Annotated in this window: 63 protein-coding genes; 40 read left to right on the top strand and 23 right to left on the bottom strand. The window is 41.6% G+C overall.

Annotated features, from left to right (window positions below):
• Window positions 1–206: 206 nt before the first annotated feature.
• The 4 genes from Q0064_RS04100 to Q0064_RS04085 form a co-directional block, all read right to left on the bottom strand.
• Window positions 207–404 carry a cold shock domain-containing protein gene (locus tag Q0064_RS04100; protein ID WP_094485958.1) on the bottom strand — a complete coding sequence of 66 codons (198 nt, stop codon included), beginning with the start codon at window positions 402–404 and terminating at the stop codon, window positions 207–209.
• Window positions 405–499: 95 nt separating this feature from the next.
• Complete coding sequence (aspS, locus tag Q0064_RS04095) at window positions 500–2,248, bottom strand: aspartate--tRNA ligase (protein WP_298144693.1); 1,749 nt, start codon at window positions 2,246–2,248, stop codon at window positions 500–502.
• A gap of 404 nt (window positions 2,249–2,652) precedes the next feature.
• The gene (locus Q0064_RS04090; RefSeq protein ID WP_298144690.1) at window positions 2,653–3,666 is read right to left on the bottom strand and encodes a glycosyltransferase family 9 protein; all 1,014 of its coding nucleotides are present in this window, start codon (window positions 3,664–3,666) and stop codon (window positions 2,653–2,655) included.
• 3 nt (window positions 3,667–3,669) lie between these two features.
• On the bottom strand, window positions 3,670–4,275 hold the full coding sequence (locus Q0064_RS04085; protein WP_298144688.1) for a DUF4254 domain-containing protein: 606 nt from the start codon (window positions 4,273–4,275) through the stop codon (window positions 3,670–3,672).
• 77 nt (window positions 4,276–4,352) lie between these two features.
• On the opposite strand from Q0064_RS04085, the gene upp reads away from it, so the two are divergent.
• Window positions 4,353–5,006: a uracil phosphoribosyltransferase gene (gene upp / locus Q0064_RS04080; protein ID WP_298144685.1), complete on the top strand. Its 654-nt coding sequence runs from the start codon at window positions 4,353–4,355 to the stop codon at window positions 5,004–5,006.
• A gap of 7 nt (window positions 5,007–5,013) precedes the next feature.
• On the opposite strand, the gene Q0064_RS04075 is transcribed toward upp, so the two are convergent.
• Entirely contained in the window at window positions 5,014–5,937 is a 924-nt protein-coding gene (locus Q0064_RS04075) for a DUF6427 family protein (RefSeq protein ID WP_298144683.1), read from the bottom strand.
• A 47-nt stretch (window positions 5,938–5,984) separates the two neighbouring features.
• On the opposite strand from Q0064_RS04075, the gene Q0064_RS04070 reads away from it, so the two are divergent.
• Window positions 5,985–6,215 (top strand): uracil phosphoribosyltransferase, encoded by a 231-nt coding sequence (locus Q0064_RS04070; protein ID WP_298144680.1) that lies wholly within the window; start codon window positions 5,985–5,987, stop codon window positions 6,213–6,215.
• Window positions 6,216–6,232: 17 nt separating this feature from the next.
• Here Q0064_RS04070 and purD read toward each other — a convergent pair whose 3' ends face one another.
• Entirely contained in the window at window positions 6,233–7,507 is a 1,275-nt protein-coding gene (gene purD / locus Q0064_RS04065) for a phosphoribosylamine--glycine ligase (protein ID WP_298144677.1), read from the bottom strand.
• Between the two features lie 95 nt (window positions 7,508–7,602).
• On the opposite strand from purD, the gene Q0064_RS04060 reads away from it, so the two are divergent.
• Complete coding sequence (locus tag Q0064_RS04060; protein ID WP_298144674.1) at window positions 7,603–8,913, top strand: phenylacetate--CoA ligase family protein; 1,311 nt, start codon at window positions 7,603–7,605, stop codon at window positions 8,911–8,913.
• Window positions 8,914–9,973: 1,060 nt separating this feature from the next.
• Here the strand turns inward: Q0064_RS04060 and Q0064_RS04055 are convergent.
• A complete protein-coding gene (locus Q0064_RS04055; protein ID WP_298144671.1) occupies window positions 9,974–10,399 on the bottom strand; it encodes a PH domain-containing protein in 426 nt (141 codons plus the stop codon).
• 144 nt (window positions 10,400–10,543) lie between these two features.
• Window positions 10,544–12,556, bottom strand: coding sequence for a M13 family metallopeptidase (locus Q0064_RS04050; protein WP_298144668.1), 2,013 nt, complete (start codon window positions 12,554–12,556; stop codon window positions 10,544–10,546).
• A gap of 165 nt (window positions 12,557–12,721) precedes the next feature.
• Between Q0064_RS04050 and Q0064_RS04045 the strand changes: the two genes are divergently transcribed.
• The 4 genes from Q0064_RS04045 (at window position 12,722) to Q0064_RS04030 (ending at window position 17,494) form a co-directional block, all read left to right on the top strand.
• Window positions 12,722–13,348 carry an SCO family protein gene (locus Q0064_RS04045; RefSeq protein WP_298144703.1) on the top strand — a complete coding sequence of 209 codons (627 nt, stop codon included), beginning with the start codon at window positions 12,722–12,724 and terminating at the stop codon, window positions 13,346–13,348.
• A gap of 65 nt (window positions 13,349–13,413) precedes the next feature.
• Window positions 13,414–15,675 carry a helix-turn-helix domain-containing protein gene (locus Q0064_RS04040; protein ID WP_298144665.1) on the top strand — a complete coding sequence of 754 codons (2,262 nt, stop codon included), beginning with the start codon at window positions 13,414–13,416 and terminating at the stop codon, window positions 15,673–15,675.
• 275 nt (window positions 15,676–15,950) lie between these two features.
• A complete protein-coding gene (locus Q0064_RS04035; protein ID WP_298144662.1) occupies window positions 15,951–17,099 on the top strand; it encodes a DNA polymerase III subunit in 1,149 nt (382 codons plus the stop codon).
• 2 nt (window positions 17,100–17,101) lie between these two features.
• Window positions 17,102–17,494: a DoxX family protein gene (locus Q0064_RS04030; RefSeq protein WP_298144659.1), complete on the top strand. Its 393-nt coding sequence runs from the start codon at window positions 17,102–17,104 to the stop codon at window positions 17,492–17,494.
• Here Q0064_RS04030 and Q0064_RS04025 read toward each other — a convergent pair.
• Genes Q0064_RS04025 through Q0064_RS04015 form a run of 3 tightly spaced genes read right to left on the bottom strand, consistent with a single transcriptional unit; the run spans window position 17,491 to window position 19,881 of the window.
• Window positions 17,491–18,144, bottom strand: a complete 654-nt coding sequence (locus tag Q0064_RS04025) for an HD domain-containing protein (RefSeq protein WP_298144656.1) — start codon at window positions 18,142–18,144, stop codon at window positions 17,491–17,493. The two genes, Q0064_RS04030 and Q0064_RS04025, sit on opposite strands and share 4 nt — an antisense overlap.
• Window positions 18,144–19,133: an acyl-ACP desaturase gene (locus Q0064_RS04020; protein WP_298144653.1), complete on the bottom strand. Its 990-nt coding sequence runs from the start codon at window positions 19,131–19,133 to the stop codon at window positions 18,144–18,146. Before Q0064_RS04020 ends, Q0064_RS04025 begins: the two co-directional genes overlap by 1 nt.
• Window positions 19,134–19,146: 13 nt before the next feature.
• A complete protein-coding gene (locus tag Q0064_RS04015; protein WP_298144650.1) occupies window positions 19,147–19,881 on the bottom strand; it encodes a lysophospholipid acyltransferase family protein in 735 nt (244 codons plus the stop codon).
• A 192-nt stretch (window positions 19,882–20,073) separates the two neighbouring features.
• Between Q0064_RS04015 and recA the strand changes: the two genes are divergently transcribed.
• From recA to Q0064_RS03995, 4 genes are all read left to right on the top strand, one after another.
• Complete coding sequence (gene recA / locus Q0064_RS04010; protein ID WP_094485248.1) at window positions 20,074–21,075, top strand: recombinase RecA; 1,002 nt, start codon at window positions 20,074–20,076, stop codon at window positions 21,073–21,075.
• A 91-nt stretch (window positions 21,076–21,166) separates the two neighbouring features.
• Window positions 21,167–21,589: a hypothetical protein gene (locus tag Q0064_RS04005; protein ID WP_298144644.1), complete on the top strand. Its 423-nt coding sequence runs from the start codon at window positions 21,167–21,169 to the stop codon at window positions 21,587–21,589.
• A 16-nt stretch (window positions 21,590–21,605) separates the two neighbouring features.
• Entirely contained in the window at window positions 21,606–22,151 is a 546-nt protein-coding gene (locus tag Q0064_RS04000; RefSeq protein ID WP_094485250.1) for a sigma-70 family RNA polymerase sigma factor, read from the top strand.
• A complete protein-coding gene (locus Q0064_RS03995) occupies window positions 22,148–23,818 on the top strand; it encodes an outer membrane beta-barrel protein (RefSeq protein ID WP_298144639.1) in 1,671 nt (556 codons plus the stop codon). Before Q0064_RS04000 ends, Q0064_RS03995 begins: the two co-directional genes overlap by 4 nt.
• Window positions 23,819–24,218: 400 nt before the next feature.
• Here Q0064_RS03995 and Q0064_RS03990 read toward each other — a convergent pair whose 3' ends face one another.
• Complete coding sequence (locus tag Q0064_RS03990; RefSeq protein ID WP_298144636.1) at window positions 24,219–24,965, bottom strand: lysophospholipid acyltransferase family protein; 747 nt, start codon at window positions 24,963–24,965, stop codon at window positions 24,219–24,221.
• Window positions 24,966–25,037: 72 nt separating this feature from the next.
• On the opposite strand from Q0064_RS03990, the gene trpS reads away from it, so the two are divergent.
• Window positions 25,038–26,048: a tryptophan--tRNA ligase gene (trpS, locus tag Q0064_RS03985; protein WP_298144633.1), complete on the top strand. Its 1,011-nt coding sequence runs from the start codon at window positions 25,038–25,040 to the stop codon at window positions 26,046–26,048.
• 476 nt (window positions 26,049–26,524) lie between these two features.
• Here the strand turns inward: trpS and Q0064_RS03980 are convergent, their stop codons facing one another.
• Window positions 26,525–26,905, bottom strand: a complete 381-nt coding sequence (locus tag Q0064_RS03980) for a GxxExxY protein (RefSeq protein ID WP_298144630.1) — start codon at window positions 26,903–26,905, stop codon at window positions 26,525–26,527.
• 10 nt (window positions 26,906–26,915) lie between these two features.
• The gene (dprA, locus tag Q0064_RS03975) at window positions 26,916–28,016 is read right to left on the bottom strand and encodes a DNA-processing protein DprA (RefSeq protein ID WP_298144627.1); all 1,101 of its coding nucleotides are present in this window, start codon (window positions 28,014–28,016) and stop codon (window positions 26,916–26,918) included.
• Window positions 28,017–28,116: 100 nt separating this feature from the next.
• Here dprA and Q0064_RS03970 point away from each other — a divergent pair, with 100 nt between their 5' ends.
• Window positions 28,117–29,052 (top strand): SPOR domain-containing protein, encoded by a 936-nt coding sequence (locus Q0064_RS03970; protein ID WP_298144624.1) that lies wholly within the window; start codon window positions 28,117–28,119, stop codon window positions 29,050–29,052.
• A gap of 89 nt (window positions 29,053–29,141) precedes the next feature.
• Window positions 29,142–29,654, top strand: a complete 513-nt coding sequence (locus tag Q0064_RS03965; RefSeq protein ID WP_094486349.1) for an acyl-CoA thioesterase — start codon at window positions 29,142–29,144, stop codon at window positions 29,652–29,654.
• Here Q0064_RS03965 and Q0064_RS03960 read toward each other — a convergent pair.
• Genes Q0064_RS03960 through Q0064_RS03940 form a run of 5 tightly spaced genes read right to left on the bottom strand, consistent with a single transcriptional unit; the run spans window position 29,651 to window position 34,417 of the window.
• A complete protein-coding gene (locus Q0064_RS03960; protein WP_094486312.1) occupies window positions 29,651–30,433 on the bottom strand; it encodes an enoyl-CoA hydratase-related protein in 783 nt (260 codons plus the stop codon). The genes Q0064_RS03965 and Q0064_RS03960 overlap by 4 nt on opposite strands.
• The gene (locus tag Q0064_RS03955; protein WP_298144619.1) at window positions 30,430–31,854 is read right to left on the bottom strand and encodes an ATP-binding protein; all 1,425 of its coding nucleotides are present in this window, start codon (window positions 31,852–31,854) and stop codon (window positions 30,430–30,432) included. The genes Q0064_RS03960 and Q0064_RS03955 overlap by 4 nt, the downstream gene beginning before the upstream one ends.
• 56 nt (window positions 31,855–31,910) lie before the next feature.
• Entirely contained in the window at window positions 31,911–32,459 is a 549-nt protein-coding gene (locus tag Q0064_RS03950; protein WP_094486314.1) for a CopD family protein, read from the bottom strand.
• On the bottom strand, window positions 32,459–33,526 hold the full coding sequence (gene hemH / locus Q0064_RS03945; protein WP_298144613.1) for a ferrochelatase: 1,068 nt from the start codon (window positions 33,524–33,526) through the stop codon (window positions 32,459–32,461). The genes Q0064_RS03950 and hemH overlap by 1 nt, the downstream gene beginning before the upstream one ends.
• A gap of 15 nt (window positions 33,527–33,541) precedes the next feature.
• Complete coding sequence (locus Q0064_RS03940) at window positions 33,542–34,417, bottom strand: AraC family transcriptional regulator (RefSeq protein ID WP_094486316.1); 876 nt, start codon at window positions 34,415–34,417, stop codon at window positions 33,542–33,544.
• 226 nt (window positions 34,418–34,643) lie between these two features.
• On the opposite strand from Q0064_RS03940, the gene hemA reads away from it, so the two are divergent.
• The 12 genes from hemA to Q0064_RS03880 all read left to right on the top strand — a co-directional run bounded on the left by hemA (window position 34,644) and on the right by Q0064_RS03880 (window position 46,393).
• Window positions 34,644–35,933 carry a glutamyl-tRNA reductase gene (gene hemA / locus Q0064_RS03935; RefSeq protein WP_298144609.1) on the top strand — a complete coding sequence of 430 codons (1,290 nt, stop codon included), beginning with the start codon at window positions 34,644–34,646 and terminating at the stop codon, window positions 35,931–35,933.
• A gap of 11 nt (window positions 35,934–35,944) precedes the next feature.
• Window positions 35,945–36,859 carry a hydroxymethylbilane synthase gene (gene hemC / locus Q0064_RS03930; protein WP_298144606.1) on the top strand — a complete coding sequence of 305 codons (915 nt, stop codon included), beginning with the start codon at window positions 35,945–35,947 and terminating at the stop codon, window positions 36,857–36,859.
• A gap of 4 nt (window positions 36,860–36,863) precedes the next feature.
• A complete protein-coding gene (locus tag Q0064_RS03925) occupies window positions 36,864–37,556 on the top strand; it encodes a uroporphyrinogen-III synthase (protein ID WP_298144603.1) in 693 nt (230 codons plus the stop codon).
• The gene (hemE, locus tag Q0064_RS03920; protein WP_094486318.1) at window positions 37,549–38,574 is read left to right on the top strand and encodes a uroporphyrinogen decarboxylase; all 1,026 of its coding nucleotides are present in this window, start codon (window positions 37,549–37,551) and stop codon (window positions 38,572–38,574) included. The genes Q0064_RS03925 and hemE overlap by 8 nt, the downstream gene beginning before the upstream one ends.
• Before the next feature lie 25 nt (window positions 38,575–38,599).
• Window positions 38,600–39,433, top strand: coding sequence for a BRO family protein (locus Q0064_RS03915; protein ID WP_298144597.1), 834 nt, complete (start codon window positions 38,600–38,602; stop codon window positions 39,431–39,433).
• On the top strand, window positions 39,434–40,336 hold the full coding sequence (gene hemF / locus Q0064_RS03910) for an oxygen-dependent coproporphyrinogen oxidase (RefSeq protein ID WP_298144595.1): 903 nt from the start codon (window positions 39,434–39,436) through the stop codon (window positions 40,334–40,336).
• A 225-nt stretch (window positions 40,337–40,561) separates the two neighbouring features.
• Complete coding sequence (locus tag Q0064_RS03905) at window positions 40,562–40,915, top strand: four helix bundle protein (protein WP_298144593.1); 354 nt, start codon at window positions 40,562–40,564, stop codon at window positions 40,913–40,915.
• Window positions 40,916–41,097: 182 nt separating this feature from the next.
• Entirely contained in the window at window positions 41,098–42,090 is a 993-nt protein-coding gene (gene hemB / locus Q0064_RS03900) for a porphobilinogen synthase (RefSeq protein ID WP_298144590.1), read from the top strand.
• Window positions 42,087–42,470 carry a c-type cytochrome gene (locus Q0064_RS03895; protein WP_298144587.1) on the top strand — a complete coding sequence of 128 codons (384 nt, stop codon included), beginning with the start codon at window positions 42,087–42,089 and terminating at the stop codon, window positions 42,468–42,470. The genes hemB and Q0064_RS03895 overlap by 4 nt, the downstream gene beginning before the upstream one ends.
• A 14-nt stretch (window positions 42,471–42,484) precedes the next feature.
• Window positions 42,485–42,955 carry a methylated-DNA--[protein]-cysteine S-methyltransferase gene (locus Q0064_RS03890; protein WP_298144585.1) on the top strand — a complete coding sequence of 157 codons (471 nt, stop codon included), beginning with the start codon at window positions 42,485–42,487 and terminating at the stop codon, window positions 42,953–42,955.
• A 324-nt stretch (window positions 42,956–43,279) separates the two neighbouring features.
• Complete coding sequence (locus tag Q0064_RS03885) at window positions 43,280–45,061, top strand: 1-deoxy-D-xylulose-5-phosphate synthase (protein ID WP_298144581.1); 1,782 nt, start codon at window positions 43,280–43,282, stop codon at window positions 45,059–45,061.
• A gap of 96 nt (window positions 45,062–45,157) precedes the next feature.
• On the top strand, window positions 45,158–46,393 hold the full coding sequence (locus Q0064_RS03880; protein WP_298144578.1) for a TCR/Tet family MFS transporter: 1,236 nt from the start codon (window positions 45,158–45,160) through the stop codon (window positions 46,391–46,393).
• 397 nt (window positions 46,394–46,790) lie between these two features.
• Here the strand turns inward: Q0064_RS03880 and Q0064_RS03875 are convergent, their stop codons facing one another.
• The 4 genes from Q0064_RS03875 to Q0064_RS03860 form a co-directional block, all read right to left on the bottom strand.
• Window positions 46,791–48,983 carry a T9SS type A sorting domain-containing protein gene (locus Q0064_RS03875; RefSeq protein ID WP_298144576.1) on the bottom strand — a complete coding sequence of 731 codons (2,193 nt, stop codon included), beginning with the start codon at window positions 48,981–48,983 and terminating at the stop codon, window positions 46,791–46,793.
• A 155-nt stretch (window positions 48,984–49,138) separates the two neighbouring features.
• Window positions 49,139–51,328 carry a T9SS type A sorting domain-containing protein gene (locus tag Q0064_RS03870; RefSeq protein WP_298144572.1) on the bottom strand — a complete coding sequence of 730 codons (2,190 nt, stop codon included), beginning with the start codon at window positions 51,326–51,328 and terminating at the stop codon, window positions 49,139–49,141.
• Window positions 51,329–51,351: 23 nt separating this feature from the next.
• Window positions 51,352–53,583, bottom strand: a complete 2,232-nt coding sequence (locus Q0064_RS03865; RefSeq protein ID WP_298144569.1) for a T9SS type A sorting domain-containing protein — start codon at window positions 53,581–53,583, stop codon at window positions 51,352–51,354.
• 4 nt (window positions 53,584–53,587) lie between these two features.
• Window positions 53,588–54,034, bottom strand: coding sequence for an aspartyl protease family protein (locus tag Q0064_RS03860; protein ID WP_298144566.1), 447 nt, complete (start codon window positions 54,032–54,034; stop codon window positions 53,588–53,590).
• 496 nt (window positions 54,035–54,530) lie between these two features.
• On the opposite strand from Q0064_RS03860, the gene Q0064_RS03855 reads away from it, so the two are divergent.
• From Q0064_RS03855 to Q0064_RS03790, 14 genes are all read left to right on the top strand, one after another.
• A complete protein-coding gene (locus tag Q0064_RS03855) occupies window positions 54,531–55,856 on the top strand; it encodes a pitrilysin family protein (protein WP_298144563.1) in 1,326 nt (441 codons plus the stop codon).
• 7 nt (window positions 55,857–55,863) lie between these two features.
• The gene (locus Q0064_RS03850; RefSeq protein WP_298144560.1) at window positions 55,864–57,903 is read left to right on the top strand and encodes a pitrilysin family protein; all 2,040 of its coding nucleotides are present in this window, start codon (window positions 55,864–55,866) and stop codon (window positions 57,901–57,903) included.
• A 112-nt stretch (window positions 57,904–58,015) separates the two neighbouring features.
• The gene (locus Q0064_RS03845; protein WP_298144557.1) at window positions 58,016–60,304 is read left to right on the top strand and encodes a T9SS type A sorting domain-containing protein; all 2,289 of its coding nucleotides are present in this window, start codon (window positions 58,016–58,018) and stop codon (window positions 60,302–60,304) included.
• A complete protein-coding gene (recO, locus tag Q0064_RS03840; RefSeq protein WP_298144555.1) occupies window positions 60,305–61,000 on the top strand; it encodes a DNA repair protein RecO in 696 nt (231 codons plus the stop codon).
• Between the two features lie 1,564 nt (window positions 61,001–62,564).
• Window positions 62,565–65,963: an isoleucine--tRNA ligase gene (ileS, locus tag Q0064_RS03835; protein WP_298144553.1), complete on the top strand. Its 3,399-nt coding sequence runs from the start codon at window positions 62,565–62,567 to the stop codon at window positions 65,961–65,963.
• Between the two features lie 7 nt (window positions 65,964–65,970).
• Window positions 65,971–66,351 (top strand): TraR/DksA C4-type zinc finger protein, encoded by a 381-nt coding sequence (locus Q0064_RS03830; protein ID WP_298144550.1) that lies wholly within the window; start codon window positions 65,971–65,973, stop codon window positions 66,349–66,351.
• Between the two features lie 722 nt (window positions 66,352–67,073).
• Window positions 67,074–68,105 (top strand): hypothetical protein, encoded by a 1,032-nt coding sequence (locus Q0064_RS03825; protein WP_298144547.1) that lies wholly within the window; start codon window positions 67,074–67,076, stop codon window positions 68,103–68,105.
• 61 nt (window positions 68,106–68,166) lie between these two features.
• A complete protein-coding gene (locus Q0064_RS03820; RefSeq protein ID WP_298144544.1) occupies window positions 68,167–68,694 on the top strand; it encodes a sigma-70 family RNA polymerase sigma factor in 528 nt (175 codons plus the stop codon).
• Window positions 68,695–68,714: 20 nt separating this feature from the next.
• A complete protein-coding gene (locus Q0064_RS03815; protein WP_298144542.1) occupies window positions 68,715–69,623 on the top strand; it encodes a FecR domain-containing protein in 909 nt (302 codons plus the stop codon).
• On the top strand, window positions 69,620–71,914 hold the full coding sequence (locus Q0064_RS03810) for a TonB-dependent receptor plug domain-containing protein (protein ID WP_298144539.1): 2,295 nt from the start codon (window positions 69,620–69,622) through the stop codon (window positions 71,912–71,914). The genes Q0064_RS03815 and Q0064_RS03810 overlap by 4 nt, the downstream gene beginning before the upstream one ends.
• Window positions 71,915–72,312: 398 nt before the next feature.
• Window positions 72,313–74,787, top strand: a complete 2,475-nt coding sequence (locus Q0064_RS03805) for a gliding motility-associated C-terminal domain-containing protein (RefSeq protein ID WP_298144536.1) — start codon at window positions 72,313–72,315, stop codon at window positions 74,785–74,787.
• A 46-nt stretch (window positions 74,788–74,833) separates the two neighbouring features.
• Window positions 74,834–79,441: a T9SS type B sorting domain-containing protein gene (locus Q0064_RS03800; RefSeq protein WP_298144533.1), complete on the top strand. Its 4,608-nt coding sequence runs from the start codon at window positions 74,834–74,836 to the stop codon at window positions 79,439–79,441.
• Between the two features lie 16 nt (window positions 79,442–79,457).
• Complete coding sequence (locus tag Q0064_RS03795; protein ID WP_298144530.1) at window positions 79,458–81,026, top strand: S8 family peptidase; 1,569 nt, start codon at window positions 79,458–79,460, stop codon at window positions 81,024–81,026.
• A gap of 43 nt (window positions 81,027–81,069) precedes the next feature.
• The coding region (locus Q0064_RS03790; RefSeq protein ID WP_298144698.1) for a type IX secretion system membrane protein PorP/SprF at window positions 81,070–81,188 on the top strand (119 nt) is incomplete at its 3' end.

The following is an 81,188-nucleotide window of genomic DNA, read 5'->3' as shown; positions in this document are numbered from 1 at the left end:
TTATTCGCTGCATTGATTGCCTATAATTTCAACGACAAAAAACCTTCCCTAAAGATGAACTTCGTTGACACAAAACAACTGTATTTACCATTGTAGTTATATCGAACTCACGTTATTTAAATGATTTCTAACTTTGATTTTTATATCGAACTCACGTTAAATAAAAAAACGCCCGAAGGCGTTTTTAAAAATCGTAAACTTTATGTTTAGTCAACTGCAGTTACTTGTGCTGCAACTTTTCCTTTTCGTCCTTCTTCTTCCTCGTAAGATACACGATCACCTTGTTGAAGACCATCAGTTGAAATTCCTGTTGCATGAACAAAAATGTCTTGACCTGTTTCTTCATCGGTAATGAATCCGTAACCTTTTGATTCGTTAAAAAACTTTACTGTACCTGTACGCATTGTAAAAAAATATGAGATTATGCGCCAAAGGTAACCTTATTTGGTATGCAAACGCTAAAACCTGTTAAATATTTGTAAAAAAATCTATCGGTATCTTATAATGTGTTACTGATATACAACTCCTTAAGCTGCTTCTCATCAATAACCGCAGGCGCGTCGATCATCACATCACGGCCAGCGTTGTTTTTCGGGAACGCAATGAAATCGCGAATCGTTTCTTGTCCGCCTAAAATGGCAACCAATCGGTCTAAACCAAAAGCCAAACCTCCATGTGGCGGAGCTCCGTACTGAAACGCATCCATCAAGAAACCAAATTGGTTGTAAGCTTCTTCTTCCGTAAAGCCCAAGTATTTAAACATCAACGCCTGTGTGGCTTTATCGTGAATTCTAATCGATCCGCCGCCAATTTCATTACCGTTCAAAACCATATCGTAAGCATTGGCACGTACTTTTCCAGGTTCAGTTGCCAACAACGCAATATCTTCGGGCTTAGGAGACGTAAACGGATGGTGCATCGCGTGGTAACGACCCGTTTCTTCATCCAGTTCCAACAACGGAAAATCAACCACCCAAAGTGGTGCAAACTCATCGGGCTTGCGCAAACCTAATCGAGTGGCTAACTCCATACGCAATGCCGAAAGTTGCGAACGCGTTTTGTCGGCCGTGCCCGAAAGTATAAAAATCATATCGCCAGCCTGAGCACCTGTTGCTGCCGCCCATTGCTGTAAATCGGCTTGATCGTAAAATTTATCCACGCTCGATTTAAACGTACCGTCGGCGTTGCATTTCACGTAAACCATACCCGAAGCGCCAATCTGCGGACGTTTCACCCATTCTATCAACGCATCTATTTCCTTACGAGTCAATTCCCCGCAATTCGGCGCAGCAATCCCAACCACTAACTCCGCCGAATTAAATACGCCAAACTCTTTGTGCTGCGCTACGGCATTGAGCTCGCCGAATTTCATACCAAAACGTATATCCGGCTTGTCGTTTCCGTAGGTTTTCATCGCGTAATCGTAGGTCATACGCGGAAATTCAGCCACGTCAATTCCTTTGATTTCTTTCAACAAATGACGCGTTAATCCTTCAAAAACATTCAAAATATCTTCTTGTTCCACAAACGCCATTTCACAGTCAATTTGTGTGAATTCCGGCTGTCTGTCGGCACGTAAATCCTCATCTCTAAAGCACTTCACAATCTGGAAGTACTTGTCCATACCGCCCACCATCAACAATTGTTTAAAAGTTTGTGGCGATTGCGGCAAGGCGTAAAATTGTCCGGGATTCATCCGACTGGGCACCACAAAATCGCGCGCACCTTCGGGAGTCGATTTAATTAAATACGGCGTTTCCACTTCGCAAAATCCTTTGGCCGACAAGTAATTACGCACTTCCATAGTTACTTTGTGGCGAAACAACAAACTGTTTTTCACCGGATTTCGGCGAATATCAAGGTAACGAAACTTCATCCGAATGTCTTCTCCACCGTCGGTTTCGTCTTCAATAGTAAATGGCGGCGTAATCGATGCGTTTAAAATGCGCAGTTCGGTAACCAACAATTCTATGTCGCCTGTGGGCATATTCGGATTTTTAGCTTCGCGTTCGATAACCGTACCTGTAGCTTGAATTACGAATTCACGCCCGAGGGTTTTCGCCAAAGTAAATACTTGTGCATCAGTTCGACTCTCATCAAAAACCAATTGCGTGATGCCGTAACGATCGCGCAAATCGACCCAATTCATAAATCCTTTGTCTCTCGATTTCTGAACCCAACCGGCTAAAGTTACGGTTTGGTTAACGTGTTGCAGGCTTAATTCACCACAGGTATGCGTTCTGTACATGCTTAAAAATTTGGCTGCAAATTTAGAGAAAAGACTGCTGTTTTTAGGTGTACAATAGCTCGAATCTTCTTTTTCTTTTGGGGGCGTCCTGCCCGCGAGTACTGGAAATCTATGAAGCGGGCAGGTCGGGCTGTACGTTTCAATCTGTTCTGCGCCATAAATGGAAGCGCAAAACAGGATTTCCACTGCCATCCCTCACGCAAAATCGTGCCTGAACGTTAGTGAATGAGAATTGTAAGTACCAATAAATTAATTGATAATACATTTAAACAAAATTTTGATTTGCAGTTTTTTACACGTGGTAATATTGCAATATTACGTTTAAATTTTCGCAAAGCCGTATAAACTCATTAACTCCATTTTCTGAGACCTCTGTTATTCTGTGAGAAAAAAGCGGAAGTAACTTAAGAAAGCAAGTGCAATAAGCGCTCTACTACTTTTTCCGGCGCTATACTGTCAATGGCACGGGCATAGTCTGGGGGATATTTGCCTCCGTATATCGAAGTCGGAATTTTCGGGAAACGCGTCAGATCGGCAGTTAATTGATTCTCATCGGTTTGTAAAAATGGTTTAAAACCCGCATCAGGATGCGTAACACCCCAAAGTGTAACCACCGGAACACCGTACAAGGCCGCTAAATGTCCGTTTGCCGAATCCATACTCAACATAACATCCAAACAACTGATAAGAGCCAATTCCTCTCGAAAAGATAAGGCACCTGCTGCAATACGAATCCGATTTTCATCTGATCTTATTTCCTGCAAAACCGCTAACTCCGATTTGCTTCCAAAAAGAATCACCTCAGCAACCGACAGTTCAAGCACTCCTCGAATAACCGATTTTAGCAAATCCAAATCGTACACTTTAGAAGCGTGTTGCGCAAACGGAGCTATACCGACCTTTCGATTGGCAGAAGAAAATTCCTGGGGAATACTTCGTTTTGGCAACGGCTGTAAATCAGCATGACCAATGGTAAAGTTCAATTGCTGTAAGACTTCAAGTTGCCTATCGAAAACCGTCGGAATCGGAAAACGACCGTTTCCAGCCGTGAGCTTTCGTTTTAGCGCACGTGCCTTATCGATAGCTGCCGTTTGGATTCCGCTTCCCTTAAGAAAAAAACGAAGCAGCTTCGATCGAAACACTTGATGAAAATCTGCAAAATGCGTTATCTCTAAAGCGCGAAGCTTCCTTTGTAACTTCCACAATCCGAGAATGCTTCCATCCCTTGTTTTATCGAATGCAATAAAATTACAATTCGGAATTTCCTGGAAAAGTGGTTCGGCAAAAGCAATGCTAATTACACTGATGCGTAAATCGGGATATTTCTCGCGAACGGCTTTAATCGCTGGCACGCACATAGCAATATCGCCCAAAGCCGAAATTCGGAAAAAGGCAATATGCGGCACGGTCGATTTCAATTTTTATTTCTTGGCTTGGTAAAGAACCGGGTTCAAGTCGTCGTCGTTGTACATTTTCATTTGCTTGTACACTTTCATGAACTTTTTACCTTGTTCGATATCGGAAAGTAAGTCGTCGATTGCGGTCGACAAGTCGGTGCGTTGCTCCAACAAAACATTGAGTTTTTCCTGACACTTGGCACGGTGTTCCGCGCTAGCATCAGCACGCTCAGCTTCTTCACGCATGTGGAAAATTTTCAAAGCTAGAATAGACAAACGATCAAACGCCCACGCCGGACTCTCACTGTTAATTTTAGCGTCGCTGTTCGGACTCACGTCTGCGTATTTTTGAAGAAAGTAACTATCAATGTACTCTACAACATCAGTTCTTTCTTGATTGGATGCATCAATCTTGCGTTTCAAAACCAAAGCAGCTACAGGATCAATTTGCGGATCGCGGATGATATCTTCATAATGCCATTGTACCGTGTCAATCCAATTTTTCATGTACAATAAATGTTCGAACTGATCTTTCGGATACGGATTGGCGATCGGCTGATCTACACTGTCGTATTTGTGGTAATCGGCAATACTTTGTTCGAATACGGCATTTGCTAGTTTTGAAAACATAGGTTCAAGAATTTAAAGTGCAAAGATACTTTTTATACTTTTATCCGCGCACAAATTAGCTTGCGCAAATAAAGCTTATGAAAATCCGAAATTTATCCGAGCAGAATTCTGTTTTACATCAATTTATGAGCGAGTTACGCGCCGTAGATGTGCAAACCGACCGCATGCGTTTTCGCAAAAACATAGAGCGTATCGGAACTTTATTGGCGTTCGAAATTTCGAAATCACTCGAGTACGTACCGAATACTGTACTCACACCCTTGGGCGAAAAACACAGTTTCCGCTTGGCAAAACCTGTCGTAATTGCTAGTATTTTGCGGGCGGGGATTCCGTTACATGCGGGCTTACTCGACGTGTTCGACCAAGCGGAAAGCGGTTTCATTTCAGCGTATCGCGCTTACAGTGAGGATCACGGTTCGTTCGAAATTAAAGTAGAATATCAAGCCATTCCCGACTTGAACAACAAAATTCTAATACTCGCCGATCCGATGTTGGCAACCGGACGCTCCCTACTTGCTTGCTGCGAAAAATTGCTAGAAGAAATGAAACCCGCCGAATTACATATTGCCGCGGTAATTGCTGCGCCGGAAGGAATCGACTATCTGCAAAAGCACTTGCCCGAAAATACGACACTTTGGATTGGCGAAATAGATGAGGCGTTAAACGCTCAGAATTACATCGTGCCGGGCTTAGGCGATGCCGGCGATTTAGCCTTTGGTCCGAAACTGTAGTTTGTGGTTATAACTGCCAAAAAAAGAAGGTAACTGCCGAGATAACTAACAGCCACACGGCAATTTCTTTAATCCATTTACCGGTCATTTCTTCAACAAAACTCGCCGTCATTACCGCAAGAGGAAATACGGTAAACAACAGTAAATCGTTTGCTTTTGCTGTTGAAAAAACGAAAATTAAACCGCCAATACAAAACGAAAAAAGTACTTTTTTGTAGGCGGCGTGTAGAATAAGGGGTTTTCCGCTTAACGACAAAAGCTGGGCTAAAAACAAAATGCAGGCAAAAGCCGTAAAAGCTGAAAGTGCTGCATTTTGAGAAACTTCCTGAAAATAATCAAACGATAAATCGACTACCGCATTAGTGTAGAAGTAAGAAATCGGATTGAAATCGCTGAAATAATGAACCATGCCCGCGAAAATCAACGCGGTAATTACTCCGAAGTACGGCAAAATCCAATTCCGGTAATCGCGCGATACGTGCAGTACAATCGATACAAAAACGATAAACAAATAGAGTACACACCAAAACTGAAACAAAGCCGCTACGCTTATCCACAAAGCGGCATCGAAGATTTTTTCTTTCGGAGCCAGCAACGATTGCATCGAAATAAGTCGGCGCAAGGCAAGTAGTATAAAAAAATGCGCTATCAAAATATTGAGATCGCGCAGAGCTTCGGGAATAAACAACACGAAAACAGCCGCAAATAGAATGGGAAATGTATTTTCCTTGCTTACACTGTTTCTTTTAGTTATAAAGTTGATCAACAGCAAACTAAGCAACCAGAGAATGCTACAACTTATTTGTTGTACCACAGCACTAACTTCAATTTTCGCATCTGCCTGAAAAGCCATGATCGAGCTGCCCAAAGCCAAACAAGCAACAATCAAATAATTGAGCGGTCTCGATTTGCTAAAAAGTGTTGTAATCATTAAAGTATTTTATACTTTTGCTTGGTAAATATAACATATAGACACAGATGAAAGCATTTTGGGAAGGGATTCAAACATTTTTTGTTGATTTTCTATTTGTTCCACTTGATGGCCTTAGAAGTTTAGAGCTTAGCTACTGGAGTTTAGCAAACATCATAAACTGGATTTTTATGGCTGTTTGCGTTCGTTACACGTATTACTGGATTAAGCAGTTGCAGTTGCACAAAGCAAACAACGAAGAAAATCAAGATACTACTGCACACTCGTTCTTGAAATAAAAACGAATCGGTAAAGATTACAACAAATCCTTACCGATATCCGTTCTATAATACATCTTATCAAAATGAAGTTTTTCGACATTTTGATAAGATTTTTTTATGGCCTCAGGCAAATCATCAGCCAACGCCGTTACTGCTAAAACCCGACCGCCATTGGTAAGCACTTTCTCGTCGTGGAGTGCAGTGCCAGCATGAAACGCCAGCGCCTCCGTTATTTTATCGATTCCGGATATTTCAAACCCTTTATCGTAAGCTTCCGGATAGCCTCCTGCAACCGTCATTACAGTTACCGCGGTGCGCGAATCTACTTGTAGTTCGTAATTTTCCAAAGTCTGGGTCGATACCGCTTGAAATAGTTCCACCAAATCAGAGCTAATTCTTGGCAACACAACTTCAGTTTCCGGATCGCCCATACGTACGTTATATTCAATAACAAACGGATTTCCACCCACATTTATCAATCCGATGAAAACAAACCCGCGATACACAATACCGTCTGAATTTAAACCCGCAACCGTTGGTTTTACGATGCGTTCCACGATTTTCGATTCTAACTCGGCGTCGATAAACGAAACCGGCGAAACTGCTCCCATACCGCCTGTGTTTAAACCCGTATCTCCAACGCCAATGCGCTTGTAATCTTTCGCAAAAGGTAAAATTTTAAACGACTTTCCGTCGGTTACCACAAAACAACTCATTTCAATTCCGTCGAGAAATTCCTCGATAACCACTTTAGCACTCGCGGCTCCAAACTTACTGTCGAGCAACATACTTCGCAATTCTGCTTTGGCATCGTCTAAATTCTCGAGGATCACCACACCTTTTCCAGCGGCAAGTCCGTCGGCTTTTAAAACGTAAGGCGGCAACATTCCTTCCAAAAATGAGAGTCCGTTGTCGATGGTTTCCGCAGTAAAACTTCCGTACTGCGCCGTCGGAATGTGGTGCTTTTGCAGAAATTTCTTGGCAAATTCCTTACTTCCTTCGAGTTGCGCGCCGTTTTGCGACGGTCCAATCACAGCAATATGCTTTAGCGAATCGGTTTCCGAAAAGTAATCGTAAACGCCCTTAACTAAAGGATCTTCTGGTCCGACAACCAGCATTTTTACGTCGTTTTCCAAACAGAAGCTTGCTATTTTTGGAAAATCGGTTGGAGCAATAGCAACGTTTTCGGCACAGCTGGCCGTTCCTGCGTTTCCAGGCGCCACAAATAATTTGCTGCAAAGTGATGATTGTGTGATTTTGTATGCGAAAGCATGCTCTCTTCCGCCAGAACCCAATAGTAAAATGTTCATGTTGTTGTGTTTCGTAGTCGCGCAAAAGTACTGCGTTTTTAGAAAAATGCGACAGCTAAATCCGATTTGATTACTTTTGATACAAACAAAAACACGTGACCGGTTTAGCTGATTTATCGCTCGAATGGCTGGGTTTTCCTTTGCAGAAAGCACAAAAAGATTTGCAACAATTTGAGCGTGAACTCGCTGAAAATGCCGCGGAATACCAGCGCAAAAAAGCTGCGGAAATTCTGGAATTTCATCTGAAAAACAATGCCTACTATCGAGAACTGTTCGAAAAAGCAAACGCAACTAGTTTCCACGAGGCACCCATTCTTACCAAAACCGATTTCCAACAACCACTAGCCAAGCGGTTGAGTGCAGGATTTACAACTAAAAACGTGTACGTCAACAAAACCAGCGGATCGAGTGGCGAACCTTTTATTTTTGCCAAAGACAAGTATTGTCACGCACTAACTTGGGCATACATCAAGCAGCAATTCGGCGCGCACGGAATCGATTTTAACCGCGATTTACAGGCACGCTTTTACGGAATTCCGTTAGAAGGTTTGCCGAAACGGAAAGAAGAAGTCAAAGATTTTTTGATGCACCGACGCCGATTTCCGGTTTTCGATTTGTCGGATCGTGTTTTGGAAACCTATCTGGCACGATTTCGGAAGTCGGCATTTGCGTATGTGAATGGTTACACCTCGTCGTTACTGCTGTTTGCGAAGTATTTAGCGAAAAAAGAGGTGGTTTTAAAAGACGTTTGTTCGACCTTGAAAGCCGTTTTTACAACATCGGAAATGCTGTTTGAAAGCGATAGGCAGTTTATGGAACGTGCTTTTGGTGTGCCCATTGTAAACGAATACGGCGCAAGCGAGCTGGATTTAATTGCGTTTGAAAATCCGTCGGGCGTTTGGAAAATCAATCAGACTACTCTATTGGTCGAAATTTTGAATGAACGCAACGAGGTTTTGCCTTACGGCGAAGCGGGAAAAATTGTGATTACTGCCCTATACAACCGTGCTCATCCGTTTATTCGTTATGATATTGGCGATAACGGTATTTTGGATTTCGACCAACAAACGCAAACCCTATTTTTGAAACAGCTTACGGGTCGCACTAACGACATTGCGGTTTTGCCCAGTGGGAAAACTACGCCCGGACTCACGTTTTACTACGTCACCAAAAGTATTATTCAAGATCAAGCCAAGGTGAAGGAATTTGTGATTAAGCAAACAAATGTGGATAGTTTTACCATTGAATACGTTGCCAGCGAGCCGCTATCTGAAACCGAAAAAGCAGAAATCATTGCTGCAAACGGGCGCTATCTGGAATCGGGTTTACATTTTACTTTCGTGCAAAAAACTGCTCTAGAACGTTCGCGCAGTGGAAAGTTGAAACAGTTTTCGGTTGAGTTTTAATTAAAGATATCGTTCCGTTTTAAAAAAAGGCTTGGGAAGTAAGGAATTAAATAGGAGTGATAAGACTTTGATGATTTCACCAATTAACGTGTCGTTTTTTTGGAAACTAGTCCCCATAGCTATCGGGATAGTTCCGATAGCTATCGGAAACGATTAATTCACTACTTAACGTATCGTTTTGCCAAACCGAACCCACCGCCGTCGGAGCCTGAGCTTGTCGAAGGCTAACTGCAAAGATTTTTTAGTATTAAGATTTGAGTATTAAGACGTCGCTACGTTCACCATTTTACGTATCGTTTTGCCCAACTTAACCCGCAATTCGTAGGTGCCTGAGCTTGTCGGAGGCGGCAAGTCAAAGGCGGCGAGTTGAAGGCTAATGCATTTTTTTTGTTGGCTTGACACGTTCTGTGTTTTCCTCAACAGTTCTACATTCCGAAATAATCTGTGAGCTTCGGTGTTTTCTGTGCGCTATAAAAGCTGGTGCCTGAGCGGGTCAAAGGCGGCGTATTGAAGGGTTAACCGCAAAGGACGCGAAGATTTACGCAAAGGTCGCAAAGCGGAATTTTTGCAGTATTGAGATTTGAGTATTAATACTGCGTGACGTTCACCATTTTACGTATCGTTTTAGGGGAAGCTAGTCCCGATAGCTATCGGAAACGATTAATTCACCACTTAACGTGTTGTTTTGCCCGTCTGAACCCGCGAATCGTCTGGGGTTGGGCGTGTCGAAGGCTGAATTTCTTTTTTATTTGGGCAGCATTTCCGGCTTTCGGCTGTATCTTTTTATTCCGCTTCGCTCCAAAAAAAGGATGCCGCCTCTATCCGGGCTGCGAAAATCGTTACCGAGAAATGGATGATTGAGCGTGGCGAAAGCGGCGTTGTGTACATTGCGAAAAACCTTGAGAAACATTGTGCTCCTTCGATACCTGAGCCTGTCAAAGGCGGGTGCTTGAGCCTGTCGAAGGCGGATGCCTGAGCCTGTCGAAGGCAGCGTCTAAAGGCGACAATGTGAAATATCTTGAGGAAGATTGTGCTGCTTTCAGAAGCGTTCCGCTGGCGTTTACTCCCTTTTCGGATTGTAGAAAATATTCGGATTTCGTGCGAGAAGCTCGGCGATAAACTGATCTTGGTTTTGTGGTGAAATCAAAATATCGTCGAATTTATTATAACGAACGCGCAAACGGTTTAAGCTTAATGCGGGCGAACTTGTGAGATCGCGCGTTCGACGCAGCTCGCGAATGTTATCGATGGGAATTTTCAAATTGTATAAAAACAAACATTTGATTTGCAGCTGTGTGTGGGTTATTCGGTATTCGAGCTTTAACGAAAGCATCAAAATGAAAAGAAAAAAACCGCCACTTAAAAAGACATTGAAATAACCAATGCCTTCAAAGATTGCGGCAAGTGTACAAGCTGCAAAAAGCACTATAACCAAAGGAAGAATAAACCCTTTTCTCGATTTGAACGAAATGTAATTGGTTTCCATAATTTCAAATTTAGAGACGTTTTTCTGCGCGACCGGTTGTAGCGGCAGCCCACAGCCCCAAGGTTTCCTTGGGGCGAGGACTACAGCGGAAAACGGGACGGCAAAACCGCAATTTTTTCCACTAATTAGTTTTGCCGGCGCGCCCTACCAAATCTTAACGCGCTGATCAGGAGCTAAATACATGCCATCTCCGGGTTTCACATCGAACGCTTTGTAAAATGCATCGACGTTCATCAATGGCACATAAGCGCGGTACTGGCCCGGCGAATGCGGATCGGTTTTCACCATATTTTTCATGGCCTCGTCGCGCATTTTCGAACGCCAAATCGTTGCCCAAGAGATGAAAAACCGTTGTTCTGGCGTAAAACCATCGATATTTGCCGGGCGACCTTGTTGCTGTAAGTGCAGCTGCAAACCGTCGTACGCCGCGCTAACACCACCTAAATCTCCGATATTTTCACCTAAAGTAAATTTCCCGTCTACGAACGTTCCAGGAATAGGCTCTAACTTACTGTACTGATCGGCTAAAGCTCCCGTGAGCGCTGTAAATTGTTTTAAATCTTCGGGTGTCCACCAATCCACCAAATTACCTTCAGCGTTGTAACGCGCTCCCGAATCGTCGAATCCGTGCGAAATTTCGTGACCAATAACAGCACCAATTCCGCCGTAATTCACTGCTTCATCGGCTTTATAGTCGTAAAAAGGCGGCTGCAAAATAGCGGCAGGAAACACAATTTCGTTATACGACGGATTGTAGTACGCATTCACTGTTTGAGGCGACATGCCCCAGCGGTCTTTATCAACCGGCTTTTGCAAATCGGCTACATTTTCAGCATAACGCCAACGCGCTAATGCTAAACTGTTTTCAAAGTAGGTTCCGCCATTTTCGGGCGCTTTAACGACCAATGCGCTATAATCTTTCCATTTGTCGGGATAACCAATTTTTACGCGGCTTTTTTCGAGTTTGGCAATAGCGCTTTTACGTGTTTCGGCCGACATCCACGGCAAATTATTGATTCGGTTTTCAAAAGCTTTAATCACATTCGCGATCATTTTCTGCGCTTTTGCTTTTGCTTCCGGTGGGAATTTTTTCTCTACGTACAGTTTTCCGAGTGCCTCGCCCAAAGCTCCGTTAACAATTGACAACGCGCGTTCGTCAAGCGGACGTTCTTTAAGTGCGCCAGTTAAGGTTTTACCGTAAAACTCCCAATTTGCGGTTTCTATTGCTTCCGACAATTTTCCAGAATGACGGTTAATGAGCGTCCATTTTAAGTATGCTTTCCAAGCTTCGGTGTTCTTCGCGAGTAAAATGTTGTTGAGCTCTTTCATGAATTTCACCTGCGTAACAATCAGGTTATCGGTATTTATACCTGCTTTTGCCAGATATCCCTTCCAATTCCAAGCGGGCACCAAATTTTGTAATTCGGCAACGGTCATCGGATTATACGACAACCGGCGGTCGCGGCGCTCCACACGTGTAAATTGCGACTCGGCCATGGCGGTTTCAAGTGCCAGAATGTCGGCAGCAGCTTTTTCACTATTTTTTACTCCTGCCATTTGCAGCATTCGCGCTACGTGATTTTTATACTTTTCGCGCTTATCTTTCGAATCGGCTTCTTGCGACACGTAGTAATCGCGATCGGGTAATCCTAAACTACCTGGATAAACTTTTAAAGTGTTTTTATTTGAATCTTTTTCGTCGGCACTAATTCCTATTCCAAAAAAACCACCGCCGCCTATCGGTTCCATTTCTTGTAAATAGTTTTGGAGGTCGGCAACCGATTTGATTTTATCGATTTTCTCGAAAAAAGGTTTTAAGGGTTTAAATCCTTGTGCATTTCGAGTTTTTAAATCCAAAACGCTGCGGTAATACGCCAAGGCTTTTCCTTGATCAGAATCTGCCGCGTACGTATTCGAAGCTAAAGCGTCGTTAATAATTGCCAACATATCCTTGTCGGTATTTTGGCGCAGTTCGTCGAAGCTTCCCCAACGGGTTTTATCGGCTGGGATTTCGGTATTGTCGAGCCATTTCCCGTTAACAAATCTGAAAAAATCTTGTTGAGGAGCTACGTTTCGATCCATCAAATTAAGATTAATTCCCGGAGTTTGAGCCACTGCAAGGCTGCTCATACATAAAAGTGCAATTATATATCTCATAACAATTTGTGATAAAGTAACAAATGTATCTAAACAAGGGTTCACATTCTGTTAAGTTTGTCAAAAAGTGCGGAAATCGTATGGCAATAGGCCTTGCCTTCACGTAATTTTGCAAAAAATTTCGCGGTGAATATCTGGAAGCGTTATCGAATTTTTATCATCAGCATGCTGGTCTTTGCTGCTGTTTTCCTGACAACGGCGTATCAGTTTTTAAAACCGAGCGAGCGACTACCCGTGTTTAGTCCCGCTGATGTAAATCCGGAAATGGTCGATTCAACTGTACAGCACATCGGACGCGCGCACAAGATTGCCGACTGGTCGTTCACAAATCAAAACGGCAAGAAAATCAGTCAGCGTGACTTTGAAGGAAAAATTTATGTTGCCGATTTTTTCTTTTGTACCTGTACTACGATTTGTCCGATTATGACAAAAAATTTAGGAAAAGTACAAGCTTCATTTCGCGATAATCCCGAGGTTTTGTTATTGTCGCACACGGTGATGCCCGACATCGATTCGGTTCCTGTTTTACGGAAATACGCAACCGAAAAAGGCGTGATCGACAACAAGTGGCATTTGGTAACAGGAAAAAAAGAGGACATTTATTACCTCGCACGGAAATCGTATTTGGCCGTAAAAACAGCCAACAGCAGCGAATTATATGATATGGTGCACACCGAAAACTTAATTTTAGTAGATCGTGAGCGACGCATTCGCGGATTTTACGACGGTACAAAAGATGCCGATATTGACCGATTGATTTCGGACATACAATTTTTGCTTACGCAGAAGTAGTTCGTAGCGGAAAAGAAGAAGTTCAGATATAAATAATTATCTTAGCTTTTTTAATACACGCCAAAATGGAAGATTTTTCGCCCGAAGCTCGTTATTTGCTTCGCTTTGTAAATCAAACGAAGTATCCTGTTTTCCTGACTGGAAAAGCCGGTACAGGAAAAACCACACTCCTCAAACACCTCATTAAAACCACGCACAAACACGCGGTAGTTGTAGCGCCCACGGGAATTGCTGCGCTCAATGCGGGCGGCGTTACAATACATTCGCTGTTTCAAATTCCGCCGGCCTTATTTTTACCGACCGACGAACGTACGCATTACCGAACCGACGTAAAAGTGGAAACTCCAAGTACCATTCGGAAGCATTTTCGGATGAATCGCGTAAAAAAAACACTGCTCACTCAACTCGAATTATTGGTAATTGATGAGGTGAGTATGTTGCGACCCGATTTGCTCGACGCCATCGATTTTGCCTTGCGACACACACGAAAAAGTCAGGCCGCTTTTGGTGGTGTTCAGGTACTTTTCATAGGCGATTTACTGCAGTTGCCTCCTGTAATTAAAGATCAGGAATGGCTTTTAATGCAACATTATTACGGCGGGAAATTCTTTTTCGACGCGCGCTGTTTGCAACAATCAACGCCGGTTTATATCGAATTAAAACACATTTATCGGCAGTCTGATCCTACGTTTCTAGAAATTCTTAATAATCTGCGCCACAATACAATAACCAGTGAAAATTTGGCAATTTTAAACAAACATGTTGTTGCCGATCGCAATTTAAAAGCAGCGAAAAACGCCATTTTACTCACCACACATAATCGAAAAGCCGATGTGGTGAACGAGTCGGAATTAGCAGAAATAAAAAGCAAAGAATTTCAATTTCGCGCTGAAATTATCGATGATTTCCCAGATCGTTTATATCCCATTCCCGAAATTTTGAGTTTGAAAGTCGGCGCCCGAGTCATGTTCATCAAAAACGATATGGCGCCGAATAAAAGATATTTCAACGGCAAAATGGCAACGGTTACTTTTTTATCGAGCGTTGAAATTAAAGTGGTTTGCGACGACAGCGACGAAACGATCGACGTGGAGCGCTTCGAGTGGCAAAACATGAAATACGAGCTGAACGACAACCGTGAAATTAAAGAAACGGTTATCGGAACTTTTACACATTTCCCGCTAAAATTGGCGTGGGCAATCACTGTGCATAAAAGCCAAGGCTTAACCTTCGACCGCGCGGTTGTCGACGTAGCCGATGTTTTTCAACCGGGCCAAGCCTACGTAGCCTTATCGCGTATTCGGAGTTTAGAAGGTGTAATGTTATTGAGTCCGCTGCAATTCAACGGCATTGAAAACGATAAAAGCGTTGAGGCGTACACCACTGCTCAACCCGGAACTGAGCACCTCGCCGGACATTTGGAGCACGCGCGAAAAGTGTATTTGCTTGAATTTTTACAAGCCGTATTCGATTTTTCGGTGTTGGAAAAAGCACTAGGCGAATTTCAGTTTCAATTTGCGATGGGTGTAAAAACGGCCGAAACCTTGCTCGGCGTTTGGGCAAAACAATCGTACAAACGTTGTTTGGAAATGGGTGCTCCCGCAGCGCAATTTCGGCGTCAAATTCACAGTATCCTTGCGGCCGAAGCAGTCGACGAATCGTTTTTGAAAGAACGTGTTCGAAAGGCATTCCAGTACTTTTTTGCTTTCGCGGAAGAAATAAGTGTGGGATTGTATGATAATTTGATTCTAACGTCAAAACAGAAGAAATCTAAAGAAGTGAATCAAGCTTTAGTAGAATTGGAGGACGTGTTTTTGAATACGGTTTATAAGCTTTTCAAAGCCCGACAATATGCTGATTTAGGTGAAGAAGCCGAATGGACCAAAGAAAGTTTGCTCGGTGAATCGTTCAAAGATTACGCACGTAAAAATTGGATTGCTGCTCGAGAACGATTGCAAGCAGTTTCGCTCGTGGCGGAAGATGAAGAAGTCGATTATCCACAAAAGAAAAAAACCAAACAAAAGCCGGATACGGTAAATGAAACATACTTGTTGGTCAGCGAGGGTTTGGCCATTGCAGACATCGCCGCGGCTCGGAAACTCTCGCCAAATACCATCTACAACCACATTTCTAAGCTAATTGCGCAAGGAAAGTGCAACATTTCCGATTTTCTACCTGAAGATCAGCAACAAAGACTTGCAGTTTTGTTCGAAACTTACGACTCAAGTACTGGATTATCGCCGCTTCGGGAAGCCTCAAACAACGAGTTTTCTTGGGAAGAACTGAGGCTTTATAAAGGCTATCTCGAATCGCAACAAACGATTTAGTGCGCTTTACGCTGATAAATCTTCAACAAGTTTACTGCAAATCATTTGCTGAAATCTGCGGAAAACATCAATTTTCATCTACAGAAATGAATGCTGCACAATTGGAATACATATAAAAAGTAACAAATTTTACGGGCTTCTCTTTTGGATCCGTGCATTTTGTGATCGTTAACGGCGTGTAGACATAATTTGAGCGAAAGCGTAAAAAGGAATATCTACGACCGATTTCAGACGGCGAACTGTGCAGAATACTTCTGCAAAACTTATATTTGCGTATGCTATTTTCATCCATTCCCGGTCACGAACACTTAAAAAAGCAACTGGTTCACAGTGCGAAAAACGGCCGCATTGCCCACACGCAACTGTTTATCGGCCCTGAAGGCAGCGGAACTTTGCCCATGGCACTTGCCTATGCGCGCTACTTGCTATGCAACAATGCGGGTTTTGAAAACGAAGGCGGAAACAGCAGCTGTAATTCGAAAGTGGCTAGTTTGCAACATCCAGATTTGCACTTTTATTTCCCAACACCCTCAGGAACTGCTGGCAGTAAAGCGATGAGTTCGGAAGAGCTGTATCCGGAATGGCGACAGTTTCTTCACGAGCGTCCGTTTGGTTCTCTTGCCGAATGGTTTACGCATGCGGGTGGCGACGGTAAGCAGGGAGAAATTCGAGCTACTGATGCCGATTCGATTGCACGCGTGATCGGGATGAAATCGTACGAAGGTGGAAAAAAAGTATTGATTGTTTGGCGAGCCGAACTTATGAATAACAGTACAGCCAATAAGCTGTTGAAGATTCTCGAAGAACCATCAGACGATACATTCATCATTTTATTGGTTGAAAATCCCGACGAATTATTGCCAACTGTACGTTCCCGTTGTCAGGAAATTGAATTCCGACCGTTTTCCGAAAGTCAGGTTGTCGATTTTTTAAACGCGCGACTTACGCTCGATACCGCAAAGGTGAAAATGTTGGCAGCTCGATCGCAAGGAAACTTGAGCAAGGCGTTGTTATTGGCAGAAGAGAACGATGCCGAATTAGAGTTTGAAAAATGGTTTGTCGATTGGGTTCGCGCGGCTTTTTCGGCCAAAGGAAATCCGGGTGCAATTAAAAGTCTGATTTCATGGAGTGAAGATTTAGCCGGTATTGGTCGCGAGCGCCAAAAACGTTTTTTGAGTTTTTGTGCCGAAATGTTCCGACAAGCGTTGTTAACTAATTACGGCGCCGGTTCATTGACGTATATTGTTCCTGAATACGGGAATTTTAAACTAGAGAAGTTTGCTCCTTTTGTTCACGGCGGAAATATCGTTGGTATTTTTCAAGAAATTGAAGACGCCATGTATCACATCGAACGAAACGCCAACGCAAAGATTATTTTTACCGATTTATCAATAAAACTAACTCGTTATATACACGCAAAATAGTTATGGAATTACAAAACCCTGTTCGCCTTTTATTGCTGTTGTTTCTTGCAATCACTTTTGTACAATCGGGCTACGACAAGCTCATGTACTGGAAAGATAATCTCAATTGGCTGAAATCGCATTTTGCAAAAACACCCATTAAAGATATGGTTCCCATGTCGTTGGGTTTGATTTTAGCCTTGGAATTAATTGCGGGAATTGCCTCGGCTGCCGGAATCATTCAACTACTCACCAACAGCGGCGAAAGTTTCGGATTTTACGGTGCGGTAACCTCAGCGGTAACTTTACTGTTTTTACTATTAGGTCAACGTATGGCTAAAGATTACGAAGGTGCTAAAACGATTGTAATCTATTTCATTCCGACGCTGCTTGCCGTGCATTTGTTTGCGCATTAAGCTAAATCACTTCCATCCCACTCCGCGTAGAAGCGCTCTAGAAACTCCAGCATATAATCATGCCGTTTCTGCGCCCAAATCTTAGCTGTTTTGGTGTGCATTCGATCTTTCAATAAAAGCAGCTTCTCGTAGAAGTGATTAATCGTTGGCTGCTCCTCATTGCGGTAATTCTCGGCGGTTAATTCTGTTCGTGGTTTAATGTCTGGATTGAACAAGGCACGGTTTTTAAACCCTCCGTAATTAAACGTACGTGCAACTCCTATGGCGCCAATGGCATCAAGTCGGTCGGCGTCTTGCACAATCTGAAATTCCAACGAAGGTGTTTCCACGAAAGTGCCACCGCCTTTAAACGACATGTTGGCAATAATGAAGCAAACATGTGCTATAACAGCTTCAGGAGCACCGATTTTTGATAGAAATTCGGCGGCAACTTTTGCTCCTAACGAATCGTCGCCGCCGTTGAATTTAGCATCTGAAATATCGTGCAATAAAGCCGCTAACGAAACCACCGTAACATCTGCCGACTCTTCCTCGGCAAGTCGTAACGCAATTTTATACACACGTAAAATGTGGTTGATGTCGTGTCCGCCTTCGGCATGCGCCAAGGTATCACGCACAAAAACCAGCGTTTGCTCAATAAAGTCGGGCATTAGGCAATTGTAGCAGGTTCAACCCATTTAAACAACGTTGCTTCCGCAGGAATAATGAGTCGCTCAGAAACTTTTGCCATACGTGCAGGCAATTTCATTAAGTAATCGCGCGCTTTTTCAGCTTCGTCGGTAAGGTTTGCTAGTTTATCGATTTGCCACTTATCGATTAGCTTTTGCATAATCTCCACATAATCGTTGGCGGTATAAACCCCAATGCGCTGTGCTGAATCGGAAAAGTTCAAAAAGGCCGACGATATTTTATCGCCGCTTTCGCGAAGAAATTGTGCCGGCATAACAATTTTTTGCTTCATCATGTAGTTGAACGCCAACAACATTTCACTCGGATCGACTTTGAAAATCTGATTCACAAATTCGCTGTACGCGTGGTGGTGACGCATTTCATCGCCAGCAATAATTTTACAGATTTTCGACAACTTTTTCTCGCCGTACTGTTTTGCAATTTGCGCAACACGATTGTGCGAAATATAGGTTGCGAGTTCTTGGAAAGAGGTGTACACGAAATTTTTGTATGGATCTTGACCAGTTCCGATATCGAAGCCGTCGGAAATTAAGTGTTGCGTAGTAACTTCAACTTCACGCATGTTTACACGACCTGATAGGTACAAATACTTGTTTAATAAATCGCCGTGACGGTTTTCTTCTCCAGTCCAATGGCGTACCCATTTCGACCAGCCGTTGCGCTCCTGTTGGTTCACCCCTTCCACTTCCATTAACCACGATTCATAAGTAGGTAGTGCTTCTTCGGTAATGGTATCGCCAACGAGTGTTACCCAAAAATCGTATGGTAAATCTTTTGCTATTTCGCGCAATTCAGCAATTTCTTGCAGAAAAGTGTCGGAATCAGGTTGTGGAAGAAAGTCGGATGGTTGCCAAATCTTGTCGATTGGAATCAAAAATTCGTCCATGAAGGAATCGATTTTCTGTTCCAAAAACTGCATGACTTCCAATCGGATGTTTTTTATAGACATATAAATTTTAAGTTTAGTATTTAAGTGCGGAAACGACCGCCGCTTCGGTTTTTGCAAGTAAGTCGTCGACTTCGAAATCGGAGACCTTCAATGCTTTATGAGCTGTAAAGGTAAGCCGATTTCCCAAGCCTGCGGGAAAGAAGCCGAATTTAACGATTGTCCAACTATTGTTGATGGAAATTGGAACAACATAGGCTGAAGGAGCTGTTTTAAACAGAATTTTAAGGCCGGTTTGCTGAAACGGTTTCGGAACTCCTGTTTTGCTTCGCGTTCCTTCGGGAAAAATTACAGCCGCCCGATTATTTGCTTCAATGTATTTCCCGAGTTTTTGAATGGCCGGGATTGCCTGTTTTGGATCTTTTCGATCTATGAGTACCGAGCCGCCGTGTCGCAAATTAAAAGATACCGAAGGAATTCTTTTTCCGAGTTCTTTCTTACTTACGAATTTTGGATGTGCTTTGCGGAAGTACCAAATAATGGTAATGATGTCGTACATGCTCTGGTGATTCGCAACAAAAATAACCGGTACTCCTTTGGGAACATTTTCAAGTCCTTCTACTGTATAACGAGTTCCGAGTATACGCGTGGCCGACAACAATCCGAAGTTTAGATAGTCTACACTTTTTTTATGAGCCTGATAGCCAAAAACGTTTAAACAGATGTATTGAATTGGGTGAAAAATTACCAACAGCAAACCAAACACCAGGTAGTAAATAAGAGTAATCGGATAAGAGATTATGCGTTCCATAAACAATCAAATGTGTGCAAAAGTAGGAAAATGACAGGATTAGCGGGCATTTAATGCTCAAGAGAAGCTAAAAACTAGGTAAAAAGCCAACTGCATTTTGATACAAAATTTCTCAAAACCTTACGGAAAAACCGTAATCAAAAAACGATATTTGCTTTACTTTTACGCAATTAAAAGCCAATACATTTTTTTATGAGTACAGAGAAAGAATCAAAATTGAAAGCATTACAACTTACTTTAGATAAGTTAGATAAGACTTATGGTAAAGGAACTGTAATGAAAATGGGAGACAAAGCGATTGAGGAAGTTGAAGTTATTTCATCCGGCTCGCTCGGTCTCGATTTGGCGCTAGGCGTCAACGGATATCCTAAGGGAAGAATTATCGAAATATATGGTCCGGAATCTTCGGGTAAGACGACCTTAACCTTACACGCTATTGCGGAAGCGCAAAAAGCGGGCGGAATCGCGGCGTTTATCGATGCGGAACATGCTTTCGATCGTCATTACGCCGAAAAACTAGGAGTAGATATCGAAAACCTGATCATTTCACAACCCGATAACGGCGAACAGGCGTTGGAAATTGCCGAAAACTTAATTCGTTCTGGTGCTATCGATATCGTGGTAATCGACTCTGTAGCTGCGTTAACGCCAAAAAGCGAAATCGAAGGCGAGATGGGCGATTCGAAAATGGGATTGCATGCACGTTTGATGTCGCAAGCGCTTCGAAAACTAACTGGAACCATCAGTAAAACGAACTGTACGGTATTTTTCATCAACCAGTTACGTGAAAAAATTGGTGTTATGTTCGGTAACCCAGAAACAACAACCGGTGGTAATGCATTGAAATTTTATGCTTCGGTACGATTAGACATTCGTCGTGCGTCACAGATTAAAGACGGCGAAAACGTGATCGGTAACCGCACTAAAGTAAAAGTGATCAAAAACAAGGTTGCGCCGCCATTTAAAACTGCCGAGTTCGACATTATGTACGGCGAAGGAGTTTCAAAAACAGGAGAAATTCTAGATTTAGCTGTTGAATTTGAAATCATCCGCAAGTCGGGATCTTGGTTTAGCTACGCCGATACAAAGTTAGGGCAAGGACGAGATGCCGTTAAAGCACTAATCAAAGATAATCCGGAATTATCCGAAGAATTAGAACAAAAAATTAAGACGCATATCAAAGAATCCGCTTAGAATTTACTGCCCGCACACCGCGGGCATTTTTTTTACGCAACCGCTTCGTACTTTTAGCATCTAGAAAATGACCAAAGAAAAGAAAAGAAAAATGAAGTTTTTGAAAATTGCTCTTTTATCGTTTATCCTAGCTTTCAGTTTTAATAGCTGCTCTATCGACGATAACAACCCGAATTACAGTTTCGAAGTAATACCCGTGGAGAGTTTTACTGTTCCTGCGAGTTTTGAAACCGGCGGACTTTACACCATTACATTACAATACCGCATGCCTACCAATTGCCATATTTACAGCGGTATTTATTACGAAAAATCTAGTGATACACGCATTATCGGAATTACCTCACAAGTACCCGACAATGCCGTATGTAATACCGCCGTACCTGAATTGAGAACTGCAACATTTCAATTTGAGTGCACGCCTGGTTATCAACATTATATATTTAAATTCTTCAAAGGAAAAGATGAACAGGGAAATAATATCTTTGAAGAAGTAACCATTCCCGTTAACTATTAATACCGATCTTTAAGGAGTGAATCTCGACGAATTGATAGCCGGCTGTAAAGAGAACGACCTGAAATCGCAGGCCGCGGTCTATCAATTGTTTTCAGCGAAATTCTTCGGTGTTTGCATGAAATATTCGTCGAGTTACGCCGAAGCCCAAGACAACCTACAAGACGGATTTTTGATCATTTTCGATAAGATAAAACAATATTCCGGAAAAGGATCGTTTGAAGGTTGGGCAAAACGAATAATGATTAACAACGCGTTGCAAAAATTTAGAGGGCAACGCTACCTCGAAGTTGTGAATGAAAATATTCCAGATGAAACAGAAATCGATCTCGACGACGATTCCGTTTCTCTCGATTTCTTAATGAAAATCATTCAAGAACTTCCCGAAAGATACCGCTTGTGCTTTAGTTTATATGTTCTGGATGGCTATTCGCACAATGAAATCAGCGAAATGCTGAACATCGCAACCGGAACAACCAAATCTAACCTGGCTCGTGCTCGCATGATCCTAAAAGAAAAAATCGACTTACACACCGGCAAAAAGTCGGCAATAGCATTACAATGAAAGAGAGAAAGAACATAGATCGTTTATTCCAGGAAAAGTTCAAGGACTTTGAGCAAATTCCTGATCCCGTAGTTTGGGAAAATATCGAACATGCGCTTTTGCAAAAGAAAAAGCGACGTGTAATCCCAATCTGGTGGAAACTTGCCGGTACTGCCGCCATTCTAATTCCGATGATTTTTGGTTTACAACTATTGTTTACCAATAATTCGGGTACATCTTTACCTGTTTCTGGCAACGAATCTGAAAACGGAATGGTAGCCAAACCTTCTGCAAAGCCAAATACAACGGAAACTGAAAATCCGAACGATCAAGATCCGAACGACGAGAACAGTGCGGCAAACGGAAGCAACAACCCAAGTTCCAACGAAGCTGTTGCCAAAGCAGCCGAAGCTGAAAATAAATCGTCTGAAAACACCAAAGAAGTAAGGCCAAGAAACGCTTCTACATCGAATCGTACAACTACTGCCAGCGAAAATGCTGTAGCCAGTAGCGAGGAGCATGGAACGAATGGGAAACGCAGCGGTACTGTTAAGAAAACAAGAAACACTGATGTAAATAGTCAAAACAAGCGCAGCGAAAATGCCGTAGCAACTGCTGGCACAACTCAAAAACCGATATCGAAGAAACTGCGCCAGAACGCTGTTAACACAACGCAAAGTTCAACTGCTGTTGCGCTGCAAAATTCAGTGAACAGCCAAACGAAAAACGCAGCTAACAACCCGAACAGTAATACAGCTATCTCTGAGCTAAAACCGCTCGACAAAGATCCGCTCGTTTACGCTTTACCCGACACCAACAAGGGCGCAAACAACGCAACTACAGCTGCAAAAAATGCGGATAAACCTGTGGATACAACAACAGAAAATGCCGAAGTTGCCGTTGCCGAAACCAATCCGCTCGAGCAATTGCTTCAGCAGCAAATCGAAAAAACTGAAACAAAAACCGCTGATGCTAAACTCGAAAAGTGGCAGGTAACGCCTAATGTAGCTCCCGTTTATTTCAATTCGGCTGGAAATGGTTCGCCAATTCATTCGGCTTTTGCAGGTAACGACAAAACATACGACCGCTCCATGTCGGTAGGTATTAATGTAAACTACGCAGTCAATAAACGATTTGCTATCAGAACGGGCGTTAATAAATTACAGCTTGGCTACGAAACAAACGAAGTAGCCTTTATTGCTTCTCTCGAAGGTCAAGTATTTGAAACAACTGCTGTAACTCCGGCGGCACGTGGTGTAACTGTTGTAAATCAGTCTCAAATGGCAACGGGTGCGCTTTCTGTTGATGCTTCTTTACAGCAAACAAGCATGGGAGCTATGAATCAGGAGTTTGGCTATTTTGAAGTACCGCTCGAAATGTCGTACAAAGTACTCGACACTAAATTCGGAATCAACGTAATTGGCGGAGTAAGTACGCTTTTTCTCTCCGAGAACAGCGTTTCGTTGCGCAGCGATTCGTTCAGCACCAGCTTAGGAGAAGCCACAAACTTAAACGATGTACACTTTAGTTCTAACATTGGTTTGGGCTTTCAGTACCGCTTTTTCAAGAATTTCGAGCTCAATTTCGAGCCCATGTTTAAGTATCAAATCAACACATTTAGTCGCGATGCCGGCAACTTCCGTCCGTATTTCATCGCGCTTTATTCCGGAATCAGTTACCGATTCTAATACAACTTTCAAGCGAATTTATAGATGCGGATCTTCGGGTTCGCATTTTTTTTTGGGCGCTCCCCGTCCCATGTCAATCCCACCCACGGGTCAGGCCGTATGCTTTAATCTACCACTCGGCAACCGCCGCTCGTGGTAGGATTTCCGCTGCCGTCCTTAGCGCAGAAAAATCGTTACCCACGTATCGTTTGGAACCGATTGCCGCGTAAGCGACGGCAGTGAAAATAGACGGCACCAAACGCAAGTACGTGACGTGGTTTGAAACGGCGACCGAACGGAAGCCCGTTTGAAACCTACGGAACGTTTGCGTTTGGAACGGCTATTGCAACGAACGGCGCGACCCTGACCGAGCACGCATCCTCCGGGAACGTTTGGGAAGGGTTACGCCCAAAAAATAACGCTAATTCTCGGCTTGGTACCGCTTTAACTCACCTTCGATGATTTGAAACGACTGCTCTTTGAGCGCCTTCTTGTCGTCTTGCGTTAAGCCAACTGTCGGCAAGGCGCGGTGAACGGTAACGCGCATGACACCCGGACTTCCGGAGAAAAAAGTATAAGAAAAACGTTTTTTATTGTCGGCAAACGTAAGCGGTAAAATCGGAATTTGGTGATCAATCGCCAATCGAAACGCCCCGTCTTTAAACTCGTCCAACAAAACTGATTCGTCGTCGGGAACACCACCTTCCGGAAAAATACATATGCTTAAGCCTTGATTTAATCGGCTTTGTGCGCGTTTAAAAACCTCGCCCCGACTTTTCGAGCTGTTGCGATCGACCAAAATGCAGGTGCGCTTGTAGAAAAATCCGAACAACGGAATGTTTACTAGTTCTTTCTTACCTACAAACACAAACGGACTTCGTATTGTGCTAAGCATGAGCATAATGTCGGTCATTGATGTATGGTTGGCAATAAACATATAACTTTTGCCTTGCTCGGGCGCTTCGTGAAAAACGACCTTCGGATAAAAACCCATACCAAACAAAATGACCTTTGCCCAGATGCGCGCCATCACAAAAAAGTACGGATACCAGCTTTCTTTACAAATAGAAAGTAGTAAAAACGGCAGCATTAGTAAAATAGGCAAGGCTATTAAAATATAAAAATAGACCCGCCAAAGCAGTATCAGAAAATTTTTGAAATACCTCATCGGTCAAAAATAAGCAAAGCAAATCATTAAAAAGTAGTTTTTGAACTCTCAAAAAAATGGCATCTTTGCGCTATGGAAAATCAGGAGAAACGCATACTCACCGGAATTCAAAGTACCGGAACGCCACATTTAGGTAATTTATTGGGCGCCATACTGCCTGCGATAAAAATGTCTGAAGAAAATTCGGCGCCTTCGTACCTTTTTATAGCCGATTTACACTCGATCACGCAAATTAAAGACGCCGAAACCTTGGGCGCAAATACGTTATCGACTGCTGCCGTTTGGTTAGCCTGTGGTTTAAACACCGATAAGGTTGTGTTTTACCGCCAATCGGACGTACCTATGGTAACCGAACTTACGTGGTACCTGAACTGCTTTTTCCCTTTTCAGCGACTTACCTTAGCGCATTCGTTTAAAGATAAATCGGATCGTTTGGAAGATGTAAACGCCGGACTTTTTGACTACCCTATTTTAATGGCTGCCGACATTTTGTTGTACGACGCTACACACATTCCGGTTGGTAAAGATCAGTTGCAACACATCGAAATTGCCCGCGATGTAGCGTCGCGATTTAACCACCAAATGGGCGAAACTTTTGTGCTGCCTACAGCTACGATGCAGCAAGAAGCGAACTACGTTCCGGGAACTAATGGTGGAAAAATGAGCAAATCGGCCAACAACGTCATAAATATTTTTACCGACGATAAAGCATTGCGCAAGCAAATTATGCAAATCGAAACCGACAGTACTCCTTTGGAAGCGCCTAAAAATCCGGATACGTGTAAAATTTTCGCGATTTATAAATTATTGGCAAGTCCGGAGCAAATTGAAACTATGCGCGTAAATTATCAAAACGCCAGCGGCACTTATGGGTACGGACATGCAAAACAGGCGTTATACGAGCTCATGCTCGACGTATTCGGACCGATTCGAACGCGCTACGACGAACTTATGGCCAATCCGGAGTTGGTGGAGCAAGAATTGTTAAAAGGTGCTGAGAAAGCACGCGCTACGGCTCAAGAAGTGCTCGCGCGGATACGTGCAAAACTAGGTTTTCGTGCGTCATCCTCTCCCGGAAGTTAGGTCTGCAAAGCGATATTTGCTCACAGAATACACAGATTCACACAGACATGCAAGAAAAATTCGGTGAGTTTCGGTGTTTTCTGTGCGCAGTGTTTGCTCACAGAACACGCAGATTCACACAGACATGCAAGTAAAATTCGGTGCGTTTCGGTGTTTTCTGTGAGAAGTATTTGCTCACAGAATACACAGATTCACACAGAAATGCAAGAAAAATTCCGTGAGTTTCGGTGTTTTCTGTGCGCAGTGTTTTCTCACAGAACACACAGATTCACACAGAAATGCAAGAAAAATTCCGTGGTTTCAGTGTTTGCTGTGAGAAGTATTTGCTCACAGAATACACAGATTCACACAGAAATGCAAGAAAAATTCCGTGAGTTTCGGTGTATTCTGTGCGCAGTGTTATCTCACAGAACACACAGATTTACACAGAAATGCAAGTAAATTCAGTGCGTTTAGGTTTTTTCTGTGCGCCAGCGCTAAACGATGATTCTTATAAGTGATTCTTTATCGACTAGATAGCCCGAGTTAAAATTCACCAGCAAACCAACTTTACATCCAGAAAGTCGCAGATACGTCATCAACTGCTTTTTATGGACGTTTTGTAAATTTTCTACCGATTTTATTTCAACAATCACCTTGTTTTCAACGAGTAAATCAATCACATAGGCTTCGCCTAATAACTCTCCCTTGTACATTAATGATTTTGTGTACTGCCGGCTAACCGACAATCCCAAATCCTTTAATTCACGCGCCAAAGCGGCTTCGTAAACGCGTTCAAACAATCCCGGCCCTAGTTCTCTATGAACTTCGAAAATAGCAGACCGAACTACATACGTAATTTGATTAATTTCTTCCATGATGTAAATTTTAAATGGCTTCGAAAAATTTTCCTGGCAGCGGCAACACCAATCCTTTGAGTTCTAGTTCTAAAAGCAATACCGCAGTTTTATGCACAGGTAAATCGCAGTGGATAGCTAAATCGTCGAGCTGCAACTTTCCTGTTTTGTAGAGCGTATCGTACAGCGTTTGTTCGTCGGGTTTTAGCTCAACAAACAGTTGTTTTTGAACAGCCGGTGCGTTCTTTTTTTGTTCCCAATTGAGCAAATACACCAAATCGGCAACCGATGTAAGTAAAGCTGCTTTCTGACATTTAATTAAGTGATTACAACCTGCGCTGAATTTATCGTTTAAACGACCCGGAACTGCAAAAACATCGCGACTGTAATCAAAAGCGAAGTTCGCCGTTATCAACGAACCGCCGCGATCGGCCGATTCAACTACAATGGTAGCGTCGGCCAAACCTGCAACAATCCGATTTCGACGAACAAAGTGCTCTTTGTCGGGCGCCACATCGCTGAAAAATTCGGTTACCAAACCTCCGTTTTCTGAGATTGGTCGAATGAATTTTTTGTGCACCTTCGGATAGATATCGGCAAGCCCGTGCGCTAAAACGCCAACGGTTTGTAAATTGTTTTGTACAGCAAACTGGTGTGCTGCAATATCAACTCCGTAAGCAAATCCACTAACAATCAATGGGTTGTATAGAACAAGCTCTTGGATAAATTCTTTTAAAAATCCGCTCCCATAATTGGTCATGCGTCGGGTACCCACGATACTGATAACTTTTTGTGCGTTTAAATCCATTTTCCCTGAAGTAAACAGCAAAACAGGTGCATCCGAACATTGTCGAAGTCGATTCGGAAATGCTTCGTCGGAAATAAACAGTGGAGTTACGGCGGTTTCTTGCATGTAAACAAGCTCTTTTTCGGCTTGTTTTAAAAGCGATTTGTTTTTGAGAGCTGAAATTCGGAAGTTTCCGATGCCGTGAATTTGGGCAAGATCTTTCGCTTTCGCGGAAAAAATATCGGACGGATTTTCGAAGTGCGAAAGCAACTTTCTGGCGATGACATTACCAATGCCTTCGGCCTTTAGCAAAGCTAAAACGTAGAGTAATTCTGTATGGCGCATAGTAAAATATTGAAGCACAAGATACAAAAACAAAAACAGTTGTTAATAAGATTTTGAAACAAAATAGCACATCAATTCTCGAATGCGTATTTTTGTTTTTATGAAGATTGAACGATTTATTTCTGAGTTGTTGTACCGCTACCAGTGCGTAACCGTACCTGGTTTTGGTGGTTTTATTGCCGAAATCCAGTCGGCAGTGATCGATCCTGAAAAAGGCTTGTGCATTCCGCCCAAAAAGACAATTTCGTTTAATGTTAACTTGCGTCATAACGACGGATTACTGGCGAGTCATATCGCTAAAGCAGAAAAAATTAGCTTCGATACGGCACTGAATTTAATTCGCGCTGAAGTAGCTTTCGTAGAAGATCAATTAGCTGCTAAACAACGCGTTGAACTTCGAAATATTGGCACTTTAGAACAAACTAATTTCGGAGCCATTCGTTTCGAACCTGCAAACGACGTAAATTACTATACCGCCGCATTCGGACTTTCGAACATTCGAATTCCACAGCGATATGTTGAAGAAATTCAAAATGCTTCGGCACCTGTAATCGAATCTCAACCCAAAGTTATCGAATTAGAACAGCAAAGCCGCTCACAATTCAACGCCTGGAAATACGCCTCGGCAGCCGTGCTAATTTTGGGAGTAAGCGGTTTCTTTGGCAACCAAGCTTACGACACTTACGTGGAAGAAAAAACTGCCGAAGTTCGCGCTACGGTTCAACAAAAAGTAACGCAAGAAATCCAAAAAGCAACCTTTGTAATTGCGAGTCCGTCGGAAACATTATCGCTTCCCGTGTCGACTCCAGATTATAAATATCACGTAGTTGCAGGTGCTTTTCGCGACCAGAAAAATGCAAATGCCGTTTTAAGCGACCTGAAATCAAGAGGTTTTGAAGCACGTTCGCTTCCAAAAAATCGCTTCGGATTAACACCTGTTTTATTTGGAAGTTACACCAAATACGGCGAAGCAAAAGCTGCATTAACACACATTCACCAAACACAAACGCAAGATGCGTGGTTGTTGGTAGAATAATTCAAACCACTTCGCGTAACCAAACTTAAACCTTTCTTAAAGCAGCCTTTGAGAAAGCCTACATTTCTATACTTTTGCCGAAAAAAATAGTGGTAGCTAAAACACCTTCCGAATCGTTAACGGTATTAACCGACCTCGTTTTGCCAAGCGAAACCAATCCGTTGAACAATCTTTTTGGCGGCGAATTGTTGGCGCGTATGGATCGCGCTGCGAGTATTGCCGCCCGACGTCATTCGCGTAGAATTGTCGTAACAGCATCGGTAAATCACGTGGCTTTTAACCGCGCCATTCCGTTGGGAAGTGTGGTAACTGTAGAAGCTAAAGTTTCGCGTTCGTTTAAGTCGTCCATGGAAATTTTCATCGACGTATGGATTGAAGATCGCGAGTCTGGACAACGCAACAAGGCGAACGAAGCTATTTACACATTCGTAGCCGTAGACGACACAGGACGTCCGGTTGAAGTTCCACCAATCAAACCTGAAACCGAATTAGAAATTCAGCGTTTTGAAGCCGCTTTACGCAGAAAGCAATTGAGTTTAGTGCTTGCTGGGAAAATGAAACCCTCTGAAGCCACGGAACTGAAAGCTATTTTCAACGACTAATTTCCAGTAAACACAGCTTTTCTTTTTTCGAGAAAGGCTGATGTTCCTTCTTTAAAATCTGCTGTTCCAAAACAGGTTCCAAACAGCTTTATCTCTGTTTCGAATCCGTTCTGGCTGTTGTCATAGCCGGCATTTACCGCTTGAATAGCTGCACGAATGGCCGCAGGAGAATTTGCTGCAATTTTAGACGCAAGTGCTTCTGCCTCGACGAGCAACTCCGATTGATCGACTACTTTATTCACTAAACCTAATTGATGGGCGGCTTGTGCATCAATCATCGAAGCCGATAGAATTAACTCCATTGCCTTACCCTTCCCTACTAATTGCGCCAAACGCTGTGTTCCGCCGTAACCAGGAATTACACCTAAAGTAACCTCCGGCAATCCCATTTTGGCGTTGGTCGAAGCGATACGTATGTGTGCCGACATAGCCAACTCCAAGCCACCGCCCAAAGCAAAACCGTTTACGGCTGCAATTACAGGTTTCGACAAGCGTTCAACAAAATCGAACAACAAACGCTGACCTTCGGCTGCTAATGCTGCTCCTTCGCTCACATTAAAATCGGCAAATTCCGAAATATCTGCACCAGCTACAAACGCCTTTTCGCCACTTCCGGTTAAAATAATCACACGAACATCTGCTTTTTGTTCTGCGTAAGCGAAAGCCTCGTGCAGTGCTTGAATTGTCGCTTTATTGAGTGCATTAAGTTTTGATGGTCGGTCGATGGTAATGCGAAAAATAGCGTCGGTTTGACTAGTTTGTAAGTTTTCGAATGTCATAGCTTTACGAGTTTTGTGATGGGTAAACGCACGTAAAATGTACTTCCGTGCCCCAATTGTGTTTCAAAAGTAATGGTTCCTGAATAATTTTCGATAATGTTTTTGATGATGCCCAATCCGAGTCCCATACCACTGGTTTTGGTGGTAAATTTGGGTTCAAAAATGCGGTCGCTGTTTTCTGGCGGAATGCCGGTTCCGTTATCTGAAACCGAGATTTCTACTTCGTTGCCCGCACGCCGTATCCGCACTTGGATTTTCTTTTCTACTTGTTCTTCGGGTATAGCTTGAATGCTGTTTTTAACTAAATTCGTGATGATTCGAATGAGCTGCGTACGATCCATTCGCGTAATGATTTTCTCGTCGGGCAGTTGCAATTCGATGTAATCTTCATTAAAAATATCGAGCGCCAACTCCACGACTTTTCCAACATTTAACGTCTCATTCTGTTGCGCAGGCATCGAAGCAAAATTGGAAAAAGCCGAGGCAACCGAACTCATGATGTCGATTTGCTGAATCAGTGTTTTCGAATAATCGTCCATTTTCTGACGAATATCTGGGTCGTTCGGGTCGAAACGTCGCTGAAAACTCTGTACCGTTAAACGCATGGGCGTAAGCGGATTTTTAATCTCGTGTGCAACTTGCTTGGCCATTTCGCGCCAGGCTTGTTCGCGTTCGCTTTGCGCTAATTTCGCCGCGCTATCCTCCAATTTATCGACTAGCGTATTATATGCGTTTATAAGTAGCGAAATCTCTCGACTTGAATCGTCCAAATCAATTTTCTCGTTTTTCTGATTCAGATTAGTTTCCGTTATTTTATCGGAAATTCGTTTCAAAGATTTGGTAATGAAACTCGACAAAAAGTAAGCCAATGCAAAGGCAATCAGCAACATAAACGAATAAACTTGACTCAAGCGAATCAAGAAATTTTTTAATTCGCGGTCGTAAAAACCATCGTCTTCGATATACGGCAGGTTTAAAATACCCAGCGGCTTGAATTTCAAATCTTTAATCTGACTGTAAGACGAACGGTATTTTTTTCCTTCTATCGTACGTACATCCACATAACGTTTTTCAAGTGAAGCACGCATAATGCGAAGAATGTAATCGGGTATGGGTGGCGAAGCTTGATCAACCGAAAAAGCCCCTTTCGACGACTTTAGTAACTTTCCGTCGAGGCTGTAAATGTTGATTTGCAGCGCATGAATGTTACTCAATTCGTGAATCTTATCTTTAAAAATCAGTGCTAAATTTTCTTCGGTAAGCGGATAGGTTGTGTTTGCTAAAATGTAGTTGATGTGTTCTTTGATGGCATTTTCTTTCCGTTCCAAACGCTCGCGGTGATAATCTTTCGCCTCGCGTTTAAACTGAAAAATAGAGATCGAGGCCATAAGAACTGAAGCAATAAGCGTGAGTACGATCATCGAAAGAAAGATTCGAATCCGTAGCGACACCCTTTTTATCTTCACCGACTTTAGCATTAGGTTCCTCGTTTTGCGCGCAGATTTTTATAAAATTTGAACCCTAACATCAGCAAAAGCGATACCACAATGATACCAACTACTCCAAAAATCCAGTTAAAAGCGTTTTTCAACACCACTAGAAAAACAACGGCAAACAAAATAAGTGTTGCTACTTCATTCCACAATCGCAAAAAATTCGAAGAATGTGGTTTTTCGCCGCGCTGAAGCTTGCGATAAATCTGATGGCATTTTAACTGATAAGCATATAAAAGTGCTACAAACCCGAGTTTTACTTGCATCCAATCGGTTTCTAACCAAGCTCGTCCGACTGGAGTGAAAAACAGCATCCAAAAAGCGAAAATCGATGCTAAAACTGCCGAAGGCCATGTTATTATATACCACAATCGATACGCCATTAATTTGTATTGCGGTTGCAAAATTTGGCGTTCAATTTCCGATTTATCAAAAACTTCGGTCTGGTACACAAAAAGCCGCACAATGTAGAATAGCCCAGCGAACCAGGTTACCACAAAAATGAGATGCAATGCCTTTAAATACTCGTACATTATGCCGTTACTTCAGCGGTTCTTGGAGCAAAAACTTTCCCTGTTGCTGCCCAATCGTTTATCCATTCGGCAACTGTAGCACACCAAGTATCGTCGTCGTTTAAACACGGAATTGCCATGAATTCTTCGCCGCCGTTTTCTTTGAATTCGTGATTGGCTTCCATTGCAATTTCCTCCAATGTTTCCAAACAATCCGATACAAAAGCCGGCGTAACTACGGCTAATTTCTTGATTCCTTTCGCCGGCATTTTATTGATTTCAACGTCGGTATACGGATCCAACCACTTGTCGCCCGCCAAACGCGATTGAAACGACTGGCTGTATTTATCTTTCGGAAGTTGCAGCAATTCGGCTACCTGACGCGTAGTTTCGTAACATTGGTGACGGTAACAAAACTCGTGCGCCGGCGATTTGGTGGCACAGCAACTGCTATCCATCTTACAGTGCGATTTCGTAACGTCGGTTTTGCGAATATGACGCTCCGGAATGCCGTGGTACGAAAACAGTAGATGGTCGTATTCAAAACCTTCCAATTTTTCGCGGATACTTCTCGCTAAATTTTCGATGTAACTTTTTTGGTTGTAGAAAGCCGGAACGTGGTGCAAATGCAAATCCAGATACTTTTCAGCAACCAACTTCTGCGCTAATTCTACGATGGTTTTGGTGCTTGCCATCGCATATTGTGGATACAACGGAAACAGCAAAACTTCGGTTACGCCTTGATCGCGAAGTGCTTTCAAGCCAGAATCAATCGACGGCTGACCGTAGCGCATCGCCAAAACAACGGGAACCTCAGCTTGTGCAGAAACTTTCTTGTGCATACGTTCTGAAAGAACAATTAGTGGCGAACCTTCATCCCACCATATTTTTTTGTATGCTTCCGCAGAACGTTTCGGACGCGTTTGCAAAATAATACCACGAACTAACAACGCACGCAGTAAAAACGGTACGTCGATAACGTATTTGTCCATTAAAAATTCGTCTAAGTATGGCTTCACATCCTTAGGCTCTGGGCTTTTTGGAGATCCCAGATTTACCAATAACACTCCTCTTTTAGATTGTTGCATTGTATATGATTTTTATTAAGAAACTGTTGGATTAATCGACATTAAATATTTCTTGGGCGTAGTAGCGAATTTCTTTTTGAAGGCCGCGATAAAATGACTTCCCGTGCTGTAACCAATCTTCAATCCTACTTCGTTTACATTGTACGAACCCGAATCTAGAAGTTGGCGCGCATAGTCCATTTTATAATCAAACAAATAGCCATAAACGGTGTCGCCGTAAATTTGCTTGAAGCCGAGTTTTAATTTCTTTAGCGTAAGACCAACTCGATCGGCAAGTTCTTGCAATCCGGGCGGCTCGGCCATGTTTTGGATTACAATATCTTTCGCTTTTTTTATTTTCATGACGTTCTCTTCGTCGAGTAAAAACGGACATTGTTCTGCCGAAGGATCTTCCGTTTTATTGAAATACAAACTCAGCAATTCAAACGCTTTGCCGCGATAGTACAAATTTTTGATCGACGGATGTAAGTTATAATGAAAAAGCTGGCTGAGTACGATGGCCATCGACGGACTCACACGCGACTCCCCGTAATATTTCTTATCCCGATTTTCGACAGTAAGAAAGTTAATGTGTTGTGCATCGGTAGAAAACAGCGAGTGGAATTTTTTTATGGAAAGAAACGCCGATAGAATCCAGCTGTCTGGGGATATCTTCAAATGCAAAGGCAATTCTTTTTGTGGATTGTACAGTAAATACGACTGTTCTTCCACTAAATTCAACTGATACGAACCTTCATTAAAGTGAAGCACAGCCGTTCCCTTCAAACAAAAATGAAACTGAATAAACCCCAAAGGAATGGCTTTTTGTTCTATTACGGTTTCAGTGGAATGATTCTGAAATCGCAATAGAAAAAAATCGTTCTCAATTTTTATCTCTTCAAATGAACCCATAGCGATGTTTTTTCGTAAGTAGCCTTAAAATAGAACAAGTGGTTTATTTAGAATAATTCTACATAAAGCGTTTTAAAAGGCTTGTTACTGCTGCAAAGTTAGTTGAATTTACGATAAATATTGCGATGTGGTTTTGAAAGGCTACCAGCGATTAAAATGGAACTTGCAGCGTTATTTTTTAGATTTTGATAAACTTATTTTTGTAACCGAATTGCGTAAACTATTTATGGAGCAGATTCACACACCGAAACATTCATCATTCTATGTTGTTGGCCTAAACTACAAAAAAGCCGATGCAGAGATTCGCGGTCAGTTTACCGTTCCTGCCGATGCGCAGCCCCTGTTGTTGGCGCAAGCGAAAGCCGCTGGTATCGAATCGTTGATGATTAATTCTACCTGCAATCGAACCGAAATTTACGGCTTTGCAGAACATCCGTATCAGCTCATAAAACTCATTTGCGACCATTCTAACGGTACCGCCGAAGCCTTCCAAAAAGTAGGTTACGTATATAAATCTAGCGATGCCGTAACTCATGTTTTTCGCGTTGCAACAGGCTTAGATAGCCAGATTTTAGGCGATTTCGAAATCATTTCTCAAATTAAATTCGCTTGCAACCAGTCGCGTTCTTTCGGATTAATCAATACTTTTCTCGATCGTTTAGTAAATGCCGTCATTCAGGCGTCGAAACGCATCAAAAACGAAACCGATCTTTCTACAGGTGCAACATCCGTTTCTTTTGCAGCAGTTCAGTATATATTGCGCAATGTTCCCGAAGTAAGTCAGAAAAATATTTTGTTGTTCGGAACAGGGAAAATCGGGCGAAATACCTGTGAAAACCTCATCAAACACACAAAAAATAAGCACATTACCCTTATTAATCGCACTAAAGAAAAAGCCGAGCGTATTGCCGGAAAATTCAACCTTACGGTTAAGGATTTTAGCGAACTACAAGCGGAAATTCAACAGGCCGATGTGCTCGTTGTAGCTACTGGAGCCCAAAACCCGACTGTAGATGCCAATATTCTAAACCTTAGAAAACCGTTACTGATTCTGGATTTATCCGTTCCGAAAAACGTCGATGCCAACGTATTGCAAACCCAGGGTGTTTCTTTAATTCACATGGATGAATTGTCGAAAATTACCGACGATACTTTAGTAAAAAGACGCGCTCAAATTCCAGCTGCTGAACGCATTCTAGAAGAAGTTAAACAAGAGTTTTTGGAATGGACAAAAGTGCGAAAGTTTGCGCCAACCATCAGTGCACTTAAACAAAAATTGCAAGAAATTAAAAATTCGGAAATCGATTTTCAATCCAGAAAATTAAACGGATTTAACGAAGAACAAGCCGAAATCATCAGCAATCGCATCATTCAAAAAATTACCACGCATTTTGCTAACCATTTGAAAGACGACGACACTTCCGTGGAAGAAAGTATCTTCTTGATCAACAAAATTTTTCAATTAGAACAAACCCCAGAAACTGAACAAAAAGCTTCTGTTTCGTTTTCAAATTAAAATTTAGAAAATTGCCCGAATCAAAAACCATCAGAATAGGCACTCGCGACAGTAAATTAGCGATGTGGCAAGCACAAACCGTACAAGAAAAACTGCACAAACTCGGGTACAACACCGAAATTGTTGCCGTAAAATCGGATGGCGACCTAAAGCTCGACAAACCGCTGTACGAACTCGGAATTACCGGAATTTTTACGAAAACACTAGATGTTGCCTTACTGCAAAACACCGTGGATATTGCCGTACATTCCATGAAAGATGTGCCAACTGCGCTGCCGCAAGGTATAAGCACATTTGCCGTTCTAAAGCGCGCACAAGTACACGATATTTTTGTGGGAAACCCGAATGCAAAATCAAATACTATTGCTACAGGAAGCTTGCGCCGACGCGCACAGTGGTTGCATAAGTTTCCGAACGACAGCACAACCGACCTGCGCGGAAATGTAGTTTCTAGACTGCAAAAATTAGAGAATTCCGATTGGAAAGGCGCCATTTTTGCCCTCGCCGGACTCGATCGCATCAATGTACTTCCCGAAAAATACGAAATCCTTGATTGGATGTTACCCGCTCCTGCACAAGGGGCAATGGTAGTTTGTGGCCGTGCCGACGATGATTTTTCGCGCGAAGCACTCCAACATCTAAACGACGAAAACACCGCTTTGGCCACTAAAATAGAACGCGATTTTTTAAGAACACTCGAAGGAGGTTGTACGGCTCCTATCGGCGCTTACGCAGAAATTCAAGAAAATACGGTTGTTTTTCACGGAAATTTAGTTTCTCTCGACGGAAAAGAAAAAGTGGAAATTCGGAAGACCATTTCTCGAGACGAAAGCAATCATGTAGGTTCGCTTTTCGCAGAAGAACTTTTGCAGTTGGGCGCTAAAGAACTGATGCAACGCATTAAACAACAACTTTCTAAATCGTAATTCGATGATAAGTGTGTTTTCTACCAAAAAACTGTCGGCTGCGCAAAAGAGCACTTTGCTGGCTTGCAATATTACGTTGGTAGAAGCCGATCTTATCCAAATAACCTATCTACAAACAGCTGTCAATACGGTAAATCCGGCGGTTATTTTTACGAGTCAGCATGCGGTTCAAGCTTTGATTTCTCAGAATTTAGTCGACAAATTAAACGGAAAAGTTTTTTTCTGCGTAGGCGAAAAAACCGCGGAAAAACTCAACCATTTAGGTTTTAATGTTGCAAACGTTTCACATTCTGCAACAGCTCTAGTCGAATCGTTGAAGTTATTATCGTTTCAATCGTTCACTTTTTTTTGCGGCAAACAACGATTGGATACAATTCCCGAATTTCTGGCAACACAAACCGAAAATTCTAATTTTTACGAATTATACGAAACCACCGAATTTCCATTAAAGGTAAACCGCAGTTTCGATGCCTTATTGTTTTTTAGTCCGAGTGCGGTAAAATCGTTTTTGCAATACAATCCCATTTCCACGGAAGTGTGCGTTTGCATTGGCGAAACCACCGCAACTGCTTTGGAAAACCGAACCGATAAAATTGTACTTGCTAAGGCGCCAACAATCGAGAACACGATTTATGCGCTTTTAAAATATTTTAAACTAGCGCCGTCAAGAGCGGCAAAAAACCAGATTCATGATTAAAAACGACTTATTTCTACGAGCACTTAACGGTGAAACGGTAAATCGTCCGCCGGTTTGGATGATGCGTCAAGCGGGAAGATATCTGCCAGAATTTATGGCTTTGCGCGACAAATACGATTTCTTCACACGCTGTCAAACCCCAGAATTAGCTGCAGAAATCACCGTTCAACCTATTCGCCGATTTGCGCCTGATGCGGCTATTTTGTTCTCCGACATTCTTGTGGTTCCGCAAGCGATGGGTATCGAAGTATTGATGAAAGAAAGCGTGGGTCCGTTTTTACCAAATCCAATTCGAACACAAGCCGACGTTGATCGTGTATTTGTTCCCGATGCAACCGAAAGTTTGGGTTATGTTTTGGAAGGAATCAAACAAACGAAAGTACTGCTTCAGGACGAAATTCCGCTGATTGGTTTTGCGGGTTCGCCGTGGACCATCTTTTGCTATGCTGTTGAAGGTCGCGGATCGAAAAGTTTTGATCAGGCGAAAGGATTTTGCTTTACTAACCCTGCCGCCGCGCACGAATTATTACAAAAAATTACAGATACAACCATTGATTATCTGAAGGCAAAAGTTGCCGCCGGCGTAAATGCGGTACAAATTTTCGATTCGTGGGGCGGGATGTTATCGCCAACCGATTATCAGGAATTTTCTTGGCAATACATCAACCAAATCGTTGAAGCGCTTGCTCCGCTTACGAAAGTAATCGTTTTTGGTAAAGGCTGTTGGTTTGCTTTGCAGGAAATGGGACGCAGTAAAGCTTCGGCTTTGGGTGTTGATTGGACATGCTCGCCGAGAAACGCACGTTATTTGTCTGGCGGAAATATCACTTTGCAAGGAAACTTCGATCCATCGCGATTGCTGTCTCCAATTCCAACGATAAAAGCTATGGTGAAGCAGATGATCGACGAGTTTGGAAAAGATAAATACATCGTAAATCTAGGACACGGTATTTTACCAAACATTCCGATTGAACACGCTGGTGCTTTTATAGAAGCTGTGAAGGAATACGGTAATTAAGCAATTGTAGTTAATCATCGCAATCATGACCAGAGAAACCGCTATAAAACTATTTGAACAAAAGCAAATTCGTTCGCTGTGGAATGAAGAAGATGAAAAATGGTATTTCTCAATTGTTGATGTTATAGAAGTTCTTACCGAAACTGCCAATGCGAGAAAGTACTGGAGTGTACTAAAACTCCGCTTGAAAAAGGAGGGAAGTGAGTTGGCTACAAATTGTAGTCAACTGAAAATGGTTTCTGCAGACGGGAAGTTTTACAAAACAGATGTAGCCGATACCGAACAGTTGTTTCGATTAATACAATCGGTACCGTCGAAAAAAGCAGAACCTTTCAAACTATGGTTAGCTCAGGTAGGAAAAGAACGTGTTGATGAAATTGAAGATCCGGAACTAGGTTTTGATAGATTAATGGAAACCTATCTCAAAAAGGGTTACTCAAAAGAATGGATTAATCAGCGTCTTAAGAGCATAGAAGTAAGAAAAGAGCTGACTGACGAATGGGATGAACGCGGTGTAAAAAAGGGACAAGAATATGCTATTTTAACGGACGAGATTACAAAAGCTTGGAGCGGGCTATCGGTTCGAGATTATAAAAACTTGAAAGGTTTAAAAAATCAAAATCTTCGCGACAACATGAGTAACCTAGAACTCGTGTTAAATATGCTTGCTGAAGCTACAACAACAGAAATAAGTAAGGAGAAGAAGCCTAAAACGTTTGTAGAAAACAAAAAAATCGCAAATCAAGGCGGAACTATTGCTGGAAATACAAGAAAAGAGATTGAATCGAAAACAGGAAAGAAAATCGTTACTGCACAGAACGCAACAGCTGCATTAAACAAAAAGAAATCATTGGAATAAATGAAAGACCAATTTTACCAATACATTCTAAAATTACAAGATCAAATTACGTCTAAATTAGAGGAAGTCGATGGTTTGGCGCGCTTTCGCGAAGACATTTGGTCGCGTCCGGAAGGTGGAGGCGGACGTTCGCGCATCATCGAAAACGGAGCGGTCTTCGAAAAAGGTGGCGTAAATATTTCGGCTGTACACGGCGAACTACCCGTTGCCATGCAGCAGTATTTTAAAGTTGGTGATGTGAATTTTTTCGCTTGCGGACTCAGTTTGGTGTTACATCCTAAAAATCCGATGGCTCCAACTGTTCACGCAAACTGGCGTTATTTTGAAATGTACGACAAAGAAAACAAGGTAGTTGATTCTTGGTTTGGCGGCGGACAAGATTTAACGCCGTATTACCTATTCGACGAAGATGCGATACACTTTCACCAAGTTTGTAAAAACGTGTGCGATCAATTCGATGCCGAATTTTATCCCAAATACAAAAAGCAATGCGACTCGTATTTCCGAAACACACACCGAGACGAAGCGCGTGGCGTTGGCGGATTGTTTTTTGACTATTGCAAACCAACCGAATCGATGTCGCTTGCCAATTGGTACAATTTTGTTACCGCAGTCGGAAACTCGTTTTTAGAAGCTTATGTTCCGATTATTGAAAGACGAAAGAATATGCCTTTTAACGCGGAACAACGTACTTGGCAGGAAATCAGACGTGGTCGTTATGTAGAATTTAATCTCGTTCACGACAAGGGAACGCTTTTTGGCTTAAAAACCAACGGCCGTATCGAAAGCATTTTAATGAGCTTGCCGCCGCATGTACAATGGGTTTACGATCATCATCCCGAGCCGGGCAGCGAAGAAGAACGTTTGCTTTCGGTTTTACAAACTCCAGTTGATTGGGTGTGAGTGGTTAGCTGTAAGCAGTTAGCGGTTAGCGGTAAGCTTTTAGCAGTTAGCGGTAAGAATTTAGTAGTTAGCTTGAAGCGATTAGTAGTTAGTGGTTAGCTTTCAGCGGTTAGCAGTTAGTGTTTAGCTGTCAGCAGTTAGCGATAAGCGATTAGTAGTTAGCGGTTTGTAGTTTGCTGTTAGTAATTTGATAGGAATTAAAAAATGTATATATAAGCCAAAATCATGCGAGATTATAAAACACTCCAAGTATGGGAAAAATCCCACGAACTTGTAAAGTCTGTTTATGCGGTTTGTGCAAAATTTCCTAAAGAAGAACTCTACGCACTAACAAGTCAAATGAAACGATCTGCAACTTCGATTCCAACGAATATCGTTGAAGGTTGCGGAAGACGCACGGATAAGGATTTTTGTAGATTTCTGTATATTGCGTTTGGTTCTGCAAATGAGTTGGAATACCAAATTATGCTATCTGCGGAATTAAAATTTATAGACACCACCGAAAGCCAACACTTGTCGGAAAAAATTGAAGAAATTAAAAAAATGCTCAGCTCTTTGATTAGAAAAATTAATAGTTAGCTGTAAGAGGTTAGCGGTTAGCTGTAAGCAGTTAGCTGTAAGAAGCTAGCTAAAAGCTGTATGCTGTAAGCTAAAAGCTATATGCTGTATGCTAAAAGCTGTATGCTGTATGCTAAAAGCTGTATGCTGTATGCTGTATGCTAAAAGCTATATGCTGAAAGCTAAAAATAAAAACTAAAAATATGTACCCATTACACAGAGGTAGAAGATTACGAACCAACGAATCACTTAGAAGCATTGTTCGCGAAACCAGCTTATCGCCAACTGATTTTATGTTGCCGATGTTTATTGCCGAAGGAAAAGACGTGAAATCGCCCATTCCTTCAATGCCTGGAATTTTTCGACACTCATTAGACTATACTTTAGATGAAGTTAAGAAGGCATACGACCTAGGCATTCGAGCCGTAAATATTTATGTAAAAGTTTCCGACCATCTTAAAGACAATACCGGAAAAGAAGCTTGGAACGACAACGGACTCATGCAAGAAGCCATCAAACGCATTAAAGACGCGGTTCCGGAAATGGTGGTTATGCCCGATGTAGCACTAGATCCGTACTCTTCATACGGACACGACGGAATCATCACCAAAGGAAAAATCGATAACGATGCCACCAACGATGCTCTATGCTTAATGGCAGTTAGCCACGCAAAAGCCGGTGCCGATTTCGTGGCGCCAAGTGATATGATGGACGGACGCGTACTCCGACTCCGACAAGCGCTCGACCAAAGTGGTTACCACGACGTAGGAATTATGAGTTATAGCGCTAAATACGCCAGTTCTTTTTACGGACCGTTTCGCGATGCCTTAGATTCAGCACCCGTGAGTACAGAAGAAGCTCCACGAGATAAAAAAACCTATCAAATGGATTACGCCAACAGACTCGAAGCCATTAGAGAAGTGCTCAGCGATGTGGAAGAAGGCGCCGATATGGTGATGGTTAAACCCGGAATGGCGTATCTGGATATTGTACGTGAAGTTCGAAATGCCGTACTAATTCCGGTGTCGGTTTATCAGGTTTCCGGCGAATACGCCATGTTAAAAGCGGCTGCCGAAAAAGGCTGGGTGGATCACGATGCCGTAATGCTCGAACAACTGTATTGCATTAAGCGCGCCGGAGCTAATTTGATTTCCACCTATCACGCACTACACGCTGCAAAACTGCTCAACAAATGAAAAATTTATTTTTAGTTAGCGCACTTTTATTTTTGGTTTCCTGTAATGAAAAGGCTTCTAAAACCGATTCAAATTACCCCGCCGGAACCGAACCCGAAGTAAATATCGTAGAACAAGGAAAAGTTCTTTTTGAAGGTCGCGGAAACTGCACGGCTTGCCATAAAGAAGATCAAAAAGTAATTGGGCCAAGCATTCGCGAAATGGCACAGATTTACAAAACAGAAAAAGCTGATATGCAGGCTTTTTTGCGCGGAGAAACGCCCGCAATCATCGATCCGGAAAAGTACGAAATCATGAAGGTGAATTTAGAAATCACCAAAGCCATGACCGACGAAGAGCGCGCCGCCCTAGAAGCATACATATACAGTTTCGCTCCTTAAACTAAAGCCGGGTAATGCAACATGCCGCCACTTATAAGGCTCCGTGGGGAAATTTGTACGTTCAGGAATCGAACGGCCTCTTACAACAAATACGAACTTTTTCAGATAACGATTTGGTTTCCGAACCGAACCCTTTTCTGACCTCTGTTTTTGTGCAATTAGACGAATACTTTGGTGGAAAACGACAAACATTCGACCTTCCGTTAGATTTGCAAGGAACTGAATTCCAAGTAAAAATCTGGGAATTGTTGAAGCACATTCCATACGGAAAAACACTATCGTACAACCAGTTAGCCGCCGCTTACGGCAACCCCAAAACAATTCGTGCGGTAGCAGCAGCAAACGGAGCTAACCCATTTCTAATTGTAATTCCGTGCCATCGCGTTATTGGCAGTAACGGCCAATTAGTGGGCTACGCCGGAGGCATGACAGCTAAAAGGCAATTGTTATTGTTAGAAGGTGCTTTACCACCAGAGTTGTTTTAACCTAAAGCATTTGTAAAATTCAACAGCCTTTTTCAATGATGCTATTATATCCTGAGTTCAATATCAAAATTGAAATTAGAAATCATTTAAAAAGTTGATTGCAGGGCGTATTTCCGTTGCCACGTCGAGATAACTAAAAAAAGCTGGAAGAAAACTCTTGTTTGAGCGGCTAGCTTGAAAATAGTGTCTGGAGGTTTTTCCTTTGCCAGCTAAATGCATCCGTTCAAACAATCTTAAAAATGATTTTATGTTGAACCCATGTTGTTTTAGACAATAAAACGATAGAAGCCGACTTTTTCAGAGGCATATTTTTACCTTTGAACAATGAATGTACGATTTTTAGATTCGATGACATCGTTAGCCGACTTACGAGCTTTGGCTGTGGAACGTTTGCCCGAAATAGCACAGGATTTACGCGATCGCATCATCAAAATCGTAGCCGCAAACGAAGGTCATTTAGGCGCAAGCTTAGGTGTGGTCGATCTTACCGTGGCACTGCACTATGTTTTCGATACGCCTAACGACCGACTGATTTGGGATGTGGGTCACCAAGCCTACGGACACAAAATGCTCACCGGTCGTTTAGCGCAATTTCACACCAACCGTAAACTCGGCGGCATATCTGGTTTCCCGAAACGTTCGGAAAGCGAATTCGATGCGTTTGGCACCGGACATTCATCTACCGCCATTTCTGCCGCGCTCGGAATGGCTTTAGCCGCGCAACAGCAAAAAAAGTTCAACCGCCAACACATCGCTGTTATTGGCGATGCATCCATAGTCGCCGGTATGGCTTTTGAAGCCTTGAATCACGCCGGAGAAACCAACGCTAATTTGCTAATCGTTTTAAACGACAACAGCATTGGTATCGATCCGAGTGTCGGTGCACTAAAGCACTATTTGACCTCACTCGATCAAAACAATCAAACCGTACAAAATCTGTTTCAAAACCTGAACATCGCGTATTTTGGCCCGATCGACGGCCACGATTTACCGCAATTGGTTTCGGAACTCCGGGCACAAAAGCATAAATCGGGCGTTCGTTTACTGCACGTGCGAACTACCAAAGGAAAAGGACTCAAACCAGCCGAACTGAACCAAGTTTTGTACCACGCGCCAGGAAAATTCGATTACTTGACGGGAAAAGTATACGAAAAAGACGAATCGCACCTGCCGTTAAAGTTCCAAGACGTTTTTGGAACTACCGTATTGGCACTGCTCGAACAACATAAAGATTTAATTGCCATAACTCCTGCAATGCCCTCGGGCAGCGGATTGAAAGCTGTGATCGATCGCTTTCCCGAAAATGTCATCGATGTCGGAATCGCCGAACAACACGCGGTAACGCTCGCTGCCGGATTTGCCTGCGAAGGCGTTAAAGTACTTTGTTGCATTTACTCGACATTTTTACAACGAGCTTACGATCAGCTAATTCACGATGTAGCCATTCAAAATTTACCTGTCGTTTTCTGCATCGATCGCGCCGGTTTGGTGGGCGAAGACGGCGCAACACATCATGGAATTTTTGACCTAGCGATGTTGCGAACCGTTCCGAACGTAATTGTCGCGGCACCTAAAGATGAAATCGATTTACAACAACTTCTGTTCACCGCAGTTCAAACATCACAACCGTTCGCGATTCGCTACCCCAGAGCACGAGGCTTTATTCCCGAATGGCGTGCACCGGTTGCTTTCGAACGCATGGAAATCGGAAAAGCAAAACGCATACGCAACGGAAAACGTATAGCAGTATTTTCCACCGGAACCATTTTCCACGAAGTCGAATTAGCATTACAGCAGCTCGAAAATGAAACGATAGCACACGTACATTTTCCGTTTGTAAAACCGCTCGACCGCAACGCGATTGAATCGGTGGCCGCACAATTTGAAGTAATCATTACCGTGGAAGACGGCGTTGCTGCCGGTGGTTTTGGTTCGGCAGTACTCGAACTTTTGAGCGAATTGAACTTCAAAGGGCGCACACAAATCATTGGAATTCCCGATGTATTTATTGAACACGGCAGCATACCAGAGTTGCGCAAATTAGCAGGTATCGATGCCTATACTATTGCCGAGAGCATAAAGAAGTTCTCGTCCAACAATGGTTAAAACCGCAGCAATTTTACGCGCTTCGCAAATAAAGCTTTTCTTTGTGCTGGCATTTGCAACAACTGCGAAAAGCTGTAAATCTGGAAAAGTTTTGCTATGAAATCATCTTCGAAAAGTGCAGCAATTGGATTTATATTCATTACCATGCTCATCGACATCACCGGTTGGGGAATTATTATTCCCGTTATACCAAAGCTTATCGGTGAATTAATTAATGGCGATATTTCCGAGGCTTCTAAATACGGCGGTTGGCTTACGTTTGCCTACGCCATCACACAGTTTTTGTTTGCACCACTCATTGGAAATTTGAGTGATAAGTACGGCCGACGCCCAATTATACTCATCTCGCTTTTTGGCTTCTCGCTCGATTACCTGTTGCTGTCGCTGGCACCAAACATCACTTGGCTTTTTATTGGTCGGATTTTGGCAGGTGTTACCGGAGCGAGTATTACCACGGCTTCGGCGTATATTGCCGACGTGAGTACGCCAGAAAACAGAGCTAAGAACTTTGGAATGATCGGTGCTGCATTCGGACTTGGTTTTATTATCGGACCCGTTATTGGTGGTTTACTCGGCCAGTTTGGTTCTCGTGTGCCGTTTTATGCGGCCGGAGTTTTATGCATGCTCAACTTTTTGTACGGTTATTTTATTTTACCCGAATCGCTCAAACCCGAAAACCGTCGAAATTTCGAGTGGAAACGCGCCAATCCAGCCGGTGCTTTTCTCAATTTAAAGCGTTATCCCAAACTAATCGGTTTAATTTTAGCTATTTTCTTGCTGTACGTGGGTTCACATGCCGTGCACAGCAACTGGAGTTTCTTCACCATTTATAAATTTGGTTGGAGCGAAAAAATGGTGGGCTTGTCCCTGGGTATGGTAGGACTGTTGGTAGCCATCGTTCAAGGCGGATTAATACGCTGGATAAACCCGAAATTAGGAAACGAACGCAGCATTTATTTAGGCTTGCTGCTGTACACTTTCGGGATGTTTTTGTTTGCATTAGCCACCGAAAGTTGGATGATGTTTGCCTTTCTTATCCCGTACTGTTTGGGCGGAATTGCAGGTCCGGCTTTACAAGCAGTGGTGTCGGGTCAGGTTCCTGCCAACGAACAAGGCGAAATTCAAGGAACGCTTACCAGCTTAATGAGTGCTAGTTCGATTATCGGACCGCCATTAATGGCATCGACTTTTTATTTTTTCACACACGACGGTGCTCCTTTTCAATTTGCAGGTGCTCCTTTCGTTTTAGGAGGTTTTCTCATGTTGTTGAGTACTTTAGTTGCCTACTTTTCCATTAAGCGAACCGCACGAATTGCCGCTGAAAGTAAGTAAACGCGTTTATTCATTGTAGCTTATCGTTAGTTTTTGGGCGTTCCTCGCCAAAATGTCCGCCTTCGCTAAGGCTACGGCGCACATTTCGGCAAGTCCGGCTTTCGCCCATAGTCCTCGCTTCCTCGTACCTCGTTGCTGCGGGCTATTTGGCTCTATCCGTAACGCGAAAAATTGTTGCTTAAAAACGTCTTTGTGGTCACGTACGTTGCACAAGGGATTGCAACGGAAAGCCGTGGCTGCTAAAAGCGATTGAAAACCCGTGCCGTTGTGGCGACCAAAGGAAGCCGGAGCGGCGCGCGGTTGAAACGCTTGTAGCAGCTGCGCCTTGCAGTGAAAAGCCCGACCTGCCGCAGTGGTATTTCCACTAAATTTTTGCGGCAGGATGTGCCCAAAAAATTTATTCCTTAACTAATTTATAGCTGAGTGTTCCGTTGGTTGTGAACAGTTTTAGGATGTAAACTCCGCGCGACCAAGATTGCGTTTGGATTTGCAGTTTTCCGTTAATCGATTGTGCGGTTCCTACTTTTTTCCCCAGTAGGTCGTACACGAGGGCATCGATACTGGTTTCGGGATTCACGAGCGTGAGTTCAAATACGTCGGTTACCGGATTGGTGTAAAATTGTACCAAAGGCTGGGATTCCTCGACGCTTAATTGCTCCACAAACGTGGTCGTCCAGGTTGGTGTAATAATAGGCGGATTGAAATCGAAGTAAATTTCGGCGGTGTTTTCAATTTGTGTTCCAACGGTAAATCCGGCGGTAGGTTTCACGCGATACGTTATAAATCCGTTTCCAATCGTTGCGCTGCCGTTTGAAGGTGGTAATTCAATATTATCCATACGAACGGTTAAAACACCATTAAAAAACGATTTTTGAAAAGGATGACTTGCGCCTAAAACTTGGAATGTTGAAGCGTCTAAACCAGAGGGAAGTTCATTTACAATTCTGATATTTTCTGCGGCAGCGTTACCTGTGTTTTCAAATCGAATGGTGTAGGTTAGGTAATCATTTTCGGAAAAATCGCTGATACGAATTTCCGGTCCACGAGATTCAATGATATCGTTAGGATCGTAAGATCCCATAAACACGCCATTAAAAATCGAAGTATTATTTAGCAAATTCGGATCTGCTCCATAAACAATTGTTGCCGACATGCTAATGGGTTCATTTAAACTCACGTTTGGGATAACATCGAACTGTATACTTCCGCTAAACAATAAATTCGAAAGTGCTTCTATCGAATCTATTGTGATGGTAAATCCTGTTTCTGTCGGTGTTGTACCTGCTGGAAATTGTACGATCTCTGATTGCGTTGGTTTTGTGAAAGTAACGGTAAAAGGACCTGCGGCTTGATTAGTTGGATTAGAAACAGTTACCAAGAATGGTCTGGTAAATCCCGGGCTTGCTGCGATTATTCCTGTATTCACACTTAAATCATCGGTTTGTGCAGCGATGAATGGGAATAGCAACTCTTGCATTGGAGTGCTTAGCGTAATTGGAATATTTTCAAAATATGTATTACAGGTTACATTTTGAAAGTTTGTTGCTCCATTAACACTTGTAACTTGGATACTTAAAGGTTCACCATCCGAAATTATGGAATAATATGTAGAACCGTTTGGTTTGATTGGCCAATTAAATTGCGGCGTTTGCGGTATATTGTGATAAAAGCCGCTATCTACGAATGGCTCGTTTTCTTGTTTAATCCCGTCGGTGTTTAAATCGTAGAATGAAGTGAGTTTTAAAGCGGCTTGTGCAACTCGAAGGCTTACAATTGCTGTTGATAGTACGGTCATATTTGGACTTTCGACCATTTGATATTGTAAATTGTAAAATCCCAATGGTGTGTTTGGCGCGGCAGTAATTTTACCATCAGCACCAAGTGTAAAATTATTCCAATCTTCACCTACTGGAATGGCTACGATTTCCGTGTTCGTGACCGCAACAAAAGGATACGACTGAAAAACGTCGTTTGTTAATACACTTTTATCCGATATAGGTAAAAAATCAGCTCCAAGAGTAATCTCCAAGATGTCGGGCATTGCGGCTGTATATCCAATCCCATCGATAGCACCTGCAGCACTTTCGCATCCATTAGAGTCTGTAACAATACATTGTATTACTTCAGGGAAATTATAAGTTGACAGGTTAAGTCCCGATTCATTTTCTCCAATTAATTCAACTCCTTCTACAAACCATCTATACGTAAAAGGAGGTACGCCCGACCAAACGTCAACAGAAGCTTGGCTTGATGGAAAGTCTGTTGTTATAATCAATAGAGTTGTGAAATACTCTCGTAAGGGAATTGCTTTTATGCTTGTTGTGTCAAAGTATCCGTTATATTCTTGCGCATAGATTAATTCTTGTCCATCAGCAGGTAAATAGTTTGTAAGATTTAAAATCGGCGAAACATTGTTTTGTGCATCGGAAAGTGTAGTAAAGAAAACGTAGTTATACATTGGTGCGCCATGGAGTTCGGCGGCTTGTGCTAAATCATAGAAGCCTGTTTCACAATTGCAAGTAACTTCCAGAATTTGCGCTGGTGAAAAAGTAGAAAAAAACAGTAGAAAGACGAGTAAAATTTTTTTCATAACGCAGTTGGTTAAAATTTGATTATCAAAGATGAAGTTAATTGTGAAATCTCATTTATACATCTTGTATTTTTAGAATAAATTCTACAAAATATTTGACGTTACTGTGAGAACGAAGAACTCGGTTTAAGAAATTAAAATGGTTTAAAATCGAATTACCGTTTAACCAATTTCACATTTTCTACAATTTCTCCTGCTTCAAGCTTTACTACATAAATGCCACTCATCCAATTCTGAGTTTCAATTTGGAGTTTTCCATTTACTGTTTCAACTTTTGCTAGTACTGATCCTTTTAAATCGTACACGGTTGCAAAGGCGTTTGCTTGGTTGTCTTCCAGTGTGAGTTCGAACAGGTCGGTTACCGGATTGGTGTAAAATTGTACTAAAGGCTTGTTTTCGGCAACACTCATTTGCTCCACAAAAGTGGTTGTCCACAAAGGCGTAACAATCGCCGGATTGAAATCAAAGTAGATTTCTGCTACATTTTCTATTACAGTACCTATCTGAAAGCCCGCTGTTGGCGATACTTTATACTTAAAATACCCATGGCCAATGTTGGTGTTTTCTTGAGATGGTGGTAAATCGATGTTATTGAAAACAACAATTATTTGATTGCCATTTTGTTGTAACTGATAGCGGTGACTTGCATCGATTGGCGTAAACGAAAGCGCATCGACATTAATTGGTAAGGTATTTTCAAGTCGGACCGTTTCGGCGGAACCGTTTCCAGTGTTTTCGAATCGTATCGTGTATTCGAGTTCTTCGCCACTTGGCCAAGTTGCGAATACCACTTCGGGCCCGTGTTTTTCGCTTATGTCGTTGGGATCGTATGAGCCAATTACCATCTGCGTTAAGGTGCTGATGTTATCAGTCGGGTTCACGTCGTTTTCGGTAACTAAGGCAGCTGTTGTTGTTACGTAGTCGCCTAGTTGTATGTTTGGTATGGTGTTGAATTGAACTGCGAAAGGTAAAATTGCTTCTTCGAAAGGTGCAAGCGTAATATTTGTTTTTTGAAAACCGTCGGCAGTGGCTACGCAAGTGTTGCAATAACTTACTAAGTTTGAATTCTCGGGTTTTTGAACGTTGAGCACTGCATTTACCATTGGTAAGGAGCCTATGTTTTTCACTTTTACCTCGTAATATCTAGTAAATCCAGGCGAAGGCATTTGATAGCTTATTAATGAAACCGCTCCATTTATTTCGGGTATTGAATTAATCGGAAAGAAATAAGTTGTTGTACTACCAGCAATAGGATTTATATCCAAAAAAGATGTCTGGCATGAAAACAAAGGTAAAGATCCATCGTTAACTTGATACGAAAAGCCATAGGTAGTATTTGGGAGTGTATTATAAATGTAAGTTCCTGTATCAGAGTATAGCTCTAGTTCCGTGCCATCGGATCCAGATATTAAGAATTTTCCTTCGGTAAATAACGGTTCGTCATCACTCTTTATGCCATTTCCATCCCAATCAACAAAAGCAATTAATTCAACGGTTGAAGAAAATACTTGAAGGTTTATGCTTGCCGAACCTACGAATCCGCCGTTAATATGGAATAGACTGTACTGTAGATTATATATTCCTGCAGGCGTTCCAGGCAATGCACTTATGGTTCCGTTTGGGTTGAGATTAAAATTATCCCAGCCTTCGCCAGTTTCTTCAAGATAAGCCTGTTGCTGAATCACTGGGAAGGTTAGCGATTGAAAATTCAAATAATCGTTAGCATAGACCGAAGTACTTGAAGTTACAATTTCGATTTCACTCGTTGTCAGCGTGATCGTGTCGTCAAAAGCTGAGGCGGCAGAAACAATTTGAATTGAAATAGTACTTGTACAACCAACAGCATCGGTAACAATACATGTGATTGTCGATTCTTGATTGCTAGGTGGAATTGTGAGCGTGCTTGTACTCCCTTCTGTAAAAACAGCCCCTTCAATACTCCAAGTAAATGTAAAAGGAGCAGTACCTCCTGATTCAACAGAACAAATGGCACTACTTGTTGGCGCATCAAGGGTAGTCGCTCCAGATAAAACTAAAGGACTTATTAAGATAGTCAGTGCTTCAATTGAAATTTCTTGCGTGTTTGTGTTAACTATTCTTAAGTACAAAGTCATAGACGTTGTAATTGCAATACCTACAGGTATTAGATTGGTGTTTTCTAGTGCACCAGCAGTTGTTTGGTGCAATGTATAGGTATGAATTGAAGGATCATAATTGCTAAAAGTAGTCTCTAACAAATCAGGCGAGCTGACCCAGAAATTACATACAGTAATGGTTGTTTGACTATTTTGCCCAAAACCGCTTAGGTGAGCTAGAAGAATTAAAAAGAATAAAAGTTTTTTCATATCCGTTTAGTTTTTAATTGGGGCTATCGTTTAAGCAACTTTATGTGCTCTATCTCTTCTCCCGACTGTAGTTTTAATAAATAAATGCCACTGCTCCAATTTTGGGTATCCACCAACAGTTTCCCATCTTTAGATTTTGCAGTTGCTAGTAACGAACCTTTTAAATCGTATACAGCAACGGTTGCAATGGCGTTGTTGTTTGTTAATGTCAACTCAAAAACATCGGTAATCGGATTGGTGTAAAATTGAATCAGCTTTTCTTTCCTTGGAACACTTAATTGTTCAACAAATTTGGTATTCCAAGTCGGTGTAATTATAGCTGGATTAAAATCGAAATAAATTTCAGCAGCATCTTGAATTTCAGTGCCAACGGCAAAACCAGCGGTCGGCTTCACGCGATACGTTACAAATCCGTTTCCAACCGTTTCACTACCGTTAGACGGCGGTAAATTGATGTTATTAAACTTGTAAATCAATTTATTTCCAACAAGCGATTTCATATACGAATGACTGCTCGCCACAACTTGTAATGTCGATGCATGTAACCCGGCAGGCAACAAATTTTCGATACGTACATTTTGAGCTGGCCCGTTACCCGTATTTTCAAAGCGTATGGTGTAAGTCAGATAATCGTCTTCTGAAAAATCATCGATATCTATCTCGGGACCGTGCGCTTCGGTAATGTCGTTCGGATCATACGATCCCATAAAAATTCCTTCAAAAACAGAGGTGTTGTTATTTGTAAACGGATCATCTGCCACTGTTACCGTTGCCGACATTTCGAAAGGTTCTTCCAGAACTACTTCGGGTATGCTCGCAAATTGCAAGGTTCCAGTTATCGATAAACTGCTGTAAGCTGCTAGCGTATTCAAGGTCAAAGTAAAACCGAAAGGCGTTGGCGTTGCACCCGCAGGATAGGTCAAGATAGTCGACTGGGTCGGTTTGTAAAAATTAATTTCTAATGCACTTACATTTGTGTAACTGTTGTTTTGAACTTTTAGCCTGTAAGAACGCGTGAAACCCGGAGTTGCGTTAATGGAAAAAGTAGTTATCGATATATCATTAGGAAGTGGCGCCAGTAACGGAAATAAAAATTCTTGTGTAGGTTGCGAATAGTCTATTACTGCATCCTCGTAAAACGTCGAACAGCTGATTTCGCTCGCTGGCGCACACAGGTCTGCGTAAGACAAGTCGTTAATTCCGGGTTGCAATTCTAAAATAGTCGATTGCTCTTTGTGCACCGGAATCATAACGTTGATACTCGATAATCCGACCACATTTCCAAAATAACCGCGCCCGTATATCGGCTCGTCGAATTCTTTAAGACCATTTTGATTGATATCGATAAAGCCAGTAAGTTTTGTGGCTTTATCCGAAACGGTTACCGTAATTACTCCTACGCCCAAATTTGTTGAATCAGAATCCTTGATAAGTGAATAGTTAAGTGTATAGGTTCCCGGAGCTGTTTCTGGTTGTGTAGAAATTCGCCCATCTGCTAGAAGCATAAAATTTTCCCAAGCACCGCCCTGCGTTTGAATGGTAAACGACTCGTCGGAAACAGTATATAATGTCTGGTTGTTATATACGTCGTTATCTAAAATACTTCTGTAAGAAACCAAACCTTCTGGAGTGGATGTGTACAGCTGTATTTCGTCGTTCTTTACCTGCGCAGTTGTAGGTTGTGTACTTATACCATCCAATACTAATCGACAACCCATGGCGTCGGTTACTACACAAGATAAATGATCACTGGAGTAGGAACACAAATCCAAAGAAGCGGTAGTTTCTCCTACAATAGGTAAACCTGCAAGAAACCATTGATAACTATAAGGTGTTTTTCCTCCCTCGACATCAACGAAAATAATGCCTTGAGGATAGTCTGCTGTGCTCAATAACGTTCCAGAAAGCAGCGGTCGTAGGTCTAACAAATCTACACCTATATCTCCCGACACAATATTTTCCGATCGTATATAAAGAATATAATTTCCATCAGTAATAACGTAATTATTCGGATTCGCAATTGGGTTAACGTTGTTTTGCGCATCCGACTCAGATTCAAAAATGGATAAATTAAAGGAAATGGATGGCGTGTAAAAGGTATTCATAACCGATATAACATTATAACCACCTGTTTCACAATTCATGTATATAGGAGGAAACGCCTGAGGCGGCGGCGGATTTTGAACCTCAGAAGGTTGCTGTCCCCGAGCTGAAAAACTCAAAATAAAAAACAAAAAAGGTACAGCTATCTTCATATTGTTAGGATTTAATTATCAAAAATATAGATTTATTTTCGTAATCAATCACAGCTTTGTATTTTTTCAATATATCATTTCCGATAATTCCTTGTACAGCCTCCTGATTGACCGTCGAAAATGTTTGATTTACCGTGTCCAAATCAATCGTTAGAAACGATGCCTGGTCAATCCGCCATTTGCCCAACTCGAAAATGTTCTTTTTAGAGATTTCTGTCGGCATCGGAACATCAGTAATCGCGCGAATTTCAAAGCGGCTTTTCCGCATCCTAAGCTGAAAATACGGAGCGTAGTACATTCCAACACAACTTATCGCAGCACCGGTGTCGATTATAAAAACACCACTCTTTCCATTAATTTTCCCTTTAACCAATAAGTGTCCCGTTTTCGAGAAACTAAACTTTACTCCTACCCGATTCACCTGCAATTTTTTTCGTTGTTCCTTTTTCATACCGCCAAAAATAAGAGCAATCTATCAAGTCTGGTTACGGTTTTTCCTCATTTTTTGGGCGTTTCGGCAAAAGCATTTTGTGGAAATACAGCAAACTTTTGCCGCCGCGCCTTCCGCTGTATCTTTTTTATTCCGCGAAGCTCCAAAAAAAGGATGTCGCTGCAGTCGCTAACGCATGAAAGAGTGCTAAATTTTTGTTATGAAAACGTTTGCGCTCACAAAAATTTTACCTTTACGCCCAAATTTCGAGTAAGTACTTTAACTAAATCCGAAAAAATCATTGAGAAGACGAATTTGATAGCAAATTATTCCTTGCCCTTTCAGAACAACATCTACGAACAGCTGGTGAAAGTAAAGCAAATCAAAGAACGTCAACAAACTAAAACCAATTGATAATCAAGTTTTTAGAAAAATTTACTGCCCGATCTTAAGTTTTGACGTAACTTTTGCGTCGAAATGTGTACCAATGTATCAATTCATCAAAATTATTAACCTTATGAAAAACTCTTTAATGGCTTTAGGTGCTGCTCTAATGCTAGGAGGTGTTGCTTCGGCGCAAAAAGTTGCTTTCGAAGAATACGATCTGGATAACGGCATGCACGTGATCTTGCACAAAGACACGTCGGCCCCTACTGTAATCACATCTGTAATGTACCACGTCGGTGCAAAAGACGAACAACCTGATCGCACCGGATTTGCTCACTTCTTCGAACACTTATTATTCGAAGGTACCCAAAACATTAAACGAGGCGAATGGTTTAAAATTGTTACGTCTAACGGAGGTGTAAACAACGCAAATACAACGGAAGACCGCACCTACTATTACGAAGTTTTCCCTTCCAACAGCCTTGAACTCGGTTTGTGGATGGAATCGGAGCGTTTGCGCCATCCCGTAATCAACCAAATTGGCGTGGATACACAAAATGAGGTAGTTAAAGAAGAAAAGCGCTTGCGTTACGACAATTCTCCATACGGACAATTGATTCCGGAAGTAAAGAAGCAAATGTTTAAAAATCACCCATACCGCTGGACAACCATCGGATCTATGGAGCACCTTGATGCAGCAAAACTTGAAGAATTTCAAGCTTTCAATAAAAAATTCTACGTGCCTAACAATGCCGTTTTAGTGGTTGCTGGTGATATCGATATCCCACAAGCAAAAAAATGGATTCAGCAGTATTTTGGTTCAATTCCAAAAGGAGCGCCAGTAACGCGTCAGACTTACACGGAAGAGCCAATCACGCAAACCATCAACGCGTCTTTCGAAGATCCAAACATCCAGATTCCAATGGTGGTTGCTGCTTACCGCACACCTTCAATGAAAACACGTGATGCACGAGTTTTAGACCTCATTTCTACTATTCTTAGCGATGGAAAATCGTCTCGCTTGTACAAGAAAATTGTAGACGATCAGAAAAAAGCACTTCAAGTAGGCGCTTTTAACTACAGCCAAGAAGACTACGGAACATATATCCTTTACGGTTTGCCACAAGCTCCTGCAACAAGCGAGGATTTACTCGCCGAAGTTGATGCTGAAATCGTGAAACTGCAAACAGAACTTATTTCTGAAAAAGAATACCAAAAACTCATGAACAAGTATGAAAACGACTACGTTAACAAAAATTCAAGCGTAGAAGGAATTGCCGATAATTTGGCAACATACTACATGCTTTACAAAGATGTTAACTTGATTAACACAGAAATCGAAATGTACCGCTCAATAACAAGAGAGGAAATCCGCGATATCGCTAAAAAGTATTTAAACCCAAATCAGCGTTTGGTTTTAAACTATGTACCAGCTAAAGATAAAGCACAAAACTAACAGCATCATGAAAAAGACATTTTTATTAATAGCCGGCTTGTTTTTCACGGTACTTATGCAAGCACAAAACTTCCCACAACCGAAACCAGGTCCATCACCTGCCATTAAAATCGGAAAACCTGAAACCTTCGAACTTAAAAACGGTTTGAAAGTGTTGGTTGTAGAAAATCACAAATTACCACGTGTATCGTTCAATTTAAGTATCGACATTGCTCCTTACGCGGAAGGCGACAAAAAGGGCGTTTCAGATATGTTAAGCGCTTTGATGGGAACAGGTACAACTAAAACCTCTAAAGACGCGTTTAACGAAGAAGTTGATTTCTTAGGCGCAAACATCAACTTGTACTCAGGTGGTGCTTCTGCATACGCGCTTTCTAAATACTCAGGTCGTGTTTTAGAACTTATGGCAGAAGGCGCTTTAATGCCAAAATTCACGCAAGAAGAATTCGACAAGCAAAAAGAGAAATTGATCGAAGGCTTGAAAAGCGACGAGAAAAGCGTACCTGCTACGGCTTCACGCGTGAATTCAGTACTTACATTCGGAAAAAATCATCCAAACGGCGAATACCTTTCTGAAGCAACGCTTAACAACGTAACGCTTCAAGATGTCATCAACAACTACAATACGTATTACGTTCCCGGAAACGCATACCTCGTTATTGTTGGCGATGTTAAAGTGAAAGAAGTTAAGAAAATGGTTGAGAAGCTTTTCGGTGGCTGGAAAAAAGCTACAGCACCAAACGTTTCATACCCAGATCCAAAAGATGTTCAGTATACGCAAATCAACTTTGTTGACATGCCAAACGCGGTACAATCGGAAGTAGCACTCATCAATTTGTCTAACTTAAAAATGACAGATCCAGATTATTTTCCAGCAATTATCGCAAACCAAATTTTCGGCGGCGATTTCAACAGCTACATCAACATGAACTTACGTGAAGCGCACGGATGGACATACGGCGCTGGTTCAAACATTGGTGCCGGAAAATACATCAGCAGCTTTGAAGCTTCTACACAAGTGCGCAATACTGTAACCGATTCAACAGTAGTTGAGATGCTTAAAGAATTGAAGAGAATCCGTACTGAAGACGTTACCGAAGAAATGTTAAATAACGTAAAAGCAGGTTATATTGGTCGTTTTGTAATGAACATCCAAAAACCTCAAACTATTGCATCTTTTGCATTGCGTACACGTACACAAAATTTACCAGCCGATTTCTACGAAAATTACATCAAAAGCATTCAAGCAGTAACTGTTGCAGATGTAAAACGCGCAGCAAACAAATATTTCTCATACGACAACGCTCGTTTGGTGATTGTTGGTAAAGGAAGTGATGTTTTACCAGCTCTCGAAAAACTGAAAATGCCAATTCTCTATTTCGACAAATACGGAAATCCTGTGGAGAAACCTGCCGCGAAAAAAGAAATTCCTGCGGGTGTAACAGCTAAAACAGTTTTAGCTAAATATATCGACGCTATCGGAGGTCAAAAAGCAGTTTCTGCCGTAAAATCAATTGCAGTTGCGGGTAGCGGATCTGCTCAAGGAATGACTCTAGGCTACTTTAAAAAAGCAACTACTGCTGGAAAATCTCTTGAAGGTTTAAGTGTTATGGGACAACAGATGAAGAAGGTATTCGACGGAAAGACCGGATACCAGTCTCAAGGACCACAAAAAATGCCAATGGAAGCCGACGAAATCGCAAGCATGAAATATTACGCACAGCCCTTCCCAGAATTAACTTTGGCAAACAATCCAGACGTTAAATTGGTAGGCGTTGAAAACGTAAATGGTTCTGATGCATACGTAATTCAAGACGGTGATACTAAATTGTTCTACGACATGACTACCGGACTAAAAGTTATGGAAAGTAATGAGGTAGATGCAGGCGGTCAAAAAATGACGGTTAGCTCGCCATTCAGCGATTACCGCGATGTGAAAGGCGTGAAATTCCCTTTCAAAACGGCAATCAATGTAGGTATTGAAATCGATATCACGATCAGTGAAGTGAAAATCAACGAAGGTGTAACCGACGCTGATTTCCAATAAATCAATCACAACTCATTCCAAAAGGCTGTTCGTTTCGGACAGCCTTTTTTATTGCCATTCAATAAAATCCGCTGTGCCGCGTTTCTTTATATTTGCAGTCCATTCCAATTGTATGAGAATTCTATTCTATTTGTTGCTCGTTCCTTTTTTCTGCTCATTCGCTCAAAACAACAGCAGATGGACCGGCTATTTTTCCTATAACGAAATTATAGACGTTGCGCAAACCGATTCTCGCGTAACTGCTGCCTCAACAAATGCACTCTTTACTCGAAACTTAATAACCGGTGATGTTAGCACTTCAAATACTATAGACGGACTTCCCAGCGAAACCATAACAGCCGTATATAAAAGTGCATCACAAAACAAAACACTTATCGGCTATCAAAGCGGACTGATCGTTGTTATTAACGATGCCGATCGCTCCATCACCACCATTGTTGATATCGTCAACAAACAGTTGCCGCCGAACATCAAGCGAATCAATCATTTTGAAGAAACCGAAATTGGCGTTTTAATAAGCTGCGATTTCGGAATCGCGCAGTTTAATCTACAAACTTTACAGTTCGGCGATACCTATTTTATAGGTGCTGCAAATCCCGAAATTGCAGTAAAACAAACTACAACCTTTAACGGAGAAATTTATGCAGCTACCGTCGAAGGCATAAAAAAAGCACTTATCACCAACCCAAACTTAATCGACGCACTGCAATGGCAAACCGTACAAAGCGGTAATTTCGACGCTGTAGTTGCATTCGAAAATTTATTGTACATCGGTTTGGCAAATGGACAGGTTTTGCGATCTTCAAATGGAACAAGTTTTCAGAACTTCACGCAGTTAAGTCCAAACCTAATTGATTTAAGAAGCGCTAATGGAAATCTTATTGCCGTATCTGAAACTACAACCCGTATTTTCAACGAGAACGGAACATTAGTACGAGAGCTCTCCGCAGCAGAAGTAAACTCCAACAACATACGTTTTACTTGTGCAACCGTCGTTAACAATACCGTTTTTATCGGAACCAATACACAAGGACTACTTGCTGGCGCTTTAAATGCAGCTTCATTTCCTTCAATCAGCCCGAGCGGACCGCTCCAAAACAACGTTTTTGCCCTGGCAACCTTATCTACCGGATTTTGGGCCGTATACGGTTCTTACGGCGAAAATCTTGACCCAAATCCGCTAAAATTCTTCGGCGTAAGTAAATACAACAGCGAAACTGGTTGGCTAAATATTCCGAACAGTGAACTAAATGTACCTTCAATTGTTCGCGTAACTGTAAACCCAACCAACGAAAATGAAGTTTTTATGTCGTCGTACTACAACGGCCTATTGCGATTTGAAAACGACGAGCTAGTAGAAATTTTTAATCGTACAAATACCGGAACTACGGGTCTAGAAACCATTTTCCCGACCGATCCACCAACCGAAAATATTCGCGTCGAACAAGCCGCTTTTGATTCTCAAGGAAATCTGTGGCTTACCAATGCTATTGTTAGGAGTCCGCTTAAAGTAAAACGAGCAAACGGCTCTTGGCAATCCTATAATATGGAAGCTATTTTAACAGAGTGGACCGACACGCGCTTTATGCGTTTGGCAATCGATAGAAACAATACCAAGTGGATGTGCACGCGTTCAGACGGTTTGGTTGGCTTCAACGAAACAGCAAATCCGCAGTTTAGAAGAATTTCAGAAGGCGAAGGAAACGGAAACTTACCGGCTAATCGCGTACAAACCGTTGCCATCGATAAACGCAATCAACTTTGGATCGGAACCCGCGAAGGATTACGCGTAATAGGCGCCGATCGGTTTTTAGATCCCGACAGCGACTTGCGTTCCAACCCCATTATCATCGAAGAAGAAGGTCTGGCACAAGAACTTCTCAACGACCAGTGGATCACCGATATCGTCGTAGATGGCGCCAATAACAAATGGATCGGCACACTCGACGCAGGCGTGTTTCAAGTCTCTGCCGACGGGCAACAAACCTTGCAACGATTCACCACCGATAATTCGCCGCTGCCGAGCAACGAAATAAACGATATTGATATCAACTCGGTTACCGGAGAAGTTTTCTTTGCAACCACCGGCGGCTTGGTTTCCTACCGCGGAAATGCTATCGATGCCAGCGACGACCTGCGCGATGTTTTCGTCTATCCAAATCCGGTTCGACCAAATTATACCGGAACTGTGAAAGTTAGCGGACTTACCGACAGCGCCAACGTAAAGATAACCGACATCACCGGCAGTCTCGTTTTTGAAGCCATATCCACCGGCGGAACAATCGAATGGGATACCACCGCTTTCGGAAAATACCGCGTGGCATCGGGTGTGTACATGATTTTTATCTCTACCGAAGACGGCGCCGAAACCACCGTGAAAAAAGTAATGATTGTTCGCTAAATGATTCCAGGAAAAGCACTCGTACTTTCAGCGGTTCGCTACCAAGAAAAATCGCTGGTAGTTAGCTGCTTTACCGCAGAAATCGGACGAAAGAGTTTCTTTGTTCGCGACGCTTTTAGCGGAAAAGCCAACAAATTCAAAAGCTCGTATTTTGAGCCGCTTACCCAACTCGAAATCGTTGCTACTAACAAGCAAAAAGGAACGCTCGAATACTTTAAAGAAGTAAAACTTCACTACGCGTATCAACAAATTCCGCATCATTTCGTAAAACGAAGCTTGGCACTTTTTTTAGCCGAAATTCTAAATCAAGTTATTAAGGAAGAAGAAGCTAACGACACGCTGTTTGCCTTTTTGGAAAACAGCTTGTTGATTTTAGATGAAACCGCAGAAACAGCCATATTTCCATTGCAGTTCTTGCTGAACCTGAGTTCGTACTTGGGCTTTTATCCCGATTTTTCTGCAGAAGCAAGCTTTTTCGATTTAAAATACGGCGTTTTTCAAGACCACGAATCCGATTACACACTTAGCGAAAGTGAATCTCAGCTTTTTCGTAATCTCGGCTTAGGAAACAGCAACAACTTTACAAAACTCGAACGCCGCGCGGTATTGAACAGCATACTCGAATTTTACGCACATCATATCGACCACTTTAAACGCCCAAAATCGCTAGACGTTTTGGCTGAGTTGTTCGGGTAAGGATTGTTCAAAGAATTAAAAAAAGCCAAAAAATTAAAAAAAGCGAAAAAAAGGAAAAGAATGGAAAAAGCGCAAAAACGCTTTGCGAACTTTGCGTAAAGCTTTGCGTTCTTTGCGGTTAAAGCAACCATTTATGTGAACAAGTGTTTGCTTATCGTATTGTGGTTCAACACTCGAGAGGATTCGCGCGGCAGCGAAATACGAAACCTAAATTCATCGATCCCGATAGCAATCGGGACTAGCTTCCAAAAAGCTTCTAAAATGAGCACAATGTTTCACAAAGTTTTTCACAAAGTACGCAATGTTACCTTCGATACCTAAAGCACTTGACCTTTTTTAGCTCGCAGAAAACACCGAAGTTCACAGAATTTTACGGAGTACTGAACCGTTGAGGAAAACACAGAACGTGTCATTATCAAAAAATTGCAGCTGCTTTCGACAAACTGTCTAAAACCTGCACAAGCAAAGACGATTCGCGGGTTCGGGTGGTAAAACGATACGTAAAGTGGTGAATTTATCGTGTCTAGCTTCTCGTGTCTAGCTTCTAGCTTCCCAAAAAGCCTCTAAAAAAGGAGCACAATGTTCCACAAAGTTTTTCACAAAGTACACCATGTTTGCCTACGACACCCTTAAGTAAAGACGATTCGCGAGTTCGGGTAGTAAAACGATACGTAAAGTGGAGAACTCATTGAAGTCTTTATACTTAATACTCCCATCCTAATACTTGAAAACAGCTTTGCGAACTTTGCGTAAAGCTTTGCGTTCTTTGCGGTTAAAGCAACCATTTATGTGAACAAGTGTTTGCTTATCGTATTGTGGTTCACCACTCGAGAGGATTCGCGCGGCAGCGAAATACGAAACCTAAATTCATCGATCCCGATAGCAATCGGGACTAGCTTCCAAAAAGCTTCTAAAAGGAGCACAATGTTCCACAAAGTTTTTCACAAAGTACGCAATGTTACCTTCGACGCATAAAGCACTTGACCTTTTTTAGCTCGCAGAAAACACCGAAGTTCACAGAATTTTACGGAATACTGAACCGTTGAGGAAAACACAGAACGTGTCATTATCAAAAAATTGCAGCTGCTTTCGACAAACTGTCTAAAACCCGCTCAAGCAAAGACGATTCGCGGGTTCGGGTGGTAAAACGATACGTAAAGTGGTGAATTTATCGTGTCTAGCTTCTCGTGTCTAGCTTCTAGCTTCCCAAAAAGCCTCTAAAAAAGGAGCGCAATCTTCCACAAAGTCCTATGCCACACGCTTAAGCAAAGACAATACGTAGAGTACTAAACAATAAAAAACGGTTAACGTCTAGTAGAATTGACAACGATTGCCGCAGCCGCGATTGCAGCAAATTAGCCGCTGCTGAAAAACGCTCTGCAAGTGCCAAATGCAGCCTGCGACCCACAGAAGCGGGTTGCGTTTGTGCCACTTGCCGGCGTTTGAGGTGGCGCTAATGCGGAAAGCGCGAAATGCTGCCCAAAAAACAATCAAAACCTTTTAAATCGTCGGACAAGCGGTTGCAAAAATCCTTACTTTCGCAAATTATTTTTATTTACGGGAGATGAGCAAGAATTTTGCTGTTTACGAAGGACTTAACCTAACCGAAATTGCCGAGCAGACGCTGGAATTCTGGAAATCGGAAGCGGTTTTTGAAAAGAGTGTAACCCATAGAAACGGAGCGCAACCTTATGTGTTTTTTGAAGGTCCGCCGAGCGCCAACGGCCTGCCGGGAATTCACCACGTGATGTCGCGCGCATTGAAAGATATTTTTTGCCGCTACCAAACCCAAAAAGGCAAGCAAGTAGAGCGTAAAGCCGGCTGGGACACACACGGATTGCCCGTAGAATTGGGAACCGAAAAAGAACTCGGCATCACGAAAGAAGATATTGGAAAATCGATTTCCATTGAAGAATACAACGAAGCGTGTAAACGCACTGTGATGCGCTATACCGACGTGTGGAATTCGCTTACCGAAAAAATGGGCTATTGGGTAGATATGGAAAACCCATACGTAACCTACGAACCCAAATACATGGAATCGGTTTGGTGGTTGCTCAAACAAATTTACGATAAAGGCCTCATTTACAAAGGCTACACCATACAGCCGTACTCGCCAAAAGCAGGAACCGGACTCAGCTCGCACGAAGTAAACCAACCGGGAAGTTATCGCGATGTTACCGATACAACCGTTGTGGCGCAGTTTAAAGCCTTGCCCGAAACACTGCCAGCCGCCTTTCAAGGATTTGGCGATGTGTATTTCTTGGCCTGGACCACCACGCCGTGGACGCTTCCGAGCAATACCGCACTTACCGTCGGGCCAAAAATCAGTTACGTACTGGTTGAAACCTACAATTTATACACATTCGAGAAAATTGTGGTGGTTTTAGCAGAAAACCTTATTGGAAAGCAATTGGGTAAGAATTTTACTGAAACCGACGAAGCCGGAATAGCCGCATACGAAGCCGGTGCGAAAGTTATTCCGTACCGAATTTTAGCAAAACTAACTGGTGCCGAATTAGTTGGCGTGCGTTACGAACAGTTGTTGCAATATGCTTTGCCAGCAGAAAATCCGGAAAATGCGTTTCGCGTTATTTCGGGCGATTTCGTAACCACCGAAGACGGTACCGGAATTGTACATACGGCGCCTACGTTTGGTGCCGATGATGCCAAGGCCGCCAAAGAAGCCAAACCTGAAGTACCACCTATGTTGGTGCACGACGACTTTGGCAATTTAGTGCCCTTGGTAGATTTACAAGGCCGTTTTACCAAGCATGTGGGTCCGTTTGCCGGGAAATATGTTAAAAACGAATATTACGACGATGCCGACCGTCCGGAACGCAGCGTAGATGTTGAAATTGCGATACTGCTGAAGGAGCAAAATCGCGCTTTCAAAGTAGAAAAGTACGTGCACAGTTATCCGCATTCGTGGCGTACCGACGAACCGCTACTGTATTATCCGCTCGATTCGTGGTTTATAAAAATGACCGAGGTTAAAGAACGGATGTTCGACCTAAACGAAACCATTAACTGGAAACCGAAAGCAACCGGAGAAGGTCGTTTTGGAAACTGGCTCAAAAACGCAAACGATTGGAACCTGTCGCGTTCGCGCTATTGGGGAATTCCGTTGCCTATTTGGCGCACAGACGATGGTAGCGAGGTAAAAGTAATAGGAAGCGTTGCCGAACTCGTTGCCGAAGTGCAGCGCGCAATCGATGCAGGCGTAATGACTGCACAGCCGTTCGAAGGTTTTGTGCCCAACGATTTCTCTGAAGAGAATTACGCAAAAGTAGATTTACATAAAAATGTTGTCGACCGTATTGTATTGGTTTCGGATTCGGGCAAAGCAATGAAACGCGAAGCCGATTTGATTGACGTTTGGTTTGATTCGGGAGCCATGCCTTATGCACAATGGCATTATCCGTTTGAAAATAAAGAGAAGATCGATGGAAATAAATCGTTTCCAGCCGATTTCATCGCGGAGGGTGTCGATCAGACCCGCGGTTGGTTTTACACCTTACACGCCATCGGAACTTTGGTTTTCGATTCGGTTGCCTACAAAAATGTGGTATCGAACGGTTTGGTTTTAGATAAGAATGGCCAGAAAATGTCGAAACGTTTAGGCAATGCTGTCGATCCGTTTTTGACGATACAAGAACACGGTCCGGATGCGACGCGTTGGTACATGATTTCGAATGCGAATCCGTGGGATAATTTAAAATTCGATGCGGATGGCATTACCGAAGTGCGTCGCAAATTTTTTGGAACCTTATTTAATACGTATTCGTTTTTTGCTTTGTACGCCAATATCGATGGTTTTGCTTACGCAGAAGAAAACGTGCCATTAGCGGAACGTCCGGAAATTGATCGTTGGATCTTATCGGAATTGCATACCCTCATTGCCGAAGTAGATCGGGCTTACGCGGATTACGAACCGACGAAAGCGGCGCGTTTGATTTCGGATTTTGTGCAAGAAAACTTATCGAATTGGTACGTGCGTTTGTGCCGCCGCCGATTCTGGAAAGGCGAATACGCTACCGATAAAATTGCTGCGTATCAAACGCTGTACGATTGTTTGCTAACCGTAACCCAACTGATGGCACCGATAGCACCGTTTTTTAGCGATGCTTTGTACCGCAACTTAACGGCAAACGTTGCGCAGTTGAAACAAATTAGTGTGCACTTAACCGATTTTCCGGTGAGCGTTGAAAAGTTTGTTGATAAATCGCTTGAAGCGAAAATGGCGAAGGCGCAAACCATTTCGTCGTTGGTACTTTCGCTGCGTAAGAAAGAGATGATCAAAGTGCGTCAGCCCTTGCAAAAGCTGATGATTCCGATCACAGATGCGGCACAAAAAGCACAAATTGAAGCGGTTTCAGACCTGATAAAAGCAGAGGTAAATGTAAAGGAAATCCTACTTTTAGAGGATGCATCCGACATCTTAATCAAGCAAATTAAGCCGAATTTCAAGACTTTAGGGCCGAAGTTTGGTAAGGATATGAATTTGATAGTCAAAGAGATACAAAAATTCGATGCACAAAAAATTGCTCAAATCGAAAAAGAGGGTTCTCTGACGCTTGATTTATCGGGAAATTCAATAATTTTAACACTAGATGATGTTGAGATTCTGTCTCAGGATATCGAAGGTTGGTTGGTAGCTTCCGACAAGGGAACTACGGTAGCACTCGATATTACGATCTCCGAAAGTTTGAAACAAGAAGGTATTGCACGCGAATTGGTGAATCGAATCCAAAATCTGAGAAAAGACAGTGGATTTGAAGTTACCGACAAAATTTCGGTACAGCTTTTGTTACATGAAGAGCTGGAAGCAGCTGTGGAAGCAAACAAAGGGTACATACAAACGGAAACCTTAAGCAAGTCGATTACATTTGTTTCGGAACTAAACGGTGGAACTGAAATAGAATTTGATCACATCAAAACACAGATATTAATTTCTAAATAGATAGAAAATGGTAGAAGAAGTAGTAAGATATTCAGATGCAGATCTTGCGGAATTTAAAGAAATTATCGTGAAGAAAATTCAGAAGGCTCAGGCTGATTTAGATTTGATCAAGAGTGCGTACATGAACGACTTAAACAACGGTACAGACGATACATCGCCCACTTTTAAAGCTTTCGAAGAAGGTTCTGAAACCATGTCGAAAGAAGCAAACTCGCAGTTAGCGATTCGGCAGGAAAAGTTTATTCGCGATTTGAAGAATGCGCTTTTCCGTGTGGAAAACAAAACCTACGGCGTTTGTAAAGTAACGGGCAAGTTAATCAGTAAAGAACGTTTGAAAATCGTTCCGCACGCCACAATGAGTATCGAAGCTAAAAACATGCAACGATAGTTGATTTGTTATTGATTTATAAGATTATAAAATCCGTTTCGTAACATGAAGCGGATTTTTTTTGCTTTATGGAAACGGCTTTTGTGCACGATTTTCCCGCGTGAAGGACTGTAGTGAAAAGCGTTTGCAGTGGATTGGGACAAGCGGCGCGGTTGCGCGGGCGACCAGCGGAAGCCCGAGCCGCCGCAGCCGCTTGCACAATGCACAAAAGCCATGAAACCTGAACTCGATTAAAAATCTTTATCAGATCGCTGTTAAACAAAACCTTAAGATTAAGACAGAACAAGAACTATTTAAATGGCTCTCGCTAAACATTTAAACGGTCGCTTACTTTGTTGCATTAATTTGCGATACTACAGTATCCCAAATGAATGCGCCTTGTAATCAACCATTTAAATATTTTCTGATTTCAATTTTTATATCGCGTTCAGGTTTGCAGCGAAAGGCCTGACCGGCGGCTTTTTGCGGCAGTGCCATCGGCCGAACGGAAAAAGCTGCAGGGCACGCCCAAAAAACAAGCAAATAAAGACCGCTCAAGAGTTGCATTAGAATTTAACCGATGAGTTAAAGTTTTATATATTTGAAAATCAGACACTTTTATTGAGTGTCGGAAAATTGGAGCTGTATCTCAAATGAGGTATAAAATTTAACATAATTGCAGTAGGGTAACACGAGACTAAGTTGTCTATGTAAGGACAAGAAATACGATTACAATGAAAAAAATGAGAATTTTAGTTTTTTGCATGGCTTTTTTAGCGACGATAACTACTTCTTGTGGTGATAAGGACGCTATTGAAAATAAAGTAGATACGCAAAATAGTACTGCGTTACGCCTTGCGCTCAATGAAATAAAAAGAGCAAACTCAGCTTCAGGAAGGGCGCCAATTTCGAGCGATACGTATGATTTTGATTTTGTTTATCCGATTAATGTTTCCTTTAACAATGGAACAACATTAACGGTTTTTTCCACGGCAGGTTTGCTCAGTGTTTTATCTGACGAAAACAGCGATTTATATATTTCGGAAATTTCTTTTCCCTTTCAATTAGTCACTGGTCCTGCAGGCTCGACAACAACGGTAGCGAATGAGACTGAGTTTTGGACAACAATTGAAGAACAGGAAATTGCAACGATAGATAATTATGTTTTTAGTTCTTCGTGTTTTGAAATGGTTTATCCGTTGTCGATTGTAACTGCGAATGGCCAAACGGTTTCCCTTGCTAGCCAGCAAGCCTTGTATGATTTGTTTACGAATCCGACGCAAAACAACATTGTTTACGATTTTGTTTATCCGTTTTCTGTGATTTCTGGCAATCAAACCATCGAAATTAATAATGTTTACGAGTATAACGAATTGAATCTTGCATGTAATCCGGATGGAATTTGCCCTTGTCCGACGGTGTATGAGCCTGTATGTGTACAAACGAGTACGGGTCAGATACAATTGTATCCGAATGCTTGTACTGCCTATTGTGAGGGTTACACAGATTCGGACTTTGTAGTTTGCGACGGAAACAATGCTATTAATTCATATTTGGGAATTTGTTTCAACATACAGTATCCGATTCAAGTATCGGTTGGTGCGGCGATAGAAAATGTAAACACGGACAGTCAATTGCTGGGTCTGTTAAATGATCCGGCAAGTAACGCTTCGATCGTTTATCCGATAAATATTGAGATTTTACAGAATGGAAGTGTCATTGAAATGCCCGATGCTGCGATTTTATCTGTGACCGTTAATTCGCTTTGTAATTAAGATCTAATAGAATCGATTTTGACTCTTTGTTCGCAAAAATGTTAAATTATTATTTAGAAGAATGACGTTATCTAAAGACGGTGCTGCCGACTGTTTGTGCGAAGAAGCTGTGTTTAAATCGGTTTTTGAATTAAATTTTAAAGCTGTTCGAAATTTTCTCGCATACAGATATAAGAATAGCGAAAGTGCCGATGACATGGCGCAAAATGCTTTTGTTATTTTGTGGGAAAATTGCGGTTCAATAAAACCGGTACAAGCCAAGCAGTTTTTGTTTACAACTGCTATTCGATTATCTCTTAATGTTATCAAACACAATAAGGTAGTTAGCAATTTTGAATTACAGTCGCGCCCAAAAAATGCAAATTCAGAGTCGCCCGAATTTCTTTTAGAAGAGGCAGAGTTAAAAAAACAGCTAGAAAAGGCAATTAGTGCGTTGCCTGAAAAGCAGCGAGAAGTATTTATAATGAGTAGGTTTGAAGACTTAACATACAATGAAATAGCTACAGTCCTAGGCGTGTCGGTAAAAGCGGTTGAAAAGCGCATGCATTTGGCATTACAATCTATTCGAAAAATACTGGCTGCAGTTTAGGTTTCTAAAAAAAGTACACAATGAATAAGGAGAATAAACATTATTTAGCCGATTGGATGGCTAATAAAATAACCGACGACGAATTAAAGCGGTTGGTTACCGAGGACGAATTCTTGCAGTTTAAAAAATTGCGAAATGATCTTGAGAAGTTTGAAACTAAGACGCCCGATCTAGAATTCAATTTCAACAAGATAAAGGAGAAAATGGCTCACAAGGAAACCGTAAAAACCAAAAGCACTAAAGTGATTCGTTTAGTACAACTTACGGCTATTGCAGCTAGTTTACTATTGGCATTTGGTCTTTTTCAAACGTTTTATTTTTCTAATAAAGTAACTTCAGACTACGGAGTTACGAAAACGGTTCAACTTAAAGATCAATCTAAAGTAACCTTAAATGCAAAATCAGAGCTTTCGTATCCTAATCAATTTGAATGGAATAGAACTTTGAAATTGAAAGGAGAAGCGTATTTTGAAGTGCGTAAAGGAAGTACGTTTACCGTTGAGACCGCTCAAGGAACGGTAACTGTTTTAGGAACAAAGTTTAATGTAATCGTAGAAGAAGATTTTTTTGAAGTGCATTGTTACGAAGGTAAAGTGTTAGTTGTATCAGGGGACAAACAATTTGTTTTAACAAAGGACAAATCGGTTCGAAGTGTTCGCCGGGCATTTACTCTTAACGAATCGTACGTTAGTCCGCTACCCACTTGGATGAATCGCGAATCTTCTTTTGTAAATGTGCCGTTTGATGTCGTTATTCAAAAATTCATGGCGCAATACAACAAAAAGGTTGATTATCCGCCCGCATTCAAAAGTGTAAAATTTACAGGCACGTTTTCTAATTCAAACATTGAAACTGCTGTTAAATCTATAGCCATTCCGCTACAGGCAAATTATTCAATTCGTGCTGAAAAAATTGTTTTATTTGAATGAGAAAATTGGTGCGCATCGTTTTGCTGCTGTTGCTTTGGCAAAACTGTTTGTCGCAAAAAGTACCTAAGCGGGAGCTTTTTCTGCAGACAGATTCCTTAGAAAAAATTGTGCTTGATGTTGAAGTAAAATTCAACATCAAGTTTTCTTTTGTAGCAACATTAGTTCAAAACTATCGTGTTTCTCTTCCTAAAAAGAAATATTCACTCGAGGAAATCATCGAAATTATTGAAACGCAAACCGATCTAAAAGTTGTTAAAATAGACGATCGATTTTATGCCATTGTACTCGATGAAATTGTTGATTCATCTTTAGTAAACAAACTAGAAGAAGTAATTGTAGAAGGTTTTGTTGTCAGTGGAATAAATAAAACAACCGAAAAATTTACTGTTTACAGTCAGAAACTAGCCGTCTTGCCCGGAACAATTGATGCTGATGTATTGTTGTCGTTACAGCATTTGCCGGGTGTTAAAAGTCCGAATGAAACAGCAAGTGGTTTACACGTTCGAGGCGGTACAGCCGATCAAAACTTGGTACTTTGGGACGGCATTCGCTTGTATCATCCTGGACATTTGTTTGGAATGATTTCGGGCATTAATTCTAGCTTGGTTCAGTCGATAGATTTTTACACAAAAGCTGTAAATCCGAAGTATGGCGAGCGTGTTTCGAGTATTATTGATATTAAATCGGCAACCAATATTACCGACAAAACAGAAATGAGTGCGGGTTTAAATGGTTTGAATGCAGATATTGATCTTAAAATACCGATTGTAAAGGAAAAATTAAGTGTGCAAATGGCTTCCCGAAAATCGATAACAGAGCGGTTTCAATCTCCAACATTTAGACAATTAGAGGATAAAGTTTTTCAGAACACTGTTTTCAATGATTTTAATAATCAGAATCAGTTCGAATTTCAAGATTTTGGGACCGTCATAAACTACAAACCTTCTGAACGTAGTGCTATTTCATTATCTGGAATCTACATTGGAAATAATTTGAATTACAATACGCTTCGAGCAAATTCGGTTTTGGAAAATCAGGAAATGAGCATTTCAAATTTTGGTTCCAGTTTCAAATGGTTTCAACGCTTCAGTGCACGCTTTAGTCAAGAAATTCTGGTACATCATTCGGTTTACGATTTTAGCTATAACAACAAGCAAACTTTTTCAACAGCTGATTTTGAGGCATACCGAAAATTGAATCGTGTTGTTGATTCAGGTTTGGAGGCAAATTTCAAGTACATTTTTAATTCCTTTATATATTTCGACTTTGGCTACCAGCTTGCCGGAAATGATGTATCGCACATTTTTAAAACTTCAACTCAAGATTTAGGTCTTGTTTTAAGTTTTCGACAAGCGTTTAATTTGAGTCATGTGGGTTATTCGATGATAAAAGTAAAGAAAGCTACATGGCAAATTCAATCAGGTATTCGATTTACAAATTATAGAAATTTGACCAATACCGTCGAGCCGCGTATATCTGTTCAAAAATCGATTTCCCGCAATTTTATCTTGCAATGTTCGTACGAAGAGCGAAGTCAGGTTTTAAGTCAGGTGCGCGAAAATACAGTCAACGATTTGAGTTTAGAGAATTATGTTTGGGCCATTTCCGACGATGGTAATTATCCGCTTCAAAGAAATAGCCAATCTACTTTAGGTGCCATTTACAAAAAGAACAATTGGGTGTTTGACTTGGATTTATACCACAAAAAAACGCGAGGTGTGACCGTTTCTTTGTTTGAATTTGCCAATCAGAATGTGTCGACTGTCTTCTCGGGCGAAGCGTTTACCAATGGAGTTGATGTTTTAATACAAAAGAAACGACCAACATGGAGCGCATGGATTACCTACACGTACCAAGATTCTAAGAATCGATTTTCGGGATTAAATAACAATGCCTTTTTTCCGATAAATTCAAATATTCAGCATGCCATTAGCTTTTCTTACTTTAAAAAAATCAATGATTTTTCGTTTACTGCACGTTGGTTTGCTCATTCTGGAAAAGCATTTAGTTCGATTAATGAGCAAACGCAAGTTATTTCTTTCAATTCTGAGAACTTATCACCGTACCATAGATTGGACTTGTCGGGCAGTTACGAGTTTCAGACATGGAAAAACACCACCTTTAAAGTAGGCTTTTCGGTTTATAATGTTTACAACAACAAAACGGTGATTAGTAAAGAATTTGAACGGCGATTTACCAACTTTTCCGATCTCACAGAGGGAAGATACGTTGTTCAGGACTTTAATTCTTTAGGAATAACGCCTAACATTTTTGTAAGAGTACTGCTTTAAATCGCGGCTAACTGCTGCGAAAAGATTTTTTTTGAAAAATCACTTCTGTGTGCCTTTTAGTTCGAATCATCTGATCAAATCTAGTTGTTGGGTGTTTCTGTGAACACATACGCTTTCCCAAAAATAAAATTCTTCTAAAAAACACTATGGATTGAGTAGGGTGATTTCTAATTGAGTTGTCTTATTAACAGTTAGAGCTCATATAAAAATTAGAAAGGGCGCATTTCAAATCTAACCGATGTTGTTTCTGTTGATTTTATTCGATGTTGTTTCCCTTCATTGGCTTTATAAAATTCGATTTTCCAACGTAAAAAAATAAGAATAGTAAATACTTGAGCAGGCACGTCTTCGGCTTTCTGCTTTTTAAAAATGTTATTACTGCCCAAAATTTTAAGTTTATGAAGAAGTTTTTTGTTTTAGTAGTATTATTGATTTGCCTTTGTGACGTTTTTGCGCAAAATCAAAACAACCAGTGGCGGTTTGGCTACAATAGTGGAATTGATTTTAACACTTCACCACCAAGCGCTGTTTCGACTAGCCAAATTTTTGCTACAGAAGGTATTGCATCTATTGCTGATGCTAATTCAGGCGCCTTATTGTTTTATACAGATGGCGTTACGGTATGGAATGCAAATAATGCCGTAATGCCGAACGGTACTGGTTTATTTGGCGGGGTTCCGGGCCAGCTTTCTTCTGCATGCGCTGCGGTGATTATACCTAAACCGTTCACTCCGAATGTATATTACGTAGTTACAAAAGATGAGCAAGGCGGAGGGAAAGGATTGTGTTACAGCACTGTGGACATGACACTTAATGGTGGTTTGGGCGATGTTGTTGCTAGTGAAAAAAATGTATTTCTGTATGAAACAGAAAGTGAAACGGTTCATGTTGTTCCTACAAACGATTTTAATGGCTATTGGATTATTACGTATGACTCGCCCGACGCAACGCTTGGAAGCCGATTTGTAGCAATTAAACTAGATCAATGCGGTTTTGCTTCGACACCCGTTTTCAGTAGTTTTCCAACTATTGAGACAGATACTGCTTACATGAAAGTTAATAAACAGTTTACTAAACTGGCAATTACCGCTCCAAATGGGAGTGATAGCAAAGTTCGTATGTTCGACTTCAATAATTCTACAGGAGTTTTAAGTAATTTGATTGAGTGGAACTACAACGGACCTTTGACTTACTTCTCTGGGGTTGAATTTTCGCCCGACGGAACAAAATTATACGTTTGCGGTGCGCTTTTTATTAAGCAGTTCGATGTTAGCACGGCAAATGGAGCGGCCATTGAAAGTTCAAGTTTTCAACTACCCTTTTTGCCCAGTTTCTCCCCTTTATCAAACTTGCAATTGGGTCCCGATAATAAAATATATGTCTCTAGCTCCAATGTTTCTGTAATTAATTTCCCTAATTTAAGCGGTGCAGCGTGCAATTATGTTGCTAATGCAATTCCAGAACAAGTAGGGCAAGCCATTTCAACATTTCCGCAATTAGTTAATTTAATAAATCCAAATCCGCCGGGAATTACAGCAAATTCAATTGTTTCCTCAGGAAATTGTTTGGGTTTTGCTTCAACATTCACATTACAAAATACAACAGGTGTTACAAGCGTAACTTGGGATTTTGGAGAACCCGCCTCTGGAGTTCAAAATACAGCTATAGGATTTAATGTACAACATTCTTATCTGTCAAGCGGCAACTTTTTGGTAACTGCTGTGGTTAGTTATGGCTGTGTAAACCAAACAATTACCGCGAGTATTTCTGTTAACGCCGCGACAGCAATTAGCGCAACGCCAAGAACAATTTGTCAGGGTTCTACCGCTGTAGAATTACCAACAATTTTTCCAAACTCGAACATCACTGGTACCTGGAATCCACCTCAAATTAATTCAAATGTTTCGGGTACCACAAACTACGTTTTTACTGTAAATCCGGGCCAATGTACAACTAGTTCTAGCGTAACGCTTGCTGTAACCGTTTTACAAGATATTGTTCCTACCTTTAACACTCCGGCGCCTTTTTGCGCAGGAAGCCAACCACCTGTTTTGCCCACTATTTCCACAAATGGCATCACCGGAACATGGTCTCCAGCAACTGTAAGCAATACTAGCAGCGGAACCTACACATTCACTCCTTCTACGGATGAATGTGCAGAAGTAACGTCATTAACAGTTTCAGTTACTCCAGCAGTTATTCCAACTTTTTCTTTTGAAACCACTATTTGTAGTACTACCGACGAAGTTCCAGGTTTACCATCCGTTTCCAACAACGGTATTTCGGGAATTTGGACACCTAGTGCCATAAATATAAATGCAGCTGCTGAGTACATTTTTACTCCAGATCAAGATCAATGCGCCGATTCAATAACTGTTGAAATTACTATTGAAAATTTGCAAGAAGCTACGGTGATTCAGGGATGCGACGGCGGATCTTATAAACTAAGTGTACAAGATCCGATTACCAATTATCAGTACGAGTGGTTTAACAATTCAAATACTTCTTTAGGAACAACAAGCGCTATAACAATTCAAAATTCTGGGGAATACTTCCTTGAAATATCCAACGGATTGTGTGAAACAACTATTCCGGTGACTGTGAATACGGTGTCTTGTAATGTACAAATTCCGAAAGGGATTTCGCCTAATGGCGATGGAGCAAATGATAGTTTTGATTTAAGCCAATTCAACGTTGCTCGACTGGAAGTGTTTAACAGGTATGGATTAAAGGTTTTTAGTGCAAACAACTATATCGATCAATGGAATGGCCAGAGTGATCAAGGTCATGACCTACCTACTGGAACCTATTTTTATCTTATTGATTTAGATTCTGGCGAAAGCAAAACGGGCTGGGTGTATATCAACAGATAACGAGAAATATTGCGATTTATAAAAAATTTCATAAGACAATTTTGCTATGAATAAGGTATTTATATGTTTAGTTATCTCATTGATGGGCTATTCAGCTTTGGCACAAAATCAAAATAACATTTGGAATTTTGGTTTGAATTGCAACATCAATTTCAACACAAATCCGCCGAGCTCTGTAGCTGGCAGTCAATTGGCAACTAATGAGGGAAGTGCTGTTATCGCAGATTCTCAAACGGGTGCTCTCTTGTTTTATACTGATGGTATTACTGTTTGGAATGCAAACAATCAGGTAATGCCTAACGGTAACGGATTATTAGGCGGTAACACAGGTGCTACCAATGTATCAAATCCCTATTCGTCGACTTCTGCGGCTGTAATTGTTCCGCGACCTTTTACGCCAAACATTTATTATATTTTCACTATCGACCAAGAAGATAGTACAAATGGTTTGTGTTACAGCGTAGTTGATATGACGTTGAATGGAGGATTGGGAGATGTAGTTGCAACACAGAAAAACATTCCACTTTTATCAACTACTTCAGAGAAATTACAAGCGGTACCCAATGCAAGCGGTTGCGGTTATTGGTTGATTACACACAACAATCCCGGGAATACTTTTTTTGCTTTTGCTATAACGCAAGAAGGTGTTTCGACAACACCAGTACAGAGCTCTTTAGGATCGTTTCAAACAAACGGTCGAGGACATATTAAGGTAAATCAACAGTTAACTAAGTTGGCAATGGGCAACTCTGCTTTTTCAGAACGAAAGATAGAATTGTTTGATTTTAATAATGAGACAGGTGTTATTTCAAATGTTATTTCTTGGTCATACTCCTTTCCATTTTCTGGAACTGATTTTGCTGGCTTAGAGTTTTCTCCAGATGGATCTAAATTATACGTTTCTAATTTTATAAGAATTCTTCAATACGATATTTCGCTTGGTTCTTCTACACTTATTGGTGCTTCGGGCATAGAAATTTCTAGTTCTGAACCAACTTTAACGCTTCCTGGAACCATGCAGTTAGCTCCTGATAACAAAATTTACATCAGTTCTACTCCTTTAGCGGTAATTAACAATCCAAACAGCAGCGGAGCGGCAAGCGGGTTGCAATTAAATCCGATTTCGGGATTTTTGGGAACTGTTAGATATGGTCTTCCCCAGAAAATTTATTCACTCCAACCCTCAGTTCCTACATTTAATCCAATTGCGCCAATTTGCGCAGGAGAGACATTAAATCCTCTACCTACAACTTCCCTTAATGGCATTTCCGGCTCATGGGCACCCGTACTGAACAACCTAGCAACAACAACGTATACATTTACGCCAAACGCAGGTTCTTGCGCTGATACAGCATCGTTGGAAATTGTTGTAAACTCGATTACCATTCCAAGTTTTGATCCGATTCCATCCTTTTGCGCAGGAACTACTCCACCTACTTTACCTACAACTTCATTAAATGGTATTCAAGGAACATGGACACCCGCAACGGTTAATAATACGGCTAGTGCTGATTATACATTTAACCCAAATTCGGGACAATGTGCTGCTTTTGTATCGTTATCAACGACTGTTTTAACTTGCGGAGATAATCAGATTTTGAATGATAATAGTTGTCAGTTTGAAGTTATTACATTCTCGCTTCAAGATACTGCCAACGTTTTAGCTGTTAGTTGGAATTTTGGTGATGAATCTAGTGGAGGAAGCAATCTTGCTAATGGCTTAATTGTGAGCCGACAGTATTTTTCATCGGGCGAATTTGTTGTAACTGCAACGGTAACTACAAATTCTGGTAGTTATGTTGTAGAAAAGGCAATTCAAATTTTGCCAGCTATTTCGCTTACTTTTAATGCTCCAATTGAACTAATTAACGGCTCGGTTGCACCTGCCTTACCTACAACATCCAATCAAGGTATACCAGGTACTTGGTCGCCAAATATCATTGACACTACCAGTAGCGGAAGTTATGTTTTTACGCCTTCCGTACCAGGATGCTATGTCGACAATCAAATTTTTATATCAATTGTTGAGTGTTTCACTCCTGCATTTAATATTCTACCGAACTTTTGCGAAAATACGCCTTCTCCCGCCTTGCCAACTACTTCTTTAAACGGAATAGTTGGTACTTGGTTGCCTAGTGTTGTTAGTAATACAGCTAGCGGTATCTATACTTTTACGCCTAACGCGGGACAAAATGCCTGTTCCGTTTCTCGTGAAATACAAGTTCTTTCAGGGCCACCTACTTTAACACTAACTTCAGCGCCACAAACGCTGAATCAAACAATTTGTGCTAATCAATCTATTGAAACGATAACTTTTGAGATTGGTGGCTCAGCAACTAATGCTTCTATAACCAATTTACCTAACGGGGTATTTGGCTCTGTGTCTGGAACTACTTTAACGATTTCAGGAATAGCAATTACTGATGCAGCAGTATTCAACTTTGTTATAACTACTATAGGAACTTGTACGGGTACGGTGGCCACAACTTCAGGTACTATTGAGGTTGTTGGCGGAGCAAATCCTGCATTTTCAATCCCAACGACTATCTGCTTTGGAGCAACGCCTCCGGTTTTGCCTACAACGTCTTTAAATGGTATAACAGGCACATGGTCGCCAGCTGTAATCAGTAGCTTGTCAACTGGCGTATATACATTTACTCCGAATGTTGGTACTTGTGCGTCGTCAAGTAGTTTACAAGTCACAATAAATGTAGTTACAACACCTGTAACGCCAACTTTTAATCCGATAGCACCTATTTGCATTGGTTCAACGCCACCTGTTCTTCAGACCACTTCGCTAAATGGAATTATAGGCTCTTGGTTGCCGGCTACCGTCAGTAATCTTACAACAGCAACTTACACATTTATCCCTGAAGTAGGTCAATGTGTTAGTACAAGCCCGGTTGAGTTAACCATAATTGTTGAATCTAGTATAGTGCCAACGTTTAACGATTTACCCGCTATTTGTGAAGGTTCAGTAGCACCTGTTCTTCCCACAACTTCATTAAATGGCATAACGGGAACTTGGATTCCATCAATTGTAAATAGTTTATCAACAAGCACTTATGTTTTCACGCCTGCTGCCGGACAATGTAGTTCTGTAATTCCGATTGAAATAACAGTTGTTGTAAACCCATCGATCGTTCCTGTTTTCAGTCCTATTTCACAGTCAATCTGCGCAAATAGCCCAGTTCCATCGTTGCCAACAACGTCTTTGAATGGAATCACGGGTACATGGTCGCCACCGATTATCAACAATATTTCATCTGGAAACTACACTTTTACACCAAGTACGGGCCAATGTGCGTCGACTAATTTGGTCACAATTTCTGTAGATGTAACGCCATTACTGACGCCATTGTTTGATGTAACGAACTCCATTTGTTTCGGAACGGCTGCTCCAATACTGCCAACAACATCATTGAACGGTATCGTAGGTTCATGGTCGCCCCCAACGGTAAGCAATTCGGCAACGGGCATTTATACCTTTATTCCGTCAAGCGGGCAATGTACTATTCCAGAAAATATTCAACTTACAATAAACGTAGAAACGCCAATAACGCCCGTGTTTGAAGCTATTCCGTCTTTTTGCTCGGGTTCAATAGCACCAATATTGCCAACAACATCTGTAAATGGTATTATAGGATCGTGGTCGCCGGCTGTTGTAAATAACACGGCTTCTGGTGTATATACTTTTACTGCATCTCCAGGACAATGCGTAGCAAACACTCAAGTACAAATTCAGATAGCTGTTAAGCCAATTGTGGAGCTAAATTTTCAGTCGATTGCTCCCTTTTGTGCAGGAACTACTGCACCGGTTTTACCAGTGACCTCGCTAAATGGCATTACTGGAACTTGGTCGCCAGCACAAATTAATAATCAAACTTCTGGCACTTATACTTTTACTGCCAATTCTTCTGCTAATTTCTGCTATCCAGATTTCACGTTAAATGTTTCCATTGTTCCTCAACAATTGCCTGATTTCGAAGATTTGGAATTATGTGAGAATCAAACAGATTATCAGCTCTCCAATGTATCTCCAAATGGTATAACGGGCGTATGGTCACCTTCTGTAATCGACTTTTCAAATGGAGGAAGTTACACTTTTGTTCCCAGTGCTTCGCAATGTTCAGCTTCACAAACGATTACTGTTACTATAAAGGAAAAAACGTTGCTAAATTTTAATATTGAAGTTAGTGAACCGTTTTCCGACAATCGTACAATAACGGCAGTACCCTTAAGTCCTGGAAATTTTCTATATCAACTTGATTCAGGTGAAATTCAAGAATCTAATGTTTTTGAAAATGTTACTTCAGGTTTTCACACCGTACGAATTATTGATGCCGAAGGTTGTTCTGATGACTTGATAATTGAAGATATTTTAGTGATCGATTATCCAAAGTTTTTCACTCCTAACGGAGATGGATTCAATGATTATTGGAACATTAATGCTTTGATTTTTCAACCCGAATCGAAAATCTTCATTTACGATAGATATGGAAAATTAATCACTCAAATTTTTCCTTTTGCTACGGGTTGGGATGGAACCTTTAATGGAAATGAACTTCCGTCGACTGATTATTGGTTTGTTGTGGAATTCGCTTACAACAATAAGAACAGACAATTCAGATCCCATTTTACCTTAAAACGATAATTTAAAATTTATTCAAATGAAAACATTAATTCCAATTTTCCTGATTTTTGCATTTCAGCTTTCTTTTTCTCAAGAAGAAGAATTTTCAAAAAATCAACTTATCGTAGAGTTTAAAGAAGATATAGAAGTTACCGAAAGAAACTTCAGTGATTTAAGTGAAGAATTGACACGGATTAACGACTCCCTAGGTTTAAGCCATTTTGAACGTATTGGTAACAAAAAACGCAATAAAACGTATTTGTTGCATTTTAACCAAAATGTTGATGTTATGTCTTTGGTAAGAATATACCTCAAAACGAATTTATTTGATTTCGTTGAACCTAATTTCGTTGTCAAAGGTCATGAAGCTTCGATGATAATTCCTAACGATGCGCTTTTTCAAAGCCGACAATGGTATCACTCGAATAACGGTACTTTTACTTTTTCACCGGCAACCGTTAATGCTGATATGGACACCGACTTAGCTTGGGATCTTACGCAAGGTGATCCGAATCTTATCGTAGCTGTTTTGGATACTGGGCTTAAGCTAGATCACCCTGAATTTGCCGGAAGAGTGATTTCAGGACCGGATTTTGTAAATATGGATGCTATCCCAACGGATGATCACGGCCATGGGACTAATGTAACTGGAGTTGCGTTAGCAAAAGGTAATAATGGAATTGGCTATGCAGGTATGAATTGGAATTCAAAAGTTCTAGTTTGTAAAGTTTTAGATAATAATAATTTAGGTTTTTATAGTAATATGATCAATGGCATCTATTATGCTGTTGACAATGGTGCTAAAGTTATTAACTTATCAGCAGGAGGCAATGCGCCGTCCGCGGCATTAGAAGCAGCCATTGCTTACGCGGCAAATAATAACGTTGCTTTTGTTGCATCGGTGGGAAATCAAAATTCAAGTAACATTCAGTATCCTGCGCGATATTCAAATGTAATTGCTGTTGGATCTACAGATTCTAATGATTCACGCTCAATTGCTTTTATTGGAAATGTAAATACGGGTAGCAATTTCGGTCCTGAAATAGACTTTGTGGCTCCAGGAAACTATATTTTTGGGTTGAGCCACCTTTCCGATACCAATTACAACATCGCTCGCGGCGGAACCTCACAGGCAGCTCCACAAGTTAGCGGATTGATTTCACTGCTCTTATCCGTGAAACCAACATTAACTATTTCTGAAGTTAGAGAAGTTTTAGAACAATCTTCGGAAGATCTCGTAGGAAATCCAGCTGAGGATACAAGTGGATTTGACCAATACTATGGTTTTGGAAGAATAAATGCCAATAATGCTCTTACTAACTCTTTACTATCGAATATCGATTTTGATAAAACACTACAAAATATATTCATAAGCCCTAATCCTATTGTAAACAACTCGTTTTCAATTGCAGGTTTAGCGAAAAACACAAATTATAATATTGAAATAGTTTCAGTCGATGGCAAAACAATCATGAAAAAAGAGAATGTCGCGATTGATGGTATTTTAACCTTTAATGATATTTCTTTAAATGCGGGGTTTTACATTGTAACTATTTATGACAGAATCAACAATCAATTTTATTCTAGAAAAATTTTAAAGAAATGATTTTTTTGAACTATTCATCTTTTATAATTAAGAAATTTCGCAAATGAAGAAACTCTGTTTAGCTGCTTTGATGCTTTTTGCTGTTGTCCCGGAATTTTGGGCGCAGCAAGACCCGCACTACACGCAGTACATGTATAACATGAACGTAATCAACCCGGCTTA

The organism is Flavobacterium sp. (genome assembly GCF_027490375.1).
Taxonomy (GTDB): Bacteria; Bacteroidota; Bacteroidia; order Flavobacteriales; family Flavobacteriaceae; genus Flavobacterium.
The sequence above is the reverse complement of the archived record's forward strand: the minus strand, read 5'-3'. Positions and strand labels throughout refer to the sequence as shown.

Coding starts and splice junctions, on each gene's coding strand:
- Q0064_RS03855 (WP_298144563.1), top strand. CDS start 54,531: ATGAAAAACTCTTTAATGGCTTTAGGTGCTGCTCTAATGCTAGGAGGT.
- Q0064_RS04040 (WP_298144665.1), top strand. CDS start 13,414: ATGGAAGATTTTTCGCCCGAAGCTCGTTATTTGCTTCGCTTTGTAAAT.
- Q0064_RS03875 (WP_298144576.1), bottom strand. CDS start 48,983: ATGAAAAAAATTTTACTCGTCTTTCTACTGTTTTTTTCTACTTTTTCA.
- Q0064_RS03805 (WP_298144536.1), top strand. CDS start 72,313: ATGAAGAAGTTTTTTGTTTTAGTAGTATTATTGATTTGCCTTTGTGAC.
- Q0064_RS04035 (WP_298144662.1), top strand. CDS start 15,951: ATGCTATTTTCATCCATTCCCGGTCACGAACACTTAAAAAAGCAACTG.
- Q0064_RS04025 (WP_298144656.1), bottom strand. CDS start 18,144: ATGCCCGACTTTATTGAGCAAACGCTGGTTTTTGTGCGTGATACCTTG.
- Q0064_RS03820 (WP_298144544.1), top strand. CDS start 68,167: ATGACGTTATCTAAAGACGGTGCTGCCGACTGTTTGTGCGAAGAAGCT.
- dprA (WP_298144627.1), bottom strand. CDS start 28,016: ATGCGCCATACAGAATTACTCTACGTTTTAGCTTTGCTAAAGGCCGAA.
- Q0064_RS03905 (WP_298144593.1), top strand. CDS start 40,562: ATGCGAGATTATAAAACACTCCAAGTATGGGAAAAATCCCACGAACTT.
- Q0064_RS03940 (WP_094486316.1), bottom strand. CDS start 34,417: ATGGGTTCATTTGAAGAGATAAAAATTGAGAACGATTTTTTTCTATTG.
- Q0064_RS03960 (WP_094486312.1), bottom strand. CDS start 30,433: ATGACATTCGAAAACTTACAAACTAGTCAAACCGACGCTATTTTTCGC.
- aspS (WP_298144693.1), bottom strand. CDS start 2,248: ATGTACAGAACGCATACCTGTGGTGAATTAAGCCTGCAACACGTTAAC.
- Q0064_RS03810 (WP_298144539.1), top strand. CDS start 69,620: ATGAGAAAATTGGTGCGCATCGTTTTGCTGCTGTTGCTTTGGCAAAAC.
- Q0064_RS03990 (WP_298144636.1), bottom strand. CDS start 24,965: ATGAGGTATTTCAAAAATTTTCTGATACTGCTTTGGCGGGTCTATTTT.
- ileS (WP_298144553.1), top strand. CDS start 62,565: ATGAGCAAGAATTTTGCTGTTTACGAAGGACTTAACCTAACCGAAATT.
- hemE (WP_094486318.1), top strand. CDS start 37,549: ATGATTAAAAACGACTTATTTCTACGAGCACTTAACGGTGAAACGGTA.
- hemF (WP_298144595.1), top strand. CDS start 39,434: ATGAAAGACCAATTTTACCAATACATTCTAAAATTACAAGATCAAATT.
- Q0064_RS04020 (WP_298144653.1), bottom strand. CDS start 19,133: ATGTCTATAAAAAACATCCGATTGGAAGTCATGCAGTTTTTGGAACAG.
- Q0064_RS03800 (WP_298144533.1), top strand. CDS start 74,834: ATGAATAAGGTATTTATATGTTTAGTTATCTCATTGATGGGCTATTCA.
- Q0064_RS04075 (WP_298144683.1), bottom strand. CDS start 5,937: ATGATTACAACACTTTTTAGCAAATCGAGACCGCTCAATTATTTGATT.
- Q0064_RS03860 (WP_298144566.1), bottom strand. CDS start 54,034: ATGAAAAAGGAACAACGAAAAAAATTGCAGGTGAATCGGGTAGGAGTA.
- Q0064_RS03885 (WP_298144581.1), top strand. CDS start 43,280: ATGAATGTACGATTTTTAGATTCGATGACATCGTTAGCCGACTTACGA.
- trpS (WP_298144633.1), top strand. CDS start 25,038: ATGGAAAATCAGGAGAAACGCATACTCACCGGAATTCAAAGTACCGGA.
- recO (WP_298144555.1), top strand. CDS start 60,305: ATGATTCCAGGAAAAGCACTCGTACTTTCAGCGGTTCGCTACCAAGAA.
- upp (WP_298144685.1), top strand. CDS start 4,353: ATGAAAATCCGAAATTTATCCGAGCAGAATTCTGTTTTACATCAATTT.
- Q0064_RS03915 (WP_298144597.1), top strand. CDS start 38,600: ATGACCAGAGAAACCGCTATAAAACTATTTGAACAAAAGCAAATTCGT.
- Q0064_RS03825 (WP_298144547.1), top strand. CDS start 67,074: ATGAGAATTTTAGTTTTTTGCATGGCTTTTTTAGCGACGATAACTACT.
- purD (WP_298144677.1), bottom strand. CDS start 7,507: ATGAACATTTTACTATTGGGTTCTGGCGGAAGAGAGCATGCTTTCGCA.
- Q0064_RS03815 (WP_298144542.1), top strand. CDS start 68,715: ATGAATAAGGAGAATAAACATTATTTAGCCGATTGGATGGCTAATAAA.
- Q0064_RS04085 (WP_298144688.1), bottom strand. CDS start 4,275: ATGTTTTCAAAACTAGCAAATGCCGTATTCGAACAAAGTATTGCCGAT.
- Q0064_RS04005 (WP_298144644.1), top strand. CDS start 21,167: ATGAAGTTTTTGAAAATTGCTCTTTTATCGTTTATCCTAGCTTTCAGT.
- Q0064_RS03895 (WP_298144587.1), top strand. CDS start 42,087: ATGAAAAATTTATTTTTAGTTAGCGCACTTTTATTTTTGGTTTCCTGT.
- Q0064_RS03970 (WP_298144624.1), top strand. CDS start 28,117: ATGAAGATTGAACGATTTATTTCTGAGTTGTTGTACCGCTACCAGTGC.
- Q0064_RS03795 (WP_298144530.1), top strand. CDS start 79,458: ATGAAAACATTAATTCCAATTTTCCTGATTTTTGCATTTCAGCTTTCT.
- hemB (WP_298144590.1), top strand. CDS start 41,098: ATGTACCCATTACACAGAGGTAGAAGATTACGAACCAACGAATCACTT.
- hemA (WP_298144609.1), top strand. CDS start 34,644: ATGGAGCAGATTCACACACCGAAACATTCATCATTCTATGTTGTTGGC.
- Q0064_RS03845 (WP_298144557.1), top strand. CDS start 58,016: ATGAGAATTCTATTCTATTTGTTGCTCGTTCCTTTTTTCTGCTCATTC.
- Q0064_RS03955 (WP_298144619.1), bottom strand. CDS start 31,854: ATGATCGTACTCACGCTTATTGCTTCAGTTCTTATGGCCTCGATCTCT.
- Q0064_RS04015 (WP_298144650.1), bottom strand. CDS start 19,881: ATGGAACGCATAATCTCTTATCCGATTACTCTTATTTACTACCTGGTG.
- Q0064_RS03995 (WP_298144639.1), top strand. CDS start 22,148: ATGAAAGAGAGAAAGAACATAGATCGTTTATTCCAGGAAAAGTTCAAG.
- Q0064_RS03950 (WP_094486314.1), bottom strand. CDS start 32,459: ATGTACGAGTATTTAAAGGCATTGCATCTCATTTTTGTGGTAACCTGG.
- Q0064_RS04055 (WP_298144671.1), bottom strand. CDS start 10,399: ATGGAAACCAATTACATTTCGTTCAAATCGAGAAAAGGGTTTATTCTT.
- Q0064_RS04100 (WP_094485958.1), bottom strand. CDS start 404: ATGCGTACAGGTACAGTAAAGTTTTTTAACGAATCAAAAGGTTACGGA.
- Q0064_RS03850 (WP_298144560.1), top strand. CDS start 55,864: ATGAAAAAGACATTTTTATTAATAGCCGGCTTGTTTTTCACGGTACTT.
- hemH (WP_298144613.1), bottom strand. CDS start 33,526: ATGCAACAATCTAAAAGAGGAGTGTTATTGGTAAATCTGGGATCTCCA.
- Q0064_RS04045 (WP_298144703.1), top strand. CDS start 12,722: ATGCTGGTCTTTGCTGCTGTTTTCCTGACAACGGCGTATCAGTTTTTA.
- Q0064_RS03925 (WP_298144603.1), top strand. CDS start 36,864: ATGATAAGTGTGTTTTCTACCAAAAAACTGTCGGCTGCGCAAAAGAGC.
- Q0064_RS04030 (WP_298144659.1), top strand. CDS start 17,102: ATGGAATTACAAAACCCTGTTCGCCTTTTATTGCTGTTGTTTCTTGCA.
- Q0064_RS03890 (WP_298144585.1), top strand. CDS start 42,485: ATGCAACATGCCGCCACTTATAAGGCTCCGTGGGGAAATTTGTACGTT.
- recA (WP_094485248.1), top strand. CDS start 20,074: ATGAGTACAGAGAAAGAATCAAAATTGAAAGCATTACAACTTACTTTA.
- Q0064_RS03865 (WP_298144569.1), bottom strand. CDS start 53,583: ATGAAGATAGCTGTACCTTTTTTGTTTTTTATTTTGAGTTTTTCAGCT.
- Q0064_RS04050 (WP_298144668.1), bottom strand. CDS start 12,556: ATGAGATATATAATTGCACTTTTATGTATGAGCAGCCTTGCAGTGGCT.
- Q0064_RS03980 (WP_298144630.1), bottom strand. CDS start 26,905: ATGGAAGAAATTAATCAAATTACGTATGTAGTTCGGTCTGCTATTTTC.
- Q0064_RS03830 (WP_298144550.1), top strand. CDS start 65,971: ATGGTAGAAGAAGTAGTAAGATATTCAGATGCAGATCTTGCGGAATTT.
- Q0064_RS03870 (WP_298144572.1), bottom strand. CDS start 51,328: ATGAAAAAACTTTTATTCTTTTTAATTCTTCTAGCTCACCTAAGCGGT.
- Q0064_RS03880 (WP_298144578.1), top strand. CDS start 45,158: ATGAAATCATCTTCGAAAAGTGCAGCAATTGGATTTATATTCATTACC.
- Q0064_RS04070 (WP_298144680.1), top strand. CDS start 5,985: ATGAAAGCATTTTGGGAAGGGATTCAAACATTTTTTGTTGATTTTCTA.